General features: G+C 63.7%; 103 protein-coding genes and 1 other RNA gene (2 of these 104 cut by a window edge). 49 read left to right on the top strand and 55 right to left on the bottom strand.

Annotated elements, in window-relative coordinates:
* Positions 1-384: the beginning of a methionine ABC transporter ATP-binding protein gene (locus H9K76_RS09085; protein ID WP_187599720.1), read on the bottom strand. Its footprint begins 666 nt before the window's first position; only the first 384 of its 1,050 coding nucleotides appear in the window; its start codon is at positions 382-384; its stop codon lies beyond the left edge, outside the window.
* Positions 385-717: 333 nt separating this feature from the next.
* On the opposite strand from H9K76_RS09085, the gene H9K76_RS09080 reads away from it, so the two are divergent.
* Positions 718-1,992, top strand: coding sequence for an MFS transporter (locus H9K76_RS09080; protein WP_484482093.1), 1,275 nt, complete (start codon positions 718-720; stop codon positions 1,990-1,992).
* Between the two features lie 26 nt (positions 1,993-2,018).
* On the opposite strand, the gene H9K76_RS09075 is transcribed toward H9K76_RS09080, so the two are convergent.
* The 3 genes from H9K76_RS09075 to H9K76_RS09065 all read right to left on the bottom strand — a co-directional run bounded on the left by H9K76_RS09075 (position 2,019) and on the right by H9K76_RS09065 (position 3,479).
* Entirely contained in the window at positions 2,019-2,231 is a 213-nt protein-coding gene (locus H9K76_RS09075) for a hypothetical protein (protein ID WP_187599718.1), read from the bottom strand.
* A gap of 64 nt (positions 2,232-2,295) precedes the next feature.
* Positions 2,296-2,601 (bottom strand): hypothetical protein, encoded by a 306-nt coding sequence (locus tag H9K76_RS09070; protein ID WP_246475416.1) that lies wholly within the window; start codon positions 2,599-2,601, stop codon positions 2,296-2,298.
* A gap of 539 nt (positions 2,602-3,140) precedes the next feature.
* Positions 3,141-3,479: an FHA domain-containing protein gene (locus H9K76_RS09065; RefSeq protein WP_187599716.1), complete on the bottom strand. Its 339-nt coding sequence runs from the start codon at positions 3,477-3,479 to the stop codon at positions 3,141-3,143.
* Between the two features lie 230 nt (positions 3,480-3,709).
* Here H9K76_RS09065 and H9K76_RS09060 point away from each other — a divergent pair, with 230 nt between their 5' ends.
* The 8 genes from H9K76_RS09060 (at position 3,710) to H9K76_RS09025 (ending at position 10,692) form a co-directional block, all read left to right on the top strand.
* On the top strand, positions 3,710-4,042 hold the full coding sequence (locus tag H9K76_RS09060) for a hypothetical protein (protein ID WP_187599714.1): 333 nt from the start codon (positions 3,710-3,712) through the stop codon (positions 4,040-4,042).
* 129 nt (positions 4,043-4,171) lie between these two features.
* Complete coding sequence (locus H9K76_RS09055; protein ID WP_246475414.1) at positions 4,172-4,663, top strand: low molecular weight protein-tyrosine-phosphatase; 492 nt, start codon at positions 4,172-4,174, stop codon at positions 4,661-4,663.
* 27 nt (positions 4,664-4,690) lie between these two features.
* Positions 4,691-5,389, top strand: coding sequence for a response regulator (locus tag H9K76_RS09050; protein ID WP_187599712.1), 699 nt, complete (start codon positions 4,691-4,693; stop codon positions 5,387-5,389).
* A 35-nt stretch (positions 5,390-5,424) separates the two neighbouring features.
* Positions 5,425-6,945 carry a sensor histidine kinase gene (locus tag H9K76_RS09045; RefSeq protein ID WP_187599710.1) on the top strand — a complete coding sequence of 507 codons (1,521 nt, stop codon included), beginning with the start codon at positions 5,425-5,427 and terminating at the stop codon, positions 6,943-6,945.
* Between the two features lie 705 nt (positions 6,946-7,650).
* Entirely contained in the window at positions 7,651-7,917 is a 267-nt protein-coding gene (gene infA / locus H9K76_RS09040; RefSeq protein WP_187599709.1) for a translation initiation factor IF-1, read from the top strand.
* 72 nt (positions 7,918-7,989) lie between these two features.
* Positions 7,990-8,301, top strand: a complete 312-nt coding sequence (locus tag H9K76_RS09035) for an RNA recognition motif domain-containing protein (protein ID WP_187599707.1) — start codon at positions 7,990-7,992, stop codon at positions 8,299-8,301.
* 357 nt (positions 8,302-8,658) lie between these two features.
* A complete protein-coding gene (locus tag H9K76_RS09030) occupies positions 8,659-9,150 on the top strand; it encodes a tripartite tricarboxylate transporter TctB family protein (protein WP_187599705.1) in 492 nt (163 codons plus the stop codon).
* A 3-nt stretch (positions 9,151-9,153) separates the two neighbouring features.
* Positions 9,154-10,692, top strand: coding sequence for a tripartite tricarboxylate transporter permease (locus H9K76_RS09025; RefSeq protein ID WP_187599703.1), 1,539 nt, complete (start codon positions 9,154-9,156; stop codon positions 10,690-10,692).
* Between the two features lie 343 nt (positions 10,693-11,035).
* On the opposite strand, the gene H9K76_RS09020 is transcribed toward H9K76_RS09025, so the two are convergent.
* The 4 genes from H9K76_RS09020 to H9K76_RS09005 form a co-directional block, all read right to left on the bottom strand.
* On the bottom strand, positions 11,036-11,929 hold the full coding sequence (locus H9K76_RS09020; protein WP_187599701.1) for a LysR family transcriptional regulator: 894 nt from the start codon (positions 11,927-11,929) through the stop codon (positions 11,036-11,038).
* Positions 11,930-12,030: 101 nt separating this feature from the next.
* A complete protein-coding gene (locus tag H9K76_RS09015) occupies positions 12,031-13,122 on the bottom strand; it encodes an ABC transporter ATP-binding protein (protein ID WP_187599699.1) in 1,092 nt (363 codons plus the stop codon).
* Positions 13,123-13,151: 29 nt separating this feature from the next.
* Positions 13,152-14,879, bottom strand: coding sequence for an ABC transporter permease (locus H9K76_RS09010; RefSeq protein ID WP_187599697.1), 1,728 nt, complete (start codon positions 14,877-14,879; stop codon positions 13,152-13,154).
* A gap of 82 nt (positions 14,880-14,961) precedes the next feature.
* Positions 14,962-16,293, bottom strand: coding sequence for an ABC transporter substrate-binding protein (locus H9K76_RS09005; RefSeq protein WP_187599695.1), 1,332 nt, complete (start codon positions 16,291-16,293; stop codon positions 14,962-14,964).
* A 245-nt stretch (positions 16,294-16,538) separates the two neighbouring features.
* On the opposite strand from H9K76_RS09005, the gene nadA reads away from it, so the two are divergent.
* The 3 genes from nadA (at position 16,539) to H9K76_RS08990 (ending at position 20,203) form a co-directional block, all read left to right on the top strand.
* Entirely contained in the window at positions 16,539-17,669 is a 1,131-nt protein-coding gene (gene nadA, locus H9K76_RS09000; protein WP_187600542.1) for a quinolinate synthase NadA, read from the top strand.
* 17 nt (positions 17,670-17,686) lie between these two features.
* The gene (gene nadB, locus H9K76_RS08995; RefSeq protein WP_187599693.1) at positions 17,687-19,234 is read left to right on the top strand and encodes an L-aspartate oxidase; all 1,548 of its coding nucleotides are present in this window, start codon (positions 17,687-17,689) and stop codon (positions 19,232-19,234) included.
* Between the two features lie 156 nt (positions 19,235-19,390).
* Positions 19,391-20,203: an IclR family transcriptional regulator gene (locus tag H9K76_RS08990; RefSeq protein ID WP_187599691.1), complete on the top strand. Its 813-nt coding sequence runs from the start codon at positions 19,391-19,393 to the stop codon at positions 20,201-20,203.
* 99 nt (positions 20,204-20,302) lie between these two features.
* Here H9K76_RS08990 and H9K76_RS08985 read toward each other — a convergent pair whose 3' ends face one another.
* The 5 genes from H9K76_RS08985 to H9K76_RS08965 form a co-directional block, all read right to left on the bottom strand.
* Positions 20,303-21,445 (bottom strand): serine hydrolase, encoded by a 1,143-nt coding sequence (locus H9K76_RS08985; protein WP_187599689.1) that lies wholly within the window; start codon positions 21,443-21,445, stop codon positions 20,303-20,305.
* 113 nt (positions 21,446-21,558) lie between these two features.
* The gene (locus H9K76_RS08980; protein ID WP_187599687.1) at positions 21,559-23,097 is read right to left on the bottom strand and encodes a 2-isopropylmalate synthase; all 1,539 of its coding nucleotides are present in this window, start codon (positions 23,095-23,097) and stop codon (positions 21,559-21,561) included.
* Positions 23,098-23,456: 359 nt separating this feature from the next.
* Positions 23,457-24,473 carry a ketol-acid reductoisomerase gene (gene ilvC / locus H9K76_RS08975; protein ID WP_187599686.1) on the bottom strand — a complete coding sequence of 339 codons (1,017 nt, stop codon included), beginning with the start codon at positions 24,471-24,473 and terminating at the stop codon, positions 23,457-23,459.
* A 154-nt stretch (positions 24,474-24,627) separates the two neighbouring features.
* The gene (gene ilvN / locus H9K76_RS08970) at positions 24,628-25,119 is read right to left on the bottom strand and encodes an acetolactate synthase small subunit (RefSeq protein ID WP_166066264.1); all 492 of its coding nucleotides are present in this window, start codon (positions 25,117-25,119) and stop codon (positions 24,628-24,630) included.
* Between the two features lie 154 nt (positions 25,120-25,273).
* Positions 25,274-27,058 (bottom strand): acetolactate synthase 3 catalytic subunit, encoded by a 1,785-nt coding sequence (locus tag H9K76_RS08965; RefSeq protein WP_187599684.1) that lies wholly within the window; start codon positions 27,056-27,058, stop codon positions 25,274-25,276.
* Between the two features lie 389 nt (positions 27,059-27,447).
* Between H9K76_RS08965 and H9K76_RS08960 the strand changes: the two genes are divergently transcribed.
* The 6 genes from H9K76_RS08960 to H9K76_RS08935 all read left to right on the top strand — a co-directional run bounded on the left by H9K76_RS08960 (position 27,448) and on the right by H9K76_RS08935 (position 31,147).
* On the top strand, positions 27,448-28,020 hold the full coding sequence (locus H9K76_RS08960) for an RNA polymerase sigma factor (protein WP_187599682.1): 573 nt from the start codon (positions 27,448-27,450) through the stop codon (positions 28,018-28,020).
* On the top strand, positions 28,017-28,478 hold the full coding sequence (locus H9K76_RS08955) for a DUF3619 family protein (protein ID WP_187599681.1): 462 nt from the start codon (positions 28,017-28,019) through the stop codon (positions 28,476-28,478). The genes H9K76_RS08960 and H9K76_RS08955 overlap by 4 nt, the downstream gene beginning before the upstream one ends.
* Before the next feature lie 98 nt (positions 28,479-28,576).
* Positions 28,577-29,374: a DUF3106 domain-containing protein gene (locus H9K76_RS08950; protein ID WP_246475410.1), complete on the top strand. Its 798-nt coding sequence runs from the start codon at positions 28,577-28,579 to the stop codon at positions 29,372-29,374.
* Between the two features lie 90 nt (positions 29,375-29,464).
* The gene (locus H9K76_RS08945; protein ID WP_246475409.1) at positions 29,465-29,983 is read left to right on the top strand and encodes an RDD family protein; all 519 of its coding nucleotides are present in this window, start codon (positions 29,465-29,467) and stop codon (positions 29,981-29,983) included.
* A gap of 154 nt (positions 29,984-30,137) precedes the next feature.
* Positions 30,138-30,539: a diacylglycerol kinase gene (locus H9K76_RS08940; protein ID WP_187599675.1), complete on the top strand. Its 402-nt coding sequence runs from the start codon at positions 30,138-30,140 to the stop codon at positions 30,537-30,539.
* Positions 30,539-31,147 (top strand): LOG family protein, encoded by a 609-nt coding sequence (locus H9K76_RS08935; protein ID WP_187599673.1) that lies wholly within the window; start codon positions 30,539-30,541, stop codon positions 31,145-31,147. The genes H9K76_RS08940 and H9K76_RS08935 overlap by 1 nt, the downstream gene beginning before the upstream one ends.
* 75 nt (positions 31,148-31,222) lie before the next feature.
* On the opposite strand, the gene H9K76_RS08930 is transcribed toward H9K76_RS08935, so the two are convergent.
* Positions 31,223-31,561 carry a P-II family nitrogen regulator gene (locus H9K76_RS08930; protein ID WP_187599671.1) on the bottom strand — a complete coding sequence of 113 codons (339 nt, stop codon included), beginning with the start codon at positions 31,559-31,561 and terminating at the stop codon, positions 31,223-31,225.
* A gap of 81 nt (positions 31,562-31,642) precedes the next feature.
* The gene (locus H9K76_RS08925; protein WP_187599669.1) at positions 31,643-33,295 is read right to left on the bottom strand and encodes an NAD+ synthase; all 1,653 of its coding nucleotides are present in this window, start codon (positions 33,293-33,295) and stop codon (positions 31,643-31,645) included.
* Positions 33,296-33,657: 362 nt separating this feature from the next.
* Between H9K76_RS08925 and H9K76_RS08920 the strand changes: the two genes are divergently transcribed.
* On the top strand, positions 33,658-34,869 hold the full coding sequence (locus tag H9K76_RS08920) for a GNAT family N-acetyltransferase (protein ID WP_187600541.1): 1,212 nt from the start codon (positions 33,658-33,660) through the stop codon (positions 34,867-34,869).
* Here H9K76_RS08920 and H9K76_RS08915 read toward each other — a convergent pair.
* The 3 genes from H9K76_RS08915 to H9K76_RS08905 all read right to left on the bottom strand — a co-directional run bounded on the left by H9K76_RS08915 (position 34,866) and on the right by H9K76_RS08905 (position 36,788).
* Positions 34,866-35,399 (bottom strand): chemotaxis protein CheW, encoded by a 534-nt coding sequence (locus tag H9K76_RS08915; RefSeq protein ID WP_187599667.1) that lies wholly within the window; start codon positions 35,397-35,399, stop codon positions 34,866-34,868. The two genes, H9K76_RS08920 and H9K76_RS08915, sit on opposite strands and share 4 nt — an antisense overlap.
* 176 nt (positions 35,400-35,575) lie before the next feature.
* On the bottom strand, positions 35,576-36,115 hold the full coding sequence (gene ppa, locus H9K76_RS08910; protein ID WP_187599666.1) for an inorganic diphosphatase: 540 nt from the start codon (positions 36,113-36,115) through the stop codon (positions 35,576-35,578).
* A gap of 145 nt (positions 36,116-36,260) precedes the next feature.
* Positions 36,261-36,788 carry an Mpo1 family 2-hydroxy fatty acid dioxygenase gene (locus H9K76_RS08905; RefSeq protein ID WP_187599664.1) on the bottom strand — a complete coding sequence of 176 codons (528 nt, stop codon included), beginning with the start codon at positions 36,786-36,788 and terminating at the stop codon, positions 36,261-36,263.
* A gap of 189 nt (positions 36,789-36,977) precedes the next feature.
* Here H9K76_RS08905 and H9K76_RS08900 point away from each other — a divergent pair, with 189 nt between their 5' ends.
* From H9K76_RS08900 to H9K76_RS08875, 6 genes are all read left to right on the top strand, one after another.
* On the top strand, positions 36,978-37,547 hold the full coding sequence (locus H9K76_RS08900; protein ID WP_187599662.1) for a DUF2889 domain-containing protein: 570 nt from the start codon (positions 36,978-36,980) through the stop codon (positions 37,545-37,547).
* A gap of 64 nt (positions 37,548-37,611) precedes the next feature.
* The gene (gene moaA / locus H9K76_RS08895; RefSeq protein ID WP_187599660.1) at positions 37,612-38,754 is read left to right on the top strand and encodes a GTP 3',8-cyclase MoaA; all 1,143 of its coding nucleotides are present in this window, start codon (positions 37,612-37,614) and stop codon (positions 38,752-38,754) included.
* A gap of 105 nt (positions 38,755-38,859) precedes the next feature.
* On the top strand, positions 38,860-39,483 hold the full coding sequence (gene mobA / locus H9K76_RS08890; protein ID WP_246475407.1) for a molybdenum cofactor guanylyltransferase MobA: 624 nt from the start codon (positions 38,860-38,862) through the stop codon (positions 39,481-39,483).
* 13 nt (positions 39,484-39,496) lie between these two features.
* Complete coding sequence (locus tag H9K76_RS08885; protein ID WP_187599658.1) at positions 39,497-40,060, top strand: GNAT family N-acetyltransferase; 564 nt, start codon at positions 39,497-39,499, stop codon at positions 40,058-40,060.
* The gene (gene moeA / locus H9K76_RS08880) at positions 40,057-41,343 is read left to right on the top strand and encodes a molybdopterin molybdotransferase MoeA (RefSeq protein ID WP_187599656.1); all 1,287 of its coding nucleotides are present in this window, start codon (positions 40,057-40,059) and stop codon (positions 41,341-41,343) included. The genes H9K76_RS08885 and moeA overlap by 4 nt, the downstream gene beginning before the upstream one ends.
* A 137-nt stretch (positions 41,344-41,480) precedes the next feature.
* A complete protein-coding gene (locus tag H9K76_RS08875; RefSeq protein WP_187599655.1) occupies positions 41,481-41,813 on the top strand; it encodes a thioredoxin family protein in 333 nt (110 codons plus the stop codon).
* Positions 41,814-41,871: 58 nt separating this feature from the next.
* Here the strand turns inward: H9K76_RS08875 and rnhA are convergent, their stop codons facing one another.
* Together rnhA and H9K76_RS08865 are read right to left on the bottom strand one after the other, a co-directional pair.
* On the bottom strand, positions 41,872-42,324 hold the full coding sequence (gene rnhA, locus H9K76_RS08870; RefSeq protein ID WP_187599654.1) for a ribonuclease HI: 453 nt from the start codon (positions 42,322-42,324) through the stop codon (positions 41,872-41,874).
* 6 nt (positions 42,325-42,330) lie between these two features.
* Positions 42,331-43,173, bottom strand: a complete 843-nt coding sequence (locus tag H9K76_RS08865) for a class I SAM-dependent methyltransferase (RefSeq protein ID WP_187599652.1) — start codon at positions 43,171-43,173, stop codon at positions 42,331-42,333.
* Between H9K76_RS08865 and gloB the strand changes: the two genes are divergently transcribed.
* The 3 genes from gloB (at position 43,172) to H9K76_RS08850 (ending at position 47,245) form a co-directional block, all read left to right on the top strand.
* A complete protein-coding gene (gene gloB / locus H9K76_RS08860) occupies positions 43,172-43,957 on the top strand; it encodes a hydroxyacylglutathione hydrolase (RefSeq protein WP_187599650.1) in 786 nt (261 codons plus the stop codon). The genes H9K76_RS08865 and gloB overlap by 2 nt on opposite strands.
* Positions 43,954-45,519 (top strand): transglycosylase SLT domain-containing protein, encoded by a 1,566-nt coding sequence (locus H9K76_RS08855; RefSeq protein WP_187599648.1) that lies wholly within the window; start codon positions 43,954-43,956, stop codon positions 45,517-45,519. The genes gloB and H9K76_RS08855 overlap by 4 nt, the downstream gene beginning before the upstream one ends.
* Before the next feature lie 460 nt (positions 45,520-45,979).
* Entirely contained in the window at positions 45,980-47,245 is a 1,266-nt protein-coding gene (locus H9K76_RS08850; RefSeq protein WP_187599646.1) for a hypothetical protein, read from the top strand.
* A 4-nt stretch (positions 47,246-47,249) separates the two neighbouring features.
* Here H9K76_RS08850 and H9K76_RS08845 read toward each other — a convergent pair whose 3' ends face one another.
* From H9K76_RS08845 to dnaX, 5 genes are all read right to left on the bottom strand, one after another.
* On the bottom strand, positions 47,250-48,314 hold the full coding sequence (locus H9K76_RS08845) for an ABC transporter substrate-binding protein (RefSeq protein WP_187599644.1): 1,065 nt from the start codon (positions 48,312-48,314) through the stop codon (positions 47,250-47,252).
* Positions 48,315-48,439: 125 nt separating this feature from the next.
* Positions 48,440-48,838 carry an MAPEG family protein gene (locus tag H9K76_RS08840; protein WP_187599643.1) on the bottom strand — a complete coding sequence of 133 codons (399 nt, stop codon included), beginning with the start codon at positions 48,836-48,838 and terminating at the stop codon, positions 48,440-48,442.
* A gap of 153 nt (positions 48,839-48,991) precedes the next feature.
* A complete protein-coding gene (gene recR / locus H9K76_RS08835; protein ID WP_187599641.1) occupies positions 48,992-49,582 on the bottom strand; it encodes a recombination mediator RecR in 591 nt (196 codons plus the stop codon).
* 104 nt (positions 49,583-49,686) lie between these two features.
* Entirely contained in the window at positions 49,687-50,019 is a 333-nt protein-coding gene (locus tag H9K76_RS08830; RefSeq protein ID WP_187599639.1) for a YbaB/EbfC family nucleoid-associated protein, read from the bottom strand.
* Between the two features lie 211 nt (positions 50,020-50,230).
* Positions 50,231-52,234, bottom strand: a complete 2,004-nt coding sequence (gene dnaX / locus H9K76_RS08825; protein WP_187599637.1) for a DNA polymerase III subunit gamma/tau — start codon at positions 52,232-52,234, stop codon at positions 50,231-50,233.
* Positions 52,235-52,319: 85 nt separating this feature from the next.
* On the opposite strand from dnaX, the gene ffs reads away from it, so the two are divergent.
* The 4 genes from ffs (at position 52,320) to H9K76_RS08800 (ending at position 56,207) form a co-directional block, all read left to right on the top strand.
* An RNA gene (ffs, locus tag H9K76_RS08820) (signal recognition particle sRNA small type) lies at positions 52,320-52,416 on the top strand.
* A 783-nt stretch (positions 52,417-53,199) separates the two neighbouring features.
* Positions 53,200-54,315: a phosphotriesterase family protein gene (locus tag H9K76_RS08815; protein ID WP_187599635.1), complete on the top strand. Its 1,116-nt coding sequence runs from the start codon at positions 53,200-53,202 to the stop codon at positions 54,313-54,315.
* 182 nt (positions 54,316-54,497) lie between these two features.
* Positions 54,498-55,454, top strand: coding sequence for a GNAT family N-acetyltransferase (locus H9K76_RS23615; RefSeq protein WP_343066329.1), 957 nt, complete (start codon positions 54,498-54,500; stop codon positions 55,452-55,454).
* A gap of 219 nt (positions 55,455-55,673) precedes the next feature.
* Entirely contained in the window at positions 55,674-56,207 is a 534-nt protein-coding gene (locus H9K76_RS08800; protein ID WP_187599633.1) for a PepSY domain-containing protein, read from the top strand.
* A 44-nt stretch (positions 56,208-56,251) separates the two neighbouring features.
* Here the strand turns inward: H9K76_RS08800 and H9K76_RS08795 are convergent, their stop codons facing one another.
* Both H9K76_RS08795 and H9K76_RS08790 read right to left on the bottom strand, forming a co-directional pair.
* A complete protein-coding gene (locus H9K76_RS08795) occupies positions 56,252-56,977 on the bottom strand; it encodes a FadR/GntR family transcriptional regulator (RefSeq protein ID WP_187599631.1) in 726 nt (241 codons plus the stop codon).
* Positions 56,978-57,115: 138 nt separating this feature from the next.
* Positions 57,116-58,450, bottom strand: coding sequence for an MFS transporter (locus tag H9K76_RS08790; RefSeq protein WP_187599629.1), 1,335 nt, complete (start codon positions 58,448-58,450; stop codon positions 57,116-57,118).
* Positions 58,451-58,660: 210 nt separating this feature from the next.
* Between H9K76_RS08790 and H9K76_RS08785 the strand changes: the two genes are divergently transcribed.
* Positions 58,661-59,236: an ureidoglycolate lyase gene (locus H9K76_RS08785; protein ID WP_187600538.1), complete on the top strand. Its 576-nt coding sequence runs from the start codon at positions 58,661-58,663 to the stop codon at positions 59,234-59,236.
* Positions 59,237-59,241: 5 nt separating this feature from the next.
* On the opposite strand, the gene H9K76_RS08780 is transcribed toward H9K76_RS08785, so the two are convergent.
* The 3 genes from H9K76_RS08780 to H9K76_RS08770 form a co-directional block, all read right to left on the bottom strand.
* Positions 59,242-60,615, bottom strand: coding sequence for a TIGR03862 family flavoprotein (locus H9K76_RS08780; RefSeq protein WP_187599627.1), 1,374 nt, complete (start codon positions 60,613-60,615; stop codon positions 59,242-59,244).
* Positions 60,616-60,747: 132 nt separating this feature from the next.
* Entirely contained in the window at positions 60,748-64,257 is a 3,510-nt protein-coding gene (locus H9K76_RS08775; RefSeq protein WP_187599626.1) for a UvrD-helicase domain-containing protein, read from the bottom strand.
* A gap of 195 nt (positions 64,258-64,452) precedes the next feature.
* Positions 64,453-67,071, bottom strand: coding sequence for a PD-(D/E)XK nuclease family protein (locus tag H9K76_RS08770; RefSeq protein ID WP_187599624.1), 2,619 nt, complete (start codon positions 67,069-67,071; stop codon positions 64,453-64,455).
* 108 nt (positions 67,072-67,179) lie between these two features.
* On the opposite strand from H9K76_RS08770, the gene trxA reads away from it, so the two are divergent.
* The 5 genes from trxA to H9K76_RS08745 all read left to right on the top strand — a co-directional run bounded on the left by trxA (position 67,180) and on the right by H9K76_RS08745 (position 73,107).
* The gene (gene trxA, locus H9K76_RS08765) at positions 67,180-67,509 is read left to right on the top strand and encodes a thioredoxin TrxA (protein WP_187599622.1); all 330 of its coding nucleotides are present in this window, start codon (positions 67,180-67,182) and stop codon (positions 67,507-67,509) included.
* Between the two features lie 440 nt (positions 67,510-67,949).
* Positions 67,950-69,212: a transcription termination factor Rho gene (gene rho, locus H9K76_RS08760; protein ID WP_187599620.1), complete on the top strand. Its 1,263-nt coding sequence runs from the start codon at positions 67,950-67,952 to the stop codon at positions 69,210-69,212.
* A 201-nt stretch (positions 69,213-69,413) separates the two neighbouring features.
* Complete coding sequence (locus H9K76_RS08755) at positions 69,414-69,671, top strand: type B 50S ribosomal protein L31 (protein ID WP_187599618.1); 258 nt, start codon at positions 69,414-69,416, stop codon at positions 69,669-69,671.
* Positions 69,672-70,051: 380 nt separating this feature from the next.
* Positions 70,052-71,743 (top strand): hypothetical protein, encoded by a 1,692-nt coding sequence (locus H9K76_RS08750; protein ID WP_187599616.1) that lies wholly within the window; start codon positions 70,052-70,054, stop codon positions 71,741-71,743.
* Positions 71,743-73,107 (top strand): MATE family efflux transporter, encoded by a 1,365-nt coding sequence (locus H9K76_RS08745; RefSeq protein WP_187599614.1) that lies wholly within the window; start codon positions 71,743-71,745, stop codon positions 73,105-73,107. The genes H9K76_RS08750 and H9K76_RS08745 overlap by 1 nt, the downstream gene beginning before the upstream one ends.
* Here the strand turns inward: H9K76_RS08745 and phoR are convergent.
* The 7 genes from phoR to pstS all read right to left on the bottom strand — a co-directional run bounded on the left by phoR (position 73,040) and on the right by pstS (position 80,020).
* The gene (gene phoR, locus H9K76_RS08740; protein WP_187599612.1) at positions 73,040-74,479 is read right to left on the bottom strand and encodes a phosphate regulon sensor histidine kinase PhoR; all 1,440 of its coding nucleotides are present in this window, start codon (positions 74,477-74,479) and stop codon (positions 73,040-73,042) included. The two genes, H9K76_RS08745 and phoR, sit on opposite strands and share 68 nt — an antisense overlap.
* A 180-nt stretch (positions 74,480-74,659) precedes the next feature.
* Positions 74,660-75,367 (bottom strand): phosphate regulon transcriptional regulator PhoB, encoded by a 708-nt coding sequence (gene phoB / locus H9K76_RS08735; protein WP_187599610.1) that lies wholly within the window; start codon positions 75,365-75,367, stop codon positions 74,660-74,662.
* A gap of 17 nt (positions 75,368-75,384) precedes the next feature.
* Positions 75,385-76,086: a phosphate signaling complex protein PhoU gene (gene phoU / locus H9K76_RS08730; protein ID WP_187599608.1), complete on the bottom strand. Its 702-nt coding sequence runs from the start codon at positions 76,084-76,086 to the stop codon at positions 75,385-75,387.
* A 22-nt stretch (positions 76,087-76,108) separates the two neighbouring features.
* Positions 76,109-76,894, bottom strand: coding sequence for a phosphate ABC transporter ATP-binding protein PstB (pstB, locus tag H9K76_RS08725; protein ID WP_187599607.1), 786 nt, complete (start codon positions 76,892-76,894; stop codon positions 76,109-76,111).
* Positions 76,895-76,933: 39 nt separating this feature from the next.
* Positions 76,934-77,818 carry a phosphate ABC transporter permease PstA gene (gene pstA, locus H9K76_RS08720; protein ID WP_187599605.1) on the bottom strand — a complete coding sequence of 295 codons (885 nt, stop codon included), beginning with the start codon at positions 77,816-77,818 and terminating at the stop codon, positions 76,934-76,936.
* Positions 77,815-78,750 (bottom strand): phosphate ABC transporter permease PstC, encoded by a 936-nt coding sequence (gene pstC, locus H9K76_RS08715; RefSeq protein ID WP_246475504.1) that lies wholly within the window; start codon positions 78,748-78,750, stop codon positions 77,815-77,817. The genes pstA and pstC overlap by 4 nt, the downstream gene beginning before the upstream one ends.
* 229 nt (positions 78,751-78,979) lie before the next feature.
* Positions 78,980-80,020, bottom strand: coding sequence for a phosphate ABC transporter substrate-binding protein PstS (gene pstS, locus H9K76_RS08710; protein ID WP_187599603.1), 1,041 nt, complete (start codon positions 80,018-80,020; stop codon positions 78,980-78,982).
* Positions 80,021-80,207: 187 nt separating this feature from the next.
* Between pstS and H9K76_RS08705 the strand changes: the two genes are divergently transcribed.
* The 3 genes from H9K76_RS08705 to H9K76_RS08695 all read left to right on the top strand — a co-directional run bounded on the left by H9K76_RS08705 (position 80,208) and on the right by H9K76_RS08695 (position 83,520).
* Positions 80,208-81,356 (top strand): ABC transporter substrate-binding protein, encoded by a 1,149-nt coding sequence (locus tag H9K76_RS08705; protein WP_187599602.1) that lies wholly within the window; start codon positions 80,208-80,210, stop codon positions 81,354-81,356.
* Between the two features lie 103 nt (positions 81,357-81,459).
* On the top strand, positions 81,460-82,941 hold the full coding sequence (locus H9K76_RS08700) for a Ppx/GppA phosphatase family protein (RefSeq protein WP_187599600.1): 1,482 nt from the start codon (positions 81,460-81,462) through the stop codon (positions 82,939-82,941).
* Between the two features lie 54 nt (positions 82,942-82,995).
* Entirely contained in the window at positions 82,996-83,520 is a 525-nt protein-coding gene (locus tag H9K76_RS08695) for a hypothetical protein (RefSeq protein WP_246475405.1), read from the top strand.
* Between the two features lie 12 nt (positions 83,521-83,532).
* Here H9K76_RS08695 and sixA read toward each other — a convergent pair whose 3' ends face one another.
* The 7 genes from sixA to H9K76_RS08660 form a co-directional block, all read right to left on the bottom strand.
* A complete protein-coding gene (gene sixA, locus H9K76_RS08690) occupies positions 83,533-83,994 on the bottom strand; it encodes a phosphohistidine phosphatase SixA (protein ID WP_187599599.1) in 462 nt (153 codons plus the stop codon).
* Positions 83,995-84,055: 61 nt separating this feature from the next.
* Complete coding sequence (gene ppk1 / locus H9K76_RS08685; RefSeq protein WP_246475502.1) at positions 84,056-86,113, bottom strand: polyphosphate kinase 1; 2,058 nt, start codon at positions 86,111-86,113, stop codon at positions 84,056-84,058.
* Positions 86,114-86,366: 253 nt separating this feature from the next.
* Entirely contained in the window at positions 86,367-87,203 is an 837-nt protein-coding gene (locus tag H9K76_RS08680) for a GNAT family N-acetyltransferase (protein ID WP_187599596.1), read from the bottom strand.
* Positions 87,204-87,371: 168 nt separating this feature from the next.
* Positions 87,372-88,706, bottom strand: coding sequence for a phosphoglucosamine mutase (gene glmM, locus H9K76_RS08675; RefSeq protein WP_187599594.1), 1,335 nt, complete (start codon positions 88,704-88,706; stop codon positions 87,372-87,374).
* Positions 88,707-88,787: 81 nt separating this feature from the next.
* Positions 88,788-89,624 (bottom strand): dihydropteroate synthase, encoded by an 837-nt coding sequence (folP, locus tag H9K76_RS08670; RefSeq protein ID WP_187599592.1) that lies wholly within the window; start codon positions 89,622-89,624, stop codon positions 88,788-88,790.
* A 141-nt stretch (positions 89,625-89,765) separates the two neighbouring features.
* Entirely contained in the window at positions 89,766-91,688 is a 1,923-nt protein-coding gene (gene ftsH, locus H9K76_RS08665; RefSeq protein ID WP_187599590.1) for an ATP-dependent zinc metalloprotease FtsH, read from the bottom strand.
* 185 nt (positions 91,689-91,873) lie between these two features.
* The gene (locus tag H9K76_RS08660) at positions 91,874-92,527 is read right to left on the bottom strand and encodes an RlmE family RNA methyltransferase (RefSeq protein WP_187599588.1); all 654 of its coding nucleotides are present in this window, start codon (positions 92,525-92,527) and stop codon (positions 91,874-91,876) included.
* 144 nt (positions 92,528-92,671) lie between these two features.
* Here H9K76_RS08660 and H9K76_RS08655 point away from each other — a divergent pair, with 144 nt between their 5' ends.
* Together H9K76_RS08655 and H9K76_RS08650 are read left to right on the top strand one after the other, a co-directional pair.
* A complete protein-coding gene (locus H9K76_RS08655; RefSeq protein WP_187599586.1) occupies positions 92,672-93,145 on the top strand; it encodes a YhbY family RNA-binding protein in 474 nt (157 codons plus the stop codon).
* Between the two features lie 141 nt (positions 93,146-93,286).
* Positions 93,287-94,012 carry a glycosyltransferase gene (locus H9K76_RS08650; RefSeq protein ID WP_187600535.1) on the top strand — a complete coding sequence of 242 codons (726 nt, stop codon included), beginning with the start codon at positions 93,287-93,289 and terminating at the stop codon, positions 94,010-94,012.
* Between the two features lie 187 nt (positions 94,013-94,199).
* Here the strand turns inward: H9K76_RS08650 and H9K76_RS08645 are convergent, their stop codons facing one another.
* The 4 genes from H9K76_RS08645 to carA form a co-directional block, all read right to left on the bottom strand.
* Entirely contained in the window at positions 94,200-94,613 is a 414-nt protein-coding gene (locus H9K76_RS08645; protein WP_187599584.1) for a DUF4149 domain-containing protein, read from the bottom strand.
* A gap of 27 nt (positions 94,614-94,640) precedes the next feature.
* Positions 94,641-95,117, bottom strand: coding sequence for a transcription elongation factor GreA (greA, locus tag H9K76_RS08640; RefSeq protein ID WP_187599582.1), 477 nt, complete (start codon positions 95,115-95,117; stop codon positions 94,641-94,643).
* A 207-nt stretch (positions 95,118-95,324) separates the two neighbouring features.
* The gene (carB, locus tag H9K76_RS08635; RefSeq protein ID WP_187599580.1) at positions 95,325-98,570 is read right to left on the bottom strand and encodes a carbamoyl-phosphate synthase large subunit; all 3,246 of its coding nucleotides are present in this window, start codon (positions 98,568-98,570) and stop codon (positions 95,325-95,327) included.
* Positions 98,570-99,745, bottom strand: coding sequence for a glutamine-hydrolyzing carbamoyl-phosphate synthase small subunit (carA, locus tag H9K76_RS08630; protein WP_187599578.1), 1,176 nt, complete (start codon positions 99,743-99,745; stop codon positions 98,570-98,572). Before carA ends, carB begins: the two co-directional genes overlap by 1 nt.
* A gap of 301 nt (positions 99,746-100,046) precedes the next feature.
* Here carA and tam point away from each other — a divergent pair, with 301 nt between their 5' ends.
* Positions 100,047-100,808 (top strand): trans-aconitate 2-methyltransferase, encoded by a 762-nt coding sequence (gene tam / locus H9K76_RS08625; protein ID WP_187599576.1) that lies wholly within the window; start codon positions 100,047-100,049, stop codon positions 100,806-100,808.
* 44 nt (positions 100,809-100,852) lie between these two features.
* Here tam and H9K76_RS08620 read toward each other — a convergent pair whose 3' ends face one another.
* Complete coding sequence (locus tag H9K76_RS08620) at positions 100,853-102,211, bottom strand: heavy metal sensor histidine kinase (RefSeq protein ID WP_187599574.1); 1,359 nt, start codon at positions 102,209-102,211, stop codon at positions 100,853-100,855.
* Positions 102,208-102,897: a heavy metal response regulator transcription factor gene (locus H9K76_RS08615; protein WP_187599572.1), complete on the bottom strand. Its 690-nt coding sequence runs from the start codon at positions 102,895-102,897 to the stop codon at positions 102,208-102,210. Before H9K76_RS08615 ends, H9K76_RS08620 begins: the two co-directional genes overlap by 4 nt.
* A 221-nt stretch (positions 102,898-103,118) precedes the next feature.
* On the opposite strand from H9K76_RS08615, the gene H9K76_RS08610 reads away from it, so the two are divergent.
* Genes H9K76_RS08610 through H9K76_RS08600 form a run of 3 tightly spaced genes read left to right on the top strand, consistent with a single transcriptional unit; the run spans position 103,119 to position 108,984 of the window.
* Positions 103,119-104,447 carry a TolC family protein gene (locus H9K76_RS08610; protein ID WP_187599570.1) on the top strand — a complete coding sequence of 443 codons (1,329 nt, stop codon included), beginning with the start codon at positions 103,119-103,121 and terminating at the stop codon, positions 104,445-104,447.
* A gap of 25 nt (positions 104,448-104,472) precedes the next feature.
* Complete coding sequence (locus tag H9K76_RS08605) at positions 104,473-105,822, top strand: efflux RND transporter periplasmic adaptor subunit (protein ID WP_187599568.1); 1,350 nt, start codon at positions 104,473-104,475, stop codon at positions 105,820-105,822.
* A 12-nt stretch (positions 105,823-105,834) separates the two neighbouring features.
* Positions 105,835-108,984 (top strand): efflux RND transporter permease subunit, encoded by a 3,150-nt coding sequence (locus H9K76_RS08600; RefSeq protein WP_187599567.1) that lies wholly within the window; start codon positions 105,835-105,837, stop codon positions 108,982-108,984.
* Between the two features lie 49 nt (positions 108,985-109,033).
* Here the strand turns inward: H9K76_RS08600 and H9K76_RS08595 are convergent, their stop codons facing one another.
* The 4 genes from H9K76_RS08595 to H9K76_RS08580 are packed head-to-tail and all read right to left on the bottom strand — an operon-like array spanning position 109,034 to position 113,266.
* Positions 109,034-110,641: a GMC family oxidoreductase gene (locus H9K76_RS08595; RefSeq protein WP_187599565.1), complete on the bottom strand. Its 1,608-nt coding sequence runs from the start codon at positions 110,639-110,641 to the stop codon at positions 109,034-109,036.
* Positions 110,638-111,624, bottom strand: a complete 987-nt coding sequence (locus H9K76_RS08590; protein ID WP_246475404.1) for an ABC transporter substrate-binding protein — start codon at positions 111,622-111,624, stop codon at positions 110,638-110,640. The genes H9K76_RS08595 and H9K76_RS08590 overlap by 4 nt, the downstream gene beginning before the upstream one ends.
* 44 nt (positions 111,625-111,668) lie before the next feature.
* The gene (locus tag H9K76_RS08585) at positions 111,669-112,499 is read right to left on the bottom strand and encodes an ABC transporter ATP-binding protein (protein ID WP_187599561.1); all 831 of its coding nucleotides are present in this window, start codon (positions 112,497-112,499) and stop codon (positions 111,669-111,671) included.
* Positions 112,496-113,266: an ABC transporter permease gene (locus H9K76_RS08580; protein ID WP_187599559.1), complete on the bottom strand. Its 771-nt coding sequence runs from the start codon at positions 113,264-113,266 to the stop codon at positions 112,496-112,498. The genes H9K76_RS08585 and H9K76_RS08580 overlap by 4 nt, the downstream gene beginning before the upstream one ends.
* 122 nt (positions 113,267-113,388) lie before the next feature.
* Between H9K76_RS08580 and H9K76_RS08575 the strand changes: the two genes are divergently transcribed.
* Positions 113,389-114,114 carry a GntR family transcriptional regulator gene (locus H9K76_RS08575; protein ID WP_187599558.1) on the top strand — a complete coding sequence of 242 codons (726 nt, stop codon included), beginning with the start codon at positions 113,389-113,391 and terminating at the stop codon, positions 114,112-114,114.
* Entirely contained in the window at positions 114,111-115,268 is a 1,158-nt protein-coding gene (locus tag H9K76_RS08570; protein ID WP_187599556.1) for a mandelate racemase/muconate lactonizing enzyme family protein, read from the top strand. Before H9K76_RS08575 ends, H9K76_RS08570 begins: the two co-directional genes overlap by 4 nt.
* A 42-nt stretch (positions 115,269-115,310) precedes the next feature.
* On the opposite strand, the gene H9K76_RS08565 is transcribed toward H9K76_RS08570, so the two are convergent.
* A protein-coding gene (locus H9K76_RS08565) for a hypothetical protein (protein WP_187599555.1) crosses the window boundary here: on the bottom strand, positions 115,311-115,343 show its end. The gene runs 249 nt beyond the window's last position; 33 of the gene's 282 nt are visible here — the last part of the coding sequence; the start codon falls outside the window, past its right edge; it ends in the stop codon at positions 115,311-115,313.

Raw genomic sequence — 115,343 nt, 5'->3', positions numbered from 1 at the left:
GACCAGCTCCAGCAGCGGGTCGATGCGCTTCTTGATCGCGTCCTTGGTCATTCCCGCCAGCTCCAGCGGCAGCGCGGCATTGTCGAACACCGTGCGCGACGACAGCAGGTTGAAGTGCTGGAACACCATGCCGATCTCGCGACGGGCCTGTCGCAGCTCGGCATCGCCCAACTTGGTGAGATCACGGCCTGCCACGATCACCTCGCCCGCTGTCGGGCGATTGAGCAGATTGATAACGCGCACCAGCGAGCTCTTGCCTGCGCCCGAGCGGCCGATGATGCCGAAAACTTCGCCTGCGCCGATTTTCAGGTCAATGCCGCGCAAGGCTTCAACAGGGCCCTTGGGGCCTTGGTAGATCTGGGTAATACCCCGTAGGTCGATCATGAAATGCAAAAAACACGCAGCTACAAGCTTGGTGGACCAATCCACCAACCCGGCAGCTGCGCGCTTTCAGGAAAAAATTGATGTCTTGAAATGTAATCGTTCGTCATGAACGTCACAACGAACAAAACGTTAAGTAATAAGACCCGTTGGTTATAAGACGCCAACAATCCAGCCGGTGGAACATGCGCCAGGACAATGCGTGGACAGCAAAGTTTGCCATCCGTCGCTATCATCGGGTTTCCCCTCATTTTAAAGCGATCACAAAGGCCGCCTCGCCCGCGCCAGTATGCAGGCCACCGCATGCCTGTCGGGTCGATCGCCTCGCAACCTTCCGTGCAACAGCAACACACGCAACGCCGCTGGCCCCCTGTACCGTGGATCGGATACTCGATGTGCGTGGGCGTCATGGGCACCGCATTGGCCAGTCCGCTCTACCCCATCTACCAAAGCACCTGGAACCTGCGCCCGAGCGACATCACGCAGATCTTCGTGCTGTACATGTGCGGCGTGATCGCCAGTCTGCTGTTCCTGGGCCGGCTCACGCAGCGCCATGGCTTTCTGCCGATCCTGCGCGCCGGGCTCGTCGTGATGACCTCGGGCGTGGCTCTCTCCGCGATAGCCTGGAACGTACCAGTGTTCATGGTGGCGCGCCTGCTGATCGGCCTGGCATCCGGGATGATCACCACGTCGGCCTCGGTCGGCATGGTGCAGTCCAGCCCGGGCAGCGATCCGCGCCGCATTGCCGCGCTCACCACGATGGCCATGACGCTGGGTTTCGGCCTCGGCCCGCTGCTCGGCGGGGTGATGGCGCAATGGGTGCCGCATCCCCTCTTCACCGCCTACATTCCCACCACGCTGATGGGCGTGCTCGCGATCGTCGCGCTGTTCCGTCTGCCCTGCGAGCCCGTGGCCAGGCCACTCGACGAGCACGATCCCCGTGCCACGAAGGACAACACGCGGCCGCTTGCAGGCCTCCTGCCCAGGCTGACCTTTCCGCCCGCGCGCGGCCGCCGGCAATTCTGGCTGGCCAGCATGGGGGCCTTCTGCGCCTTCGGCATGTTCAGCCTGTATTCCTCACTGGCCCCCAGCTTCATGAAGGAACTGGTTCCGTGGAGCGGACCCGCGGTCAGCGGCCTGTCGATCGCGATGATCCTTTTCCTCTCTTCCGCGTTCCAGTTCATGGTGCGCAACCAGAAGACCAAGGTCGTCGTGCTGGTCGCGGGGGTGGCCTTGGCACTGTGCAACCTGCTGCTGATGCTCACCGTCGTCTCGGGGCAAGCCTGGCTGTTCATCATGGCCGTCGCCGTCACTGCAGTCGGCCACGGCCTGGCCAACGTGGGCGGCATGGGGGTGGTGGCCAAGCTCACGCAGCCTGCCGAGCGCGCCGGTCTGCTCAGTTCCTATCTCATGATCGGATACATGGGAACCATCCTGCCGATCATGGGTGTGGGCTGGCTGGCCGACCACGTGGGACTCAATCGCGCACTCATCGCCTTCTGCTCGGTCATGGCGCTCATGAACATCGTGATCTGCGTGCTTGTCTGGAAGACGCGCGAGCTTCTGCCCGTCACGCACGCGCAGGAGCCAGCAGCGGTGGAAGCGGCTTGAGCCTGGCAGCAGCCCCAAAGTCCATACTACGCGCTGGCCGAGGCGCGAAACAGGACGGCCCCGATATCGCCCAGCATGGCAATATCGTCTTTCGTCAACCAGCGGTGCTCCCGCGTGATCCATTGACCAAGGAGCTCCACTGCCTGCTCGAACTCCCTGGCACTGAGGGGTTCTTCGAATTGCCTTGCGCGTTGCGCGAATAGCTCGATGGCCGGTTGAATGTTGATTTCCTCTGACATGTGCCTAGTTTCCCGCATTGTCACAAGTTGTGACAGTCAACAACTGTCACGACGCATGCTGGCTTCACAGCGCTCTTGAGGGACGCTCTGTCAGGGATTGCGTGTAATCACCGATGTAACCGAAATCGGGCGCCGCCATGACCTCGAAGCGCCAGGATGTATCGAATGCGATCAGCCGAGGATCCGCGAACCAATGGGCTGCGCCATTGGCATCCACGGCCCACCAATGGGCATGGGTTGGCGCCTTGCTCCAGTCGACGCATTGATGCCCTTTGGTATTTCCCCCGGAACAGCGCTGCGCCCAGGAGAATGCAATCGCGGGAGGCGGCGCGATGAAAGTGACACCATCGAAATGCGAACGCTCGACCATACAACCTCCCGCCAATACCGATTCAGGGCAGTCAATGCGTAAAAGGTACTCTCTTGTTGTAATGATTGTTTATATTGATGCAGTTTTTTACGTATTAAATAAATATAAATACCCATTTCTTCCCCGCATCGTCCAAGTACCCGCCTTGAGCTTCTGTGAGGCCCCAAGAACCTACCGTTAAGGTCTTGAGCTGGCGTCTCCCCTCGGCAGCCACCTTCAATGCCCCCGCGTGAGCCCGACTGAGACCAGGCCGTCAGGCAACTCCTTCTCCATTGGCCCGCCACAAGACCGCCGCGCGGGAAAACGCGCAGATCCTGGCATGTACCGCGCTGAGCCTTGGCAGGAGATTTGCCATCGATGCCGGTGCCGCGGGCCTGTTTCCATACCCAGCATATCCGCCAGCTTTCGACATAAGACCCGGCAGAAATGCAAAAGCCGTCCTCCGGGGACGGCTTCGCCAGTGTTCAATGTATTCCGTGTCCGGGCAAATCTGTATCGCGAAGGGATTACCCCTTCATCCGCCCGCGACTACACCGTTATCAAAGAAAGCCGCGTGGATTTCGCGAGCCCACTCGCACATGGATATTGTGCGTGCCGATCTTGATCACATCACCACTGAAGAGCGTCTTGCGGAACACCCGTTCGCCATTGACGCGAACACCATTGGTGCTGTCACAGTCCTCCACCACGAGGACATTCGCGCGGGCGCGCAGAACCCCATGGCGGCCGCTGATCGTTCGATCATCGAGCACCACCTGGTTGTCGGGAGCACGACCGAACGTGACGAGACCTTCATCAATCCACGTCTCGCGAACAACTCCTCCGTCCAGGGGCTCGATCACCAATTCAAAAGGCTGCATCGCCTGCTTTCCGTCCATTCATTACAAGATGTTAGATTATTAAGCAAATAACTATTCAAAAACTTGAACAATAGTCATCATGAGCCGCTGTCGGACGAGCAAACAGCATTTTTTCGTGGAGGGCATCCAAGGACCTCTTCGCAAGCAGCCTCATGGGACCGGAACACGACCGCGCCCAAGCCGCTCAGCTCGTGACGACGACGTGAACTGGGGGTGGATGGCGAGGGCTCTGGGCGACAATGCGGGACATGGAAACGTCACTTGTCCAGGCGGCCAAGCTGCTTGTTGTCAACATCACCGGCCTCTCCAAGGACGCTCTTCACATCCATTTGGGCCTTGCGGCTTTTCTTGCGATGTCCTGGCTATGTCGCCGCAATCCATCGAGGCTGGCGCCCCTGGCTGCCGTCGTGGCAATCGCATGCCTGGGCGAACTGCTGGACATGAGGGACGACCTGGCCACTTTCGGGTATTGGCGCTGGCAAGCCAGTCTGCATGACGTGCTGAATACCTGCGCGTGGCCCGCCTTGCTGACCCTGTGGGCCATCGCCAGACGCAAAGGGCACGTTCCCGGCGCGACCTGACAGCCGTCGGCAACCGCCAAGCCATGCGACGCCAAGCCCATCCAAGTCACGGTATCCTAGTCACTCATACACAGAGGCAGTCAGGTGACAAATAAGGGACAAATTAGGGTACACGGTCTGGCAACCCGCATGGATAGGCCCTTTCGCGTGCTCATGGTTTGCATGGGCAACATCTGCCGGAGTCCGACGGCGCATGGCGTGCTCGACAGGCTCGTGAGCGATGCACGGCTGTCCGATCTCGTGGAGGTCGACTCCGCAGGCACGCACAGCTATCACGTCGGCGAGACGCCGGACCGGCGCTCGCAGGCGCATGCCATTCGCCGAGGCTACGATCTTTCCACTCAGCGCGCGCGCAAGCTCACGTCAGGTGACTTTGTTCATTTCGACCTGGTGCTGGTCATGGATGGCAACAATGAACTGGCAGCGCGAGCCATCTGCCCGCCCGCGCTGCAGTACAAGCTGCACAGGTTGACCGACTTCTGCAGCCGATTCCCTGATACCGAAGTGCCCGACCCCTACTACGGCGGCGAGCGCGGGTTCGAACATGTGCTGGATCTGGCGGAGGATGCCTGCGCAGGCGTGCTGCAAGCGGTGCAGAATGCTCAGCCTGCCCCTCGGTGAATCTCGGAAACCCCAGACGAGCACGTCATGCGCATCCTGCTGATCGAAGACGAAATGGAGATGGCCTCCTGGCTGATGCGCGCACTCAGGCAATCCCATATCGCCGTGGAGCATGCGCCCGATGCCAGGCTGGCCAAGGCGCTGATAGCAGGAGGAGCCTTCGATGTCGTGGTGCTCGACCTGCAGTTGCCCGACCAGCATGGCTTCGAGCTGCTGCGCGAGATCCGCGAGCAGGGACATCATCTGCCGGTGCTCATCCTCACGGCGCAGGGCTCCCTTCAGGATCGCGTCGAAGGCCTGCATCGCGGCGCTGACGACTATCTCACCAAGCCCTTCGAGATGCCAGAGCTCGAGGCCCGGCTGGTGGCGCTGCACCGGCGCAGCCAGGGCCGATCACAGGCCCACATTCAATGCGCCTCGCTGCGCTTTGACGGCAACCACCAGACCTTCTGGCTGAACCATTCCGTGCTCAGCCTCACGCCGCGCGAACATTCGGCGCTGGAAGTGCTGATCTCCCGCGTGGGCGCCCCCGTGGGCAAGTCCAAGCTGGCGGCCAAGGTGTTCCCCCAGGACAGCATGGCCGGCCCGGACGCCATCGAGCAGGTGTTGCACCGTGTACGTCGCAAGCTGCAGGGCAGCGATGTGCATATCGTCACCGTGCGCGGGTTGGGCTACATGCTGGAGCCGCTCCCCGCCTCACCGTCCCGCGAGGCCGCTACGACTTGAACAGCACCCATCCACCGGCAAGAAGGAGCATCAGCATGGCAAGGCGCTTTGTGCCGGGTCTGCGCGCGCGGTTGCTGCTGATCCTGCTGCCGGTGCTCGTGGCCCTGTTTGCCTTCGACAGCTGGAGCGATACCGAAACGCTGAGACAGGAGCTCGAGAAGGCCTACGACCAGACCTTGCTCGAGCCTGCCCAGGCCCTGTCCGACAGCCTCGCATGGAACGCTGCGCGCGGCACCGTGGAGTTGACCGACACCTTCCACATCACGTCGATGTTCGAGGCCTTGTCGGCCCGATCCAAGCACCTGCGCGTGGTCGTCGCGTCGAACGATGGCAAGCAACGCCAGTTGCTGCTCGGCCCTGACCCGTTCCCCGAACCGCCACCCTCGCCCACACACCCGCAGACCCCGTTCGCCGATGCGGGAGATGGCGCACGCGTCTTCTACAACGCCCCGTTCCACGACCAGCCCCTGCGCATCGCGGCAGTGCTTCGCACCGTATATGACGACGAGGGCAGGCCCTGGACAGCGCTCATCCAGACGGCACGCAGCACATTGGCCATCGAGAATGCCCGGCATGAGCTTCTCAAGCAGACCCTCTTCAAGGATGCGCGCACGCTGCTCATCCTCGTGCTCATCATCTGGCTGGGGATCGGCTGGGGCCTGCGCCCCTTGCAGGCACTGCGCGAAGCCACGCGTGCGCGCAAGGCCCGGGACCTGTCGCCCCTGCAGACCGGATCGGTGCCCGGAGAGGTCCGCCCCCTCGTCGATGCGATGAACCTTCATCTCGCGCAACAGCGCGATGCGCTCGAAGCCCAGCGTCAGTTTCTGGCCGATGCGTCGCACCAGTTGCGCACGCCGCTGGCCATCATGCATGCGCAGACGGGGTATGCGCTGCGCGAGTCCGACCCCGAAACCGTTCGCAACACGCTGCAGGGCATTCTGCGGCAACTGCAGCGCAGCCGCCGCGTCAGCGAACAGCTGCTGGCGCTCGCGCAAGCGGCACAGGCAACGCAGGCGACTCGGCAGGAGCCGGGTTCGTCCTGCCCCCTCCCGGAACAGTGCGACGTGAATGCCATTGCGCGCGATGTCGTCATCGAATACCTGCCACAGGCACTCGAGAAGCACATCGACCTCGGGTGGATCGATGCCCGTGGCGACGATGCCGAAGACGACGACCGCCCCGGCGCACCGCCCGTCGCACCCGTGCAGGCTTCGGCGCTGGGCCTGCACGAAGTGCTGGCAAACCTGGTGCACAACGCCATCGCATACACCCCGCGTGGGGGAAAGGTGAACGTATCGGTGCGCGTGGACGAGCGCCAGGCCATCATGCTCGTCCAGGACAACGGCCCGGGCATCGCGGCCGAAGACCGCGAGCGAGCCTTCGAGCGCTTTCAACGCCTGCCTTCATCACAACAGGAAGACGCCGCGATGGGCTCCGGCCTGGGGCTTGCGATCGCGAAGTCCTATCTGCAGAACATGCACGGAACCATCGAGCTGCTGGACGGCGAGGATGGCGTCGGCCTCACCGTTCGTGTCCGGCTGCCTCTTGCCCCGTAAGGGATGGGCCCCAACGCGCGCCGGCGGCGTTCGCAATCCGACCTCCAAGCGGTTCTGGATGCATGCCCTCGGCCTTGCTGGAGATATCGAGCAGGCGCAGATTTGCGCCCTCTGCCCAAACAGGTCGAACGCTCGGCACGGGTTGCACTCGCCGGATAGGACCACGCCGTCCGCGAGCATTCGCACAATGGGCGGGGAATTGGATAAACGCATATACTGCTCCGATGCGCTAGGCACACACTCGCCTTTCTTAGCGCCCGTATGGCTTGGCTAGGCCCCTTGGCTGGCAAGCTCTTCTCTCTCTCAAAGGGACTTATTCGGTCTACTTTGTGTCTCGCGGTGAGCCCTCCAGAGTCTTTTTTACGGACTCGCACCAGCCTCTTTCGACACGTCACGTCCTGACGTCTGAGAAAGACCTGGAAATTTTTCTGTACGCCCTTTATGACGCGTACTGGCATATGCCCCCAACCCTCTGTGAACGAGTGGGTAGCTACATAGTTACGCCGCTCGTCAAAGCAACGTGCGGAGGCCGATTCTCGGCCTCTGTCTCCATCCGACGCGGTATATATGACCGCATTTTCAGATTCGTAGCAAGCTTTCCTACACAAGCGCTCGCCTCACAGCATGCCTTGAACGAAGGAAAAGATATGGTGCTTTCGAATCGACTGAACTAATGCCGGTTTATCACCGGGTGTAAGGAGACTCTTGTCCAAAGAAGAATTGATTGAAATGCAAGGTCGGGTGGACGAAGTTCTGCCTGATGCGCGCTATCGCGTCACACTGGAAAACGGCCATCAACTTGTGGCCTATACCGGCGGCAAGATGCGCAAGTTCCGCATTCGAATACTGGCTGGTGACCGGGTTACGCTGGAGATGTCTCCCTATGATCTGAGCAAGGGCCGCGTGACCTTCCGTCACATCGAAACCCGTTCGGGTTCATCCGCCAACGCACCTTTTCGCAAACGCCGTTGAGCGCCCCTTATCCCCTTTTTCACAATGCATCGGATCAACGATGCCAATCTGACCTCCTCCAAGGAAATCAAAATGAATAACCGTCTGTATGTTGGCAATCTTGCCTATTCGACCACCAATGAGTCGCTCACCCATGCCTTCGGCGAGTTCGGCGCAGTATCCAGCGCCAAGCTGGTGGTAGACCGGGAAACCAACCGTTCCAAGGGCTTTGCCTTTGTCGAAATGGAAACAGAGGCAGACGCTCAAGCCGCCATCAACGGCCTTGATGGAAAGTCCATGGACGGTCGTGCCATCAAAGTGAACATTGCCCGCCCACCTGAGCGTCGCGAAGGAGGCTTTGGCGCTCCGCGCTCTGGCGGCTATCGCAACAACGACCGGTACTGATTGCGCTCCGTCTGGAAACCGCCTTCGGGCGGTTTTTTTGACCCCAAGCGCCATCACGACCCGCCGAGACACAGCTATCCCGTCCTCCAACTCTGGGTTCATTGAGTGGCGTGAGCAACCAACTCTAAGCAAATATACGTATTTTGAGCACCTGCAAGCCCGTTGGAAGCTGATTGGCAGGTTCGTTTTCTAGACTTTTCACACGACGCCGGATATGCCTGCCTCTACAGAACCTGCCTGGCTGCAGGCCCCTGCAGAGACTGCGCGCGGCGCCGGTGCGACAACGAACCCAACAGTCTAGGAGACGCAGATGCTCTTCGTGCCCATGATGCACACAGCCTCGGAAAGGAGCTCGACATGAGCGATCCGAGCAACAAGAAAAAAACCTGGAACAAGGACTATTACGGCGGTGCCCTGCTCGTCATCGTCGGAGCCAGCGCCGCCTATGCGGCCAACAGCTACAACCTCGGAACGCTCGCGCACATGGGGCCGGGCTACTTCCCGTTCGCCATCGGCGTGCTGATCGCGATCTGCGGCGTCCTGCTGGCCGCAACGGCCAAGAAGAAGCCCAGCGGCGGCGAGGCCGCACTCGTGGGCCACCAGCACGACATTCCCGACTTCCGCGGCGCGTCCTGCATCATCCTGGGGACCATCCTGTTCTATTTCGCGGGCGAGTATTTCGGCCTGCTGCCGGCCACGTTCTGCATCGTGTTCGTGAGCGCACTGGGCGATCGCAGCAACTCGGTATTCCAGGCGCTCATCCTCACCGCGGGCATGATGATCGTCGCGGTAGTCATCTTCTGGTGGGCGCTGCAGGTGCAGATGCCGCTGTTCAAATGGGGGATCTGAGCCATGGAACAGTCATTGCAAGACCTCTGGTACGGCTTCGGCGTGGCCTTCCAGGGCCACAACCTGATGTGGTCCTTCTTCGGCGTGCTGGTGGGCAACCTTATCGGCGTGCTGCCCGGCATGGGTGCCCTGTCAGCCATCTCGATCCTGCTGCCCCTGACCTACACGATGCATCCGGTGCCCGCCATCCTGATGCTGGCGGGCATCTTCTATGGCTCGCAGTATGGTGGTGCCATCGGCGCGATCCTGCTGAACCTGCCGTCGCATCCGCCGCATGCCGTGACCTGCCTGGACGGTTTCCCGATGACCAAGAAGGGCAAGGGCGGAACGGCGTTGGGCATCACCATGATCTGCTCTTTCTTCGCGGCATCGGTGGGCATCATCGTGATGATCTTCGCATCGCCGCTGCTCACCACCATCGCGTTCAAGTTCGGGCCCGCCGAGCTGTTCTCCATCATGCTGCTCGGCCTGCTCGCGGGCTCCACCATGTCGCGCGGCTCGCCGCTCAAGGGCGTGGCGATGACGCTGTTCGGCCTGCTGTGCGGCGTGGTCGGCACCGACGTGAACACGGGCGCGTTCCGTTTCGCGTTCGGAATCCCCGAGCTCTCCGACGGGCTTGAAATGGTGGCGGTTGCGATGGGCCTGTTCGGCATTGCCGACTTCCTGCTCAACGTGAACCGCATGAAGGCGATCACCAGCAACACCCGGATGCGCATCCGGGACATGCGTCCGTCGCTTGCCGAACTCAAGGAAGCCTTCTGGCCCATGGTGCGCGGTACGGCCGTCGGCACGCTGTTCGGTGCCATGCCCGGCACCGGCCCGACGATCACCACCTTCATCGCCTATGCGGTGGAGCAGAAGGTGGCCAAGGACCCCAGCAAGTTCGGCACCGGCATGATCGCGGGCGTGGCAGCTCCCGAGGCCTCGGCACACTCCAAGACGCAGGTCGACTTCATTCCCACCATGAGCCTGGGCATCCCGGGCGACGCCGTGATGGCGCTGCTGCTGGGCGCACTGCTGATCCAGGGCATCCAGCCGGGACCGCAGTTGATCTCCGAGCATCCGGACATCTTCTGGGGCCTGATCGCCAGCTTCTGGATCGGCAACGTCATCCTGATGATCCTGAACGTGCCACTGATCGGCGTGTGGGTGAAGATGCTGCAGGTGCCTTACCGCTATCTGTTCCCGTCGGCCATGTTCTTCATCGCCGTGGGCGTGTTCACGACACAGAACAGCCTCTTCCAGATCTGGGAAGTGCTGGTCTTCGGCATCGTCGGCGCGCTGCTCATGGTGCTGGACTTCTCAGTCGCTCCCATCATGCTGGGCTTCGTGCTCGGCCCGATGATGGAAGAAAACTTCCGCCGCGCGCTGCTGCTGTCGCGGGGCGACATGGCGATCTTCGTGCAGCGCCCGATCAGCGCCACCTTCGTCGGCATCAGCGCCGTGCTGCTGCTGGCCGTCACCTGGGGCGCATGGCGCAAGAAGTCGCGCATAGCCAAGGTGCAGGAGATGGTGGCCGAAGAGACCGCTGTTGCCGCATGAGATAAAACCATACAACTAAGGAAGAAGGAAAGACTTGGGCCGCTCTCGTGAGCGGCCCTTTTTTTGGTTCATCATGATTGCCTGTGGGCTGGGGCTTCCCGAACGACCGACTGTGCAGCGCGCGCACTGCATGAACCGTTCACCCCAATGCTGAGATGGCCCCTCAGACGCGACGCAAAGGCGCTGACAGTACTCTGGTACGGCAAGGCTTTGCAACAAAGTATGAGGGGCAATATCAGCACCTCCAAACGAAAACTCTCACCGCAGGCACCACCGCTCTGTTCGTCACGCGACGTCATTCGTCCCGGTATTTCGCGAAGAGCCTAGTTTCTTCCTGTCCGATCTACTTCCTTGTCTCCGACAAGCCCCACACACGGCGGAGCTGCGAGAGGGTGGCCACCAGGGCGGGATCATGCTCGGTGGAGCGTGCATAGATGAATCCAAGCTGCGCGGGCACGCGCACATGCGGCCAGATCACAAGCTCGTTCTTCTCCGCCATCTCGAGCGCCTTATCCTCCCGCAGCAACGTCAGCCCCAGGCCCGCACGCACCAGGCTTTCGCCCGCAGCCATGGTGTCGGTCTCGATGATCTGGTTGGGTGCGAGCCCCTGGCGCGCGAACAGTGCCGTCAGCAGAAGCTGCGTGTGATGCTGCGCGGGCGTGGCAATCCAGGGCATCTGTGCCAGATCGCGCCAACCAGCCTTGAGAATCTCGGCACGCAGGCCTGCCGGTGCAACGATGCGGTACTGCCGCGTCTGCAGCACCAGCGCCTCGAGCTCGCGCGGCATGTTGGAGGCGATATAGAACGCGCCCTGCATCGAGCCGGACATGACCTGCTCGCACAGATCCTGCGCCAGTCCGTAGCGTGTCTTGATCTCCAATAGAGGCAGCGCAGCGACCAGCGCCCTCAGCAGCGAGCCGAGGCGCAGCGAATCGGGATCGCTCGCCGTTCCGATCAGCAGTTGCCCGGTGATCTCGCCCTGCAGCTCCTTCGCTCGCCCCTGGAGCCAGCCCGCGGCATCGAGCACCTTCTGCGCATCCTCCAGCAGCGACTCCCCCGCGCGCGTGAGACTGATGCGCCCGGGCCGGCGATCGAACAGCGCCACGCCCAGCTCTTCCTCCAGGGCCTTGATTTGTGCGGTGATCGCCGGCTGGGTCACATGCAGCGCCTCGGCCGTGCGCGTCACGCTTCCCAGCGTTGCCGCCGTCACGTAGGCACGCAGCTGATACATCTCCATGGCGTCGAGACTAACCCACGCGGGCGGCATGCCCGGCTACTGGAATTCCCGTAGAGACGGGCCGCCGCGGCAAGCCCACGCCTGTGGTCATGTGCCTGCGCTCATGCATCGAGATAACGCAGCTGGCTGGGCTCGATGCCCAGGCGTACGGCCGTGCCCATGGGCAGCATGCCGATGCCCGCATAGTGGGCCTGGTCCGCCACCACGGCGACCTCGCCCACGCGTACTCGATAGCGCGAGAACTCGCCCAGGAACTCGGCGCTCTCCACCTTTCCATCGAGCCAGACCCGCGACGCGTCCCCCCATTCGTCGCGCACGCTGATCTGCACCTGATGCGGCCGGAACGAAATGGCGGCGCGCCCCACCTCGGGAGCCTCCGCAGGGCGCGGCAGCAGGAGGTTGCCTATGCCGGGAACAAGGAACGACAGCGATTCGCCCGTCACCTGCGTCACCTCGCCTTCCAGCACGTTGGCCGTACCGACAAAGCCCGCGACAAAGCGGTTGACCGGGTAGTCATAGAGGCCCGCCGCAGAGCCGACCTGCTGCAGCACGCCCTTGTCGAGCACCGCCATGCGATCGGCGGTCGTCATCGCCTCCTCTTGGTCGTGGGTGACGAAGACGGTGGTGAGCCCGAGCTTGTGCTGCAGGTTCTTGAGCTCCTCGCGCATCTGCACGCGCAGGTTCTTGTCGAGGTTGGACAGCGGCTCGTCGAGCAGCAACAACTTGGGCTCGATGACGACCGTGCGAGCAAGGGCCACGCGCTGCTGCTGGCCGCCCGAGAGTTGCCCCGGCCTGCGTTCGGCAAACTGCGACAGGCCCACCAGCTCCAGCACCTCACCCACCTTGCGCCGGATCGCATCGCGCGTTTCACGGCGCTCCACCAGGCCGAAGGCCACGTTGTCAAACACCGTCATATGCGGCCAGAGCGCATAGTTCTGGAACACCATGCCGATGTTGCGCGCATGCGGCGGCACGTTCGTGATGTCGCTGCCGCCCACCAGCAGCTCGCCTCGCTGATGCCGGTTGAAGCCGGCAATCAGGCGCAGCAGCGTGGACTTGCCCGAGCCCGATGGCCCGAGCAGTGCAAAGAACTCGCCGGGTTCGATCTTCAGGTTCACATCGCGCAGCACCTCGTTGTTGCCATACGAGAGGCTGATGTGGCGGCATTCCAGTGATACGGGATGGAGTTGCATGATGTTGGCAATCCTTCTTCTTTCCAGGTTCAGACCGACTGCACCGTGGCGCGCGAGCGCTCCACGAAGCGATGCGAGAAATAGGTGCCCAGGCCGACGACGACCACGGCGAGCACGCCGAGCGCCGCCCCCGGGCCACGCCCCGCCACGCTCTGCATGTAGAGGTAGATGCCATAGCTCATCGGCGCCTGGCTCTCGCGCGAGACCAGCATGATGGTGGCCGACAGTTCGACCGCCGCCGTGATGAAGCTGGTGACGAAGCCGGCCATGATGCCGCCTGCCATCAGCGGCACCATCACGCGCCGGATCACGCTCATGCGGCCGGCGCCAAGGCTCTGCGCCGCCTCCTCCAGCGAGATGTGCACCTGCTGCAGCGCCGCCATGCACGAGCGCAGCGCGTAGGGCAGCCGCCGCACCGCATAGGCCAGCATGATGAGCACCCACGAGGCAATCACGGGTGTATCGGTGAATGGCAGGGTCACGTCGCGGAACATGCGCAGATAGCCGATCGCGAGCACCAGTCCGGGGATCGCGAGCGCGACCGAGGCCATGTAGTCGAGCCACTGGCGCGCTGGCAGCCTGGTGCGCAGGATCAGGTACGCAATCGCAGTGCCGATCACCACGTCGATGGTGGCCGACAACAGGCAATACAGCAGGGTGTTGCCGATCATGTTGCCCGAATCCGTGAACACCGTGGCGTAATGCTCCAGCGTGTAGCTGTCGGGCAGCACCGAGAAGCTCCAGACCTTGGCGAACGACATCAGCAGGATGCCCAGGTGCGGTGCCAGGACAACAAGCAGCACCAGGGTGATCCAGCCATAGGCGAGCAAGGCTTCCCAGGCGGAAAGGCGGCGCTTTTGCAACGCGCTGCCGCCCTTCTGCAGCGTGGCGTAGTCCTTGCCCTTCATGAGCCGCGCCGACATCCACAGGGCCACGATGGAGAACACGATCATGATCACGCTGATCACATAGCCCAGGGGATCATCGAGCCCCACGGACGTGATGCGCAGGTAGGCCTGCGGCGCCAGCATGTTGGTCACGCCCATCACGAGCGGAGTGCCCAGGTCGTCGAACACCTTCACGAACACCAGCGCCGCGCCAGCCAGGTAGCCGGGCATGGCCAGAGGGAAGATCACGCGGCGGAACAGCCGGAAGCCGCGTGCGCCAAGATTCAACGCTGACTCCTCCATCGCGCCGTCGATGTTGCGCATGGCCGCGACGAGGTTCAGCAGAATGAACGGAAAGTAGTGGATGCTCTCCACGAAGATCACGCCGGTCAGCCCCTCCATGACCGGCACCGTGAAGCCGAACCAGTCATCAAGCAGCAGGTTCACCGAGCCGCTGCGGCCGAAGATCAACTGCAGCGCCACGGCACCCACGAACGGCGGCATGATGAGCGGCAGCACGCCCAGCGTCTGGATCAGCAGTGCGCCGCGGAACTCGAAGCGCACCGTCAGGTAGGCCAGCGGAACCGCGATCACGCTCGCGAAGAACACGCTCGCAAGCGCCACCAGCACGCTGTTGATGAACGACTCCATGAACACCGTCTGCCCAAAGAAGTTGGCAAAGTGCCCGAAGGTCAGACTGCCGGTCTCGGTGACGAACGCGGTGTAGATCACCAAGCACACCGGCACGATCAGAAAGGCCAGCAGGAAGACGCCGATCAGGGCGAAGGCAATCCACGGTCCGATGCCCGACAGCGCGGTAGACGGGCGCGCCGGCACGACGGCGCCGCGCGCCGCAAGGTCTGCACTCATGTTGTTGCTCCCGTGATGCGCGGACGCCGCCGCGCATCACTTCAGGGGGTCATGTGGAGAATGATCTGGACGGCAAGGCGGCCTACTTGGCCATGCCCCGGGCCTGCTGGGCCAGCTGCTGTGCCTTGGCGTAGTTGGACTTGGCCTTGTCGGCCCACATCTGCTCCATGCCGGTCAGCTCCTTGGACACCGCCACGTCGCGCCGGCTCTTCTTGAAGAGCTCGAGGAACTGCGGGTCCTTGGCGTTGCCCTCGCCCACCAGCGGCGAGTAGGCCAGCGAACGCGCCTGTGCAAGCAGATCCTTGCCCTGTGCATTCGGCTTGGCCTTGAGTGCCTTGTCGGCCTCCTGGATCGCCTTGGTGGCGGCCTGCAGCTCCTTCAGGCGAAAGGTCACCATCTGGTCGAACAGGTTGATTACCACCTGGTAGCGGGACTCGGCCAGATTGGTGTCGAAGTGCACTTTCGCACGCTTGGCAACCTCCTGCGGGACCGGGTAGCCCGCGGGAGCCTTGAGGGTGTCATAGGGAAGGATCGGCAGGCGGCTGATCTTGGGATCGAACAGCAGTTGCTGGCCGGCCGACGACATGGTGAAGGCCATGAACTTCTTCGCCTCGTCGGCATTTTTCGCACCCGAGATCAAGGCGATGTTGGCAGGCACCACAGCCGTCACGCTGGGATAGACGAAGTCCACCGGGAAGCCCGAATACTTGCCCGCAAGGCCAAAGAAGTCGATGACGATCCCCAGTCCGTACTGGCCGTTGTTCACACCGTCCGGCACGGCAAAGCTGCGGTCGGTGACGGCAGCGGCATTGCCCATCATCTCCAGCAGCTGCGTCCATCCCTTGTCCCAGCCTTCGCCCTGCAGGATGGTCTCGACGGTGAGCTGGGTGGTTCCCGAGCGCGATGGCGACGAGATCGCCACATGCCCGAAGTACTCGGGCTTGGTCAGGTCGCTCCATTCCCTGGGCGCCTCGAGCTTGTGCGCCTTGAGGTAGCGCGTGTTCCACATGATGCCGTAGCCTGCCAGCGCCTGGCCGTAGTACATGCCTTCGGGATCGTTGAGCGGGAAATTGCCGATCTTGGTCGGCGCGTTCTTGTTGACCGTGTCGGGTGCGGGCGTGAGCAGCTTGGCACGCGCCAGCACCTCGAAGGCATCGGGGGCGCTTGCCCACATCACGTCGGGACGTTGCCCCTCGGGCAACTCGCGCACATACGCAACGGCAGCCGTGGTGTTCTTGTTCAGGATCTCAATCTTGATCCCCGGATTCGCCGCCTCGAAGGCCTTCTGGTATGCGCTGGTCAGCTCCTTCGGAAAAGAGGTGAGCACCGTCACCGTCGCGGCGCCTGCAGCGCCCGCTGCGCCCCAAGCCAATCCCGCGGCCATCGCTGCCGCCACCCACGTTCTTTTCTGCATGCTGTGTCTCCTCGGTGAATGAACTGGTCGATGCTGACACTCTAGAAAGGAATCGCGGCATCCGCCAATCACATGTTTTGATGCGGCCCATCAGGCCGGACGGCGGTCGGGTTTACCCCCAAGAAGTGACGCCGCGAATTTCGACCACATGGTGAAAAAGGACAGCAGCCCGGTCACTTTCAATATTGCTCAATATGAGCATAATTTGCACACCACCGCAAACACCGGAAGTGAAAGACAACACGATGCAGTTCTATCGAACCGTTCAGTACGACCACCCGAAGGGTGGCATGACCTGCAGCCTGAAGGATGCCTGGGCACGCGTTCCCGATGCAATGGACCTGCGGGAGCGCGAACTCAGCAAGGAGCGGATCCGCCAGTTGCTGCACCAGCGCAATGCCGTCATCGTTGCCCACTACTACGTGGACGGCGCGTTGCAGGATCTCGCGCGCGAGACCGGCGGTTGCGTTGGCGATTCGCTCGAGATGGCCCGCTTCGGGGCCACCCATGCCGCGTCCACCCTGGTGGTCGCGGGTGTGCGCTTCATGGGAGAAACCGCGAAAATCCTCAGCCCCGGCAAGCGGGTACTCATGCCCGACCTGGACGCCACCTGCTCGCTCGACCTCGGTTGTCCCGCAGAAGAATTCAGCCGCTTCTGCGATGCCCATCCCGACCGCACCGTGGTGGTCTACGCCAACACCAGCGCAGCCGTGAAGGCGCGCGCTGACTGGGTGGTGACATCGTCGGTGGGTCAGCAGATCGTGGCCTGGCTGCATGCCCGGGGCGAGAAGATCCTGTGGGCACCCGACCGCCACCTGGGCGAGCACATCCGGCAGCAGACCGGCGCCGACATGCTGCTCTGGCAAGGCTCGTGCGTGGTGCACGATGAATTCAAGGCGGACGAACTGGCAGCGCTTGCCGTGCAGCATCCGCAGGCCGCCATCCTCGTTCATCCGGAGTCGCCCGCAAGCGTCACTGCGCAGGCGCATGTGGTCGGATCGACCACGCAGCTCATCGCCGCAGCAGGCGAACTCGATACCGACACCTTCATCGTCGCCACCGATCTCGGCATCCTGCATGCCATGCGAGCTAGCCACCCGCACAAGCGATTCCTCGCGGCGCCGACGGCCGGCCAGGGCGCCACCTGCAAGAGCTGCGCCATGTGCCCCTGGATGGCGATGAACACGCTGGCGGGCGTGGAGCAGGCGCTGCGGAGAGAGCACGCAGGCATCGAAATCGACACCGACACGGCATCCGCCGCGCGCAGGCCCATCGAGCGCATGCTGGCGTTCGCGGCGCAGGGCCGGCAGCGCGTACGCACCAGCGGAGAGTTCGCGGACGACGCGGCGCTGTTCGCGCATTTCGGCCCCGCATGATGCACGGCGAAGACACCATGCATTCCGACGTACTCATCATCGGCAGCGGCCTGGCAGGCCTTGCCGCTGCACTGTCCCTGCCCGAGGAATTGGCCATCACCGTGCTTTGCAAGGACACCGCCGAGACCTGTGCAAGCGCCTGGGCACAGGGCGGAATCGCGGCCGTCATGGATGAAGCCGGTGACAGTATCGAGGCCCATGTGCAGGACACGCTGGTCGCGGGCGCAGGCCTGTGCCATGAGCCCGCGGTGCGCGCCCTGCTTGCGCAAGGCCCTGCCGCCATTGCGTGGCTGCAGGAGGCAGGTGTGCGCTTCGACCAGTTGGATGACGCAAGCGCGCTGCACCTCACGCGGGAAGGCGGTCACTCGCAGCGCCGCATCGTGCATGTGGCGGACCGCACGGGTCAGGCCGTTCACGCTGCCCTGCTCGCACGCTGCCGCGCAAGGCCCAACATCCAGCTGCGCGCCGGGCACACCGCATTCGACCTGCTCACGAACACCAATGAATTCGGCAAGACGTTCTGCGCCGGAGCCTGGGTACTGCAGCCGGAAGGACCACCACGCGCCTTCACAGCCCGGCACACCGTGCTGGCCACAGGCGGCCTGGGGCAAGTGTTCTCGCACACGACCAATCCGCCACAGGCCACCGGCGACGGCGTCGCCATGGCCTGGCGCGCGGGCTGCCGCATCACCGACATGGAATTCATACAGTTCCACCCCACGGCCCTGCATATCGACGGGCGCGCGGCCGGGCTCATCACCGAGGCGCTGCGCGGTGAGGGAGCGCGGCTCCTGCTGCCCGGCGGCGAACGCTTCATGCCCCGGCATGATGAGCGCGCCGAGCTGGCGCCGCGCGACATCGTGGCCCGCGCCATCTGGAGTGAAATGCAGGAACGCGCCCTGTCCCATGTGCTGCTGGACATCTCGCACCAGCCGCGCGCATGGCTGGCGGCGCATTTCCCCCAGGTGACCCAGCTATGCGCCCGGCACGGCATCGACATTGCAGTCGACCCGATTCCAGTGGCACCCTGTGCGCACTATGCCTGCGGCGGGGTGCGCGCCGACGTGGATGGCACCACCGACGTGACGGGGCTGCATGCGATCGGAGAAGTGGCGTGCACCGGCCTGCACGGCGCCAACCGGCTGGCCAGCAATTCGCTGCTGGAATGCGTGGTGATGGCCCGTGCCATGGCGCTGAAGATTGCCTCGATGATCGCGCATGAGGCACCACAGCCGATGCACGCAGATATGCGCCTGTCGCGTCCCCCTCCAGCACTGGGGCCCTCCACGGCCGCCACCACCGAGGCCCACACGGTATGCCAAGCAGCACGGCACCGCGAACTGCAGGCCCTCATGAGTTCCGCCGCCGGCATGGTGCGAAGCGCCGATGCATTGGACCACGCGACCCGGCGCCTGCAGGCCATGCGCAGCGAACTGTCCGCCTCAGACCATGCACTGGCGAACCGTATCGACGTATGCATGCTCATCATCGATGCAGCCCGGCGCAGGCCGCTGAGCCGCGGCACCCATACGCGCATCGACGAGCAAGCAGCCATCGTCGCTTGATGGGTGGCCTGCGGGTTGTGCGGGCACCGCAGGCCGTCATCGCAAGCGGGCATTCCCATGCATCGGCGAATGGGTTTTCCGCTCTTCGGGGCGCCAAGCGCACACGAGCGGATTTCACAAGATAAAATGCACGCATCGCGAGACACACGGCCATCCATGAAAAAAAACTACCCAGATACCCCTGCCAAACCCAGCGTCCAGGTGCTGGAGCGCATGTTTGTTCTCATTGACGTGCTGGCTTCACGCGAGGAAGCCATTTCCCTGAAGGAAATCAGCGAAAAAACCGGGCTGCATCCCTCCACCACCCATCGCATCCTCAACGACCTGACCATCGGGCGCTTCGTCGATCGCCCCGAATCCGGCAGCTATCGTCTCGGCATGCGACTGCTGGAGCTGGGCAACATGGTGAAGGCGAGGCTGTCGGTGCGCGATGCCGCCATGGCCCCGATGCGCCAGTTGCACAAGCTGATCCAGCAACCCGTGAACCTGAGCGTGCGCCAGGGCGACGAGATCGTCTACGTGGAGCGCGCCTACAGCGAGCGCTCCGGCATGCAGGTGGTGCGCGCGATTGGCGGGCATGCACCGCTGCACCTCACCTCCACCGGCAAGCTGTTCCTCGCCGCCGATGATCCCCAGCGCGTACGGGCCTACGCCACCCGCACGGGCCTGCCCGGCCACACGCGCAACAGCATCACCCAGCTGCCGATTCTCGAGCGCGAGCTCGGCAAGGCCCGCCAATATGGCATCGCCCGCGACAACGAAGAGCTGGAGCTTGGCGTGCGCTGCATGGCGGCAGGCGTGTTCGACGACCAGGGCCAGTTGGTGGCAGGGCTGTCGATTTCCGCGCCGGCCGATCGCCTTGACGACAACTGGCTGCCCAAGCTGCAGACCACGGCCAGCGAAATTTCCCAGGCCCTGGGCTTCATCGAAGGCCAGCGCACGGCCTTCAACGGGCCGATCAACAACTGAACCTTCATCCCTGGCAGGCGACCCGCCGCCTTGGCTGGCGAAAACCCAATGAAAAAACCGCGCCATGCGCGGTTTTTTCATTGGGGTACCTGCCTACGATCAGCTGTTGTTGGCGTCCGCGTGCGCCATCACATGGCTGCCCGGATGCGAGGAGCGTTGCTCCACCCAGTTGCGCACACGCTCGGCATCGGCCAGGCGACTGAACTTGCCAGCGGAATCGAGGAACACCATGATCAGCTTGCGGCCGGACACCTGGGCCTGCATCACGAGGCAGCGGCCTGCCTCGTTGATGAATCCGGTTTTCTGCAGGCCGATGTCCCACGAAGGGCTCTTCACCAGTCGGTTGGTGTTGTTGAACTGCAGCGTACGTCGGCCCACCTCGACCTCGTAGCTGGGCGACGTGGTCAATTCGCGCAACAGCGGATCGTTATGCGCCACGCTCACGAGTTGTGCGAGATCGCGGGCACTGGCCTGGTTGGAGCTCGACAGGCCGGTGGGCTCCACATAGTGGGTGGACATCATGCCGATCTGGCGTGCCTTGGCATTCATCTTGGCAACAAACACTTCCATGCCGCCGGGATAGGTGCGGCCCAGCGCATGCGCAGCACGGTTCTCGCTCGACATCAGCGCCAGATGCAGCAGCTCACCGCGCGTCAGTGTCGTACCCACTGACAGGCGCGAGCGGCTGAACTTCTCGGTATCGACGTCGTCCTGGGTGATGGTGATCGACTCATCCATGTTCAGATGCGCCTCAGAGACCAAGAGGCCCGTCATCAGCTTGGTGAGCGAGGCGATCGGCAGCACGGCGCCCTCGTTCTTGCTGAGCAGGACCTCCTTCGTGTCCTGGTCGATCACCAGCGCCACGCTCGATTGCAGCGCAAGCGGATCCTGCACATCGTGCAGCCCGGCGATCTGGCCGAAGGATTGCGGCGGCGGGGTGTAGGCCACCGTGCGAACCGGTGCCTTGGCGCTGCGGGCCGAAAGCCTGGAGGACTTGCCGAGGGATGCCGTCACGCGGGCCGACTTGCCGCCCTTCGCCTTGGCCACCGCAGCGCTCTTGCGCGAAGGCTTTTCAGCCTTGGCGGCCGATTTCTTCGTGCTGGATGAAACTGCCTGTTTCTTGGCAACAACCGCCTTCTTTTTCTCCGCGGCGTGCGCCGCCGGCGCAGCCAAAGAGACGCTCAATGCGGTAAAAGCCAATACCTGAAAAAAACGGGCTGCGATGCGGTGACGAGCTTGCATCAAGATGCTCCAAGCGGCAAAAAACAGTTTCAGTGTACACAATCAAAAAAAGTCGCACAAGATCAAGACCTTACGCGACTCTTCAAGAAAGTGAGTTAATTATAAAACTGGGCTCATCCCTGAGCGGCCACTCGCTCCGATTTACTTTGTAACTTATTAAGCGCACTCAGATAGGCCTTGGCCGATGCGACCACGATATCGGGGTCCGCACCCACACCGTTCACCACCCTGCCGCTGCTCTGCAGGCGCACCGTCACTTCACCCTGGCTCTCTGTGGAGCCGCTGATCGCGTTCACGGAATAGAGCACCATTTCGGCGCCACTCTTCACATGCGATTCGATGGCCTTGAGCGAGGCATCGACCGGACCATTGCCATCCGCTTCGCCCTGCACCTCCTTGCCTTCAACGGTAAAGACCACTTTCGCATGAGGGCGTTCACCGGTCTCGCTGTGTTGCGAAAGCGACACGAAGCCGTACGAGTCCTTGTGCGACGAAGCATGCTCATCGCTCACCAGCGCGAGGATGTCCTCGTCGAAGATGTCGCTCTTGCGATCGGCCAGTTCCTTGAAGCGCGTGAACGCGGCGTTGATCTCGCCCTCGCTCTCCATCTCCACTCCCAGTTCCTGCAGGCGCTGCTTGAAAGCGTTGCGGCCGGAGAGCTTGCCCAGCACGATCTTGTTGGCGGCCCAGCCCACGTCCTCCGCACGCATGATTTCGTAGGTGTCGCGCGCCTTGAGCACGCCATCCTGATGGATGCCCGATGCGTGGGCAAAGGCGTTGGCCCCGACCACCGCCTTGTTTGGCTGCACCACGAAGCCGGTGGTCTGGCTGACCATGCGGCTGGCGGCCACGATGTGCTGCGTGTCGATGTTCACATCGAGGCCGAAGTAGTCCTTGCGGGTCTTGATGGCCATCACGACTTCTTCGAGCGAGCAATTGCCGGCACGCTCTCCCAGACCGTTGATCGTGCACTCCACCTGGCGCGCTCCGCCAATCTTCACGCCGGCCAGGGAGTTCGCCACGGCCATGCCCAGGTCGTTGTGGCAATGCACCGACCAGATCGCCTTGTCGGAGTTGGGAATGCGCTCGCGCAGGTTCTTGATGAACTCGCCATAGAGTTCCGGGATGGCGTAGCCCACGGTGTCAGGCACGTTGATGGTGGTGGCGCCTTCCTTGATCACGGCCTCGAACACACGGCACAGGAAGTCGGGATCGCTGCGATAGCCGTCCTCGGCGCTGAATTCGATGTCGCCGCACAGGTTGCGCGCAAAACGGATGGAGCTCACCGCCTGATCGAACACCTGGTCGGGCGTCATGCGCAGCTTCTTTTCCATGTGCAGCGGGCTGGTCGCCAGGAACACGTGGATACGCGCACTGTTGGCATCCGCAAGGGCCTCCGCCGAACGCGCGATGTCGCGGTCATTGGCACGCGAGAGCGAACAGATGGTCGAATCCTTGACGGCACCGGCGATCGAGCGGATGCACTCGAAGTCACCGTTGGAGCTGGCCGCAAAGCCGGCCTCGATCACATCGACCTTCAGGCGCTCCAGCAGACGTGCGATGCGCAGCTTTTCGTCCTTGGTCATCGACGCGCCGGGCGACTGCTCGCCGTCACGCAACGTGGTGTCGAAAATAATCAGTTTGTCAGTCATCGTGGTCTCCAGGGCGCTGCATCCCGTGCAGCTCGATCAGTTGAAAAGAACCGTATTCCAAGCGCAAAAACAAATGGCCCGCTGCGCTTGCATACGGGCCATCGGATGAACAATTCGCTCGCGCGCCAACATCACAGCCCGGAGGGCAGTAGAGCTAGAGCGAGAGCCAGTGTTTTCATGGAGCCACAATGTAGCACAACGGGCCGGAATACTGACTTGCTCGGGGATCGCCATATGCGACGAGAGCCGTCGTCCCTGCACCTTGCCGCCGCCCCAACGAGAGCGTGGGACAGTACCGGAGTCCCGGAAAGAAAAAAGCGCCCGCGAGGGGCGCTTTCAGCAATCGGATCCGAGGGGGATCAGTTGCGAGTCTGGTCAACCAGCTTGTTCTTGGCGATCCAGGGCATCATCGCGCGCAGCTTGCCGCCGACGATTTCGATGCTGTGATCGGCCGTGTTGCGACGGCGGGCAGTCATCGATGGATAGTTCAGGCGACCTTCCTGAATGAACATCTTGGCGTAGTCGCCGTTCTGGATGCGCTTGAGCGCATTGCGCATGGCCTTGCGCGATTCTTCGTTGATCACCTCGGGACCCGTCACGTACTCACCGAACTCGGCATTGTTCGAGATCGAGTAGTTCATGTTGGCGATGCCGCCTTCGTAGATCAGGTCAACGATCAGCTTGAGCTCGTGCAGGCATTCGAAGTACGCCATTTCAGGAGCGTAGCCGGCCTCGACCAGGGTTTCGTAACCCATCTTGATCAGCTCGACAGCGCCACCGCACAGGACGGCCTGCTCGCCGAACAGGTCGGTCTCGGTCTCTTCCTTGAAGTTGGTCTCGATGATGCCGGCCTTGCCGCCACCATTGGCCATGGCGTACGACAGGGCCAGGTCACGGGCCTTGCCGGACTTGTCCTGATGCACAGCCACCAGGTGGGGCACGCCGCCACCCTGGGTGTAGGTGTTGCGCACGGTGTGGCCAGGAGCCTTGGGAGCCACCATCCACACGTCCAGGTCGGCACGCGGCACGACCTGGTTGTAGTGCACGTTGAAGCCGTGTGCGAAGGCCAGCGATGCGCCCTGCTTGATGTTCGGCTCGACGTTGTTCTTGTACACCTCGGCGATCTGCTCGTCGGGCAACAGGATCATGACGACGTCGGCAGCCTTGACTGCGTCGTTGACTTCCAGAACGTTCAGGCCGGCCTTGCCGACCTTGTCCCAGGAGGCGCCGCCCTTGCGCAGGCCGACCACGACCTTCACGCCGCTGTCGTTCAGGTTCTGTGCGTGAGCATGGCCTTGGCTGCCGTAGCCAATGATGGCAACGGTCTTGCCCTTGATGAGGCTCAGATCACAGTCTTTGTCGTAGAAAACTTTCATTTCGGCTCCGGGGGGTTGGGTCTAGGGGTTGAAAAAGTAAAACTCAGGAAATGAATAAGAAGGCGGTGGTGAACGACGAACAGGCGCTTGGAAAATGGCTCGCCAACGAGAAACAGGAAAGAAGCGAGAAGAATCGAAGCGTCCGTCCTCGGCGTCACACGCGCAGAATGCGCTCTCCGCGTCCGATGCCGCTGGCACCGGTACGCACCGTCTCCAGAATCGCCGTGCGGTCGATCGCCTGCAGGAACGCGTCGTTCTTGCTTTGATCGCCTGTCAGTTCGACCGTGTAGCTCTTGTCCGTCACGTCGATGATGCGGCCACGGAAGATATCGGCCATGCGCTTCATCTCCTCACGCTCCTTGCCGACCGCGCGCACCTTCACCATCATGAGCTCGCGCTCGGTGTAGGAGCCCTCGGTGAGGTCGACCACCTTCACGACTTCGATCAGGCGGTTCAGATGCTTGGTGATCTGCTCGATCACGTCTTCCGAGCCGGTCGTCTGGATGGTCATGCGCGACAGCGATGCATCCTCTGTGGGAGCCACGGTCAGCGATTCGATGTTGTAGCCGCGTGCGGAAAAAAGGCCGACCACGCGAGACAGGGCTCCGGGTTCGTTTTCCAGCAGAACGGCAATGATGTGCTTCATGATGTGCGAGTCCTCTTTTCGCTGCCCTCCCCTGATGTCGGTAAACACCCGGCTCGGCAGACAATAGATTCGTCAAAAGGGCGTCATTCTGACTGAATGACGAGGAAGTTCCGATCCGGGAGAACCCCCGGATCGCGGAAAAGATGCTGAAGAATTACAGGTCTTCGGAGCCCAGCAGCATCTCGGTGATGCCCTTGCCGGCCTGCACCATCGGGAACACGTTCTCGGTGGGGTCGGTACGGAAGTCCATGAACACCGTGCGGTCCTTGAGCTTGCGGGCCTCGCGCAGCGCCGGCTCCACGTCCTGGGGACGCTCGATCAGCATGCCGACGTGGCCATAGGCCTCGGCCAGCTTCACGAAGTTGGGCAGCGAATCCATGTAGCTGTGGCTGTAGCGGCCCGAGTACTCGATCTCCTGCCACTGGCGCACCATGCCGAGATAGCGGTTGTTCAGCGCACAGATCTTGATTGGCGTGTCGTACTGCAGGCAGGTGGCCAGCTCCTGGATGTTCATCTGCACCGAGCCCTCGCCGGTGATGCAGAACACCTCGGATTTCGGCTTGGCCAGCTTGATGCCCATGGCGTAGGGAATGCCCACCCCCATGGTGCCGAGACCGCCGGAGTTGATCCAGCGGCGCGGCTCATCGAAGCGGTAGTACTGGGCGGCCCACATCTGGTGCTGGCCCACGTCGGACGTGATGTAGGTATCGGCGTCCTTGGTCATGTTCCAGAGCGTCTCCACCACATACTGCGGCTTGATCACACTGGTGTTGTCACGGTCATAGGCAAGGCAATCGCGGCCGCGCCATGTCTCGATCTGCTTCCACCACTGGGCCAGCGCGCCGGCGTCGGCACGGGTCGTGGTTTCGTTGATCATGTTGATCAATTCGGTCAGCACATCCTTCACGTCGCCCACGATGGGCACGTCCACCTTCACGCGCTTGGAGATGCTCGAAGGATCGATGTCGATGTGAATGATCTTGCGATCGTTCTGTGCGAAATGCTTGGGATTGCCGATCACGCGGTCGTCAAAGCGCGCACCCACGGCCAGCAGCACGTCGCAGTTCTGCATGGCGTTGTTGGCCTCGATGGTGCCGTGCATGCCCAGCATGCCGAGGAACTTCGGATCGGACGCGGGGTATGCACCCAGGCCCATCAGTGTGTTCGTGACCGGGTAGCCCAGCATATCCACCAGCGTGCGCAGTTCATTGGACGCATTGCCCAGCAGGACACCGCCACCGGTGTAGATGTAGGGACGCTTGGCGGTCAGCAACAGTTGCAGCGCCTTGCGGATCTGGCCGCCATGGCCCTTCTTGACCGGGTTGTACGAACGCATTTCCACGGTCTGCGGATAGCCGGTGTAGGGGGTCTTCTTGAAGGACACGTCCTTCGGGATGTCGACCACCACCGGGCCGGGGCGACCGGTGCGGGCGATGTGGAAGGCCTTCTTCATCGTCGTGGCGATGTCGCGAGCGTCCTTCACCAGGAAGTTGTGCTTGACGATGGGGCGCGTGATGCCAACGGTGTCGCATTCCTGGAACGCATCAAGGCCGATCGCGGGCGTGGGCACCTGGCCGGAGATGATCACCATCGGGATCGAATCCATGTAGGCGGTCGCAATGCCGGTCACGGCATTCGTCAGGCCCGGGCCGGATGTCACCAGCGCAACGCCGACGTCGCCGGTCGCACGCGCATAGCCGTCAGCGGCGTGAACGGCGGCCTGTTCGTGGCGCACCAGCACGTGCTGCATGGTGTCCTGCTTGTACAGGGCGTCGTAGATGTAGAGAACCGCACCGCCAGGATAGCCCCAGATGTACTGGACGCCTTCGGCCTGCAGGGATTTGATGAGGATTTCGGCGCCCATGAGGTCCTGGGAGCCGGTAGCTGCGCCACTGGTCGCGGCGGCTGCCGAGGAAAGTTCGGCTTTGGAGATTTCCATGATCGATCAACCTTTGTGAATTTCTCTAACGAAAAACCTTGGGTGCCCCTCGGTCGAGCTCTTGTGAAGCCGCCTTGGAACTTGAGGCCTCGGCCATGAGCGAGATGGTGTTCGCCGAACCGAGACCCGTTTGCGTTATTTGCTGCAGTGCACATTATTGCACCTTGTGGAGCCTTCGCGTCGGGTCATATTCAAAAAAACCACTGCCGAAGGCTGTCCGGGACCTTTTCGCGGCCTTTTGGCGACCCTTTCGCGGGTTTGCCGGCAGGGCAGCGCCATGCATGAAATGATTGCAAACACGCTCTGATGTCATAATCCCGGGATCAGCAACCATGGGCCGACGTGTTTGTCGCGAGGCTCAGCCAGTCCCCCTAGCGGGACAGTTTCATTTGGCCTCCGAACAAGAACTGTCAGACTTTCTCAAGAGCGTGGATAAGCGTGCCTTCAAACGCACGGTCTATCACGTGCGCGACGAGGAAGCCGCCCTGGATATCGTCCAGGACAGCATGATCAAGCTGGCTGAGCACTACGGGGACAAGCCTATCAACGAGCTTCCGATGCTCTTCCAGCGCATTCTCTCGAATTGCACGCTGGACTGGTTCCGCCGACAAAAAACTCGTAACGCTTTGTTTACGAGCATGAGCGATTTTGAAAGCTCGAACGATGAATCCGGGGATTTCGACCTGCTCGAAATCCATTCTTCAGAGGGAAACGACCGGGAAGAGACGCAAAGCGCCGAAGATCTCGTGCGCCGCAAGCAGGTTCTCAAGGAGATCGAAAACGAGATCCAGGAACTGCCGACACGTCAACGGGAAGCCTTTCTCATGCGTTACTGGGAGGAAATGGACGTTGCAGAAACGGCGGCAGCAATGGGCTGCTCCGAAGGAAGCGTCAAAACCCATTGCTTCAGAGCAATACAGACACTCAGCAAGGCACTGAAGGCTAAAGGAATCGAGCTATGAACAGCCATACCTCAGAAAACTCGACCAATACAGCCGCAGATCGTTTTGCTCGTCGGGTGGTCGCCCGGCTTGACCAGGGCACCGGCGAGCTTCCGTACGACATCACGGAACGACTGCGCGCAAGTCGCATGCAGGCACTTGCCAAGCGCAAGCGTCCCGTCGTCGCGGTATCCCGTCCGGTCGTGGCCGAGCCCGTCATCCTGCACAGCGGCCACACGGCCTCACTGGGCGGCGGCTGGGGCAGCGAAGGCGGCAACTGGTGGCGCGCCCTGGTGTCCGCCGTGCCCGTGGCAGCCCTTCTCGTGGGCCTGTTCGTGGTCGGGGTGAATCAGAATGAGGCTGGCGCCAACGAAATGGCCGAGGTCGATGCAGCCCTTCTCACCGACGACCTGCCTCCAGAGGCCTATACTGACCCTGGTTTTCTGCAATTCCTGAAAACCTCCCAGCACAAACCTTAAAGAACACTGTCGGCTGACCACCGATTTGCATGCAGAGATTGGCGCCAGAAGAATCCACCCGTACCGCTACACACACAGCCCCCTTCATTGGGGGTCTGTTGGTTCTGGCCTGTCTGGCTGTCGGAGCATGGAAGAGCACGGCCTACCTCGAAATCGCCCCCACCATTCCCGTTCCCGTGGAGGCCCTGCCCGGTAGCCGCACCAACGTGCGTCCAGGCATGACTGCCCCGAAGACGCCTGTCGGTGTCAATCTGGGTGGCCCCGCATGGGGTGAACTCAGCAGCACGCAGCGGGATGCACTCTCCCCGCTCGCAGGGCGCTGGCCCCAGTTGAGCGAGGGACAGAAGCGGCATTGGATCAATCTCGCATCCAATTTCGAGTCCATGAGCGAAGAAGAGCAGGGCAAGATGCTCAGCCGCATGACCGAATGGGCCAATCTGAGCGCGCAGCAGCGCAGCCAGGCCCGCTTGAACTATGCAGCCACCAGCACCCTGTCGCCTGACGACAAGCGAGCACAGTGGGAAGCCTACCAGGCGCTCAGCGAGGAAGAAAAGAAGCGCCTTGCGTCCAAGGCTGCACACAAGCCGTTTGGTGCGGCCGTGGCCCTCAAGCCGGTTTCTCCCAAGAAGCTGGTCCGGATTCCCGCAGCCACGACGGTTGCCCCCACCCAGCCGAACCCGCCCAAGATCCCGCCCTTGACGGACTACCATGTGCCGCATGCTTACCCGCCAGCTCCGGCCCCTGCACCGGCAACCCCGCCCGTGATCGAGACCGCACCGGTTCAGGGTGCATCGGCCGTGGCGGCCCCTCTGCCGCCACTCAATCCCGCGTCGGCAGCAGAGTCGGAGGAGAGTGTGGATCTGCGCGACATCACCTCGGTCAACTCCCCGCAATAGCGCGACGAGCGAAACTCCCGCATCCATCTGCCCGCCACCCACCGCATGAACGCCCAGCCCCCTTCCGGCCCATCCGCAAACGCCCAGCCAATGGCAGCTCCGCCGGCCGTACAGGAGGGCAAGACCCCGCCCCTGAAGCGACGCATGGCATGCTGGCTCTACGAGGGGATTCTGATGTTCGGCGTGGTGTTCATTGCGGGCTACCTCTACAGCTCCCTCACGCAGACGCGCAACGCACTGGACAATCGCCATGGGCTGCAGGCGTTTCTCTTCGTGATTTTCGGCATCTACTTCGTTTGGTTCTGGGCCAAGGGGCAGACACTTGCGATGAAGACCTGGAACATCCGCGTGGTGGACATCCACGGGCGCCCGATCTCCCAGACTCGCGCCCTGCTCCGCTACGTGCTGTCGTGGATGTGGTTCCTGCCACCGTTGGCGGTGAGCTGGGGCTTCCACCTCGGCGCTGGCGAGGCCATCGTCATTCTGGGCGGCTGGATCGCCGTGTGGGCGATCCTGAGCCGCTTTCACCCCGATGGGCAGTTCTGGCACGACGCCCTGGCGCGCACGCGCCTGATTCACTCGCAGCCACTGACCCGCAACCGCAAGTAGGCGGCCTTCCCGACGCCGCTTGGCGGATCCGGACGGCAGCACAATGACTCGCGGACTGCGTTAGGATCAAGAGGTGGCGTGCATGTCGCCCTCGTTTTTCATTCACCAGACCGTGCGGCCCTGCCCACGCGGTGTACACGCCTTCGCAGCCTTCATGGACCGACCCGATACCCCACCACCCCTACCGCACCCTCACAAGGCGCGCACGGGCCTCAACCGCCTCGTGCATGCGTTCGGATACTCGATGCAGGGGCTTGTGGCGGGCTGGCACGAGAAGGCCTTCCGTCTCGAGGCCTGCCTGGCGGTCGTGCTGCTGCCCCTGTCGTTCTGGGTGGGCACCAATTGGCTTGAAACAGGCCTGCTGGCCGCGGTGGTCGTGCTGGTGCTGATCACCGAGCTCCTCAACTCCGGCATCGAGGCGGCCATCGACCGCATAGGCCCCGAGCTGCACGAGTTTTCCAAGCGCGCAAAGGACATGGGCAGCGCTGCCGTGCTGCTGTCCCTGATGCTGTGCGGCGCCGTCTGGGCTGCGGCCCTGTACCAAAGGTTCATCTGATGTCATCCCCCTCTGCTTCTCAACCCGCTTTTTCTATCTGCGTCTACCTGGGCTCACGCCCCGGTGAGAATCCTGCATTCACGCAGGCGGCCAAGGACGTCGGCCAATGGATTGGCGAACACGGAGGACAACTGGTCTATGGTGGCGGGCGCAGCGGCCTGATGGGCACCGTGGCCGAATCCACCCGCAAGGCTGGCGGCCGTGTCGTCGGAGTGATCCCGAAGGCATTGGTCGACAAGGAACTGGCCAATCAGTCCTGCGACGAGCTGCATATCGTGAACAACATGCATGAACGCAAGGCCATGATGGCCGAGCGCAGCGATGCGTTCATCGCCCTGCCCGGCGGCATCGGAACCTTCGAGGAACTGTTCGAGATCTGGACCTGGCGCCAGCTCGGCTACCACGACAAGCCGGTGGGCCTGCTCAATGTCGACGGCTATTACGACGGCCTGCTCGGCTTTCTGGGCACGAGCGTGAGCTCCGGCCTCATGAGCGAATGGCAGATGGATCTGATCTCGGCCGGCAGCGACATGGATGCGCTGATGCGCAAGCTGGTTCAGGAGGCCGGGAACAACATGTCGCAGATTCCGCTCAGGGATGTGATTTGATGCCCTGACCGGCCTGGGCTGCCTCGTCTCTGCAAAGGGGCTGCGCCGCCGCCGGCCCGGGACCGCTTTGTTGCCTCAGACCGCTGCGTCGTCCAGATCACCAGTACGGATGCGGATCACGCGCTCGACCTCCGTCACAAAGATCTTTCCGTCGCCGATCTTGCCGGTGCGCGCCGCGTTGACGATCGAGTCCACGCAGCGATCCACATCCTCCGCGCGCACCACCACTTCGATCTTCACCTTGGGCAGGAAGTCCACGACATACTCGGCACCGCGGTACAGCTCCGTATGCCCCTTCTGGCGACCAAACCCCTTGACCTCGGTGACAGTCAAACCGGTCACGCCGCACTCAGCCAACGCCTCACGGACTTCTTCGAGCTTGAACGGCTTGATGACGGCGGTGATCATTTTCATGACGGGAACTCCTGATGTTTGTGAAAGCTGACGGGGCATGTTGCAAGGGCTCGTCGTCCTGGACGAAGGGCCCGGCAACGGTCACGCCCGGAATTTGTTGGTGATGGGATAGCGCCAGTCCTTGCCGAAGCTGCGCCGCGTCACGCGCACGCCGACGGGCGCCTGGCGGCGCTTGTACTCGTTGATCTTAATGAGTCGGGTCACACGATCGACATCGGCCGGCGGAAAACCCGCAGAGATGATGGAGTCAATCGGTTCATCGCGCTCCATATAGCGCTCAACGATCGCGTCCAGCACCTCGTAGGGTGGCAGGCTGTCCTGGTCCTTCTGATCGGGGCGCAGCTCGGCACTGGGCGGGCGCGTGATGATGCGCTCGGGAATGGGATTGGCGCCGCGGCCGTAGGGATCGTTTTCATTGCGCCAGCGCGCAAGGGCAAACACACGCGTCTTGAGCACGTCCTTGATGACAGCGAAGCCGCCCGCCATATCACCGTATAGCGTGCAGTAGCCCGTGGCCATTTCGCTCTTGTTGCCCGTGGTGAGCACCACCGAGCCGAATTTGTTGGACAGCGCCATCAGCAGCGTGCCGCGGATACGGGCCTGCAGATTCTCCTCGGTCGTGTCCTCTGGCAGGCCGGCGAAATCATGCGCCAACGCGGCCTTGAAGGCCTCGAACTGCGGTGCAATGGAAATTTCCTCGTACTGCACGCTCAGGCGCTCGGCCATGTCGCGCGCATCGATCCAGCTGATGTCGGCCGTATAGGGGGACGGCATCATCACCGTGCAACAGCGATCCGCCCCCAGTGCATCGACCGCAATGGCCAGCACCAGCGCCGAATCGATGCCTCCCGACAGACCGAGCAACACGCCGGGAAAGCCGTTCTTGCCCACATAGTCCCGGACACCAGTGACGAGCGCCTCCCACATCTGCGATTCCCAACCCATCTCGGGCGAGAGCATGCCGGACAATGTGATCGCATCCTGTTCCACGGTGGCATCGACCTGCGCAAGCAGTTCCTCGAACGACGGCGCGCGCATGGCCACACTGCCATCGGCGTTCAGCGCGAACGATGCCCCTTCGAACACCACTTCGTCCTGTCCGCCGACCAGATGGGCATAGACCAGCGGCAAGCCTGTTTCGCGCACGCGCTCACGCATTTCGGATTCGCGCTCGGCACTCTTGCCGACATGGAAAGGGGATGCGTTGATGCACACCAGCATCTGTGCACCGGCCTTTGCCGCCGATGCCGCCGGCTCGGCGAACCAGGCATCCTCGCAGATCAACAGGCCGATGCGGATCCCGTCCACCTCGAACACGCAATCGCCACGACCCGGCACGAAATAGCGCTGCTCATCGAATACCTCATAGTTGGGCAGGCGCTGCTTTGCGTAAGTCTGCTCCACCCGGCCGTCGCGGACGATGCTGGCCGCGTTGTGGCAGCGCCCTCCGGGGTCATCGCTGATCCCCCGGGGATGCCCCACCACCAGGACCAGGCCCGGCCACTGCGCGCTCGCCTCGGCAATCTGCGCCAGCGCGGCATCACAGGCCTGCAGGAATGCGGGTCGCAAAAACAGGTCTTCAGCTGCATAGGCGGCAAGCGCCAGTTCTGGCGTCAGCAGGACGCGGGCACCTTCGGCATGGGCGGTACGCGCGGACTCGATGATCTTCCGGGCGTTGCCCTGGATGTCGCCCACGACAAAGTTCTGCTGGGCAATGCGGATGGCAAATGACATGGCGGGAGGGAATGTGACTGCGGTCATTATGTCATCGCACTTTCACCTGCGCGGCCATGGAAGCCAAAGGCCTTGCCGTCCAGTTTTCCCCACAAATGCTGGACAGTGCTGTGGATAGTGAAGGGAAAGCCTTGTATCACTGGTGCAAGTCATTGAATAAAAATGACTTTTCCAATGTGCACGATTTTTAAGCACTGCATCGCATGCCGCCATCTCCCTCAGTGGCGTGCAGATACGCAATTTCGGTCATCATCCAGTGATCTCACCGCATTGCCGCCACCGCGAACTCCGTGCCAGCCTCTCACCATCCCCCATCGACAGAAGACGACGCCTCCGCCACGCCACTCCGCCATGTGCTGGAGATGTTCGGCAGCGCCGCCGAGGTGGACGCCGCACAGTGGAACGCACTGCTCGGCATGCAGGCCCACCCCACGCCCTTCCTCGCGCACGCCTATCTCGCGGCCATGGAGCAAAGCGGCAGCGCCACGCCAGATACCGGGTGGACACCGGTCTACTTCACGCTGCGAAGCGAAGAATCGGCAACCGGGCATCCCGCGCCCTGGGATGCCGCCTGCGTGCTGTACCTGAAGCCGCATTCTTACGGCGAATACGTGTTCGACTGGGCCTGGGCCGATGCCTATGAGCGCCACGGACTGCCGTACTACCCGAAGGCCGTCGTGGCCGTGCCCTTCACACCCGTTCCCGGCTCCCGGCTGCTCGCGCGCGACGCGCACCAACGGGAGATGCTGCTGCGTGCCGTGGTCGGCTGGGCCAGGGATGCGGGCCTGTCCTCGCTTCACATGCTGTTCGCCGATGAAGCCGACCTGCAGGCTGCGAGCAGCGCCGGGCTGATGCTGCGCCACACGGTGCAGTTCCACTGGCAGAACCAGCACCCGCAGACCGGCCTGCCCTTTGGGGATTTCGACGCATTCCTCGCGTCGCTCCATCAGGAAAAGCGCAAGAAGATCCGCCAGGAACGCCGCCGCGTCCTGGATGCCGGCGTGCATTTCCGCATTCTCGAGGGCACGCAGATATCCGCTGCCGATTGGGATTTCTTCTATGCCTGCTACGAGCGCACCTACCTCGAACACGGCAACGCTCCCTATCTCACCCGCACGTTCTTCGAGCACATGCGCCTGGATATGTCGGAGCATTGGGTGCTGTTCGTCGCCGAGCGCGAGGGCCGGCCCATTGCAAGCAGCCTGATCGCCTTGCAGCCTGCCGTGGACAATCACCCCACCGTAGCCTACGGACGATACTGGGGCGCGCTCGAACGCGTGGACTGTCTGCATTTCGAGGCCTGCTACTACCAGCCGCTGATGTGGTGCATCGAAAAGGGCATTGCTCGCTTCGAGGGCGGAGCCCAGGGACAGCACAAGATGGCGCGGGCCCTCTTGCCGGTTCAGACCACCAGCGCGCACTGGCTGGCCCACCCGGGCTTTGCGGACGCCGTGGAGCGCTTTCTGGAGCGCGAGGGCCAGGGTGTCGCCCACTACCTGGACGAGTTGCGAGAACGCAGCCCCTTCAGGCATGCGGCGCCTGCGGCTGAAGACCTGGCGCGAGTTCAGGGCTAAGGCACGGACTCCGGCTGGCCCGCCTGCTGCAGAAGGCCCATCTCGGCCGGGCTGAGCAGCGACTCGATATCGACCACGATGAGCATTCCGCCGTCGACATTCGCAATGCCCCGGACAAAGGCCGTGTCCACCGCACCCTGAAAACGCGGCGCGGGCTTGATCGCGTCATCCTGCAGCGCCACGACATCCGCCACGGCATCCACGATCGCGCCCAGCAGCATGTCCTGCACCTTCAGCACGATGACCACAGTGAACGCGTTGTAGCTCGCCTCGGCGCAATGCAGCTTCAGCCGCAGGTCGACGACCGGCACGATGACTCCGCGCAGGTGCAGCACCCCCTTGACGAACTCCGGAGCATGCGCCAGGCGGGTGGGCTCCTCGTAGGAGCGAATCTCCTGTACGCACAGGATGTCGATGCCATAGACCTCCGCGCCCAGACGGAACGTCAGGTACTTGAGCACCGGGACGCTGGGGGCCTGCTGCGCGGCACGACGCGAAGAGGAGGAGCGCAGGGAGGAGATGGGCAGCATGGGCAGAGGTCCTGAAGGGCAAGGCGAAGCAGCCGATCCAACCATATTACCCGCAGTGGGCGCATCAGGGGCAACCGCACTCATATCAACTCTGCAATGAGAAAAGCCCGCCCAGTGAAAAACCGGGCGGGCTTCAACAGGCAATGCTGGAGGGACAGACAAGCCCTCCCAAGGCATCAGGCCTTCTTGGACTTCTCGTAGTTGGCAACGCCGTCGGTGAGTTCCTTGTGGGCTTCATCCATGCCGCCCCAACCCAGCACCTTCACCCACTTGCCTTCTTCCAGATCCTTGTAGTGTGCAAAGAAATGCTCGATGGCCTTCAGCTTGATCTCGGGCAGGTCACCCAGCGTCTTGATGCCGGCGTACTGCTTGAGGATCTTGGCAGTGGGAACGGCCAGCACCTTGCCGTCAACGCCGGCTTCGTCTTCCATCTTCAGGATACCGAGCGCGCGGCAGGGCACCACCACGCCCGGGGGCAGCTTGTAGGGAGTCACGACCAGCACGTCCACCGGGTCGCCGTCGCCGGACAGCGTCTGCGGCACGTAGCCGTAGTTGGCCGGATAGAACATGGCGGCCGTCATGAAGCGATCCACGAAAATCGCGCCGGTTTCCTTGTCCACTTCATACTTGATCGGGTCGGATTCCATGGGAATCTCGATCACGACATTGAAGGACTCTGGAAGATTCTTTCCGGCAGGAACGTTGTTCAGGGACATGGTCTGAATGTGATGATGAATGGATGGGAGGATCGGAATTTCACACGCAAGCGGGCCGCGGGTGCCACGGCATGCTGGAAACCCCTGATTTTAAAGCCAAGCCCCTTGCATCCAGCTTTCGGACGCCAAATGACCGCGTGACAGGTTACGGGAGAGTGCCTGCAACCCGCCTGCGGGCAGGGCCTGCGCGCCTCTCGATGGCTTCGCGGACCTCGTTGCGCAGCCCCATCAGGAAACCCAGTTCCGCCAGCACGAAGAGCGGCCCGATCACGAGCCCGATGATGTCGTCCACGAACGCCGGCTTGCGGCCCTCGTAGAAATGGCCGACGAACTGGATGACCCATCCCACCAGAAACAACCCCGCCCCGCAGGCCAGCCACAGTGCTGTCGACTGCTGCGCCACCCACTGGCCCGCGGCAAGCATCAATGCAAGCACCAGCGCCATGGCGAAGCCGTACCGCGTATCGAGCAGCACATAGTAGATACAGGCCGCGAGCGCTGCGATCACCGCGGGCGACATCGGCAGGATACCGGCCACCACAACCGCAGGGCGCGACAGCAGGATGACCACCGCGAACATGATCATCGGAACGCCAATGAAATGCGTCTGGATATTGCGCGGGTCCCTGTGGTACTCCGCATAGGTGGCCAATTGCGTTTCGAGGCTCTTCATGTCGTGTCTCCGAATGCATGGCAACCACCCGCTGCCCGACCGGCATGCCCTGGTTTACACCGAGGCGACAGCAGAGTTCTGCCCGACCCTTCACAATGACGCAAGCTTTGCGCCAATGCAAGCCCTCCACAAAGAATCTTGATGGTCTGGCATGCCCCGGTAGCCTTGACCACCTCCCCCTGTTCCGCCATGCCACTGTCTCCACCCGTTCCACGCACTGCCCAGCACCTTCGCCGCGTCACCTATCGAAGTTTCGAGCGCGCCGACGGCCTGTGGGACATCGAGGGAGAATTGCATGACAGCAAGGAATACGATGCCCGGCATGTACGCGATGCCAGCCGCATGCGCCTTGCCGGCGAGCCCATCCATCATATGTTCCTGCGTGTCACCATCGACCGCGACCTGGTCGTGCACGCCATCGAAGCCACCATGGACGACCATCCGCTGGGCGGCTGCCCTGAGGCCCTGTCATCCCTGCAACGCATGGTCGGATGCGGTATGACGCGCGGCTGGCGCAAGGCCATCCAGACACACCTGGGCGGCGTGGAGGGTTGCACGCACATCCGGGAACTGCTGTTCAACCTCGCGACCGCGGCATTCCAGAGCCTGCCCTCCGTGTTCAGCGACAATCTGAACGGCGATCCGCCGCGCCACCTGGGCCAGTGCAAGGGCTGGGATTTTCATGGCGAGGGTGTGAGGACGTTCTATCCGCAGTTCTATCGGCACGGAGAAACGGCGCCTCATATTGGCGGAAAATAGCGCAATATCAAGCTATCACGCCGCCTGTAACAACAGAAAACCGAGCGAAGAACGAACAGCCCCCATGACTGAACGCGTCATCCCCCTGGTAGACCAGCGCCGAGGCGCCCTGCCTGCCATCGTCCCGCAAGGCTCCGCGCAGCACCGCGGCGGCCCTGTGCCGGATACGCGCGGGCGCGAGTTGCGGGATCTGCGCATCAGCGTGACCGACCGCTGCAATTTCCGCTGCTCTTACTGCATGCCCAAGGAAGTCTTCAACAAGGACTATCCGTACCTGCCCCACAGCGCCCTCCTGAGTTTCGAGGAAATCACCCGCCTGGCACGCCAGTTTCTGGGGCTGGGCGTGCGCAAGATCCGCCTGACGGGTGGCGAACCGCTGCTGCGCAAGAACATCGAGAACCTGATCGCCCAGCTGGCGGCGCTGCGCACACTCGAAGGCAAGGTCCCCGATCTCACGCTCACCACCAACGGCTCGCTGCTGGCGCGCAAGGCACAGGCCCTGCGTGCGGCGGGCCTGTCGCGCGTCACCGTGAGTCTCGACAGCCTCGACGACCGGATTTTCCGGGGCATGAACGACATGGACTTCCCCGTCGCCGACGTGCTGGAAGGCATCGAGGTCGCGCGCAGCGCAGGCTTTGAGCACATCAAGGTCAACATGGTCGTCAAGCGCGGCACCAACGACCACGAGATTCTGCCCATGGCCCGCCATTTCCGCGGATCGGGCATCACGCTGCGCTTCATCGAATACATGGACGTGGGTTCCACCAACGGCTGGCGCATGGACGAGGTATTGCCATCCGACGAAATCATCCGCCGGCTGAAGGCCGAGTTTCCGCTGGTCCAGCTTGATGCCACTGCCCCTGGCGAGACCGCCAAGCGCTGGGGGTATGCCGATGCAAGTGGCGGACACGGCCCGGCACTGGGCGAAGTGGGCGTGATCAGCAGCGTCACCCATGCCTTCTGCGGCGACTGCAACCGCGCTCGCCTTTCCACGGAAGGCCAGCTCTACCTGTGCCTGTTCGCCGAACGCGGCCATGACCTGCGCAGCCTGCTGCGAGGCGATGCAAGCGACGCCGATATTGCCGCGGCCATCGCGAACATCTGGGGCCACCGGGCCGACCGCTACTCCGAGCTGCGCAGCGAATTGCCCGCGGACACATCGGGCCAGCACAAGCGCCGCGTGGAGATGAGCTACATCGGCGGCTAAACTCCCCACTGTCCAGTTCGACTGCGCCGCAGTCCGGGGAGAGCCTCCATTTCCACAACCGCATCGGCCGAACGGCCCATCGACCCACAGCAGATCACCGGGCTGGTGCTTGCGGGCGGCAGAGCCTCGCGCTTTGGCGGCGAGGACAAGGGCCTGCAGACATTTCTCGGCAGACCGCTTGCGCAGATCGCCCTCGAGCGGCTCACCCCGCAGGTCGGTCGCTGCGCACTCAGCGCCAACCGCCATCTTGCGGACTACGAGGCATTCGGTGCTCCTGTGTGGCGCGATTCGCTGCCTGATTTTCCCGGCCCGCTCGCCGGGATGCTCAGCGGCCTGGAGCGCATCGAGACCGAATGGCTGCTGACGGTTCCATGCGACTCCCCGCGCTTCCCGCCCGACCTGGCCCGACGCCTCTGCGATGCCGCGGCCCGCGACCGCAGCACATGCGCCTTTGCTTGCGCGCCCGATCAGGTCACGGGAGACCCGCGCATGCACCCCGTGTTCTGCCTCCTGCACCGTGATCTGCGCGCGAGTCTAGGCGCCAGCCTTTCGGCCGGCGAGCACCGCGTCATGCGCTGGCTGCAGAGCCAACCGCACAGCATCGTGGCATTCGACCTTCCCGCCGATGATCCACAGGCCTTCGCCAACACCAACACACCCGACGATCTGCGAAGACTCGAGGCCCTTTCCCGGCACGCCGCACCGCCGGAGCACCCACTCGATGCCTGAACCCGCAAGGAACATGAATTCACGGCCTCCGGCTGCCATCCGCATCGCCGTACTTCGGACCGAAGACGCACCAGCCTACAAGCGGCTGCGCGATGCGTCGCTGCTGCGCGCACCCGAGGCCTTCTCGACGGACTACGCCACGGCCGTCACCCGGCCACCCATCATCTATGCGGCGCGATTCTCGCAACCCGGCAAGGGGCCGTTCACCCTGGGTGCATTCACCGACGACGACCGGCTCGTCGGCAGCCTGGGTTTCGAACGTGCCGAGGCCCTGTTCAAGCGGCACATCGGGCATATCAATGCCGTCATGGTTGATGTTCATTTCGAACGGCAGGGAATCGCGCGACAATTGCTCGAAGCCTGCATCGCCCATGCCGAGCAGCTCGCCGGGCTGGACATGCTGCAGCTTGGCGTCACTGCAAGCAATGAACGTGCGGTGCGCCTGTACCAACGTGCCGGATTCCGGATCTTTGGACGCGAACCAAGTGCCGTCAAGATCCACGGCGTCGGCCATGATCACCTGTTGATGGTCCGCCCTCTGCCTGGTTGCCCCGCATTGAACCTTCCTGCCTCATGACTGCATTGAACACCATCGCCGACAGCATCGCGGGCTACGATCAGAACGACATGCCCGTCGATGTTGTGCGTGACTTCCTCGCTCGCATGATCGAGCCGATTCACGGCACGGAAACCGTCGATCTGTGGGATGCCCTGGACCGCATAGTGGCAAGCGATGTGATCTCCCCGATCAACGTGCCACCCCACGACAACTCGGCCATGGACGGCTTTGCCTTCCATGGAGACAGCCTGCGCGCGGGCGAACCGCTGCGGCTTGCGTGCATCGCCACGGCACTTGCCGGCCATGCCTGGTCGGGCGACGTCGCGGCGGACCAATGTGTGCGCATCATGACCGGAGCGGTCATGCCCGCGGGTCTCGATACCGTAGTGCCGCTCGAACTCACCCGCACCACGGATGATGGCCTGGTCGAGATCCCTGCGGGCGCACTGCGCGCGGGCGCCAACCGCCGCCGCAAGGGGGAAGACCTGGAGCAAGGCAGCGTGGCGCTGGCGCGGGGCGAGCTCATCACGCCCGCAGCTCTGGGGCTGCTCGCCAGCCTGGGGCTGGCCCGGGTCGACGTGAAACGCCGCCTGCGGGTCGCCTACTTCTCGACGGGTGACGAAATCCTGAAACCCGGGGAGGCACCACGCGAAGGGGCCGTGTACGACAGCAATCGCTTCTCGCTGTTCGGCTTGCTCACCCGCCTTGGCATCCAGGTGGTGGACCTGGGGTCCGTCAAGGATGAACCCGAACAACTCGAAGCCCTGCTGCGCCGGGCCACCGAGGATGCCGATGCCATCATCACGAGCGGAGGTGTCAGCGGGGGCGATGCCGACCACACCAAGGCACTGATGCATCGATTGGGTGACGTGGCTTTCTGGCGCATAGCCATGCGGCCGGGCCGGCCGATGGCCGTGGGCTCGCTCTCTCGCCCCAGGGGCGACGGGCGATGCGTGCTCTTCGGCCTGCCCGGCAATCCCGTCGCCGCAATGGTCACGTTCCTCGCATTCGTACGCCCCGCACTGCGGCAGATGATGGGGTGCGTGCGAACCGAGCCACCGCTCCTGCAGGCAACGAGCACGGAAACACTGCGCAAGCGGCCGGGCCGCACGGAGTTCCAGCGCGGCATCGTCTCGCGCGCCGCAGACGGGACCCTGCAGGTATGCACCACGGGCAACCAGGGCTCCGGCGTGCTCAGCTCCATGGCCCATGCCAACGGGCTGATCGTGCTGCCCCATGCCTCGGGCACCATTCAGGCCGGCGATTCCGTCGAAGTGATGATGTTCGATGGCGTGATGTGACGTGGAATGAACGCCCGGCTCCGCGCGGAAGTCGGATGACATGACCACAATCGGCCATGACACAGCGGCAGAATGACTGCATCGGGCCATACAACCATATGCATCATCCTGCAATCGGTATAACGGGAGACAAACCTATGCCATACACCAGCCGCCATGCCAGCGTCCCGCCCACACGCGAGACCGTCGACCAGCTTACGGGGGCCACCGTGCTCGAATTCGGCACGCCATGGTGCGGGCATTGTCAACGCGCCCAACCGTTGATCGAGCAAGCGCTGGAAGATCGCCCCGAGGTAACGCACATCAAGGTGGAGGATGGCCCTGGCCAGCGCCTTGGGCGCAGTTTCAGTGTCAAGCACTGGCCCACGCTGGTGTTCCTGCGTGATGGCAAGGAGATCGCCAGGCTCGTGCGCCCCGATTCGGCCCAGAGCATTCACCAAGCCATAGAGCAACTGGCGCCATCGTCCTGAACCAGGGCGGCAACCGGATCAGCGCATCGGAGTTGCTCTTCAGCGCGTGTTGACGATCTCAGAGGCGTCCCAGCGCGCGCTCCACGCCCTTGTTGGCCAGCGCATCGGCGCGCTCATTGCCCGGATCGCCGGCATGGCCCTTCACCCAGCGCCAGTCGATCTTGTGGCCCGCGTTCGTCGCCAGCTCATCAAGCCTCTGCCAGAGTTCGACATTCTTGACCGGGTCGCCGCCCGCAGTGCGCCAGTTCTTCTTCTTCCATCCGTGGATCCACTCGGTGATGCCCTTGCGCACGTACTGGCTGTCCAGGTACAGGGTGATCTCGCAAGGACGCTTGAGAGCCGACAGCGCCTCGATCACGGCCAGCAGCTCCATGCGATTGTTGGTGGTTGCTAGCTCACCTCCGAACAGCTCCTTCTCCGATTTGCCCGAGCTCAATACCGCGCCCCACCCGCCCGGCCCAGGATTGCCCTTGCACGCCCCGTCCGTATAGATCACTACATGTGTCGTCACAAAAACCTACTTCCGATCAAAATGTTGCCGCGTATGGGCCACCGGTACCTGTGAGGGCGCCGGTGCCTTGTGCGCGGCGCCGCTGCGCCAGGATGGCCCCAGCAGCCGCATGCCCTGCACGCGCTTGGTCGCAACTATCACATAAGCTGCACCCAGAATCGGCCACCAGCGGGGGCCCACGGCATCAAGCCACTCATATTTTTCAAGCCACCCCCCGGTGCGCACGGCAGGACGGTAACAACCGAAACTAATTGATTCAAGTTGAAAGCCAAGCAACTGCAACCAGTCACGCAGACGGGCGGGAGAAATGAACCGGTTGGCCTCGGGCAGGTAGAACCGCCCACCTACCCCCAGCCGGCGATTCAGCCGGCTTCGAGCCTGGTTCATTCCCCACAGGCTGAACGGGTTGAAACCGCTGATCAACACGCGCCCCTCGGGCACCAGCACGCGCTCGACCTCGCGCAATGCGGCGTGAGGATCGGGGCTGTCCTCGAGGGCATGGGGCATCAGCACCAGGTCAAGACTGGCCGCGCCGAAGGGCAGCATCACGGGCTCTGCAAGCAGCGCTGCAGGTTGGTCCTGTACGGCCCCCTCCTCCGGCGCCCGCTCTTGATGCTCTACATTGCGGCCTCGCTCTAGTATCATGGCCTGCGCCTGCCCCAGAGCCAACCAGCGATGCGGCATGCGATTGGCTCGCAAACCCGCCAGCCTGGGCGTTCCCAACTGCAGCGCGTGATACCCGAACAGGTCGGCGACGAGTTCGTCATGGCGCTCCTGCTCCCACTCCAGCACGTACCGTCCAGGGGGAGTGTCGAACCAATGGTGCAAACCTATAATTTCGCCGTTCATGAACCTGCTGCCACTGCCCGCTTTCTCCGACAACTACATCTGGATGATGCACGATGATGCGCGCAACGCCATCGTGGTGGATCCAGGGGATGCCGACGCCGTGTTTGACGTGCTGCGCGACAAGGGATTGTCGCTGAAGGCCATTCTAGTCACCCACCACCATGGCGATCATGTCGGAGGGGTGCAGGATCTGCATGCCGGCACGGGAGCCCTTGTCTACGGGCCTGCGCACGAGCCCATGCCCGAGCCGATCACCCGCCTCGCGCAGGGGGATGTGGTCAGGATCTCCGAGCCCCGACTTGAATTCCAGGTCATCGATGTGCCCGGACATACCTCCGGGCACATTGCATTTTTCTGCCCCGACCTGAACGGCAAGCCCGTGCTGTTCTGCGGCGATACGCTGTTCTCCGGGGGCTGCGGCCGACTGTTCGAAGGAACTCCCGCGCAGATGCAGCGGTCACTGGATACGCTCGCCGCGCTGCCCGGTGATACCCGCGTGTGCTGCGCACACGAGTACACACTTTCGAACCTGAAATTCGCGCGTGCCGTGGAACCCGGCAACGCCGAGCTGGTCCAGTACCAGAAGGATTGCGTGGCCCTGCGCGATGCAGACCAGCCCACGCTGCCCTCCACCATCGCGCGTGAGCGCGCGGTCAACCCTTTCCTGCGCACGCGCGAACCTTTGGTGGCCGAGGCCGCCAGGAGTTTCGACGCGGGCGTGAATCCCAGCGATGCAGTGTCCGTTCTCGCGGCCCTGCGAGAATGGAAAAACAATTTCCGATGAGACTTCTGAAAATTCTTGGGCTCGCCAGCCTCGTCTGGCTCACAGGCTGCGCCACCAACGAAGCCACCAAGCAAGCCGACAGCGGCACGCCTGTTTCCACCAACAGTGCTCCCAAAAAGCAGATATCTCCCAGCTACCCCACCGGTCCTCTCAGCCCCATCGCCCAGTACGAACTGGGCAGCGGCAACTATGACGTGACGGGTATCAAGGCGCCGTCTGATCTGTGGGACCGCATCCGGCGCGGCTTTGCCATGCCCGACCTGGACACCGACCTCGTACGCGACCGTGAGCAGTGGTACGCCACGCGTCCCGACTACATGCTGCGCATGACCGAGCGCTCCAGCAAGTACCTGTTCCATATCGTCGAGGAACTCGAGCGCCGGGGGATGCCGACCGAGCTGGCGCTGCTGCCCTACATCGAGAGCGCCTTCAACCCGCAGGCCGTGTCCACCGCCAAGGCGGCCGGCATGTGGCAGTTCATGCCCGCCACCGGCTCCTATTTCGATCTCAAGCAGAACGCATTCCGCGATGATCGCCGTGACGTGCTCGCCTCCACCAGGGCGGCACTCGACTATCTCCAGAAGCTCTACGGCATGTTTGGCGACTGGCACCTGGCGCTCGCCGCCTACAACTGGGGCGAAGGCAGCGTGGCGCGCGCCATTGCGCGCAATGAAAAGCTCGGGCTGGGCACCAGCTATACCGAGCTGAACATGCCGGCCGAAACGCGCCTGTATGTGCCCAAGCTGCAGGCCGTGAAGAACATCGTGGCCAATCCGGACAAGTTCAACTCCGAACTGCCGCTGATCGAGAACCACCCCTACTTCCAGGCCGTGGACATCACGCACGACATCGACGTGGCGCTGGTGGCCAGCCTCGCCAACATCCGCGAGGAAGACTTCCGGGCACTCAACCCTTCGCTGCACAAGCCGGTGATCCTGGCCGCCGGCATGCCGCGCATCCTGCTGCCCTGGGACAACGCACAGGTCTTCCGCAAGAACCTGAGTGCCTACAACGACGGCCAGTACGCCAGCTGGACCGTCTGGAGCGTTCCCAACACCATGACCGTCGCCAATGCGGCGCAGCGCCTGGGCATCAGCGAAGCCGACCTGCGCAAGCTCAACGGCATTCCACCCCGCATGATGATCAAGGCCGGCTCCGCCCTGATGGTGCCGCGCGCCTCCACCACCCATCAGGATGTCTCAAGCCAGCTGGCCGACAACGGTCAGATTGCCTTCACACCCGAGATCGTGACCCGCCGCACTACCGTGCAAGCACAGAAGCGCGGAGAAACCGTGGCTGCCATTGCCCAGCGCTACAAGGTAAGCGCATCGGACGTCGCCGACTGGAATGATGTGAAGACCAGCAGCCGCTTCAAGGGAGGCGAGCGCGTCGTCATGTATTTGCCCGTGCGCCTGACATCCACTTCATTCGCCAACCACAGCACAAGACAGCCCAAGGTGGCAGCGGCCCAAGGCAAGGCCCAGCCCAAGGGACGCGCGGCGCCTGCAAAGGCGGCGGGACGCGCTCCCGCAAAGGCCGCACCGGCCAAACGCAAGCGTTGAAATGTGAGTCGCCGGCTCTAAAGCGGCCACTCACCCCAAACGCCAAGGGCCGGCATTTGCCGGCCCTTGGCGTTTGGGGCCACCGGAACAATGCACCGAAGCCATTGCAGCCTCCGAGCAGTGAGCCCGTCATCCCATGAAAGCAACAGAGGTCCATCGCCGCGTCTCACTGGAAATTGTTTGCAATTAGCAAATAGTTATTGGAATATATACATCGATAAAATCAATCATAGTGAAATTTCAATAGCTTTCCAAAGCGCCTGGAGTTTCCAGTGATCGAGATTTTCAGACCATCAAGGCGGAGATGTTTCCAGTGCATTCATTGAATAGTGTTCAGCAGGCTCGCCCATGGGCCATCCGGATCCACCGTACCACGGCGTTGGTGGCACTTGCCTATGCCTGCGCGGTCCCTCATGTAATGGCGCAAGCCAATCCACCTACGGTTTTCAGCACACCCGGCGTGCACACCTACACCGTGCCCGCCGGATCAGGCTCCCTCTCGGTGGAAGTGCAAGGTGCCTCGGGCGGCGCTGGTGGTTGGGATGACGCCATCGGTGGAGCGGGTGCAGGCGGCACCATCATCAAGGCGACCATCACCGTTGCCGGCGGCGAAACACTGAGCATCCTTGTTGGCGAAGGTGGAAAGGGTTCCGTAATGGACACGACGCCTATCAGTGCCTCCGGCCTGGCAGGTGCAGGGGGTGCGGGAGGAAAATTCGGAACACTGGGAGGGAGCCCCACGGGTGCCGGTGGCGGGGGTATATCCGCGATCACTTTCACCAATGGTGCTGCCCTGGTGGCCGCTGGCGGCGGTGGCGGTGGCAGCAACTCCCGGATAGCCGGGCCGAGCGGAAGCTGGAGCATTCCCGGCACCGCTGCAACCAATGGCGCCCTTGTGCAGGAGCAAGCGGCTCTTTGCGGAACGCCCGCCAACGGAGGCAATGGCGTGGATGCGGAAGCGGCCAATGGAGGGGCACCCGTTGACGGCGCGGGAGGCAGCGGCGGGGGCGGCGGATTTTCCGGCCACGCCGGCGCGGGCGGGAATGCGGGCCGCGACGGCCGAGGCGGAGTGAATGGGGAGCCCGGTGGCAGCGGAGATTCATGCACATGGAACAGTGGGGAGATCATGATCTCGCTCGGCGCAAGCGCCGTGGGGCCAGCCACCGCCCCCAAGAGCAAAGGCCCCCAGGATGCGGGGGTGAACGGCTCCGTCTCCATTTCCGCGATACCCGCGCCACCGAACACAGTCCCTGCCGCCACGCCGGCCCTGAGCGGTTCGGCCAAGGTGGGACAGGCATTGGCCGGCTCATACACGTACACCGATACGGAAAGCGACCCGGAGGATGCCACCGCGAGCGGATCAAAGTTCGTGCTGGTGCGCAGCACGACGCCCGGGCTGACGGCCTCATCGCAGGGCACCCTGGTGCAATCGGGGGCGACCCGTGGCGCGGCCACGCCGTTCTCCTACACGCTCGCGGCGGAAGACGAGAATCGCTATCTCTCGTACTGCGTCACGCCGATGGCTGGCAAAGGAACCAATCCGGGCGTGGAGGCGTGTTCTGCGGCCGTCGGCCCCGTGGCGGCAAAGCCCGTGGAACCGCCGTCCACAGCCAATGCCACGCCTGTTCCCGTGATGGACAATGTGGGACTGCTGCTGGTATCGGCGACTTTGGGCGGCTTGGGCGCGCTGCTTGCCCGCCGCCGAAAATCCCAGGCAAGCAACTGAGCAGCTACAGCTGGAACTTCTGCTTGGCCCTGCGCACCCACTCGTTGCTGTAGCTGAGCGACAGGTTCACCTTGGGTGCCACCTGGCTCGTGCGCAGGCGGGCCAGCGCGCCAAGCGCCGTTGCCGGGCCATCGCCTGGCATCACGCCATCCGGGGACAGCGTTTCGCGCACCTTTTCGAATGCAGAGAGATAGGCGCCGCGATCATCAAGCCAGTACTGCATGGGAATGATCCGCGCCAGATCGGAAGGGCCGGCTGTCTGCATCCACTTGAGGGCGTGCACCATGGCGTTGGCCAGGGCCTGTGTTTCGCTCCCGCGCCGCTCGGTGAAGCTGCGCGGGGCATACAGGCATGCCCCGGGCATGGGGCCGCCAAAGAAATCCTGCGATCCCTTGAGCGTTCGCGTATCGGCCATGATGCGCACCTCGTTGTTCTGCTCAAGCAACGTGATCAGCGGATCGACATGGCTGAGCGCATGCACCCTGCCCTGCCTCATGGCATTGAGGGCATTCACACCACCACCCAGGCCGACGAACTCCACCGCATCAGGTGACAGGCCTTCCTGGATCAGCCACAGCTTCGCGAAGAACTGCGAGGAAGAGCCAGGCGAGGAGACGCCGATACGTATGTCGCGATAGCTTGAAAGCGCCTTGCGCGGCCAGAACCGCAGCGATGTGGCAACCGCCATCTGGGGCGTGCGCCCCATCAGGGCCAGGCTCCTGCACTCGAACCCCAGCGCCTGCTGTTCGAGCAACTGCTCGAACGCCCCGCAGGCCACATCGGCGTCGCCGTTGCGCAATGCGTCCATGGCGAGAGCCCCGCCGGCGAAGTCAAGAAGTTCGACGTTCAGCCCCTCTTCGCGGAAGTAGCCCAGCCGCTCGGCCGCCGTCAATGGGAGATAGTAGAGGCTGCCCATGCCCCCCGCAGCAATCCGGAGCGTCTTGGTCGAGGGGCGCTGCACCCGCGTCTGCGCCTGCGCTTCCGTCAGCCACCGCGCAGCGCTCGCCCCCAGGAGGAGCGAGCCTGCCTGCAGGCCCAACAGTCGACGGGAAGGAACAAAGCGGGACATGGATATTAATTTGCTGCACTGCAACAATAGTGCCTGAAGCCGCACCGTGGCGTCATCAGGGGCATTCCTAGCGGAGAACTACGTAGACCTGCCGGCCCACGAAAAATTCATTCTCCCGTCATGATTCAGCGGTAGCCAAGAAAGAAGATTCCCAGATTGACCGCGAAGCCCGCGGCCCAGATCAGGCTGCGCGCCATGGGCAGGTCGCCGACGTACATGGCGACATAGAGAATGCGCAGCAGCACGAAGGCCATCGCCAGCATGTCCAGGGGCGTCTGGGCCGCGCCCAGTTGATGGGCAATGATCACCGCGCCAATGAAGAACGGCAGCACCTCGTAGCTGTTGGCCTGAGCGGCATTGGCGCGTGCACGCCAACCCGTCTGGGCGGCAAGCCAGCGACGGGGATCATGGTTGTCCGATGCCATGCGGAAGCTGCCCTTCTTGGCCAGCATTGCGCAGACGATGGGCATCAGGACCGCCAGAAGAACGCACCAATAGGCGACGGTGAAACGTGCGGCATGCATGGAATGTCTCTTTGAATGGAGATAGCGCCGACGATGGGCCATCCAACAGACGGAGGCTATAGGCGACAGCTATTAAAAAAAGAGCATTCTATTCCACATCCTCGGGCGATTTAGGAAGACGGGGTGGACAAAGTGTCGCAGTCCGTGCCGCGCTCAACGCCGGTCGGCCAAGGCGTGTGCAATGGTTCCGAGATCGACGAATTCCAGTTCGCTGCCCACGGGCACGCCACGCGCAAGCCGCGTGACCTGGATGCCACGCGGCTTGAGCGCCTCGCCGATCGCATAGGCGGTGGCCTCGCCTTCGGCCGTGAAGCTGGTTGCCAGGATCACCTCCTGCACCACGCCGTCGGTGGCGCGCTCGATCAGCTTCTTGACGCCAATGTCCCTGGGGCCGATGCCATCGAGCGGCGAGAGCCGCCCCATCAGCACGAAGTACAGGCCCTTGAAGGCGCCCGTGCGCTCCATGGCCGACTGATCGGCGGGTGTCTCGACCACGCACAGGCGCGACATGTCGCGCCCGGGATCACTGCAAACATCGCAGACGGCAGCCTCGGTGAACGTATGGCAGCGCTCGCAATGCCGGATCGACACGGATGCCTGACGCAGTGCCTGCGACAGCAGCTGCGCGCCTTCGACATCGTGCTGCAGCAGATGAAACGCCATGCGCTGCGCGGACTTCACGCCCACACCGGGCAGCCGCCGAAGCGCCTGGATCAGGGCGTCCAGGGAACTGGTGTCAGACATGGGCAGTGCGATTCATGCGGAAAATCAAATCATTGAAGGCCAGCCAAGGGGGCGCCGATATCGCGAGCCCCCAAGTCCATGGCAGGGCTTGCGGCCCAGGGCGATCAGAACGGGAACTTCATGCCACCTGGAAGGCCCGGCATGCCTGCGGTGATCTTGCCCATCTTTTCCTGGGAGGTCTCTTCTGCCTTGCGCACTGCAGCGTTGAAGGCTGCAGCCACCAGATCCTCCAGCATGTCCTTGTCGTCCGCCAGCAGGCTGGGATCGATCGTCACGCGCTTCACATCGTGCTTGCAGGTCATCACGACCTTGACCAGGCCAGCACCGGACTCGCCTTCCACCTCGATGTTTGCCAGCTCGTCCTGTGCCTTCTTCAGGTTGTCCTGCATGGCCTGGGCCTGCTTCATCAAACCGGCCAGCTGTCCCTTGTTGAACATGGTGAATTCCTTTGCTTCTTATGAATGAAATGGACCCAAAAAATGGGGTACTTTGAATGGAAGGGGCGCAATCTCCGTGATTGCCGGCACACATGGATAACCTGCCGAATGCCCCGGGAACGGTTGATTGTGCGATGAAAGCGGTAGCCTGCAGAAATCGAACGGGATTCGCAGCGAAAATTCCGAAGCCCATTCCCGCAACAAGCCGCCATCATGCCGGCCGGATGCTTCCGGGCACGATCTTCGCACCGAAATCACGGATCAACTGCTGTACGCGCGGGTCGCTCTGCACGATATCCTCGGCGAGTCGCTGGCGCTGCGCGGCCGCATAGGCATTGCGGCGCGCCGGGCTGTCCAGCACCTTGCCCACCTCCACCGAAATCTGCCGCGTGTGCCCCGCCGCCTCCAGTGCGGCCCTCAGGCGTTCGCGCGCCGTCGGCTGGTTGAGCGACTCGCGCTCCACACGCAACAGCCAATGGTCCTGGTCGCGAGCAATCAGCTGCGACTGCAACGCCAGCTCGCGCACGAGCGCGGTGATGGCCTCGGCAGCCACGAGCTCCTGCACCGTCTGGAACCAGACCTCGCCTTCTGCCGTGGGGACAAGGCGCAGCGAAGCTCCCTGACCATTCACATGCTGCGGCTGCGTGCGATAGCCGGGTTCGGATGCCGTGCGGACAGGGATCTCGTAGGTCTGCGCCTCCTCGAGCGCCTCAGGCTCATCCCTGTACGCAGGAGCCGGGGCCTGGGCGCGGCCCACCTCCTCGGGGCTGCGCACCGGCAGGCGCACAGCCGGGGCATGCGCACCAGCCGGCACCGCCTGCCATTCCGGTTCGACGGGCTCGGGAGATGGCTGGTACTGCGCCTGGGACATCAAGGGCGCCCGGGATGCGGGAGGCCCCTCCTGGCCGCGCGGCTCCGGATCAGGCATTGCGCCCATCTCTTTGCGCAACTCTTCCGGCGGCTGCGGCTTGTGAGCGACTGCAGGCGGGTCAGCCTGCTTCAGAGTTTTTTTTTCAGCCTCGGCTGCCGACGCAGCCACTGGAGAACCTGCAGGCGCATCGGTGCCGGGCGGGAGCGCTGCGGCCACCGCAGCCCCTGACTCACCCGCCGGCTTCTTGAACGCAAGCAAGCGCAGCAGCACCATGGTGAGGGCGGCATACTCATCGGGCGCCAGCCCCAGTTCGGCGCGGCCATGCAGGCACATGCTGTAGAGCAGCTGTGTCTCGTCCGCAGGCATCACACCCGCCAGGCGCGCCATTTCCTGCGCCTCGCCATCGTGCGGGTCGACGCCGGACGCCATGTTGGGCACCGCCTGGAACACGGCCATGCGCTGCAGCACCGTACTCATTTCTTCCAGCGTGGATGCCGCGGACAGGCCATTCATGCGCAACTCGTCCACGGCCTCGACCACGGAGCGGCCATCGCCGCGCGCAAGCGCGTCGATCATGCGGAAGACATAGCTGCGATCCACGCTGCCCAGCATCTGGCGCACACCGGCCTCCTGCAGTTCACCGCTGCCGAAGGCGATCGCCTGGTCGGTCAGGCTGAGTGCATCGCGCATCGAGCCACGCGCCGCCCGCGAAAGCAGGCGCAGCGCACCGGGATCCGCCTGCACATGCTCCTCGCCCAGGACACGCGTCAGGTGCTCCTGCACCGTCTCGGGAGCCATGGGACGCAGGTTGAACTGCAGGCAGCGGCTCAGCACGGTGACGGGCACCTTCTGCGGATCGGTCGTCGCCAGGACGAACTTGAGGTATTCGGGCGGCTCCTCCAGCGTCTTGAGCATGGCATTGAACGCGGTGTTCGTGAGCATGTGCACCTCGTCGATCATGAAGACCTTGAAGCGCCCCTGCACCGGCTTGTAGACCGCCTGCTCCAGCAGCCCCTGGACCTCGTCCACCCCGCGGTTGGACGCGGCATCGAGTTCCGTGTAGTCTGGAAAGCGGCCGCTGTCGATGTCCATGCAGGCCGGGCACACGCCGCAGGGCGTGGCGGTGATGCCGCCCTGCCCGTCCGGCCCCTGGCAGTTCAGCGACTTGGCGAGAATCCGCGACACCGTGGTCTTGCCCACCCCACGCGTACCGGTGAACAGGTAGGCGTGGTGCAGGCGCTGCTGGGTCAGCGCATTGGTCAGAGCCTTGACGACATGCTCCTGCCCCACCATCTCGGAGAAGGTCTTGGGACGGTATTTACGGGCAAGCACTAGATAGGACATATCGGCTGATTCTACGGCCCCTCAACGCCAACAAATCTTGTGGTTTTGCTGCAGCGCCACATCATGTGGGTTTACAATGCTGCTTGACGGGCCTCCTCGCATGGGGAAGCGGCCAACCGGGTCAGGTGGGGAACCAAGCAGCCCTAACTGTGAAACCAGTGCCGAGGGTAAGGCTCGTCACCTTCTTCCAGCAATCTCCTTGAGATCAAGAGGTTCGCTTCTTCAAAGAGGGTCTTTTCAGACGTTCGCAATGCTTGGCGCCAGTCCCGCCCAAGTACTCACAAATGACTTGCTTCAGGGGTACCGTTGGCCATACGCATGGCTGGTTTTGCACCCCTACAATCGATCCTTTCTCTTAAAAGTCAATTTCTATTAGAAAATCAAAATGCCTGGAGAGGGGCAATCTCATGCCTGTCCATCCGACAGTCAATCATGCATTGGCTTTCAAGAGATCGTAAGGCCCATGTAATTCGTCCACAGGAAACTGCAAATTAATGCCGTTTTCTCAAAAGAATTCCTTGCATCTCAGGCCTTCGAAGCGCGATTTTTTTGAAAACCCTCGCCCTGCACCCTCAGGCATTAGGCATCTGATCCGCTCCTGCCCTACATCGTTGTTGAGTCAGTCATAAATAGTCCATCGTCGCCTGGCATGGAATTTGACCGTGAAAATTCACCGAGCGGTGTTTTTACAACCGAGGAGGATTGCAAGATGATTGTTGCCATTGAAGCGTTGTTCAACCGCGCCAAACCGGCAAAAAAATGTTCAGAACGTTGACCAAACCCTGCAGCGAGCGGTTTGGGACACCCATGCACAGGTATTCGCCAATAGACCCAATTCCGTCATTGTCGAAATGACACACGCTTTTGTTGAATGACATTGATATCCTTTTCAGCACTCAAAAGGAGGATTGCCAACGTATTTCTCACTCGATGATATTCATTAAATCAATTATTTCGGAGACTCTATGAATTTCAGTACGTTGTTTCTGCCACTGATTGCCAGCGTGGCTTTGGTTGCTTGCGGAGGTTCTGATGGGAATAGTGGAATACCCGACATCAGCGGAAAGGCGCTGACCGTCAACGGCCCGATAGATCCCGACAAACTGGGAGCCACGTTGACACACGAGCATATTTTTATTAATTTTTCTCCACCCGATCACATTGACCCAGAGCCTACCAACGTCAATGTGTTAACCCCTGCAAGAAATCCGGGCGGCTTGACCTACTACCCTGACGCGCTGGCCGAAGTGTCCCGCTACAAGGCTTTTGGCGGCAAGACAATTGTTGATTTGTCGAACTTCGGCCTGGGCCGAGACCCCAATGCATTGAAGAGGATTTCCGATGACTCCGGCCTCAATGTCATTATGGGTGCCGGGGTTTACATGCGACCGTACCACCCAAGGGACATGGGCAGCGTCACAGTCGATGGGTTAATGAAAATCATTGTTGACGATATTACCGTCGGTGCTCAAGGGACCAAAATACGCTCAGGAGTTATTGGAGAGATTGGCCTTGGAGAATTTGGCAATCCCGATCAACTCATCCCCAATGAAATCAAGAGCGTAACAGCGTCTGCTCGGGCCGCACGGCTAACCGGGGCTCCGATGAACTTCCATACGTTCGTGACACCACGGGCAGCGCATGAAGTGTTGGACATGGTGGAAAAGGAAGGAGTTGACCTGAACCATGTAGTGATGTCACACACGGGTAACTTCCCCATTGCCGAGCTGGTTAAATTGATTGATCGTGGTGTTTATGTCGAGAATGACTTTTTCGGTGTGGCACCGGGTGAATTCGGAGCAGGGGGACCGCTTGACGTGGTTGCAGGACGTGTCGCAGACTGGGTCGTCGCACTGGCCGCCAAGGGGGACAAATACGCCAAACGTATTCTGATCTCGCATGACGTGTGCATTCAAGGACAAATGACTTTTAACGGAGGCGGCGGTTACGCCTTTATTCTGGAAAAAGTTGTGCCCCTTCTGAAGGGTCGGGTCAGCCAGGAAGTTATTGATGACATACTCGTCAATAATCCTCAGCGCGCCATGACGTTTGTCCGTCCGCAAGAATTGGTCAAGGCATAGCAAGCCCGCACTTGATCCGGTGCCGTCGTATTCCAGGTGGTCATGTACCCGCCTGGGATGCGGCGCACCTCTTCTTCAGGCCCTGCCCTGCATGTGCACCCTGCAGCCCTTATTCCCCCCGCAGAGCATCTGCCCCCTTCAACCCTCCCAGCTTTCAAGCAAGCCCCTTCACCTTTCGCCGCATGAAATACACCTATCGCCCAGCCACTCCCGACGACGCTGCTGCCTGCATCACCTTGCGCGGACAAACGCGGGAAAATGCATTTTCACGGGACGAACTGCAGGCCCTCGGAATCACCGAGGCCTCCTGGAGCGAGGGCATACGCATGGGCAGCCTGCCCGGTGTCGTGGCCTGCCAGGAAGGCACCATGGCAGGCTATTGTTTTGCGGACCGCGACAGTGGAGAAATCCTTGTCCTGGCGCTTCTGCCCGCCCATGAGGGCCAAGGCGTCGGAAGGGCCCTGCTGGCACAGGTCGTCGAGGGACTTCGGCAACGCGGGATCGGTCGGATTCATCTGGCTTGCTCCGCCGACCCGAAGGTGCGCTCCCACGGCTTTTACCGCCGCCTGGGACTGCGGGCAACCGGCGAGATCGACTCCTGGGGAGACGAGATCCTGGAACTTCCCGCCCAGCAGGAACTGCGGCTTGCGGACGCCCTGCCTGTGCCGACGAACGGCCTGCAGATCCGCCGAGCCACTGCCAAGGACGCCGAAGACATTCGGCGCATTCTCTGGGACACCTACGAAACCACCTGGAAGCCCGAGCTCACGGCGACGGCCATCGCACGTTTTGAAAGCTCCGGCAACACGGCCCGCTATGTCGATACCCGCCTCCGGGCCATGCGCGTCGCGGAATCTTACGGGACCATCGTGGGCTTTGTGGATTGGGAGCGTGACTTCATCGATGCGCTGCATGTCAGCCCCCTGCATCAGCACCAAGGCGTGGGCAGCCATTTGCTGGCGTTCGCGGAGACATGGATCGCAGCGGCCGGACACACCGGGGTGCAACTGGAGACGGACACCTTCAATCGCCAGGCACGCGGCTTCTACCAACGCCACGGATACCAGGAGACAGGCTACTGCCCCGACGAGGAATGGCACAGTGGCTTCACAACGGTGAAGATGGCCAAGACATTCTGAGAACATGTTCCTGATCTCCGGACCGGAGCAAGGTGCGGGAGAGCATCAACCGCCGTCTGCCGCTCATATCCGCAGTCCATAATTCACAAATCGATTGCAAGCGCATTCACGGATCTGCCTGGCCTGCGCGTCGACGGGCATCTGGCTGACGCAGACCATGCCCGTTGCTCACGGAAACTGAGACCGTCTTTCGTTTTGGAAATGAACAGGAACCTCATCATGAACATGAACCGCCTTGCAACCATCGCACTCGCTGTCTCGCTGACATGGACTGGCGCATCCGCCTTTGCCAGATCCGCAGCCGAGTGGCAGACCATCACCAGCCAGTCACAGGTGTCGCTCGGCCAGGCCGTGGAGAAAGCCGCACAGGCAGGTGGCGGCACGGTGATAGACATCGAACTCGACGACGGGGATGCCGCGCAGCCCCGCTACGAGGCCGATGTGGTGAACGCCGCCGGTGAACGCTCGGAAATCTGGGTCAACGCGGTGACCGGCGCTGCAGCGCTGCACAAATCCAAGGGCAAGGCCGGGAACGACGACGTGGCACGCATGAGGCAAGCCAGGATCACCCTGGCGCAGGCCATCGACACCGCGCTCAAGTCATCTCCGGGAACACCCGTGGCAGCGGAACTGGACAACCACTGGGGCACAGCCTCCTATGACGTCCAGGTGCTGCAGCAAGACGGATCGATCATGAAGATCAAGATTGACGCAGCGACCGGCGCAGTGCTGCGCAGCAAGCAGGATCGCTGAACAACGACCCCAGAGCCTTTCGCTCTCTGGCTTGCGGGGGCCTCTCAGCGCCCCGTCGGGAAATGCACCCCGGCACGCTGAGCCGCCTGGATGATGTGGGTTGTCATGGCTTGCTGCGCCGCGTCCGCACGGCCTGACTCCAGCCCGTCGATGATGGCTGCGTGCTCCTCGCAGGTGGCATGCCGGGCTCCACGCTTGTAGTAGGGAAGGCGTTGGCTTTCCTGCATGACGTCGCCGCTGTTGCGCAGGATCTCCGCCATCGCCTTGTTACCCGAGATCATTGCGATCTGCAGATGGAACTCGAAATCCAGCTGGCTCGCGTGGGCGAAGTCCCCGTTCTCGATGTGCTGGGTCATCGCCTGCCAATTGGTGCGCAGAAGCCGCAGGTCCTCGGGCTCGATGACCAGTGAAGCGAGGCGGGCGGCAAATCCTTCCAGCACGTAGCGCAACTGATAGACATCCGTCAGCGCATGCGAATCAGCAAAACGCCAGACTTCCGCACCCTGCACCTCGGGTGCCTGCGTGACGTAGACCCCCTTGCCGGGGCGGGACATCACGAGCCCCAGCCCCTGCAGTGTGGACAACGCCTCACGCAGCGAGGTACGGCTCACGCCCAGTCGGTCGGACAACTCGCGCTGCGACGGCAGCAGCGAACCCACCGGGTAGACACCCGACTCGATCCACTCGCGAATCACCCTGGCGGTGTTGCCGGCCACGGCCTGCGCACTGCCGGTGGAAGCGGGATGATGATTGCCGGTGACGGATTCCATGAGCAAAAAAGAAGCAGGTCGACGAGGGTCAGGAAGAGTACGGCGCGAACCGTGCAGGGATCGCCGTGATCGACATCACAATGAGCGCCGATCCCACCATCTTAGCCACGCCCGGGCCGACTCCACTCCAATCCCCCACTATTTGTTGACCAGCTTCGCCGGAACCGTATAGGTGAGGAAGGCACCGAACAGCAGCACGCCGGCCAGCACGAACATGGCAATGTTGGTGCTTTGGGTAGCATCCTTGATCAGGCCGATCATGTAGGGGCTGAGGAACCCGGCAAGGTTGGCAAACGAATTGATCATCGCAATGCCCGCCGCTGCGCCCGCGCTCGACAGGATGGCCGTCGGCAGGCTCCAGAACAGCGGCGAAGTTGCCAGGCTTCCACCTGCGGCCAAGGCGAGGGCCGCCAGCGACAGATAGACATTGCCACTGAACACCGCCGACAGGCTGAGACCCGCCGCACCCACGCAGAATGGAATGATCAGATGCCAGCGGCGCTCACGCATGCGATCCGAACTGCGGCTGACCAGCAGCATGGAGATCACGGCCACGGAAAACGGCACGGCGGTCAGCAGGCCGATTCGGAAGGCGCCCTGCACACCGGACTGCTGCACCAGCGTCGGCAGCCAGAAGGTCAGGCCGTACTGCCCCATCACCGTGCAAAAGCAGATCATGGCCATCTTCACGATGCGCAGGTCACCGACCAGTTGGCGCAGTGTCATGTGGCTCTGCTCCTTGGTCGCGTTCTCACGGGCGATGTTGCGCTCGAGGATCTGCTTCTCCGATTCGGTCAGCCACTTGGCCGAACGGATGTTGTTGTCAAGATAGGCAATCACTGCCAGGCCAAGCAGCAGCGAAGGAATCGCCTCGATCAGGAACAGCCATTGCCAGCCGCGCAGCCCCGCAACGCCCTGCATCAGGTCCATGATGCCTCCCGAGAGCGGGCCGCCCAGGATGCCCGACACCGGAATCGCGCACATGAACAGCGCCACCATGCGCGCACGGCGATACGACGGGAACCAGTAGGTCAGATAGAGGATCATGCCGGGATAGAAACCCGCCTCCGCGGCCCCCAGCAGGAATCGCAGCACATAGAACTGGGTAGGGGTCTTCACGAACATCATCGCCGCGGAGATCAGGCTCCACAGAATCATGATGCGCGCGATGGTGGCCTTGGCGCCGATGCGATGCATCAGCATGTTGCTCGGCACCTCGAAGAAGAAATAGCCGATGAAGAACAGTCCCGCCCCGAGGCCATACATGGCTTCGCTGAACTGCAGGTCCGCCAGCATGTGGAGCTTGGCAAATCCGACGTTCACGCGGTCGAGATACGCCGCGACATAGCACGCCATGATGAAGGGAAGCAATCGCCATGCGACCTTTCTATAGAGCGCCCCCTCGGTGGCCGACTCGTCGGCGAGCGCGCCCATGGCTCGCGAGCCGGCGGCAGATGCGGAAATGGATGACATCCTGAACTCCTTGCAGTGGCTGGTTTCAACTGGTATGACCAGTAATACTTATTGCTGCGTAAGGTAATTCATCAACAACGCCATAGCCACCGTAGTTTCCCTAGAAGATCAAAAAAACCTGGGCTTGACAAGTTGTCGGCAAAAAATCAAACTGGTATGAACAGTCAGATTTACCGTACCACCATGCCACCACCTATCGACACAACCCCGATGACGCTCGACGGCGCAGCCCACCGGCTCGAACTGCTTGCGCAGCCGCTCACGCCCGAAGCCTTTGCCGAATTTGGCGACGTGATCGACAGCACGGGCCACACCCCCATTCAGATCAATGATGGAATGACGGAGCGCTACCACGCGCTGGCGCGCGTCGATGTCGGCAATGCCGAAGGCGAAGCGTTGATCAATCTTTTCCACGCGCTGCCGTACACGCTGCCCATGCGCCTTCTCAGCATGGAGCGGCACCCGCTGGGAAGCCAGGCATTCATTCCACTGGACAACCGCGCATTCCTCGTCGTGGTGGCGCCCAGGGGCGAGGCCATCGACCCCAAGGATGTGCGTGCGTTCATTGCCAGCGGCACCCAGGGCGTGAACTATCACGCAGGCGTCTGGCACCACTCATTGATTGCCCCTCGCGAAGCCGCCCGGTTTCTGGTGGTCGACCGGGGAGGCCCCGGACACAACTGCGACGTGCTGCCCTTCAGCGAAGGACTGACGGTGGTTCTCGACGTCGCAGCGAGCGAAGCAAAGACTCAGCCCCTCAAGGCCGCAGTCACGACCGCTGCTTGACGGCTTCAGGCCAGCAGACGCTGGCGTGCGCCCTTTCCTGCCAGATGTCCCGTGGCAAAACAGGCGGTCAGCAGGTAACCGCCCGTCGGCGCCTCCCAGTCCAGCATCTCGCCGGCGCAGAACACGCCCGGCATCGCGCGCAGCATGCAGTGCTCGTCGAGCGCATCCAGCCTCACCCCGCCCGCCGTGCTGATGGCCTCGTCCATCGGCCGCGCGGCAACCACGGTGATCGGCGCGGCCTTGATGGCGCGGGCCAGAACCACAGGATCGTTCATCTCATCCTTGCCCAGTTGCTCATACAGCAAGGCGGCCTTGATGCCATCCAGGTGCAGGCGGCTCTTGAGGTGATTGCTCAGGCTGCGTGAGCCACGCGGATGGCGCAGTTCCTGGAGTACCCGCTCGTGCGAGAGCGCGGGCAACAGGTCGATGGTGAATGTGGCGGTGCCGTTCGCCTCGATCTCGTCGCGCAGCAGGGCAGAGACCGCGTAGATCAGGCTGCCCTCGACACCGGTCTCGGTGGCAACGAACTCACCTCGTCGCTGAAAATGCCGCCCCCGGCTGTCCGTGAACTCGATGGCAACGGACTTGAAGGGCTGGCCCGCGAAGCGCTCCTTGAAATGAGGGCTCCAGCCTACGCCCTGTTCCCCTTCCGCCTGCCCGATCAGTCCGCGCAGGAACTCGCGACGGGTTTCGCCCAGCGGGGCGTGCGCACGCAGGGTATCGAACCCGCAGTTCGCGGCGCGCAGCGGTGCCACGGGCACGCCGGCGTCGACAAGCATCGGGACCCAGGCGCCATCGGACCCCAGGCGCGCCCAGCTGCCGCCGCCAAGTGCCAGAACCACGGCGCGAGCCTCTACCTCCACCGCACCTTCGGGCGTGCTGAACAGCATGGCATGGGCGCCTTGCGCATCGGAGGCAGAGGCCACGAGTTCCGCCTCGCGCCACCCCTCCCAGCGATGGCGCATGTGGAACGCCACACCCTGTTGGCGCAAGCGCTGCAGCCATGCGCGCAACAGTGGAGCGGCCTTCATGTCCTTCGGGAAGACACGCCCCGACGTGCCGACAAAGGTTTCGATACCCAGGGCCTGCGCCCACTCCTGCAGGTCCTGCGCGCCGAATCGGCCCAGCCATGTCTCCACGGTGCCGCCGGCATCGCCGTAGCGCTGCACGAAGTGATCGAACGCCTCGGAATGCGTCAGGTTCAGCCCGCCCTTCCCCGCCAGCAGGAACTTGCGTCCCACGGACGGCTTGCCGTCGAAGACCCTCACAACAAGGCCCTGCTCGGCAGCGGCCTCGGCGGCCATCAGGCCTGCCGGGCCTCCGCCGATGATGGCGACGTCGCATGACAAGGGAGAAAGGGAACTGGAAATTTCTGGCATGGGAAAAGACTGGAAAAACTCGGCGGCATCCGCACGGTATGGGCCCGTATGCGCCCATGCATCTCAGTGCTGCATATCGCGTCGTGTCTCGGGCCGGCCTCTGCACCTCTGCGCCGCCCCGTCAGGAACGGCTCAGAACAACGACCCTTGCTGCGGCGGCTCTTCAGCCGGCGCGCGGGCCGCCGGCTTGGCTGCGCGCTTTTTGACAAGGGGCGTATTGTCCACCTTATCGGCGGCCTCCCGCGCGGACGGGGTGATCTGGCCGGCGGAATCGATCTCCAGCATGCGGCCATCCCCGGTGAGAAACGCGGCATGGACCTCCCCCTCGGCTCCAAGCTCCAGGGTCACGGCCTCGAGATACCGGCGCAGTTGCTCGATCAGGGCAGGCTGGTTCTGGGGCTCGGCCGCCGTCTTGTAGTCAAGCACCCACCACTGCCCCTCCGAGTCCTGCGTGGAGCGGGTGCGCACCAACCGGTCGATGCGCAGGCTCTGCCCGCGATAGACCAGCGGGGCCTCGTTGATGGCCCGGTCGATCACCGTCCGATCCCAGGCCCACGCCCCCTGCCCGCGCAGAATGCGCTGCGCGATGGTGGCCGCGGCCCGCGCCGACTCGGGCTGCAACTCGAATTCCCTCGCCAGGCGCGCGATGCGGGCCTCGCTCCAGCCTGTCTCGCATAGTTGCGCGAGCGACGGCCCCACGACGCCGGCGTGCTCAAGCAATTGGTGCATGGCCTCGCCCTGGCGCGATGCGGGAGTGGACGGCGTGGCCTCTGGCAGCACGAAGGCATTGCGGCCGATGGCCTGCACGGCCGCGGGAGCGGTTTCCGCCACAGCCGCACCCGCATAGACGGGCAGTTCCAGGATGCGCGCGTGCACCTGGGCCGCCTCGGCACCGTGGGTCATCTCGCCCTCCAGGGCCGGCGCGTCGATCACACAATCCTCGAGCCGTGTCCACCATGTGGCCGACTGCGAAGCCTTGCCCGGTTGCGTGGCGGACACCACCAGGCATTCCTTCGCGCGCGTCATCGCCACGTACAGCGTATTGAGCTCCTCCCGCTTGCGCTCGCGCTTTTCCGATTCGAGCAGATCGAGCGCACTCGGTGGTGGATTCGACTCGCTCGCCAGGAACACGAAATGCTTCGGGTATTCCTGCTCACCCGGCCAATCGACCAGTGCCCCCATTGTTTCCGCTTTCTGCGCCCCTGCGCAGGTGTCGAGCAGCAGCACCGCATGCGCCTCGAGGCCCTTGGCGCCATGAATGGTGAGCAGCCGCACGGCCTGCTGGTCGGCACGACCCGGCGCACGCATGCCCGGCCTCTTCATGGCCCGCACGAAGGCATAGGGAGTGAGGTAGCGCCCTCCATCGAGCTGCAGCGCAGCCGCCAGCAACGCGCGCAGGTTGGCCAGCACTGCATCACGCTGGGTCACCACGGCCGCCGCGGCGTACCTTGCATAGACATCCGCGTGCTTGTAGATGGCGTTCAGCGCATCATGCGGCGGAAGGGCATCAACCCAGCCCTTGTACAGCTTCATTCGCTCGCCCGCGCGCTGCAGGGAATCGGAGAGCGCCTCGCCCGCATCGGTGACCACGTCGAACCAGGTGCGCCCGTCCCACTCGGGCTGCCTGCGCAGCAGCGCAATCTCGGCGAGCGCGGCGTCGCCCAGGTCGAACAGGGGCGACTTGAGCGCACGAGCCATCGACAGGTCGTGCGCCGTGGACACCAGTGCGTCGAGCAGGGCCACGACGTCCTGCACCTCGGGCGCCTCGCACAGCTCGGTCTTCTCGGGCTGCACGCAGGGGATGTGCAACTCGCGCAGCGCCTCCTCCATCTCTGCAAGGCGCGCCCGCTTGCGGGCCAGCACCATGATCTCGCGCGCGGGCGTACCCTGCGCGATCTGCGCAGCCACCCACTGCGCGGCCTGCACACACTCGCGCATGCGCAACGTCTCCTCGGCCTCGTGGCGCTGGGTGGTCAGGGTGTCGCGCCATGCGGCGGCGGGTTCCGTGTCCGCATCTCCCACGTCGCCACCTGCTTCCGGCGCATCGCTCGCGTCATCTCTTGCCGATATCAACGGCAGGCGCCACAGCTGGCCTGCACTGCCCGATTCGGTGGTGTGGTCACGAAAGCCGGAGTACTCGCCGTCGGCCTGGGCGCCCTGCATGACGCGGTTCACCGCATCGATTACCCCGGTAGCATTGCGCCGGGTGTGGTCGCAGGCCAGCACGTCGCCCCCGAGGCCTTCACGCACAAAGTGCTGTGCAGCGATGAAGACCTGGGGCTCCGCGCGGCGAAAGCGGTAGATGCTCTGCTTGGGATCGCCCACGATGAACACGCTCGGCGCCCCCGAACCGCCTCCCGATCCCGCATAGCCCGAGAGCCAGGCATGCAGGGCCTGCCATTGCAACGGGTTCGTATCCTGGAACTCATCGACCAGCAGGTGACGCACCCGGGCATCGAGCCGCTCCTGCACCCAGCCGCTGAGCACGGGATCGGACAGCAGGATCAGTGCCGTGCGCTCCACGTCATTCATGTCGATCCAGCCGCGTTCGCGCTTGAGCGCACCAAACTGTGCGATGAGCACGCGGGCAAGCCGTGCAATGCGCTGCTGATGCAGCCAGGCCTCATGCTGGCGCTGCGCGGCGCACAGCACGAGCAGCTCCGCTTCCGCCTCCTGCGCCACCGGAAACTTGCGCAGATGGGTGGTCAGCCGATCTTCCTTGGCCACGAAGAAGGCGGAGCGCAGCATCGCAAGGCGCGTGGCCGGATCGGGGTGAAGAAAGGCATCGACAACCGCCTCGGCCGCCTTGAGCGGCGTCTTCGCCGTCTCGCTGCCCAGCACCTTGGAGCGCGCATGCCAGCGGTCCATCGCGGCATCGCCGGCCAGCGCATCGGCCGGTTCGTCGAAGCCCGCCAATGCCGGATACGCCTCGGCAAACGAGGGCACGGAGGCATCGATCACTCCGGCATCGTCCGCCAGCGTGAATTCGACCCGCTTGTCCAGCGCGGCCTCCAGTGCCCGGTGCGTCTGCCAGCGGCCATGCAGGGCGACGGACGCCTCGTAGTCGGCCCGCAGGCCGGCATCACCGGCAAGCGCGGCAAGAAACGGCCGCCATACTTCACGCACGGCCTCGGCGTCGTCTTCCAGCAGCTCGAAGTGTGCGGGCATGCCCAGCGATTGCAGCACCTGCAGCGGCGCCGTTCCCAGCAGTGCCGCGAACCAGCTGTGGAACGTGCGGATCTGCACCGGCCGGCCACTGTCGAGCAGCCTGCGGTAGAGCCCGCGCAAGGCACCCGACTGCTCCTTCACGCGCAGCGCGTCCACGCCGCGCGCAAGCAGCTCCTTCTCCAGCTCATGCTCCGGCTTGCCGGAAAAGTCCTCGAGCCATTCCTGAAGACGCTGGCGCATTTCCCCGGCCGCCTTCTTGGTGAATGTGATGGCCAGGACCTCATGGGGCTCGGCTCCCTCCAGCAGCGCGCGCAGGATGCGCGAGACCAGCATCCAGGTCTTGCCCGCTCCGGCGCAGGCCTCTACCGCGACGCTGCGCCGCGGGTCGCAGGCGATCGCATAGAACGCTTCGCGGGTAACGCCCTGGCCGTTGTGTTCGTATGCCGCGCCTGGGGCTGTGGGTGATGTGGACATCTCGTCAGTCGGGGTTGTGGTTTTGGGGGCCGCTGCTTATTGCCGGCAATGAGCGCGCCTTAAAAAACTGGCACGCCCTATTCATGGGCAGCCGAGCAAGGGCCGCCCCGCAGCGAGGGCTGCATCCCCCTTCCCGGCCTGCGCAGCAGTTCGAGAGAAGGGGGAAGGCGCCAAGCGACTCAGGGGGATGCACCTCTACCTCCAGAAATCCTTGCGGCACAGGCCGCGCGCAGCGCAGTATCCGCATACAGCGCCCTCGCCCAGTGCCTGCATCGGCGCACCCTCTGCAATGCGCTGCACGTCGTGCCGGATGCCTTCCAGAAGCTCGTCCCGCAACTGCACCACATCCTCCTGCTCGAAGGAACGGGTCTCCCCGCGCTCACCGACATTCACATAGGCCGCACGCAGCACGTCGTCCTGAAGCAGGGCCGCATAGAACGCGAGCTGCAGATCCTCGGAGCCCGCGTGAATGCGCCTGCGCGTACTCTGCTCGTTCTCGGTCTTGTAGTCGATCACCATGCGCACGGCAGGGCCCGGGGCATCGGTACGCGAGATGTCGATCCGATCCAGTTTGCCGACCAGCGTCAGGTCGCCAAGCGGTTGCTGCGCCTCATGCTCCGCCATGCTGAAACGTGCCCCTTCACCCTCGTGCTTCGCGAGCCAGTGCAGGTAGCCGTTGCGCAGCGCGGGCCACCCCGCGAAAAACGGAAGGAAGTCCCCTTCATCCAGGTGTTGCTCGCGCGTGGCCCTGGCCGCGCTCTCGTCCATCAATGCGATGCGCCGAGCAAGGTCGTCCGTCGGATTTTCTGCCAGCGCAATATGGAAGAACTGCAGCGTCGCATGCAGCCAGGTGCCGAAGTCGCGCTTGTCCACTTCGGCGTCAAGCTCCTCGGATTCCTGCAGCCGCAACTGGCGCAGTGCGTAGAAGCGATAGGGACAATGCCGCAGGTCGGAATAGGCCGACGAAGAGAGTTTCAACACCGGGAACTGCGTGGCCTCGGGCATGGGCCGCTCCGTGGGATTCAGGGCCACATCACGGGGCACGCGGACATCGTGGCCCCCCTGCGCCCCGCCCATGTCGAGTGCCAGGGCAAGCACCAGGGGGCTGGCCAGCAACGGCTCGCCGCCCTCATCGCTGGTGCGCCAGAGAATATCGACGCGGGGCACACGCACCGCCTGGCGCCATGCGCCGCGCTGCGCCTGCTCGAACTCCTCGCGCGTCGGCAGGCCCAGCGCTTCGCGCTGTGCACGGGTCCACGGCCCGGGAGGCTCGGGCGCGGCCAGCATGCGCTTTTCATCGCAGCCGGGCAAGACCAGCGCGGCGAAGGGTCTGGCCAGCAACTGCGGCATGGGCAGCACGATGACAGGGGCGTCGGGCGACGAATCGGGTCGGAACCGGCCGGCTTCCAGCACTTCGTTGGCCCATTTGCTGAACTGCGCCAGATTCATGCTGCGCTGCGATCCGCCCAGAGACTCAAGATCTGCCTCGAGTCCCTCGGGCAGGCGCAATTCCGCAAGCACCTTGGCACCCGCCGCATCCTCGCTCATGGAATCCCAGATGCCCGTGTGCCGCAACTGCTCACGCAGCACCGCCAGCCATCCGGCCAGCGGCCGCGCGCCTTTGAGCTCGGCCCTCCAGGCCTCGGCCTGCTCGATCAACGCATGCAATTCCGGCTGCGATCGGGGCTCGTACCTGCGCGCGCGGCTCCATTGGCGCACCCCCAGGCTCCGCAGCCAGCGCTCAAGCTGCGGCAGCAACGGCACCGCTTGCGACGGCAGATGCTTGAGCCAGTCAATGACATCGTCGGACGACGCTTGCCAGGCAGCCGCGCGGAGGATTGCCATGATCTGCGCGGCCGCCCGCGTGGTGGACATGGTCCAGCCGCTTTCATCCTTCACCTGCACCCCCGCGCCCTCGAGGAGCGCTGCCACGCGCCGCGTGAGCGCGCGGTCGGTCGCTGCCAGTGCAACGGGCAGGCGCCCTTCAGCCAGGTGCTGCATGACGCATGCCGCAGCCCGCTGCGCTTCATCCTCGGCATCGAGCGCTTGATGCATGGCGATGTGCGATGCTGCCCCCCACTCCTCGGCCGAGGCGGTATCCGACGGCAGGTTTGATTCACCCTCCCCGAACGCGTCGTCGTCCGACAAAAAAGCCTCGGGCAGCGATATCGACAATCCAGCGGTCTGCCAATGTGCGAGCAGCGCCGCGCCCAGCGGATCGATGTGAAAACCCTGCAGCACCACCAGCATCGGTACGGCATCGCGCACACCTTCACCGAACAGCACGTCGGTCTCGGGCTCGGAGGCCAGGACCCATTCAAGCGCCACGCGTGCCGCGGCGGCCTCAAGTTGCAGCGCCTCCCCGGCAAGCGGCGCGGCGATCTGCTCGCGAGCACGCTGTGCCCAGGCGTCGCGCTCCACAGGCTGAATCGCCGCGACCAGTGGGGCCAATTGCTGCGCCATCTCAAGCATCAGGCTGAGCATGGCATCGGCGTGCGCCTCGAGCCCCGCAGCTTCGAGCAACGAACGCCCGGTCAGCGCATCACACCCTACATCCAGGCGAAGGCCATTGCCACCCGTCGGCTCTCCGCCCAGCGCGGTTGCCCAGTTACGGGTGGTCTCGAAGCGGGGCATGAATCCGTCGGGATAAAGGGCCGCCCACTGCGCGCGCGCCTGCGCCATCAGGTGCGCATAGGGAACCAGCACCACGACGCTGGCCGGATGGATGCCCCGTTCGCCGGCGGCACGCGCCACAGCCTCCAGCACCCGCCTCCAGCCGACAGTCACCAAATTGCTTCTAGCTATTACTGTCATAGCATTGTTTTCTGCGGCCATACCGTGATGCGGGGAATCAGTTTCTGTCACAATTATTCCACTGTAAACGTACCGGCCATATTCAATAGCTGTAATCAAGGAAAGCCCATGGCAAACGATCTCATCAAACACATTTCGGACAGCAGCTTCGAAGCCGACGTCCTCAAGGACGGCGGTGCGGTGCTGGTGGACTACTGGGCCGAGTGGTGCGGTCCCTGCAAGATGATTGCACCCATTCTGGATGAAGTGGCTACCACCTACCAGGGCAAGCTCACCATCGCCAAGATGAATGTGGACGAGAACCGTGAAATTCCCGCCAAGTTCGGCATTCGCGGCATTCCCACGCTCATGCTGTTCAAGAATGGCGAACTGGCAGCCACAAAGGTCGGCGCGCTCAGCAAGGCCCAGCTGACGGCCTTCATCGACCAAGAGATTTAAGAGCATCCCCCTGAGGCGCTTTGCGCCTTCCCCCTTCTCTCGAACTGCTGCGCAGTTCGGGAAGGGGGACGCCGCCAGCGCCGCGGGGCGGCCCTTGCGCGGCGGCTCTCGCATGCGCCCTGCCCGTTTCATACGGCGTGCTCATTGCTTCCGCGTTCAGAGCAGCGAAGGTGCCCCTTGCAAAGAGCCCTCATTTCAAGGCTCGGGAACGCGTTTCCACTCGAGTCCGCACATCTCAAGGATGAAAGCGTTCGCAACGCGGTGACGCGCTTGTCCAAAATCCTGTCATAATCTCTGCTGATCGATTCGCCACGTTGCAAAAGCTGGCGACTGAAATCCCGATCACCAGCTCGCCAAGCGCCTATCCGGCCCGCACGGCAGACAGCTAAAGCTCCCCCAGGCATTTCGTATTCTTCATCACTCCGTTCAGGAGTCACCCCATGCACTTAAACGAACTCAAGGCACTGCATGTGTCTGAAGTCCTCAAGCAGGCTGAAGAGCTTGAGATCGAAAACGTCGGCCGCATGCGCAAGCAGGAGCTGATGTTCGCCATCATCAAGAAGCGCGCAAAGGCAGGCGAACAGGTGTTTGCCGATGGCGTCCTGGAAATCCTGCCCGACGGTTTCGGCTTCCTGCGCAGCCCGGACACCAGCTACACGGCCAGCACGGACGACATCTACATCTCCCCGAGCCAGGTGCGCCGCTTCAACCTGCACACCGGCGACATGATCGAGGGCGAGGTCCGCACGCCCAAGGACGGCGAACGCTACTTCGCGCTCACCAAGCTCGACAGCGTGAATGGCGGCCCTCCGGAGCAGAACAAGCACAAGGTGCTGTTCGAAAACCTGACGCCGCTGTTCCCCAAGGAACAGATGCGCCTCGAGCGCGACATCAAGGCCGAAGAGAACATCACCGGCCGCATCATCGACATCATCGCCCCCATCGGCCGCGGCCAGCGCGCGCTGATCGTCGCGCCTCCGAAGAGCGGCAAGACGGTGATGATGCAGCACATTGCGCATGCCATCACCGCCAACAATCCCGACGTCCACCTCATGGTCCTGCTCGTTGACGAGCGCCCCGAGGAAGTGACCGAAATGCAGCGTACGGTGAAGGGCGAGATCATCGCCTCCACCTTCGACGAGCCTGCCGCACGCCATGTGCACGTCGCCGAGATGGTGATCGAGCGCGCCAAGCGCCTGGTCGAGCTGAAGAAGGACGTGGTGATCCTGCTGGACTCGATCACCCGCCTGGCCCGCGCCTACAACAACGTCGTCCCCTCCTCCGGCAAGGTGCTCTCGGGCGGTGTGGACGCCAACGCACTGCAGCGCCCCAAGCGCTTCTTCGGCGCGGCGCGCAAAGTGGAGGAAGGTGGTTCGCTGACCATCATCGCCACCGCCCTGGTCGACACCGGCAGCCGCATGGACGAAGTGATCTTCGAAGAGTTCAAGGGCACCGGCAACTGTGAAATCCACCTGAACCGCCGCCTCTACGAGAAGCGCGTGTTCCCGGCCATCGAGATGAACAAGAGCGGCACGCGTCGCGAGGAACTGCTGCTGGCTCCCGAGATCCTGCAGAAGACCCGCATCCTGCGCCAGTTCATGTACAACATGGACGAGATCGAGTCCATGGAACTCATGATCAAGAACATGAAGGCCACGAAGACCAACGTGGAATTCTTCGACATGATGCGCCGCGGCGGCTGATACGCCGCTTCGGCCGGCACGGCCCGACCCGTGCGAACGGGAAAAAATGCCTCGCACGCCCTCGCCTGCGAGGCATTTTCGTTACAGGGGCGCGCTCAATTGCGGCACGCGGCCGTTTCATGCAATAATAGAGAGCTTTTTCGTGCGGAAAGTACGCCAGACTGGCTGGCACGGCTCCCGCAGCTGACCTGAAGGAAGATCATGAAAGAAGGCATCCACCCCGACTACCGCGAAGTTCTGTTCGTGGACCTGTCCAACGGCTTCAAGTTCGTTACGCGTTCCTGCGTAAACACCAAGGAAACCGAAACGTTCGAAGGCAAGGAATACCCGCTGTTCAAGCTGGATACCTCCAGCGAATCGCACCCGTTCTACACCGGCACACAGAAGTCCGTGGACAACATGGGCGGCCGCGTGGAGCGTTTCCGCAACCGTTTCGGTAAGACCTCCATGTCGAAGTAAGTTGCGTCCGCCGCATGCCGCATGGATTGTGCGGCGTTCGGCAGGCCACGCGCAAAAAGGCAGTCCGGGCATCCGTACTGCCTTTTTTATTTCGGGTTTCCCGCTATGCTTGTGCACTTGGCGGTCTAGGGAACCTCTGCAAAACTCCCTGCCATCGTCTGAACGCGGCCTCGGGCGATCCGCAGCGTTGTCTTTTTCGTCAATAGCTACTGCTATTGCCTTCAAAAGACGCCTTGCGGCTCATCCCGATCCGCGTCCAGCCGATTGGCGAGGGTTTTGCAGAGGCTCCCCAGGTCGTTCATTAGTCCATCGATGACCGGTGAACCTGCGCAGCACCCGCCCTCTCCCGTCCCCCTCCCATCACAACTGTCCGCGTCAGTGTGAACTATCCCACTCCCGCCATCGTCGCCCAAAGTGCCGTTCGTCCGCTTCCGCGCTGGGCGCTGCTGATGCTGTGCGCCGCCTACGTGATCTTCGGCTTTGTCGGCCGCGACCCGTGGCGCAACTCCGACATCACGGCCTTCGGCTACATGCATGAGCTGGCGCTGGGCAATACCTCCTGGCTGTCACCGACCCTTGCCGGGCTGGCGCCCGACATCGACGGATTGCTGCCCTACTGGCTGGGCGCCTGGGCCATCCGTATCGCACCGGACTGGATCCCGATGGAGTTCGCCGCCCGCCTGCCGTTTGTCGCGATGCTGGCGCTGACGCTGGCCGCCACCTGGTACAGCGTCTACTACCTTGCCCGGCAGCCCGGCGCGCAGCCGGTCGCCTTCGCCTTCGGAGGCGAGGCCTATCCACTCGACTATGCCCGTGCCGTCGGTGACGCTGGGCTGCTGGCGCTGATCGCCAGCCTCGGGCTGGCACAGTTGTCGCACGAGACGACAGGTTATCTCACCCAGCTGTGCTGTACGGCCCTGGTGTTCTTCTCCGCCTCCAGCATTCCCCATCGCCGCAATGTCTCCGCGCTCTATGGCCTCGCCGGCCTGCTCGGCCTGTCGCTCAGCGGGGCCCCCACGGTGTCGGTGCTGCTGGGGCTGGGCAGCGCCGTGATCGCGGGCAACTCGGGGCTTGCATCGCATTCCAAGCGCATCGAAAGCGCGGTGATCCTGGCCATGGCCACGCTGCTGGCAGCCGCTGTCGCATGGGCTCTCGGCCTGTGGCGCTTCAACGCGGTGGCTCCCGGCGGCTTCAAGGAATTCCAGAGCTACTTCCGACTGATCCTGTGGTTCTGCTGGCCCGCGTGGCCGCTGGCCCTGTGGACGGTCTGGCGCTGGCGCCACCAGATCTTCACCCGCGAATGGAACCGCCATCTGCTGCTGCCCCTGTGGTTCGTGCTGGTGGCCCTGTGCGCAATGACCACCTCGCGCCCCTCCGACCGCGCCCTGCTGCTGGGCCTGCCCGCGCTGGCCGCGCTCGCCGCCTTCGCGCTGCCTACGCTGCGCCGCAGCATCGGTGCATTGATCGACTGGTTCACGCTGATCTTCTTCAGCATCTCGGCCATCACCATCTGGGTGGTCTGGATTTCCGTGCAGACGGGCTTCCCTCCCAAGCCCGCCGCCAACGTGGCTCGCCTGGCGCCCGACTATGTCCCCACGTTCTCGCTCCTCGCCTTCATCCTGGGCCTGGGCGCCACCATTGCCTGGTGCGCATTGGTGTGGTGGCGCGCCTCGCGCAACCGCGACGCAATCTGGAAGAGCCTGATCCTGCCCGCCAGCGGTGCGACGCTCGGCTGGATCCTGCTCATGACGATCTGGCTGCCCATGCTCAACTACGGACGCAGCATGGCGCCGCAAATCCGCCCCGTGGTGGCACTCATCACCGACAAGAGCGGCTGCGTGGGCGGATACGGCCTGAGCCGCGCCCAACTGGCCGCCCTCACCTACTACGGGCAGATCCAGGTGGCGAACGCGCGCAATGCGGACCACTGCGAATGGATCGTCGCCGATGCGGCCACCATTCCCACGATCAGCGAAGTGTGGCCCAAGGACCAGTGGGAGCAGGTAGGCTCCGTCGCACGCCCCACCGACAAGAACGATCAGCTCGTCGTATTGCGCAGGCGCGCTCCCTGATGAACGAGCGGGGCATCATCCTGCGCCACGCCGTCACGGTGCTGGCGGGGCAGCTGGCCATCATGGCCTTCGGCGTAACCGATACGGTCGTGGCCGGTCGCTACTCAGAAGGTGCGCTGGCCGCACTGTCGATTGGCTCGGCGGTGTTCATCAGCGTCTACGTGGCACTGATGGGCGTGCTGCAGGCACTGCTACCCATCTGGGCCGAGCAGCGCGGCGCATCGCATTCGGCAGCGCTCGGTGCGAGCGTGCGCCAGTCGCTCTACCTGTGCGCCGCGGCCTGCGTGATCGGCATGTCAATCCTGCTTTCGCCCGACGCCATCCTGCGCTGGACGGACGTGCCCGAGGAACTGCGCGGTGAGGTGCGCCGCTACCTGCACATCCTGGCGTTCGCACTGCCGCCCGCGCTGCTGTTCCGCATCTACAGCACGCTCAACCAGTCCCTGGGCCATCCGCAACTGGTGACATGGCTGCAGGTGGCCTCGCTCGCGCTCAAGATCCCGCTGTCGATCTGGTTCACCTTCGGGGGAGCGGGCCTGCCCGCGCAAGGCGCGGCCGGCTGCGCCTGGGCCACGCTGACGGTGAACTACGCTCTGTTCCTGTGCGGCCTGTACATGGTGCGCACGCAGCCCATGTACGCCTCCTACGCGCTGTGGCGGCGCATGGAGCGGCCCGACTGGGCACGTCTCGGACGCTTCTTGCGGCTGGGCATTCCGGCGGGCCTGTCCATCCTCGTCGAGGTCACCTCGTTCACGCTGATGGCCCTGTTCATCGCCCGCCAGGGCACGCTGGCCGCGGCGGCACACCAGATCCTCGCGAACATGGCGGCGGTGCTGTACATGGTGCCGCTGTCCCTGGCCATCGCCACGAGCGCCCGGGCAAGCTACTGGCGCGGCGCCGGCAACGAGGCGAATGCACGTGCGGCCGTGATCACCGGCTGGAGGCTCGCGACTTTGGCGGGCGTGGTGCTGACACTCACCCTGCTTCTCGCCCGCGACCAGGTGGCCGCCTTCTACTCGACCAACGCCCAGGTGGTTGCCCTCGCCAGTGCCCTGCTCACCTGGGTGGCCGCTTATCACATGGCGGATGCGATCCAGACCCTGTGCATCTTCGTGCTGCGCAGCTACCGCATCACCTTCGCGCCCTTCCTGGTCTATGGCCTGATGCTGTGGGGCGGCGGCCTGGCAGGCGGCTACCTTGTTGCCTACCGTGGCCTGTTCGGCCTGGGGCCCTACGCCTCCCCGGCCCCGTTCTGGGCCTGCAGCGCGGCCGCCCTGGCCGTGACGGCTGCGATCTTCAGCGCATTGTTGTGGCGTGCTCTGCAGCGCTTTCGGAGTGAGCAGGTGCAGGAGAAGCAGGGGTAGCGACCGGCGCCACGGCAGTTGCTGCAGCAGCCGCCTTCGACGCGCACGGTTTCACACGCGATGCGGGAAAGACCACGGCGAAGGTCGAGCCCTTGCCCACCACGCTCGTGATGTGCAGCGTCGCGCCATGGCGCTGCACCGCATGCTTGACGATCGCAAGCCCCAGCCCCGTGCCACCCGTCTCGCGCGAGCGGCTGCGGTCCACGCGATAGAAACGCTCGGTCAGGCGCGGCAGGTGCTCGGGGGCGATGCCGGGGCCGGTATCCGACACCGAGAAGCGTGCCGTGCCATTGTCCAGCGTCTCCCAGTTCACCCGGATCGAGCCCCCCGCAGGCGTGTAACGCACCGCGTTGTTGACCAGGTTGGAGAGCGCGCTCTGCAGTTCTGCATTCACGCCCGCCAGCATGCCGCCGGCCTTCATCGCCGCAGGCGCCGGGAAGACGATCTCGTGTTCCTTCTTCTGGTTCATCGACAGCGTCGCCGACAGTCCGCGCGCCTCCTCCTCGCTGCGACGCAGCAGCGCTTCCACGGGAATCCATTCGTTCATGCCGGGCAGCGGGCTGCCTTCCAGCCGTGAGAGTGTGAGCAGATCCTGCACCACGCTCTGCATGCGCGCGGCCTGCTGGGACATCATGCCCAGATAGCGCAGCCGCTCGTCCTCGGTGAGCGGCAGCGTCTGCAGTGTCTCGACAAAGCCCATCAGCACCGTGAGCGGCGTGCGGATCTCGTGCGAGACATTCGCGACGAAGTCACGGCGCATCGCCTCGGCCTGCTCGAGCGCCGTGATGTCCTGCGACAGCAGCAGCTTGCGCCCATCGCCATAGGGGTGCAGCTGCACCGAGATGCGCACCGGCCGCGCGGGCGTGCTCGCACGGCCCTGCAGCACGAGCGGGCGCGAGAAATCATGCCTGCCGTAATAGGCGCTGAAATCCGGGTCGCGCACCAGGTTGCCGATGGACTGCATCAGGTCGCGCTCCACATCGAAACCGAAATGACTCTCCGCCATCTGGTTGCACCACTCGATATGCCCCTGGTCGTCCAGCAGCACCACGCCGTTGGGCGATGCCTGCAGCGCGGCAAGGATGTCGTGCAGCCGGTCGTCGCTTGCCTTCACCTGAAGCTGTCCATGGCGTACCAGCCGCCTTGCGCGATCGGCCGCCTCGCCCCACATGCCGCGCAGCGCGGGTGCCGTGCGCGGATCACCATCGCGCAGCCACCTCAGCACGCGGCCGCCACGCCAGATATCCCATATGAACCAGCACCAGGTGGCGATGCAGGCGCCGCTGACGCCGCCCCACAGCCCTGCGTACAGCCATCCCAGCAAGCCGCCGGTGGACTGAAAACCGATGAAGAAGATAAAACGCCAGAGCATGGTGCGCGTGAGTGGCGGCAATCACGGGAACTGCCGCAAAGGGAGAAGAGATGCCGTTATACGCCGAAGCCGGTTTCCCGTGGAAATCCGGCCGCCGGTGTCACGGGCCGCAACGGAAAACAGGCCCTGCGGCCTGTTTCCTGAAAAGTACCCCAATGGCCGCAGCCAGGTCGGCTGCGATCAGGCCTGCATCAATGCAGGAGGCTGCGCCGTCAGGCGGTATCCTGCGCCGCGCACGGTCTCGATCATCACCGAAGCCGAGCCCAGTGCCTCGCGCAGGCGCTTCACATGCACGTCCACCGTGCGCTCCTCGATGAACACATGGTCGCCCCAGACCTTGTCCAGCAGCTGCGCGCGGCTGTGCACGCGCTCCGAGTGCTTCATCAGGAAGTGCAGCAGCTTGAACTCCGTTGGCCCCACCTTGAGCCCCTGGCCCTGGTGCGTGACGCGGTAGGTCGCGGCGTCCAGCGTCAGCTCGCCGATGGTCACGCTGTCGCTCACCTGTTCAGGTGCGCGGCGGCGCAGCACGGCACGGATGCGTGCGAGCAGTTCCTGCGTGGAGAAAGGCTTGGTGATGTAGTCGTCCGCGCCGGCATCGAGGCCCGCCACCTTGTCGGGCTCGTCGCCACGCGCCGTCAGCATCAGGATGGGGATCGGCTTGGTACGCGGATCGGCGCGCCACTTGCGGGCCAGTTGCAGGCCGCTCTGGCCCGGCAGCATCCAGTCCAGCAGGATCACATCGGGCAGCACGGCATCGAGCTCGCGCTGTGCGGAGTCGCCATCTTCGGCCCAGATGGGCTGGAAGCCGTTGTGCCGCAGGTTCACCGCCACCAGTTCGGCGATGGCGGATTCATCTTCGACGATCAGTACACGAGGTAGTTTCTTCATTCGATGCACCGCCTTTCTCAGGCCACTGTCGACTCGATCTCGTCGAGCGCAGTGTGACGCACGTCCTTGCCCTTCACAAGGTAGATGATCAGTTCGGCCACGTTCTTGGAGTGGTCTCCGATGCGCTCGATGGCCTTGGCCAGGAACAGCAGGTCGAGGCTCGCGGAGATGGTGCGTGGGTCTTCCATCATGTAGGTGATGAGCTTGCGCACGAAGCCGTCGAATTCCTTGTCGATCAGATCGTCTTCCTTCAGGATGTCGAGCGCTGCCTTGGTATCCAGGCGAGCGAACGCATCCAGCGCCTTGCGCAGCAGGCCGGACGCGAGGTCGGCCGCCACGCGCAGGTCGCTCGATGGCAGCGAGCGGGCCGCGCCGCTCTCGATGATGGACTTGACCATGCGCGCCATGCGGGTGGCTTCGTCGCCCATGCGCTCCAGGTTGGCGATGGCCTTGCTGAACGCGATCAGCAGGCGCAGGTCGCGCGCCGTCGGCTGGCGGCGGGCGATGATGGAAGAGAGTTCGTGATCGATCTCCACCTCCATCGAGTTCACGCGCTTTTCCAGCTCTTCCACCTGGTCGGCCGCCTCGACGCTGAAATGCGACAGCGCATAGATGGCCTGGCGGATCTGCGACTCCACGATACCGCCGAGTTCCATCACACGCGAGGAGACGCTGTTCAGTTCGCTGTCGAACTGCGAAGAAAGGTGCTTATCTACCATGTTGTTATCCCCTTGGAGTCCATTAGCCGAAACGGCCGGTGATGTAGTCTTCAGTTTCCTTGCGCTGCGGCTTGAAGAACATTTGTTCCGTGTCGCCGAATTCCACCAGGTCGCCCAGGTACATGTAGGCCGTGTAGTCGCTGCAGCGTGCGGCCTGCTGCATGTTGTGGGTCACGATGACCACGGTGTAGTCGTTCTTCAGTTCGGCGATCAGCTCTTCCACCTTGGCGGTGGAGATCGGGTCCAGCGCCGAGCAGGGTTCGTCCAGCAGCAGCACTTCGGGCTTGATCGCGATGCCGCGCGCAATGCACAGGCGCTGCTGCTGGCCGCCCGAAAGGCCCGAGCCGCTCTGGTGCAGCTTGTCCTTCACTTCGGTCCACAGCGCCGCCTTGCGCAGCGCCCACTCCACGCGCTCGTCCATGTCGGTTGCGTTCAGGCTTTCGAACAGCTTCACGCCGAAGGCAATGTTGTCGTAGATGGACATAGGGAACGGTGTGGGCTTCTGGAACACCATGCCCACCTTGGCACGGATCAGGGCCACGTCCTGCTTGGACGTGAGCAGATTCTCACCGTCCAGCATGATCTCGCCTTCCGCGCGCTGCTCGGGATACAGCTCGAACATGCGGTTGAAGGTACGCAGCAGGGTCGACTTGCCGCAGCCCGAGGGGCCGATGAACGCAGTCACCTTGTTCTCGGGGATGTCGAGATTGATGCCCTTGAGCGCGTGGAACTTGCCATAGTAGAAGTTCAGGTTGCGCACCGTGATCTTGGACGGCGAAGGCGACAGGCTGTTCTTGATGGGAGCCATGATGCGATATTCCTATGCTCTTGAATTCTTGAATTCGATTTACTTTTGGCGCGTGACGACACGGGCCAGGATGTTCAGGCCCAGCACCGCGAGCGTGATCAGGAACACGCCGGCCCATGCCAGGTGCTGCCAGTTTTCGTACGGGCTCATCGCGAACTTGAAGATGGTGACCGGCAGGCTCGCCATCGGCTTGCCCAGGTCGCCATTCCAGAACTGGTTGTTCAGCGCGGTGAACAGCAGCGGAGCGGTTTCACCGGCAATACGGGCAACGGCCAGCAGCACACCGGTGATCACACCGGCACGGGCGGCGCGCAGCGTCACCATGGTGATGACCTTCCACTTGGGCGTGCCCAGTGCATAGGCCGCTTCACGCAGGCTCGCGGGCACCAGGGTCAGCATGTTCTCGGTCGTGCGGATCACCACCGGAATCACGATCAGCGCCAGCGCCAGGATGCCGGCATAGGCCGAGAAGCTCTTGAAGCGGGCCACCACGATGGCGTAGACGAACAGGCCGATCACGATCGACGGAGCGGACAGCAGGATGTCGTTCACGAAACGGGTGACCGAGGACAGCCAGCCGCGCGGATCGTATTCGGCCAGATAGACGCCGGCCATGATGCCGATGGGCGTGCCGACGAACGTGGCCAGCGACACCATCACCACCGATCCGAAGATCGCGTTGGCAATGCCGCCGTCCTCGTTCGGTGGCGGGGTCATCTCGGTAAACAGCGTCATGCTGAGGCCACCCACCCCCAGGCGCAGCGTTTCCCACAGGATCCAGATCAGCCAGAACACGCCGAAGGCCATGGCGGCGAGCGACAGCGTCAGCGCGATCTGGTTGAGACGCTTGCGGCGGTTGTAGCGTGCGGCGCGCACCTTGGAGAGTTCCTGTGCGGCGATGAGTTGTGCAGAAGTCGTATTCACGAACGTGCTCCTTCGGCTTTCTTCAGACGGTTGAGCAGCAGCTTGGAGAGCGAGAGCACCACGAAGGTGATGAAGAACAGCACCAGGCCCAGGTAGATCAGCGAAGCCTGGTGCAGGCCCTCGCCGGCTTCGGCGAATTCGTTGGCCAGCGCCGAGGTGATGCTGTTGGCGGCCTCGAAGACCGACAGGGAATTCAGCTGGTTCATGTTACCGATCACGAAGGTCACCGCCATAGTCTCACCCAGGGCGCGGCCCAGGCCCAGCATCACGCCGCCGAGCACACCGGCCTTGGTGTAGGGCAGAACCACCTTCCAGACCACTTCCCAGGTTGTGGAGCCGAGGCCGTAGGCCGATTCCTTGAGCAGTGCGGGAGTGACCTCGAACACGTCGCGCATCACCGAAGCGATGAACGGGATGATCATGATCGCCAGGATGATGCCGGCGGACAGGATACCGATGCCCACGGGAGGGCCGGAGACCAGCGCGCCCAGGAACGGCACGCCGTTGAGCAGCTTCTGCAGCGGCTGCTGCACATAGGTGGCCAGGATGGGGCCGAACACCATCAGGCCCCACATGCCGTAGACGATGGAAGGAACGGCCGCCAGCAATTCGATGGCCGTGCCGAGGGGGCGCTTGAGCCAGGCGGGCGAGAGCTCGGTCAGGAACAGCGCAATGCCGAAGCTGACGGGCACGGCGATGATCAGCGCGATGGCCGACGTGGCCAGCGTGCCGTAGATCATCACCAGGCCGCCGTATTCGTTCTGCACCGGATCCCAGACGCTGCTGGTGAGAAAGCCGATGCCGTACTTGCTGATGGACGGCCAGGCGCCGATCACCAGCGAAATCAGGATGCCGACCAGCAGCAGCAGGGTGAGCAGCGCGGCGCCGCGCGCGCACCAGCCGAACAGACGGTCAACGAAAGCGCCGGCCATCGGGGCGGACCGGGGCGGGGGGGTGTTCTTGGTCACTCTCTCCACATCCTTCAAGGAAGAATTGGACGATGATACGGGCAGTGTTGTGGACACGTCTGGCGCCTTGATTGGAAATTAAGATTCGAAGGTCCGGGCGGGCCTTGCCTGCCCTGCAGACAACCCCACCGAAACCGGCGTCCTGGGACGCTGGTCATCGGCGGGGAGGATCATTCGACCGGGTCGCTGCAAATCACTTCAAAGAAATAGCCTTGCCGGAACCGTCCTTGATTTCAGCCCAGGACTTGTAGATGACTTCCTTCACGCTGTCGGGCATCGGCACGTAGTCCAGGTCGCCGGCAGTCTTGTCGCCATTCTTGTAGGCCCACTCGAAGAACTTCAGCGAGGTAGCGGCCTGGACCGGCTTGTCCTGGGTCTTGTGCATCAGGATGAAGGTGGCGGAAGTGATCGGCCATGCATCCTTGCCAGGCTGCTCGGTCAGGATCTGGTAGAAGCTCTTGCTCCAGTCGGCACCTGCGGCGGCGGCCTTGAAGTTGCCATCGTCGGGCGACACGAAGTTGCCGTCCTTGTTCTGCAACTGCGTGTAGGTCATCTTGTTCTGCTTCACATAGGCGTACTCGACGTAGCCGATGGAGTTGGGCAGACGGCCCACGAAAGCTGCAACGCCTTCGTTGCCCTTGCCGCCCGCGCCGGTGGGCCAGTTCACGGCCGTGCCTTCACCGATCTTTTCCTTCCACTCGGGGTTCACCTTCGAGAGATAGTTGGTGAAGCCGAACGTGGTGCCGGAACCGTCGGCGCGGCGCACCGGAGCGATGGCAGCGTCAGGCAGCTCCACGCCGGGGTTCAGTGCCTTGATGGTAGCGTCGTTCCAGTTGGTGATCTTGCCCAGGTAGATGTCGCCCAGCACCTTGCCCGAGAGCTTCAGTTGGCCGGGAGCGATGCCCTTGATGTTCACCACGGGCACGATGCCGCCGATCACGGTGGGGAACTGCACCAGGCCCTTCTTCTGCAGCTCGTCGTCCTTCAGGGGTGCGTCGGAAGCACCGAAGTCGACGGTCTTGGCTTCGATCTGGCGCAGGCCGGCACCCGAGCCCACCGACTGGTAGTTGATCTTGACGCCTGTTGCCTTGTTGTAGTCGGCCGCCCACTTGGAATACAGCGGAGCCGGGAAGCTGGCACCGGCGCCGGTGGCTTCGCTTTGAGCCATGGCCGTCGACACCGCGCCCATCGCCACCAGACCAGACACCAGAACCCGAATTGCAGACATTGTCATGAGAGAAACCTCAAGGTTGAACAAAACATGTGATGGAACGAAATGTAGGGTCGCTATATGACAGTGACGTGACACATTGGATTTGTCATAAATATTTTTCAGAGGGAGAACGCCATGTAACTGTCACAAATCTGTCGCTGAGCACTCGTAACATAAATTTTCCAAAAGTTGTTTTTTGTTATCCCCCATGCAACGCCACCCTGATCACCCCCCTGCCCTCAGCCGTCGGCAATGGCTCCGCCGTACCGGGCTGGTCACCGCGGCAGGCGCGCTGTTTCCCGCCCTGCAGGCCCATGCCGCAGGAGATTCCTCCACCGCCATGGCAGTCGCCCAGATCGTGGACATGTCCGCACTGCAACAGGACATCAGCCGTGACTTCCTGATCGGCTCGCGCACCGCCTGGCAGGAATACAACGCTCGGGAGAGCGTGCGCGGCCGCGGCATCCAGCATGTGGTGATCGAGACCGACGGCAGCGCCGGCTCGGTCAAGGCGGCACTGCAGGGTGCGCTGGCCAACCCTGCCTGCCTCGCACTGAGCGGCTGCGTTGGCGATGCGACGGCCGCGTCGGTGGCTGCATTGCAACGGTCGACGGCACCCGGCGCCCAGGCACTGCCCATCGTCGCGCCCTGGCTGCAGCGCCAATGGAGCGACAGCGACAACACGGTCTTCCATGCCTTCCCCGACTACCAGGCGCAGATCGCCCACGCCATGAAATCGCTGGCGGTCATGGGTGTGAAACAGGCTGGCGTGGTGTACGCGACACCCGCGCTGCAGAAAGAGCTCAGCGCCTCGATCGCCCAGGCCGGTGCTGCCGAGGGCCTGAAGTTGCAGCAACTGCCCATCAACAAGCGGCCGGCCTCGCCTCCCCCGCTCATCCTGTTCATCGGAGGCACACCCGAACTGCATGCCTTCGCCCACCAGATGGGCGTGCCGACGGGCTCGCACTGCTACCTGATCGCACTGGCCGATGTGAACCTGCAGGTGCTCACCCAACTGGGCGGGCTGCCGCGCAACGTATCGGTCGTCGTGACCCAGCCCGTGCCCATGGTGACGGCGGGCCTGCCAGTGGTGCGCAGCTACCGCGCGGCACTTGCAAAGCTGTATGACGAACCCCCATCGCAACACGGCCTCGCGGGCTACATCGCGGCGCGCTATACCGCCGAAGTGCTCTCCACATTGGCCTCCGCGCCTGGCCGCCCGGCGGCAATGGCGGCCTTCCGCAAGCGCGCGCCGCTGCAGATCGGTGGATACCAGATTGCCTACCAGGGCGAAAAACTCAGCAGTTCCAATGTCACGCAGACCATGCTCACCTCGGATGGCCGCATCGTCGGTTGAGCAGCACGCGTGGGAAACAGACCACGTCTTCCACCAAGGAACAGGGGCTGGTGCTATGCTGCGCCGCGAGAAAAAATTGCGCGACGACGTACCCAGCACCCTTATGCAAGATGGAACATTGCTAGCCGCTGTCGACCTGGGGTCGAACAGCTTCCGACTGGAAATCGGCCGATATGAGCACGGCCATATCGAGAAAATCGAATACTTCAAGGAGACCGTACGCCAAGGTGCGGGGCTGGACGAGGACAAGAATCTCACGGAGCAGGCGATGCAGCGCGGCTGGGATTGCCTTGCGCGCTTTGCGGAGCGGCTGTCCGGATTCCCGCGCGCGAACGTGCGCGCCGTCGCCACCCAGACGCTGCGCGAAGCACGCAACCGCGAGGCCTTCATCGAGCGCGGCGGGCAGATCCTGGGCTATCCGATCGACATCGTCTCCGGCCCGGAGGAGGCACGCCTGATCTACCAGGGCGTGGCGCGCCTGCTGCCGCAGTCGGACGAGCGTCGGCTGGTGGTGGACATTGGCGGCCGCTCCACCGAGATCATCCTCGGGCGCCAGTTCACACCGACCGCCGTGGCGTCGTTCCGCGTGGGCAGCGTGGCGTGGTCCACGCGCTACTTCGCCGAAGGCCAGTTCACCGAGCGTGCTTTCGAGGCCGCCGAGATCGCTGCCAAGGCGGTGCTCGACGAAGCGCTCGACACCTACCAGCGCAACACCTGGGACGTGGCCTACGGCTCGTCAGGCACCGTGGGTGCCGTCGGCGACGTGCTTGCCGCGGCCGGCGCATCGCCCGCGGGCAAGATCACGCGCGAGGGACTTGCGTGGCTGCATGCACAGTTGCTGAGCGCGCGCAGCGCCGACCGCGTGCGCCTGGCCGGCCTCAAGGAAGACCGCAGGGCCGTGATCGGTGGTGGCATCAGCGTGCTCAGGGCCATCTTCCAGTTGCTGGACATCGACGAGATGCAGGTGGCACAGGGAGCGCTGCGCCAGGGAGCCCTGTACGACCTGCTCGATCGGGAACAGCCACAGACCGATCTGCGCTCATCCACCGTGCGCGGACTCATGCAGCGCTTCGGAGTCGACGAAAAGCACGCCGAGCGCGTGGCGCAGATCGCCACGCAGCTGTTCATCGGCGCCGCGCCCCAGGGCAGCGAACGCGCCGCACGCAAGCTCGACTGGGCAGCACGCCTGCACGAGATCGGCCAGCGCATCTCGCACAGCGGCTACCAGCGTCATGGTGCGTACATCCTCGATCACACGGACGCTGCAGGCTTTGCCCTGCCCGAGCTGCATCACCTGAGCCAGCTCGTGCTCGGCCACCGCGGCAAGGTGCACAAGGCGGGCCTGGATCTGTCGGACCCGCAATTCGTGCTGCAGCTCATGTGCCTGCGCACCGCCATCGCTTTGTGCCATGCACGCCGCGAGCCCGACATGCAGGGCTTCTCCCTGCACTTCAGCGGCCAGCAATGCGTTGTCCGCTCGCGTGAAAGCTGGTCGGCCAGCTACCCGCAGTCAGCGCACCTGTTGCACGACGAAAGCATCTGCTGGCAGAAGACGCCATGGGAATTTGTCACGGAACTGCGGTGACATTTCATCCGGAAACCGTATAAACTGTTTATATAGTTTTCGGATGCATTCTCCATGACACCTACCCGTACCCAGACTCCCGTGGCAGCGCCCACACCCGTCGCTGCCGCCGCCAAGAAGGCTGTGCAGCAGGCAACGAATGTGCCCGCACCAGCCGCGCCGGCAAGCAAGGCCGATGCCAAGCCCGACACCAAACCCGACACCAAGGTGTCCAAGCCCGCCAAGGAAGACAAGGCCGCGGCCAAGGCTGCAGGCAAGTCTGCCAAGCCGGCTGCTGCCGAGAAGGCCAAGCCTGTGAAGGCCGCCGCGAAGGAAGGCAAGGCGTCCAAGGACTTGAAGGAAGCCAAGGAGGCAAAGGCCAAGAAGCCCAAGCTCGTGCGCGACAGCTTCACGATTCCCAAGGACGAGTACGCCGTCATCGACGACCTCAAGCTGCGCGGAGCACAGCTCGGCCACCAGGCCAAGAAGAGCGAATTGCTGCGTGCGGGCCTCAAGCTGCTCGCTTCGCTGAACGATCAGCAGCTGCTGGCCGCACTGCGCGCCGTACCGGCCATCAAGACGGGTCGCCCCAGCAAGTAACCGGGCTGCTGTTCACAGAAAATCAGGCGATTGCACCGACAGCAGGATCGTTTCCTCGATCTCCTGCCGGCTGCGGTGCCTGAGCCACCAGACCGATCCCTTGCGGATGGAGCACTGGCTGGCCGTCATTCCCAGCAACCTGGCAGCGATCTCGCCCAGCATGGGCTGGTGACCGACCACCAGCACCGCACCGCGCGAGCGCGGCCATTGCGCGAGTTCCAGCACGTCTTCCACCGAACCGCCAGGCAGCAGCTCGGCACGCAGTTTGTACTTGCGCCCGAGCGCCCGTGCCGTCTGCTCGGTGCGCACTGCCGGGCTGACCAGCACGCGCAATCCCTCTGGCAACTGGCGATCAAGCCATGCCGACATGCGCGTGGCCTGCTTCTCGCCCCGGCCGGTGAGCGGGCGCTGCAAATCCTCGTCACCGTCGGCTGCGTCCTCGGCCTCTGCGTGTCTCCAGAGAATCAGATCCATCGGGCGTCCCTCTTCTTCCTCGTTGTGCGGTGCGTGTCCTCGTGGCGGTGGCGCTCGCGGATCACTTGCGTGACGGCGCGTAGCGGGCCATCAGTGCATTCTGCGCTCCGAGCCCGTCCGTCACATGCTCCGCACGGCGATAGTGGCCGTCGGACTGCAGCGTCCAGGCATCGCGATCGTCGTGCAGGTAGGCCACGAGGCATTCGTCGATGATGCGCTGGCGCAGCTTCCTGTCCTTCACCGGCCAGGCGAGTTCCACACGGCGCAGCATGTTCCGGTTCATCCAGTCGGCGCTCGACAGATAGAGCTCCTGCGACTCGCCCATGCCGAAATAGAAGACGCGCGTGTGCTCCAGGAACCTGCCGATCACGGAGCGCACGCGGATGCGCTCCGACACGCCCGGGACCTGTGCCGGCAGCATGCAGGCACCGCGCACGATCAGGTCGATGTGGGCTCCGTGCTGGCCCGCCTGCAGCAGTGCCTGGATCAGCGCCTCGTCCGTCAGTGAATTCATCTTGGCGACAATGCGCGCATACTCGCCGCGCGCCGCGGCCTGCCCCACCTGCTCCACCATCTCGACGAAGCGTTGCTGCATGTCGAACGGCGCCAGCAGCATCTGGTCGAGATGCGGCACGCGGTTCTGGTTGGCCAGGTGATCGAACACCGTGTCCATGTCGGCCGTGATGCGCTCATCCGCGGTCAGCATGCTCAGGTCGGTGTAGAGCTTGGCCGTTCGGGGGTTGTAGTTGCCCGTGGCCAGGTGCCCGTAGCGCCGCAGCTGCCTCCCCTCCCGGCGCGTGACCAGCAGCATCTTCGCGTGCGTCTTGAGCCCGACCACGCCGTAGACGACCTGCGCGCCAACGGACTCCAGCGCCTCGGCCCAGTTGATATTGGCCTCTTCGTCGAATCGCGCCTTCAACTCGACCACCGCGGTGACCTCCTTGCCCCGGCGCACGGCCTCGCGCAACAGATCAAGCATGGCAGCATCAGAGCCCGTGCGGTAGATGGTCTGCTTGATCACCAGCACCTTGGGGTCGTGGACGGCCTCGCGCAGAAACGCGAGCACGCCGTCGAAGCTCTCGAACGGCTGGTGAATCAGGACGTCGCGCTTCTTCAACTCGGCAAGGATCGAGCCGCTGCGCGGCAACTGCTCGGGCCAGGCTGGTTGCCAGGCCGGGAACAGCAGGCGGCGATCAGCCACCAGTTCCACCATCTGCGACAGCCGCACCAGGTTGACGGGCCCCTGCACGCGGTACAGCGCAGGTCCGGGCAGGTTGAATTGCGAAAGCAGGAAGTCCGACAGATGGCGCGAGCAACTGGCCGATACTTCGAGCCGCACAGCCTGCCCAAAATGCCGGTGCTGCAGCCCCTGGCGCAATGCCATGCGCAGATTGCGCACGTCCTCTTCGTCCACCGCCAGGTCCGAATGGCGCGTGACACGGAACTGGGAGAATTCGGTGACCTCGCGCCCCGGGAACAGGTCGGCCAGATGGGAACGGATGATGCTCGACAGCGTGACCAGCTGCACGCCATCGCGCGCGACCTCGGCAGGCAGGCGGATGATGCGCGGCAGAATGCGCGGCACCTTCACGATGGCGATCTCATTCTGCCGACCAAAGGCGTCGCCGCCCTTCAGGCGCACGATGAAATTGAGCGACTTGTTGGCCACCTGTGGGAACGGATGGGAGGGATCGAGCCCCACGGGAATCAGCAGCGGGCGCACATCGCGCTGGAAATACTCGCGCACCCAGCGCTTCTGCGCGCCGTTGCGCTCGCCATGCGACACCACGCGGATGCCCTGCGCCTCGAAGGCCGGCATGAGCGAGTCGTTGTAGAGCGCATACTGGCGCGCCACCAGGGCATGGGCCTTTTCAGACAAAGCTTCGAACGAGCCGATGCTGTACTCGCCCTTGGTTTCGCCCTGCTGCGCCGCCGTCAGGTGGGCCGCCGCGCGCACCTCGAAGAACTCATCGAGGTTGGACGAAACGATGCACAGGTAGCGCAGGCGCTCGAGCAGCGGCACGTCGGTGCGCACGGCCCAGTCGAACACCCGCTCGTTGAATGCCAGAATGCTGTGGTCGCGATCCAGCAAGGTGACACGCCGGCCATCGAGACCCATGGGCGAGCGGGAAGCGGAGGAGCCGGAGACGATGCCCTCTGTGACTGTCATGGGAGATGGCTGCGAAGCGGAAAACGGCATACGGAGGAGACGGTGCGGATACGACGACAATCAGTATCAAATGAGTGTGTGACAAACGCATGACAGCGTCATTACTTTGTCATATCTCCAGGCGCAGCGCCATCCGTGGAATGAATGGAAATCGAACAAGGTTATCCATGCGGGGGCCGGTCATCCCCCGGATGGCCGCGCATCAGCGCTGCAGGAAATGCTTGCGGTACTTGGGTGGCAGATCCTCGAGGCGCATCAGCATCGGCAGGTCGGCCGTGTTGAAGTCCGGGTCCCAGGCCGGTGCGCCCAGGATGCGGGTGCCCAGCCGCAGATAGCCCTTGATCAGCGCAGGCGGCTCGACGTTCAGGCTGCTGTCCAGGGTTTCCAGCGGCAGCGGCAGGCGCGGACGCACGTGGTATTCGATCGGCGCCATGTGGGTCTCGCTGATGCGGCGGTAGATGCTGGCAGCCACATCGCCCGTCACCACGCCGTTGTGCAGCATCGGGATACTGGCGCAGCCGATCATGGTGTCGAGCGCATTGCGCACCATGAAGTCGGCAAGCGCACCCCAGAGAGCCAGTACCACGCCGCCATGGCGATGGTCGGGATGCACGCAGCTGCGGCCCAATTCCACCATGCGGCTACGCAGGCTGCGCAGGCGGGTCAGGTCGAACTCGGTGTCGCTGTAGGTGCTGCCCACGCGGCGTGCCTGCACCGGCGTCAGCACACGGTAGGTTCCCACGACCTGACGGGTTGCCGAATCACGCACCAGCAGGTGCTCGCAATAGTCGTCGAACAGGTCGATATCATGCCCGGCCAGCGGCGTATTGAGCTGCGCGCCCATCTCCGAGACGAACACGTCGAAGCGCAGCTTCTGCGCCTCCCTCACTTCATCGAGGTTGCGCGCCCACGAAACCTCAATCCCGCCACGCGTTTCTGCAGCCTGCCCCACGCGGTTCGCATCAGATGGGCGGTGAAGTGACCCCCTGGGCAAGGAACCGTCGCTCAGTGGCATCGTCGGGCTTGGCAGGTCGCTCATAGGTGCAGTCCTCATTTCTTGGAGGACATGCCAGACGGCTACCCGGACAGGAGCGCCCCGCCTCCGCAGGAAATTGTCAGAGGCTGCAGTGACGGGTGCGTGTCAAGGGAATGACGATTTGGTGACGGAGGGGGTATCGCCTGCGCCACGCCAGGCGTGTTTGCGTGCCTAGCCGGCGCGCGCCATGTCTGCCAGCAACTGTGCGTAGTGATTGGCGTGATCGGCATTCTCCGCCTCCACCATCACGCGCAGCAGCGGCTCGGTGCCGCTTGCACGGATCAGGATGCGGCCGTTGTCGCCCAGGGTCTGCTCGGCATCCCGCGTGGCATCGGCAAGGCGCGTATTGGTCTTCCAGTCCTGCCCGGGCTGCAGCCGAACATTGAGCAGCACCTGCGGGTACAGCTTCACATCGGAAAGCATTTGCGACAGCGACTTGCCCGCGCGCACGCAGGCCTGCAGAACCTGCAGCGCGCTGACGAGGCCGTCGCCCGTGGTGTGCTTGTCAAGCGCCAGCAGATGCCCTGACCCTTCGCCGCCCAGCTGCCAGCCATGCCTGGCCAGTTCTTCGAGCACATAGCGATCACCCACCTTGGCGCGCACGAATTCGACGCCCCTGCGGCGCAATGCGAGCTCGACCGCCATGTTGGTCATCTGCGTGCCGACCACGCCGGGCACGGGCTGCTCGCGCGCGAGGCGATCCAGCGTCATCAGGTACAGCAGCTCGTCGCCGTTGTAGAGGCGGCCGTGTTCGTCGACCATCTGCAGGCGATCGGCGTCGCCATCGAGCGCCACGCCGTAATGCGCATGATTGGCCCGGACCGCACGCACCAGCGCATCGGGATGCGTCGCACCCACGTCGCGGTTGATGTTGAAGCCATCGGGAGAGCAGCCGATGGAGATCACTTCGGCGCCGAGCTCGTGAAACACTTTGGGAGCGATGTGGTAGGCCGCACCATGGGCTGCATCCACCACGATGCGCAGGCCGCGCAGCGTCAGGTCGTGTGCAAAGGTACTCTTGCAGAACTCGATGTAGCGGCCTGCCACGTCCTCGAGGCGCCGTGCCTTGCCCAGCGAATGGGAATCGGCCCAGACCGGCGGCTCGTCGAGCGCGGTCTCGACCTGCTCCTCCCAACTGTCGGGAAGCTTGGTGCCGCGAGCGGAGAAGAACTTGATGCCATTATCGGCAAACGCATTGTGGCTGGCGCTGATCACCACGCCGAGGCTGGCACGCTGCGCCCGCGTGAGATATGCAACGCCAGGCGTGGGCAGCGGGCCGAGCAGCACCACATCCACTCCGGCTGAGTTGAAACCCGACTCCAGCGCACTTTCCAGCATGTACCCCGACACGCGAGTGTCCTTGCCGATCAGCACCGTGGGGCGCTCTTCCGTGCGGCGCAGCACCCGGCCCACGGCATGTGCAAGCTTGAGAACAAAATCCGGCGTGATGGGGGCAACGCCCACCGTTCCACGGATTCCATCGGTGCCAAAGTAGCGACGAGCCATTTTCCTGATCCCTGTTTCTGTCTTTGTGTTGTTGGTTTGTTGTGGGTTGTCAAACCGTCCATGGGCCCCGTATCGGGACCATCATGACTCCTGCCCGCGCATGGCATCCAGCACCTTGAGAGCCGCCACGGTGTCGCGCACGTCGTGCACACGCACGACGGCCGCGCCCTTTTCCACGGAAAGGAGCGCTGCCGCCACGCTGACACCCAGGCGCTGGTCCACCGGCAGACCGGTCACGGCACCCAATGAGGATTTCCGCGACCAGCCAGCGAGCCAAGGGTACCCGGAGAGGCGCAACAATTTGTCTTGATTTGCAAGTAGTGCAAAATTTTGCTCCACCGTTTTACCAAAACCTATCCCGGCATCCAAAACGATACGATTCTGCTCGATCCCCATTTCCAACAGGCGGCCGGCCTCTTCCCGCAAGAAGGCCCAGACCTCTTCCACCACCTCGCCTGTCATGGTTTGTTGCTGCATTGTCTGGGGATCGCGATGCATGTGCATCAGGCAAACACCGCAGTTCGGATGCCCGGCCACCGCTTCGCGTGCGCCGGGCTGGCGCAGCGCCCAGATGTCGTTGATGACGTCCGCCCCGGCGTCCAGCGCGGCACGCATCACCTCGGGCTTGTAGGTATCCACGGAAAGCGGCACCCCGAGGGCATGGGCAGCCCTGACCACGGGAATCACCCGGGCCAGTTCCACATCCAGCGGCACGGCAGGGCTGCCGGGACGGGTCGATTCGCCGCCGATGTCGAGAATGTCCGCCCCCTGCTCCAGCAATGCCTCGCAATGCGCTAGTGCAGCCGACGTGCTTTCGTAGCTGCCTCCATCGGAAAACGAATCGGGCGTCACGTTGACGATGCCCATCACCTGGGGGCGGCTCAGGTCTATGAGAAAGCGGCTGGTCTGCCATGCCATGTGGGGATTCCTGTGCGGGTTGCGGCCAGTGACGGCGGGTGAGGTGGATTGGGAACGATGGTGAAGGACGGCCCTATCGCCAGAATGAACAAACGGGGCCGATAGGCCCCGTTGGTCGATTTGGCTGGCGCGAGCCCAGCGTCAGGCTGCAGTGGGCGATGGATCGGAATTGACCGCCGGAGTGCCGCCGCCCGAGTTGTTGTCGCCACCAGAGGGGGGCACACGCGGCGTCCAGTCCTTGGGAGGACGTGGCGGCTTGCCGGCCATGATGTCGTCAAGCTGCTCTGCATCGATGGTTTCCCATTCCAGCATCGCCTTGGCCATTGCGTGCATCTTGTCCGAATTCTCTTCGATCAGCTTGCGCGCCAGGTTGTACTGCTCGTCGATGATGCGGCGAACTTCCACGTCCACCTTCTGCATCGTCTCTTCGCTGATGTTCGTGGTCTTGGTCACCGAGCGGCCCAGGAACACTTCGCCTTCGTTCTCGGCGTAGACCATCGGGCCCAGCGCCTCGGACATGCCGTAGCGCATCACCATGTCGCGAGCGATCTGCGTGGCGCGCTCGAAGTCGTTGCTCGCGCCCGTGGTCATCTGGTTCATGAACACTTCTTCGGCAATGCGGCCACCAAACAGCATCGCGATCTGGTTGAGCATGAATTCCTTGTCATAGGAATAGCGGTCCTGTTCGGGCAGGCTCATGGTCACGCCCAGCGCACGGCCGCGCGGGATGATGGTGACCTTGTGCACCGGATCGCACTTGGGCAGCAGCTTGCCGATCAGCGCATGGCCCGCCTCGTGGTAGGCCGTATTGCGGCGCTCGTTCTCGGGCATGACCATGGTCTTGCGCTCGGGGCCCATGATGATCTTGTCCTTGGCCTTCTCGAAGTCCTGCATTTCCACGGTGCGTGCATTGCGGCGCGCAGCCATCAGGGCAGCTTCGTTGCACAGGTTGGCCAGGTCGGCACCCGACATGCCGGGCGTGCCACGCGCGATGATGGCGGCGTTCACGTCCTGGCCCACCGGGATCTTGCGCATGTGCACATTCAGGATCTGCTCGCGGCCACGGATGTCGGGCAGCGTCACGTAGACCTGGCGGTCGAAACGGCCGGGACGCAGCAATGCGGCATCCAGGATGTCGGGACGGTTGGTGGCAGCCACGACGATCACGCCGAGATTGGTCTCGAAACCGTCCATCTCCACCAGCATCTGGTTGAGGGTCTGTTCACGCTCGTCATTGCCACCGCCCAGGCCCGCACCACGCTGGCGGCCCACGGCATCGATTTCATCGATGAAGATGATGCAGGGAGCGTTCTTCTTGGCGTTCTCGAACATGTCGCGCACGCGGGCCGCGCCCACGCCGACGAACATTTCCACGAAATCGGAACCCGAGATCGAGAAGAAAGGCACCTTGGCCTCGCCGGCGATCGACTTGGCCAGCAGCGTCTTGCCGGTACCCGGAGGGCCGACCAGCAGCAGGCCGCGCGGAATGCGGCCACCGAGCTTCTGGAATTTGTTGGGGTCCTTCAGGAAGTCCACGACTTCCTTGACTTCTTCCTTGGCCTCGTCGCAACCGGCCACGTCCGCGAACGTGACGGTGTTGTTGTTCTCGTCGAGCATGCGGGCCTTGGATTTGCCGAAGCTGAACGCCCCACCCTTGCCGCCGCCCTGCATCTGCCGCATGAAGTAGACCCACACGCCGATCAGGAGCAGCATCGGACCCCAGCTCACGAGCAGGGTCATCAGCAGCGAGCCTTCCTCACGCGGCTTCACGTCGAACTTGACGTTGTTGTTGATGAGGTCGCCCACGAGGCCGCGGTCGAGGAATGTGGCGGTCGTGCGGATCTTGCGATCATCGCTGGTGACGGCAACGATCTCGGTGCCGCCCGGGCTTTCCTGGATGGTCGCTGTCTTGATGCGGCCATCCCGGACCTGCGAGAGGAAGTCCGAATAGCCGACCGTGCCCGCGCCGGCACCGGCACGGGTATCAAACTGTTTGAACACCGTAAACAGCACCATGGCGATCACGAGCCATACGGCGACTTTTGAAAACCACTGATTGTTCAAGCGGAGCTCCAGATTCTAAAAATAATGAACGTCCCCTCCGCCTGAGGCGTCCGGGGCTTCGTTCTTGCGCACTTGGGGACTATTTTAGGCATTTCAACGGGATTGCCTATCCGATTTACCCCAGCACGCACAATGGACAACAGTCAAAAAGGCCGCCCGCGCATTTTTGCGGCGGGATGGGCAATTCACTTCAGACCGATGCCGACCAGGAATGTCTCGGATGACTTGTCGCGCGAAGCCTTGGGCTTGATCGGCTTGACCACCTTGAAGGTGTCCTTGAACAGCTGCACCAATTGTGAGTAACCGCTACCGTGAAACAGCTTGACCACGAGGGCTCCCTCGGGCCGGAGGTGGTGGACTGAGAAATCCACCGCCAGCTCGATCAGGTGGGCAATCCGCACCGCATCCACCGAATCCACGCCGGAGAGGTTCGGCGCCATGTCCGAGACCACCACATCCACCGGGCGGCCACCGACGGCCTCCTGCAGTTGCTTGAGCACATCCTCCTCGCGAAAGTCGCCATGGATGAAGTGCACGCCCTCGACGGGCTCCATCGGCAGCAGGTCGAGCGCGATGATCGTGCCATTGAGCTGGCCGACCGCCGCGCCGGTCGGTGACAGGCGACGGCGCACATACTGGCTCCAGGCCCCCGGCGTGCTACCCAGGTCGACCACCACGTGCCCAGGGCGGATCAGGTGCAGCTGCTCGTCGATTTCCTTGAGCTTGTAGGCCGCGCGGGCACGGAACCCTTCCTTCTGGGCCAGTTTGACGTAGGGGTCGTTCACGTGGTCGTTGAGCCACGCCTTGTTGACCTTCTTGCTTTTGGTTTGTACTTTCATAGCTTTTCCGACACAGGGTCGGCATAGGCTGCATCGTGCCCAAGACCCGATTTCGAGCCAAATAACCGACAATTGAGCCTGTCGGCACGTGCAGAATCCTTCCTTCGGAAGGCAAACCACGCACTCATTGAGATAATACGGGTTATGCCTCAAATTCAACTCACTCCGACCGAGCGTCGTGAACACCGCGCCAATGCGCACCACCTGGACCCCGTGGTCATGATCGGTGGCGATGGCCTGACACCCGGCGTGCAAAAGGAGATTGACGCGGCGCTGAATGCGCACGGACTCATCAAGGTCCGCGTGCACGGCGATGACCGCGCAGCACGCGAAGAAATGTACCAGCAACTGGCTGACACTTTGAACGCCGCGCCTATTCAGCACATCGGCAAACTGCTGGTGCTGTGGCGCCCACAGGCCGAGAAGGCCAAGCAGGCTGGTGAAGACCGTATGCCCGGCCCTCGCGACGTCAAGGTCCTCAAGTACAGCTCGCGCGGCGGCCAGAAGCCTGAAGTCAAGCAGATCCGCGTGCTTGGCAACCAGCGCCTGACCGCAGGCGGACAGGTCAAGCGCGCCAAGCCCAAGCAGAAGTCGGTAAAGAAGGGCCGTCTCGATTGATCCGCGAGGATGGATCGATTCACGCCCCTGTCCAATAGCTGATCCACTGCCGTCATGTCGATGAACCACACGCACAACGTGCCACCTGTGCCGTCCACGCCTGCCGCCAAGACTCCGTCGAAGCAACGTCATATCCTGTGCATGAAATGGGGCACCAAGTACGGCCCCGAGTATGTCAACCGGCTCTATGACATGGTCCGCCGCCACCTGAGCGGCGAATTCAACTTCGTCTGCCTCACCGACAACACCGATGGCATCCGCCCCGAAGTGGAATGCCACCCGATTCCGGACATCAACTTCAATCTGGCACCCGGCGAACCCGACCGCGCCTGGAAGAAGCTCACCACGTTCGAGGCAGACCTGTACGGGCTGCGCGGCACGGCCCTGTTCCTGGATCTGGACGTCGTCATCGTCGGCAGCCTGGACGAGTTCTTCACCCAGCCCGGCCAGTTCCTGATCATCAAGGACTACCCCCGCTTCTGGCGGGCCAACGACAAACGCATCGTCGGCAACTCCTCGGTCTACCGGTTCGAGCTGGGCGCCCATGCCGACGTGCTGGCGTATTTCCGCCAGCACTCTCAGGAAATGCGGGCCCAATACCGCAACGAGCAGGAATACCTGTCGCACTTCCTGCACAAGCAGGGCAAGCTCGCCTACTGGCCAGCCTCCTGGTGCCCGAGCTTCAAGTACTACTGCGTGCCACCGTTTCCCACCAACTTCTGGAAGGAACCGTTGCCGCCCAAGGACGCGCGCATCGTGATCTTCCACGGGGAGTGCAATCCGCCCGATGCGTTGGCGGGGCGCAGCAACCGGCGGTTCAGGCACATCGAGCCGGCGCTGTGGGTGGCCAAGGCCTGGGGCAACTGACCCCGCGCCCCCTCTCCACCGCCGCCCATAGGAACAAAGGCGCTGCACCCGACGGTTCAGCGCCTTTTTTTGTTCACAGCGGGTGAAGAAAAATCAGCAGGGCCGCTATGCCAATCTGGTGCCTTGCCAGCTCAGATCCCTGGCCGTCCACCAGCGCATGCCCCTTCAGCCGCCTCCGTATCGCGAGCTAGGATTCGCGTCCGCCCAGTCGCCAGAGCAACATCGCCGCACACAGCCATTGAACGGCGTACATCACCGTGCCCACGCTGTGCCAGAGTTTCAGGTCTTGTCTGGCAACTATGCGCGGAGAAACGCCATACTGCACGAGCAAGGCCAGCAGCATGCCGCCAATGACCAGCACCAGACCGGACTGCGCCCAGGCCTCGGGTTGCTGCGCATGGCGGCGCTTACTCAGGAGCAACAGCGCCAGGCAGCAGGCAACGGAGACCCAGGTCTGCGCAGCGAACAGCTTGGCGGCCATGCTGCCGGCCACCGTCGGGTTCGGCAGGTTGGCGAACAGCATGGGAACCGCGAGGAAGCCGATGGCGGACAGGCTGCCCCACCACAGCGCAGCGGCAAAGACAGGCAGGCGTTGATACATCGGCAAACTCCCCGGGTTCAAAAAGAATCAGAGGTAGCGCACGGCCACCACTTCGTAGCGGCGAACGCCACCGGGCGCCTGCACTTCAGCCATGTCGCCCTCTTCCTTGCCGATCAACGCGCGCGCGATGGGGCTGGAGACATTGATCAGGCCTTGCTTGAGGTCGGCCTCGTCCTCGCCGACGATCTGGTAGGTCACCGCGTCGCCCGTGTTCTCGTCCTCGAGATCGACCGTGGCGCCGAACACCACCTTGCCACCGGCATCCACCGCCGCCGGATCGATGATCTGCGCCGCGGAGAGCTTGCCTTCGATTTCCAGGATGCGGCCCTCGATGAAGCCCTGGCGGTCCTTGGCTGCCTCGTACTCGGCGTTTTCGCTCAGATCGCCCTGCGCGCGCGCTTCGGCGATCGCCTGGACGATGGCGGGACGCTCGACGGACTTGAGCTGCTTGAGCTCCGCCTTGAGCTTTTCCGCGCCGCGCGTGGTGATGGGGATAGTGGCCATGGTTCCGAGACTCCGTTGATCTGTTTGTCTATTTGTGCAACGCGCCGAGAACAGGGGTCCCTTCATGAAAAGGGCCGTTTCCCAGCGCCAAAAGCAAACCGCCGCGCGTTGCCGTGCGGCGGTCGTTCATTACGGAAGCATTATGCCGGTTTTGCGCCGGCTGTCAGCCCCTCAAAAACCCGCCGTCCCATTGGGACAGCGGTTGCATCAGCGCGCAAGTTGTGCGTGCAATTCCTGAACCGAGTAGACGTCCAGGTTGTTCAGGTGCTTCATGCCTTCCGCGGCGGCTTCCGCGCCGAAGATGGTGGTGAAGGTGGTCACGCGGGCGAGCAGCGCGCTGGTGCGGATCGCACGGGAATCGGCGATCGCGTTGCGGCGCTCTTCCACGGTGTTGATGACCATCGCGATCTCGTTGTTCTTGATCATGTCCACGATATGCGGACGACCCTCGGTGACCTTGTTCACCGTCTGCACCTCGACACCGGCCTCGGCGATCGCAGCGGCCGTGCCGCGTGTCGCGCACAGCGTGAAGCCCATGGCTGCGAGCTCCTTGGCAATGGCAACGGCGCGCGGCTTGTCGGCATTCTTCACCGTCAGGAAGACCTTGCCTTCGGTCGGCAGCTTGGTGCCTGCACCCAGCTGGCTCTTCACGAAGGCTTCGCCGAACGTCTTGCCCACGCCCATGACTTCGCCGGTGGACTTCATCTCGGGGCCGAGGATCGTGTCCACACCAGGGAACTTCACGAACGGGAACACAGCTTCCTTCACACTGAAGTACGGCGGCGTGACCTCCTTGGTGATGCCTTGCTGCGCGAGGGTGTCGCCCACCATGCAGCGCGCGGCCACCTTGGCGAGCTGGATGCCCGTGGCCTTCGAGACAAAGGGAACCGTGCGCGAGGCGCGCGGGTTCACTTCGAGCACGTAGATCACGTCCTTGCCATCCTTTTCCTGGATCGCGAACTGCACGTTCATCAGGCCGACCACGTTCAGGCCATGGGCCATTTCCGCGGTCTGGCGCTTGATCTCGGCAACGGTCTCCGCGCTCAGGTAGTACGGCGGCAGCGAGCACGCCGAGTCGCCGGAGTGCACGCCCGCCTGCTCGATGTGCTCCATCACGCCGCCGATGAAGACCGTGCCGCTCTTGTCGCGCACGCAGTCCACGTCGCACTCGATGGCATTGGAGAGGAAGTGGTCCAGCAGCACGGGCGAATCGTTGCTCACCTTCACCGCTTCGCGCATGTAGCGCTCGAGATCACGCTGCTCGTGCACGATTTCCATCGCACGGCCGCCCAGCACGTAGGAGGGACGCACCACCAGCGGATAGCCGATGGCCGACGCATGCTCGAGGGCTTCTGCTTCGGTGCGTGCCGTGGCGTTCGGCGGCTGCAGCAGGCCAAGCTTGTTGAGCAGCTTCTGGAAGCGCTCGCGGTCTTCGGCGGCATCGATGGAATCGGGCGAGGTACCGACGATGGGCACGCCTTCCTTTTCCAGGCCGAGCGCCAGCTTCAGCGGCGTCTGGCCGCCGTACTGCACGATCACGCCGGCCGGCTTCTCCACGGCCACGATCTCCAGCACGTCCTCGAGCGTCAGCGGCTCGAAGTACAGGCGGTCGGACGTGTCGTAGTCGGTCGACACCGTTTCGGGGTTGCAGTTGACCATGATGGTTTCATAGCCATCCTCGCGCATGGCCATGGCGGCATGCACGCAGCAGTAGTCGAACTCGATGCCCTGGCCGATGCGGTTCGGACCGCCACCCAGCACCATGATCTTCTTCTTGTCGGACGGAGCGGCTTCGCACTCTTCGTCGTAGGTCGAGTACATGTACGCGGTGTTCGACGCGAACTCGGCCGCGCAGGTGTCCACGCGCTTGTAGACCGGGCGCACCTTGAGTGCATGGCGCGCGTCGCGCACCGCCTTGTCGGTGGTGTGCAGCAGCTTGGCAAGGCGGCGGTCGGAGAAGCCCTTCTGCTTGAGGGTGCGCATGGTGCCGGCATCGATCGCGGCCAGCGCCTTGTCGCCCTTTTCCTCGTAGAGCTTGTCCAGGTCGAGTTCGATCTTCACGATCTCCTCGATCTGCACCAGGAACCACTTGTCGATCTTGGTGATGTTGTGCACTTCGTCGAGCGTCCAGCCCGCTGCGAATGCGTCACCCACATACCAGATGCGGTCGGGACCGGGCTCGCCCAGTTCCTTTTCCAGGATCTCGCGGTCCTGGGTCTTCTCGTTCATGCCGTCCACGCCCACTTCCAGGCCGCGCAGCGCCTTCTGGAAGGATTCCTGGAAGGTGCGGCCCATGGCCATCACCTCGCCCACGGACTTCATCTGCGTGGTCAGGCGGTTGTCGGCCGCAGGGAACTTCTCGAACGCGAAACGCGGGATCTTGGTGACCACGTAGTCGATCGAGGGCTCGAACGAGGCCGGGGTCTTGCCGCCGGTGATTTCGTTGCGCAGCTCATCCAGCGTGAAGCCCACGGCCAGCTTGGCGGCGATCTTGGCGATCGGGAAGCCCGTGGCCTTGGAGGCCAGCGCCGACGAACGCGACACGCGCGGGTTCATCTCGATGACGATCATGCGGCCGTCCTTCGGGTTCACCGAGAACTGCACGTTGGAGCCGCCCGTGTCCACGCCGATCTCGCGCAGCACCGCGAGCGAGGCGTTGCGCATGATCTGGTATTCCTTGTCGGTCAGCGTCTGCGCGGGAGCCACGGTGATCGAGTCGCCGGTGTGCACGCCCATGGGGTCGAGGTTCTCGATCGAGCACACGATGATGCAGTTGTCCGCCTTGTCGCGCACCACTTCCATCTCGTACTCTTTCCAGCCGAGCAGCGACTCTTCGATCAGCAGCTCGTTGGTGGGCGAGGCTTCGATACCGCGCTTGCAGATGGTCTCGAACTCTTCCGAGTTGTAGGCAATGCCGCCGCCCGTGCCGCCCAGCGTGAAGCTGGGGCGGATCACCGTCGGGAAGCCCACGGTCTTCTGCACGGCCCATGCTTCTTCCATGGTGTGTGCGATGCCCGAGCGGGCGGAACCCAGACCGATGCGGGTCATGGCTTCCTTGAACTTCTGGCGGTCTTCTGCCTTGTCGATGGCCTCGGGCGTTGCGCCGATCAGCTCCACCTTGTACTTGTGCAGCACGCCATTGCGCCACAGGTCGAGCGCGCAGTTCAGCGCCGTCTGGCCGCCCATGGTCGGCAGGATCGCATCGGGACGCTCCTTGGCGATGATCTTCTCGACCGTCTGCCAGGTGATCGGCTCGATGTAGGTGACGTCGGCCGTGGCCGGGTCGGTCATGATCGTGGCGGGGTTGCTGTTGATCAGGATGACCTTGTAACCCTCTTCACGCAGTGCCTTGCAGGCCTGAACGCCGGAGTAGTCGAACTCGCAGGCCTGGCCGATGATGATCGGGCCGGCGCCAATGATCAGGATGCTCTTGATGTCTGTGCGCTTTGGCATTATTTGTTCTCCTTGGCCTTGGCCATCAATGCCGTGAAGCGGTCAAACAGGTATCCGATGTCTTGCGGGCCGGGCGATGCCTCGGGGTGACCCTGGAAGCAGAACGCGGGCTTGTCCTTGTGCTCTAGGCCCTGCAGCGTGCCGTCGAACAGGCTGATGTGCGTGGCGCGCAGCGTGTCCGGCAGCGAGTCGATTTCCACGGCAAAGCCGTGGTTCTGGCTGGTGATGCTCACGCGGCCGTTGTCCAGGTCCTTCACGGGGTGGTTCGCGCCGTGGTGGCTGTTGTCCATCTTGAAGGTCTTGGCGCCGGCGGCCAGCGCCATGATCTGGTGGCCCAGGCAGATGCCGAAGGTCGGCATGCCCGAAGCCACGATTTCCTTCACGGCGACAATCGCGTAGTCGCAGGGCTCCGGGTCGCCGGGGCCATTGGAGAGGAACACGCCATCGGGATTCATCGCCAGCACGTCCTTGGCGGGCGTCTGGGCAGGCACCACTGTCAGCGAGCAGCCGCGCTCGGCCAGCATGCGCAGGATGTTCAGCTTCACGCCGTAGTCATAGGCCACCACGTTGAAGCGCGGGGCGGTCTGCTTGCCATAGCCCTCGCCCAGCACCCACTCGGTCTGGTCCCACGTGTAGTTCTTGGTGGTGGAGACGACCTTCGCGAGGTCCAGGCCCTTCATGCTGGGCGCGGCCTTGGCGGCGGCAACGGCTTCGGCGATGCGCGCGTCCGTCACTTCCTCGCCGGCTGCGAGGCCCACGATGGCACCGTTCTGTGCACCCTTGTCACGCAGCAGGCGCGTGAGCTTGCGGGTGTCGACATTGGCGATCGCCACGGTCTTTTCGCGGATGAGGTATTGGCTGAGCGTTTCCTGCGAGCGGAAATTGCTGGCGAGCAATGGCAGGTTCTTGATGATCAGGCCGGCTGCATGGATCTTGCTGGCTTCGACGTCTTCGGAATTCACGCCGTAGTTACCGATGTGCGGATACGTCAGGGTGACGATCTGCTGGCAGTAGCTGGGGTCGGTGAGAATTTCCTGGTAACCGGTGAGCGAGGTGTTGAACACCACTTCGCCGACCGTGGTGCCGCTGGCACCAATCGAATTGCCGATAAAGACCGTGCCGTCTGCGAGCGCCAGGATGGCGGATGGGAAGGTTCCCTTGAGAGACAAAAGCACTGGGTTCTCCGAATGGTTACGGGTCGCCCGGGAGCCCGCGGAGAGTGCACTTCACGAGGTGTGACACGTCCTGCGGACTGCTGCGTTGAATGAGTTGCTTTGGTGCTGCCGGGCGACTGATTTCTGGAAAGCCGCTAATTATAACGCGTGAGGATTAACCCTGACGCACCCCTTCATTCTTGGAGCCGTCCCGAACGACCCTGACCGCCAAACAGGCAATTTTCCTGCGCGATTGCAGGCCCGCACGCATGCCCCTAAAGTCTGCGAACGAGTCGCATCCCATCTACTCCCCGGAGATCCCATGACCTGGTCCGCATCCCAGTATTCCCGCTTCGAAGCCGAGCGCACCCGCCCCGTGCGCGACCTGGTGGCCGCCATTCCGAATGCCGGGATCCAGACCGGCATCGACCTGGGCTGCGGGCCCGGAAACTCCACCGAAGTGCTGCAACAGCGTTACCCGGACGCACAGGTCACGGGCCTGGACAATGACGAGGACATGCTCGCCGCGGCACGCAAGCGCTCGCCCGGCACCACGTTCCAATGGGCCGACATCGGCACCTGGAGCGCACCCTCGCCCGTCGACGTGATCCTGGCCAATGCCAGCCTGCAGTGGCTTCCCGATCACGCCACGCTCTACCCCCGGCTGCTGGCCCAGCTTGCGCCGGGCGGCAGCCTCGCCATCCAGACACCCGACAATCTGCAGGAGCCCGCCCACGTCCTGGCGCGTGAAGTGGCCGCAAGCGCCCAGTTCAGCAGCCGCATCGGCACCATCCGCCACCCCCCGCGTCACGACATCCAGTGGTACTACGCCCTGCTCAAGCCGCTGTCTGGCCACGTCGACACCTGGCGCACCACCTACATGCATCCGCTTGCCGGACACCAGGCCGTGGTGGAATGGTTCAAGGGATCGGCGCTGCGCCCCTACCTGTCGCAGCTTGATGATGCCGGCAAGGAGGAGTATCTGCAGCGCTATCTGCAGGAGATCGGCAAAGCCTACCCGGTCATGGATGACGGCACGGTGCTCCTGCCGTTTCCACGCCTCTTCATCGTGGCCACGCGGTAAGGACACTGACGAAGGCACGCCACAGCGGCAGCGGCCTTCACGGATCAGTGCAACGCCGACGGAAACTCCATGCCGATCGTGGTCCGGCCCTGGCGCGACTCCGCGTGCACCGAGCCGCCGTGCATGCGCGCGATGGCCTGGACGATCGCCAGCCCCAGCCCATGGTTCTGATGGGCCTGCTGCCTCGACTCGTCCGCGCGGTAGAAGCGGTCGAACAGCTTCTTGAGATGCCTTTGCTCGATCTCCTCGCCGGTGTTGGTCACCGAGATCACCGCTCCCGCCTCCCTTGAGGAGCCGTCCCATGACGGCTCGATGGCAATGATGATCGTGGATCCGCGCTCCGCATAGCGCGTGGCGTTGCTCAGCAGGTTGGACAGCGCGCGGCGGATCAGCGACACGTCGACGGCGGCGCGGACATCACCCACGATGTCCAGGTGCAGGTCGGCATCGAGTATCACCGCCTCGTAGAACTCCGCCACATCGTGCGCGATCTCGCGCAGGCTGGTCACCTCGGCACGCTCGGCAATCTGCCCCTTGTCGGCACGCGAGAGAAAGAGCATGTCGTTCACGATCCCCGCCATGCGCCGCAGGTCTTCGAGATTGGACTCCAGGACCTCCTGCATCTCTGCCACCGGACGCGGCTTGCGCAGCGCCACCTCCGAACTGCTGATGAGCGTGGCCAGCGGCGTGTTGAGCTCGTGCGCCACATCGGCGTTGAACGATTCCATCTGCCGGTAGGCCCCGGCCAGCCGGTCGAGCAGCGCATTGAACTGCCGCACCAGGGGCAGCAGTTCCTGCGGCAGGCCGCGCTCATCGAGCCGCTCGTGCAGGTCGCGCGCCGACAGGCCGGCCGTCTGCGTGACAAGCGACTGGATCGGCGACAGGCCCCGGCGCACGAGCCAGCGCCCCACCAGTGACAGGATGACCGACCCGGCCACCATCGAGAACATGAGCGTCAGCGCCAGGACACGCAGCAACGCGTCGTCCGCGCGCCTGTCCATGGTCAGGGTCGCCATGGCCGGCTGCAGGGCGCCGGTGTCGGCCATGACCTGCACCTCGAATGTCCTGGTGAGGGTCTGGCGCGGGTCGATGTCGGGCGGCCTGCGATCGAACAGCACATGCCCTTCGGTGTCCGTGATGCGGATGAAGAAATCGTTGTGGCCGGCGAGAAAGTCGTCCATGGTGTGCCCGATGGACTTGTTGCGGTGCTCGACACTGGCGTCCGAGAGCACATGCACCAGGGCATCGCGCTTCTGGTTCATCGTTTCCTGCTGGCGCGCCGCCAGCGTCGAGGAGAACACCGCAAACACCACCACGCTGACGCTCCCCAAGCCCAGCATGGACAGCAGCGCCAGCCAGCTCGACAGGCGCCTTGCGAGATGGGGGACCTGCGGTGCGGTCATGAAGTGCTTCGATCCTCCAGCACGTAGCCCATGCCCCGGATGGTATGGATGAGCGGGCTCTCGAAGGGCTGGTCGACCTTCATGCGCAGGCGACGCACGGCCACCTCGACGACGTTGGTCTCGCTGTCGAAATTCATGTCCCACACCTGGGAGGCCAGTTCGGTGCGCGAGAGCACCTCGCCGTGCCGGCGCAGCAGCAGCGCAAGCAGGTTGAACTCCTTGGCCGTCAGTTCAAGCCGGGTTCCAGCACGGATCGCCTTGCGCCGAATCAGGTCGACCTCGAGGTCGGCGATCTTCAGCACCGTGGGCTCGGGTGACGACTGCGCGGTGCCCCGGCGGCGCATCAGCACCTGGATGCGCGCCACCAGCTCGGAGAAGGCGAAGGGCTTGAGGAGATAGTCGTCCGCCCCGCCCTGGAGGCCGCGCACGCGGTCCTCCACCGCCGTGCGGGCGGTCAGCATCAGCACAGGGGTGCTTCGGGACTGCCGCAATGCGGCGAGCACGGCAAAGCCGTCGATGCCCGGAAGCATGCCATCCAGGATCAGCAGGTCGTAGTCCAGCTGGGTGGCCAGGTGCAGGCCGTCAATGCCGTCGTGCGCGACATCCACGGTATAGCCCTCCTCCGCAAGCCCCTTGCGCAGGTACTCCGCCAGCCGGATTTCGTCCTCGATAAGCAGCAGTCTCATGGCTCCGATTCTGCGTGATTGAGCGGCTTTCGCCAGATTACAAATTTGTAATCCGGCAGACCGGAAAGTGACTGGCGCCCCTTCATAGAGTCGAGCGCTGATCGGCCCTCCGGCACGCCCATCCATCCACCCATTCGAACATCGCTCACCTCCAGTCGGCCACCCGCCTTTCGGGCGACGCGCCGCGACATCCCATCCGATTATCTGAAAAAGACGAACACATGGCTTTCAGTCGAACCCATCGACCTTCCCTGCTGGCCGCTGCCTTGTTCGCTGCTGCGTGCGCAGTGGCAAGTGCGCAGCCTGCCCATCCGCCATCCCCGGACAGCGGCAACCCCGGCAACGCCCAGAGCGGCATCTTGGCCACCGTCGCCACGCCAGCAAGTCTGCCGATGAGCCTTCCAATCAGCCTCCCTGTTGCCTGGCAGAAAGCGGTTGCCGCCAATCCAGGCCTGCAGGCCGCCCGCTTCGGGGCCGCCGCGGCGGAAGGCGCGGTCATGCAGGCCAAGGCGCGGCCCAACCCGGAGCTGGCCTACAGCCAGGAGGACACGCGCCGCTCAACACGCTCCTCGACTTTGCAGGTCAACCAGCTCATCGAGCTCGGTGGCAAACGCGAGGCACGGATGCGTCTGGCGCAGAGCGAAGCGTCCGGGGCCCGGCTGGAAGCCTCGCATGCACTGGTCACCTTGCGATTCGAGGTACACAACCGCTTCTCCGAACTGCAGATGGCCGAGGAGCGGCTGCGCTATGCGGAGCAGATTCATGAGCTGGCCACCCGCACGCTCGACAGCGCCGAAAAGCGCGTCGCCGCTGGCAAGGTGCCCCCGCTCGAAGCCAGCCGCGCCAGCGTGGCCAGGGCGAATGCGGCACTGGAGCAGTCCCAGGCACTCTCGGCAGTGGTCACGGCGCGCCAGCAACTGGCCAGCCTGTGGAATGGCAGCGCAGCGGAGGTCGGAGCGACCGTGAGCGACGAGGACGAGGCGGCCGCCCCGCCCGACATGGAAACCATGGAGCGGCAGCTCGAACAATCGCCTGCCTTGCTGCAGGCGGGCAACGCCCTGGACCAGGCGCGCGCCAGTTCCGAGCTCGAACGCGCCAAGCGCATCCAGGACCCCACCGTCAGCCTGGGCGTGAAGCGCGCTGAAGAAGTGGGGCGCAACCAGGTGGTGCTCGGCGTGAGCATTCCCCTGCCGCTGTTCGACTCCAACGCCGGCAACCAGCTGCAGGCGCTGCGCAGGGCCGACCAGGCCGAGCAGTTGCTGCAGGAGCGTCGCCTGCAACTGCGCGCCCAGCTCTTCACCGCTCGCCAGACCCTGGTGAACAGCCGCCAGCAGGCCACGTTGCTCGGCAGCGATGTGCTGCCCCTCGCCCAGTCGGCCTATGACATTGCCCTGCGCGGCTTTTCACTGGGCAAGTTCAATTTTCTCGACGTGCTCGATGCACAGCGTTCGCTGTTCGATGCGCGGCGCCAATGGATCGAACAGCGCATGGCCGCGCGCCGGGCGCAGGCCGAGATCGAACAGCTTCTGGGCACCTCCGCCCTTCCATGAAATCGCATTGATCGGACTCTAGAACATGTCGGACAAAGAAAAATTTGACGCCTCGCTCACGACGCCGAGGCACTGGATTGCAGTGGCCGTCATCATCGCCTGCGGCATGGTCGGCGGTGCGTTGATCCTGCGCCCCCCAGGTGGCGCGCCCGCAGCCGCCCCTGCTTCAGCCCCTGATGAGCGCGACCATGACCATGAGGGCGAGAAGAAAAACCCGAGCGGGCAGCCAGCCAAGGGCAAGGAAGAACAGGGGAAGGACGGCGACGGACATGCCCATGGCGAGGACGAGGACCACGGGAAAGCCACCGCCGGCACACCAGACGAGCATGGCGACAACCACGGCGACGAGGAAGGCGTGGTCAAGCTGAGCGAATCACAGCGCAAGGCTGCCGGGCTGTCCCTCGCCAAGGCCGAGGCCACCTCCATCCGCGAGGAACTGCTGCTGCCCGGCGAGATCCGCTTTGACGAAGACCGCACCGCCCACGTCGTGCCGCGCGTGAGCGGCGTCGTGCAGAGCGTCCATGCCCAGCTCGGCCAGCGTGTGCAGAAGGACCAGCTGCTTGCCGTCATATCGAGCGCCGGCATTTCCGACCTGCGCAGCGAGCACCAGGCGGCCCAGCGCCGCCTTGCCCTTGCACGAACCACCTATGCGCGCGAAAAGCAGCTCTGGGAAGAGCGCATCTCCGCCGAGCAGGACTACCTGCAGGCGCGGCAGGCGTTGCAGGAGGCCGAGATCGCCGCGGCGAATGCGGCGCAGAAGCTCTCGGCGATCGGTGCCGCCTCCGGCAGCTCCAACCGCTACGAGCTGCGCGCGCCGCTGGCCGGCGTGGTGGTGGAGAAGCACCTGACCACGGGCGAGGCCGTCACCGAAAGCACCGCCTCCTTCACCATCTCCGACACCAGCTTCGTCTGGGCCGAAATGAGCGTATCGGCAGCCCAACTGCCCCTGGTGCGCGAGGGCGTGAAGGCCGTCGTGCGCTCGACGGCCTTTGACTCCACTGCCGACGGCAAGGTGGCCTATGTCAGCGCGCTGATCGGCGAGCAGACGCGCACGGCCACGGCGCGGGTCGCCGTGGCCAATCCGCAGAATGTCTGGCGGCCGGGGCTGTTCGTGAACGTAGGCGTGCAGGCGCGCCAGCGCGACGTACCCGTGGCCGTGGAGGTCTCCGCGGTGCAGCGGCTTGATGACAAGGGCAGCGTGGTCTTCGTCCCCGACCACGACGGGTTCCGTGCGGTGCCAGTGAAGACCGGGCTCTCGGACGGCAAGCAGGTGGAGATCACATCCGGCCTGGAAGCGGGCAGCGAATACGTCAAGGACGGCGCGTTCATGCTCAAGGCCGAGCTGGGCAAGGCGTCCGCGGAACACACGCACTGAGCGGGAGCCTACATGTTCGAACGCATCATACGATTCGCCATCGAGCAGCGCTGGCTGGTGCTGCTCGCCGTGTTCGCCATGGCGGCCCTCGGCGTCTTCAGCTACCAGAAGCTGGCCATCGACGCCGTCCCCGACATCACCAACGTGCAGGTGCAGATCAACACCCAGGCCCCTGGCTATTCGCCACTGGAGACCGAGCAGCGCATCACCTATCCGATCGAGACGGTGATGGCCGGCCTGCCGAACCTGGAGCAGACGCGCTCGCTGTCGCGCTATGGTCTCTCGCAGGTCACGGTCATCTTCAAGGACGGCACCGACATCTACTTCGCGCGCCAGCTCGTCAACGAGCGCATCCAGGAAGCGAAGGAAAAGCTGCCCACGGGCATCTCGCCCGGCATGGGGCCCATCTCGACCGGCCTGGGCGAGATCTATCTGTGGACGGTGGAGGCCGAGGAAGGCGCGCGCAAGGAGGACGGCATGCCCTACACCCCCATGGACCTGCGCGAGATCCAGGACTGGGTCATCAAGCCGCAGTTGCGCAATGTGCCCGGCGTCACCGAGATCAACTCGATCGGCGGCTTCGCCAAGGAGTTCCTGATTGCGCCGCGGCCCGAGCGGCTGGCCGCGCACGGCATTTCGATGGACCGCATCGTCACCGCGCTCGAGAACAACAACACCAACGTCGGCGCCGGCTACATCGAACGCCAGGGAGAGCAGTATCTGATCCGCGCGCCCGGGCAGGTGCGCGGCATCGAGGACCTGAAGAACGTGATCGTCGGCTCCGCTCAGGGCCAGCCCATCCGCATCCGCGACCTGGCCGACGTCGAGCTGGGCCGCGAACTGCGCACCGGCGCGGCCACGGACAATGGAACGGAAGTGGTGCTCGGCACCGTCTTCATGCTGATCGGTGAGAACAGCCGCGTGGTCTCGCGCGCGGTGGATGCGCGCATGCAGTCCATCCAGAAAAGCCTCCCGGCCGGCGTGAAGGTGGTGACCGTATATGACAGAACCAACCTGGTGGAGAAGGCCATCGCGACCGTGCGCAAGAACCTGCTGGAAGGTGCGGCGCTGGTGGTGGTGATCCTGTTCCTGTTCCTCGGCAACATCCGCGCCGCGCTGATCACCGCGCTCATCATCCCGCTGTCGATGCTGTTCACGTTCACCGGCATGGTGCACTACCGCATCAGCGCCAACCTGATGAGCCTGGGGGCGCTCGACTTCGGCATCATCATCGACGGCGCGGTGGTGATCGTGGAGAACTGCGTGCGGCGGCTCGCACACGCGCAGGAGCACAAGGGCCGGCTGCTCACGCGCAGCGAGCGCTTTCACGAAGTGTTCGCTGCCGCCCGCGAGGCGCGCAGGCCGTTGCTGTTCGGCCAGCTCATCATCATGGTGGTGTACCTGCCGATCTTCGCGCTCACCGGCGTCGAGGGCAAGATGTTCCACCCGATGGCCTTCACCGTGGTGCTGGCGCTGGTGGGCGCGATGATCCTCTCGATCACCTTCATTCCCGCCGCCATCGCGCTGTTCATCGGCAAGCGTGTGGCCGAGAAGGAAAACCGCCTGATGGGCTGGGCACGCAGGGCCTACGAGCCGCTGCTGCACGCAGTGATGCGTGCACCGCAGGTGGTGGTGGCCGGAGCCGTGGTGACCGTGGTGCTGAGCCTGCTGCTCGCATCGCGCATGGGCAGCGAGTTCGCGCCCAACCTCAACGAAGGCGACTTCGCGATCCAGGCGCTGCGCGTGCCCGGCACCAGCCTCACGCAGTCGGTGGAGATGCAGATGCAGCTGGAACGCGCGCTGAAGGAAAAGCACCCCGAGATCGAACGTGTCTTCGCGCGCACCGGAACGGCCGAGATTGCAGCGGATCCCATGCCGCCCAACATCTCCGACGGCTACATCATGCTCAAGCCGCGCGGGCAATGGCCCGATCCCGGACGTTCGCGCGACGACCTGCTGGCCGCCGTGCAACAGACCGTGAACGACATTCCCGGCAGCAACTACGAGTTTTCGCAGCCCATCCAGCTTCGCTTCAACGAACTGATCTCGGGTGTGCGCAGCGATGTGGCGGTCAAGGTGTTCGGCGACGACATGCAGGTGCTCGAACGCACGGCACAGGCCATCGCGGCAGCGCTCCAGAAGGTTGCCGGCGCATCCGAGGTGAAAGTGGAGCAGACCACGGGCCTGCCGATGTTGACGGTAGAGGTCGATCGCGACAAGGCCGCGCGCCTGGGCCTGAACCTGGGCGACGTGCAACAGACGATTGCAACGGCACTCGGCGGCCGCGAGGCCGGTACGGTGTTCGAGGGTGACCGGCGCTTCGATATCCAGGTGCGGCTGCCGGAGTCGGTGCGCAACGACCTCGAGGCCCTGAAGCGTCTGCCGATCGCCTTGCCCGCATCCGGCGAGAACGGCTCGCGCCAGGGATTCATCTCCCTGTCATCCGTCGCCAGTTTCGACCTCTCCCCCGGCCCCAACCAGGTGAGCCGCGAGGACGGCAAGCGCCGCATTGTGGTCAGTGCGAACGTCCGGGGCCGCGACATCGGGTCGTTCGTGGAGGAGGCGCAGCGCTCGCTGGATGGCGTGCAGTTGCCTGCGGGCTACTGGACTCGCTGGGGCGGCACGTTCGAGAACATGGAGTCCGCACGCCAGCGCCTGCAGATCGTGGTGCCCGTTGCGCTGCTGCTGGTGTTCACGCTGCTGTTCGCCATGTTCGGCAATGTGCGCGACGGCCTCGTCGTGTTCACCGGAATTCCGTTCGCACTGACCGGCGGCATCATGGCCCTGTGGCTGCGCGACATTCCGCTGTCGATCTCGGCGGCCATCGGATTCATCGCGCTTTCGGGCGTGGCGGTGCTCAACGGACTGGTCATGATCTCGTCGATCCGCCAGTTGCGCGAGGACGGCATGACCGTGCCGGACGCGGTGATGACCGGTGCGGTTTCGCGCCTGCGCCCGGTGCTGATGACCGCGCTCGTCGCGTCGCTGGGATTCGTGCCGATGGCCATCGCCACGGGCACGGGAGCCGAAGTCCAGCGCCCGCTCGCTACCGTGGTCATCGGCGGCATCCTGTCATCGACCATCCTGACCCTGCTGGTGCTGCCGCTGCTCTACCGCATGGTGCATCGGAACGATCCGTCGGAAGAGGCGGCCACGCCGTGATGCCATGAGGGTCCGGCCAGGTCAGCGGCCGGACTCCATTGCACGCCTGTCACGCCCCCATCACTAGGGCGGCGCCCTTCTCCGCGATCATGATGGTGGCCGCATTGGTATTGGTCGACACCATGCTCGGCATGACGGACGCATCGATCACGCGCAGCGCCTCCACGCCGCGCACGCGCAGCCGTGAATCGACCACCGCGCAGTCATCCTCCCCCATGCGGCAGGTGCCCACCGGGTGGAACACGGTGCCGCCCTTGCGCCGGGCGAACTCCTCCAGATCGCGGTCGCTCTGTACCGTGTTGCCGGGCATGTACTCCTGGTCCGTGACCAGATCGCGGAACGCGGGCTGCCGGTAGATCTCGCGCAGCATCTTGAGACCGGCCACCAGCACCTTGGCGTCATAGGGATGCGTGAGATAGTTGGCAAGGATCTCCGGCGGCCGCAGCGGATCTCCCGACGCGATCTGCACGATGCCCCGCGACATGGGCCTGCACTGCGTTGCAGAAGCGGAGAATCCCGAGAACGAGTGCAATGCATCGCCGGGCTTGTCCACCGACAGGGGCATGACATTGAAGAGCACGTCCGGCCGTCCATCCCGCGCATGTTCGCTGCAGACCATGCCGCCCACCTGGCCCGCGCCCACCGTCAAGGGCCCGCGCTGCGAGAACAGCCACTGCGCCCCCATCTTCGCCAGTCCCAGCGGACTGCGCACCTGGTCGTTGAGCGACATGCGGTGCCTGAGCCGCACGATGACACGCGCCTGGTAGTGGTCCTGCAGGTTCGCCCCCACCTCCGGAGCATCGACCACGGTCTCGATGCCGTGGGTGCGCAGCAGGTCCGCGGGGCCGATGCCCGACAGCTGCAGCAGCTGTGGCGATTGCAGCGCCCCGGCGGACAGGATCACCTCGGCTTCGGCACGCGCTGACTGCGCCTGTCCGTTCGCATCGACGAACTGCACACCGACGGCGCGACGGTTCTCCATCATCACGCGGGTGACCTGCACACCCGTCATCACGGTCAGGTTCGCCCGTTTGCGCACCGGCGCCAGGAACGCATTGTTGGCATCGCAACGCCAATGCCCTCGGAGGGTGAGCTGGTAGGCCCCGAGGCCCTCCGTGCGCGCACCATTGAAATCGGGGTTGTGCCCATGCCCTGCCTGAAGCCCGGCCTCGATCCACGCCGCGCAGTAGGGATGGTCGTTGCGCAGGTCCGAGACGCACAGCTCGCCATCCGCCCCATGGTATTCGCTTGTGCCTCCGGCATAGCGCTCGGACTTGCGGAACCAGGGAAGCACTTCGGAATAGCTCCAGCCCTGTGCACCCTGCGCTGCCCAGTCATTGAAATCCGCATGCTGCCCGCGAATGTAGAGCAGGCCGTTGATCGCGCTCGATCCGCCCAGCACCCTTCCGCGCGGCCACACGATGCTGCGCCCCGCGGTGCTCTCCTGGGGCTTGAGCCTGAACTGCCACGAGAAGCGCGGGTCGTAGATGGTGCGAAAGTAGCCGATCGGCATGCGCAGCCAGAACGCCCCGCCCTCGCCTCCCGCCTCCATCAGCAGCACGCGGCAGGCGGGGTCGGCGCTCAGGCGGTTGGCCAGCAGGCAACCTGCCGAGCCTGCGCCCACGATCACGTAGTCCCAGCCGCCGGCATCCCTCATGACTTCACGGCCTCGAGGAAGATCCTGGGGTCGAAGTACTGCTCGGCCTTCTGGGCTCCCTGGATGTTGGCGCTCGCCACGAAGAAGTCGGTCACCTGCTGAAGCCACCGCGTGGCGGTGCCGTCCTGGTAGCGTGTGCGCCATTCCGCATTGGTGAAGTACTTCGATGCCTTGAACTGTTCCTTGAAGTCGGCGAGCGGAATGTCCTTGTACTGCGCCTTCTGCAGCGCCTCGGCGGCCTCGTCGGGCTTGCCGGAGATGAACGCGTTCACCTCGCCCCAGGCGGTTGCCAGACTGGAGAGCACCGCACGATTCTTGTCGTAGTAATCGTTTCTCGCGGCCCAGCCGCCCATGATCGCGGCCTGAGGAAAGAAGGCGGACGCATCGACCAGCCTGCGGGCATTGGGCATGCGCTGGCGGATCACGGCATCGAACGGCACCCACAGGGCCACCGCTGGCACGGCCCCCGACACGAAGGACGTCACGGCCTCGGTCATGCGCTGGTTCACGATCTGCACATCCTTGGCCGGGTCGAGCTGTGCGGAGCGCAGCGCCCGGTCGAGGAACACATGCGCGGTGGTGCCGGTCGTCGTGGAGATCTGCTTGCCCTTGAGGTCAGCCAGCGTCTTGATGTCATCGCGCACCCACAACTGGGCCGTGGCGTACTCGATGTTGTTCATCAGGAACACCCTGCCCTGCCCGCGCGCGGGAAAATTGCTGATCACCGCGCCCGTTGCCAACACGTCAAGACTGCCGCCGATCATGGCCTGGAACAGCTCCAGTCCCGTGGCGAACTGCACCAGCTCCAGGTCGAGGCCCTGCTTTGCGAACGCGCCCATCTGCTGGCCCAGCCAGATATGCCCATCGACCGCCGGCGTATGGAGATATCCCACCTTCACCTTGGTCTTCGCCTGGGCAAAGGCCGGAGCCATCTGCACCGCGTACGCCGCTGCGGTTGCCTGAATCAGTTGTCTGCGTTGCATGGCCATGACGATCCTCCTCTGGTTGATGATCAAACCGGCTCTATCTATTCAGAGAGCCGCACTGCCTGCCGTGCCTGGGCGGCATATTCCTGCATGACGAGATCACGGATGTGGGTGCGCATCTCGGCGAAGCGCGGATCCTCGTGCACATTCTCCGCGCGCGGATAGCCGAACGGTACATCGATCACCGTGCGGATGCGCGCGGGACGCGCCGTCACGACGACGATACGCGACGAAAGATAGAGGGCCTCCTCCACCGAGTGCGTGATCAGCATGACCGTCTTGCCCTCGGTCTGCAGCACTTCCAGCAGCAGGTCCTGCATGGCTGAGCGGGTCTGCGCGTCCAGCGCGCCGAAGGGCTCGTCCATCAGCAGGAACTCGGGCTTCACCGCGTAGGCGCGCGCAATGGCAAGGCGCTGGCGCATGCCCCCCGAAAGATGCTTCGGGAAGTGATGGGCAAAGTCGCCCAGCCCCATCAGCGTCATGTAGCGCTGCACGATGGCCTCGCGCTCGCGTACGGGCACCTTGCTGGCCGAGAGCTTGAGCCCGAACTCGATGTTCTGGCGCACCGTCAGCCAGGGGAACACGCCATATTCCTGGAAGATCACGCCGCGATCAGGGCCGGGCCCATTCACCGGCCTGCCGTCGAGCAGCACCTGTCCGGACGTGGGCGGCACAAAGCCACCCAGCAGGTTCATGAGCGTGGTCTTGCCGCACCCCGATGGCCCGATGATCGAGACGAATTCGCCCTGGCGGATCTCAAAGCTCACATCGTCGAGCACCTTCATCGGGCCGCGCTCGGTATCGAACTGGACCGACACCCTGTCGAAGGCGATGCGCACGGGCGCGCTGTCTGCAGCGTGGTTCATGCTCATGCCATCCTGTCCTGCCAGGCCACCAGCCGCCTGGAAACCATGCGCAGCACCGTATCCATCACCAGCGCGATCGCGCCGATGCAGATGATGCCCACGTAGATCACGTCCAACTGGAAGAACGAGGACGCATTCTGGATCAGCGCGCCAAGGCCCTGCTGCGCCGCGATGAGCTCGGATGCCACCAGCGTGGCCCATGCCACGCCAAGGGCCACGCGGATCGCGGTGAGGATGTGCGGGATGGTGAGTGGAACGATCACCTTGCGGAAGATCTCCATGTCCTTCGCACCGAGCGTGCGCGCCACCTTGATGTAGATGGGACTGATCTGCGCGATGCCCTCGTACATCACGATCACGCCCGCGAAGAACGAGGCATAGAAAAGGATGATGGTCTTGGCGAGCTCCCCGATGCCGAAGTAGACGATCACGAGCGGAATCAGTGCGATCGGCGGCAGGGCCCGGAAGAAATTGATGACGGGCTCGATGAAGGTGCGCACGCCCTCGTACCAGCCCAGGCAGAAGCCCACAGGAACCGCCAGCGCCACGCCCAGCGTCACCCCGAGCAGCACGCGCTGGGTGGACATCCAGATATCCATCGGCAACCGCGTCCGGGCCAGCTCCCAGAACTTTTCCGCCACCGCGTGGGGGGCCGGCACGAGCGCGGGATTGACCAGGCCGCTCAGGCGAATGGCATACCACAGCAGCAGGATGACGAGCCACGGCGCCAGCACCAGCGCTGCGCGGCCCCACCAGGACGATGGAGTTTTCATGCGGACCTGTCTCTTTGAAATCTTCTGGAAACCATGGTTCTAGCCCCTCGGTTGCATCCGATGTCAACTAATCGTACTATAGACCATACGTTTGTACAACCATATACAAATAACCCAAAGCGATGTCCAGCCTGTTCCTTGAAAGCCCCGTACCCCGTTACCTTCAGCTGGCGGACCTGCTGCGCCAGCGCATCGCGCGCGGGCAATGGGCGCAGGGGCAGAAGCTGCCGTCGCTCGAGGAGCTGGTCAAGGAGTTCGGCGTGGCGCGCGTCACCGTGCGACAGGCCATCGACCTGCTCGCACGCGAAGGGCTGGTGTCGCCCCAGCAGGGCCGCGGCACCTTCGTGACGGGCCAGCCGAAGAAGGAGCGCTTCATCAGCGTGGTGACCCGGCTCGACGAACTGGCGCGCGTGTATGCAGACACGCAGCCCCGCATCGTCAACATCGCGGAATCAAGCGCCGCCCCGCCGCTCACCGAGCGCGAGGGCCACGCGGCTCCTAGCTACACCTTCATGCGCCGCGTGCACAGCCATGACGACCAGCCTTATTGCGTCATCAACATCCATCTCGACGAGCGCATCTTCAAGCTGGCGCCCGAGGAGTTCCGCAACAAGACCGTCATTCCGCTGCTCAAGTCGATGCCCAAGGTGAAGATCGCGAGTGCCCGCCAGGTGATGACGATCGGCTCCGCGGACGTGGAGGTCGCGCGCCTGCTGGAGTTGCCGATGAACGCGCCCGTCGCGGAAGTCCGCCGCGTCTTCCTCGATGCCAAGGGCACCGTCATCTACCTGGCCGACATCACCTATCGCGGCGACGCCATCCGCGTCGAAATGGATCTGCAGCCATGACACACCCGCACGCCTCCCCCATCCGCATCACACGGATCGAAGCATTCGTGTTTCGCGCGCCGATCGCCAATCCCGTGCGCACCTCGTTCGGCGTGATGACCGACCGGCCGGCGGTACTGGTGCGGGCCGAGGACAGCGATGGCGCCTTCGGCTGGGGAGAGGTCTGGTGCAACTTCCCTTCGTGCGGAGCGGAGCACCGAGCGCGCCTGATCGACACGGTGCTGGCACCCCTGCTGGTGCAGCAATGGTTCGAGGCGCCCGAGGCCGCCTTCCGGCATCTGAGCGAGGAGACCGCCGTTCTTGCCATCCAGTCCGCCGAACCCGGGCCGATCGCACAGGCCATCGCCGGCGTGGACCTGGCCTTGTGGGACCTGTGCGCGCGGCGAGCGAAGACGCCTCTCTGGCAGTTCATCCGGGGACAGGCACCCGACACGCAGCCGGCGCGCATCTCCGTCTATGCCAGCGGCATCAACCCCGATCATCCCGAAAGGACGGCCGAGCGTGCGTGGGAGGCGGGCTACCGCGCCTTCAAGCTGAAGATCGGGTTCGGGCGCGACCGCGACCTGGCCAACCTGACCGCCATGCGCAGCCGTCTGGGCGCCGGCATTCCCCTGATGGCCGATGCCAACCAGGGCTGGTCGCTGGAGGAAGCGCTGCGCATGCTTCCCGATCTGGAACCCTTCGACCTGTGCTGGCTGGAAGAGCCCCTGCGCGCCGACAGGCCCTGGGATGAATGGGCGCAGCTCCGTATGCGCTCGGGCATTCCGCTGGCAGCCGGCGAGAACCTGGCGAGCCCGGTGGAATTCACGCAGGCCATCGCCACCCGGCAACTCTCGGTGCTGCAGCCCGACGCTGCCAAATGGGGTGGCATATCGGGCTGCTGGCCGGTCATCCAGGCGACCCGCGCGGCGCACCTTCTGTATTGCCCCCACTACCTCGGCGGCGGCATCGGGCTGCTGCATTCCGCGCACCTGCTCGCGGCAGCCGGCGGCAGGGGCATGCTGGAGATCGACTCGAACCCGAATCCACTCAGAAGCCTGCTCGCGGGGCCTCTCGAACAGATCAGCGACGGCAAGGCCACGCTTGGAAGCGCACCAGGGATCGGCTTCGAACCCGAACTGGCCAGCCTCGCCAGCATGCGGCAGGTGCATTGAGGCCGTACATCACGGCCACGGAGCCATCCGGTATCAACGGGCTTATGCACCCTGCCGGATGAGCTCGGGTCCTTC

This window comes from Diaphorobacter ruginosibacter (assembly GCF_014395975.1).
GTDB classification, from domain to species: Bacteria; Pseudomonadota; Gammaproteobacteria; order Burkholderiales; family Burkholderiaceae_C; genus Diaphorobacter_A; species Diaphorobacter_A ruginosibacter.
This window is presented reverse-complemented; position numbering and strand designations above follow the sequence as displayed.

Coding starts and splice junctions, on each gene's coding strand:
- pstB (WP_187599607.1), bottom strand. CDS start 76,894: ATGGCTCCCATCAAGAACAGCCTGTCGCCTTCGCCGTCCAAGATCACG.
- recR (WP_187599641.1), bottom strand. CDS start 49,582: ATGTCTGACACCAGTTCCCTGGACGCCCTGATCCAGGCGCTTCGGCGG.
- H9K76_RS09050 (WP_187599712.1), top strand. CDS start 4,691: ATGCGCATCCTGCTGATCGAAGACGAAATGGAGATGGCCTCCTGGCTG.
- H9K76_RS08755 (WP_187599618.1), top strand. CDS start 69,414: ATGAAAGAAGGCATCCACCCCGACTACCGCGAAGTTCTGTTCGTGGAC.
- H9K76_RS08985 (WP_187599689.1), bottom strand. CDS start 21,445: ATGCAAGCTCGTCACCGCATCGCAGCCCGTTTTTTTCAGGTATTGGCT.
- H9K76_RS08965 (WP_187599684.1), bottom strand. CDS start 27,058: ATGGAAATCTCCAAAGCCGAACTTTCCTCGGCAGCCGCCGCGACCAGT.
- H9K76_RS09005 (WP_187599695.1), bottom strand. CDS start 16,293: ATGCAGAAAAGAACGTGGGTGGCGGCAGCGATGGCCGCGGGATTGGCT.
- H9K76_RS09065 (WP_187599716.1), bottom strand. CDS start 3,479: ATGGACGGAAAGCAGGCGATGCAGCCTTTTGAATTGGTGATCGAGCCC.
- gloB (WP_187599650.1), top strand. CDS start 43,172: ATGAACCTGCTGCCACTGCCCGCTTTCTCCGACAACTACATCTGGATG.
- phoR (WP_187599612.1), bottom strand. CDS start 74,479: ATGCTCTGGCGTTTTATCTTCTTCATCGGTTTTCAGTCCACCGGCGGC.
- H9K76_RS08705 (WP_187599602.1), top strand. CDS start 80,208: ATGCAACGCCACCCTGATCACCCCCCTGCCCTCAGCCGTCGGCAATGG.
- H9K76_RS08855 (WP_187599648.1), top strand. CDS start 43,954: ATGAGACTTCTGAAAATTCTTGGGCTCGCCAGCCTCGTCTGGCTCACA.
- dnaX (WP_187599637.1), bottom strand. CDS start 52,234: ATGTCCTATCTAGTGCTTGCCCGTAAATACCGTCCCAAGACCTTCTCC.
- H9K76_RS08900 (WP_187599662.1), top strand. CDS start 36,978: ATGCCACTGTCTCCACCCGTTCCACGCACTGCCCAGCACCTTCGCCGC.
- H9K76_RS08645 (WP_187599584.1), bottom strand. CDS start 94,613: ATGTATCAACGCCTGCCTGTCTTTGCCGCTGCGCTGTGGTGGGGCAGC.
- H9K76_RS08600 (WP_187599567.1), top strand. CDS start 105,835: ATGTTCGAACGCATCATACGATTCGCCATCGAGCAGCGCTGGCTGGTG.
- H9K76_RS08590 (WP_246475404.1), bottom strand. CDS start 111,624: ATGCAACGCAGACAACTGATTCAGGCAACCGCAGCGGCGTACGCGGTG.
- H9K76_RS08605 (WP_187599568.1), top strand. CDS start 104,473: ATGTCGGACAAAGAAAAATTTGACGCCTCGCTCACGACGCCGAGGCAC.
- H9K76_RS08790 (WP_187599629.1), bottom strand. CDS start 58,450: ATGTCATCCATTTCCGCATCTGCCGCCGGCTCGCGAGCCATGGGCGCG.
- H9K76_RS09035 (WP_187599707.1), top strand. CDS start 7,990: ATGAATAACCGTCTGTATGTTGGCAATCTTGCCTATTCGACCACCAAT.
- H9K76_RS09015 (WP_187599699.1), bottom strand. CDS start 13,122: ATGCAACTCCATCCCGTATCACTGGAATGCCGCCACATCAGCCTCTCG.
- H9K76_RS09025 (WP_187599703.1), top strand. CDS start 9,154: ATGGAACAGTCATTGCAAGACCTCTGGTACGGCTTCGGCGTGGCCTTC.
- nadA (WP_187600542.1), top strand. CDS start 16,539: ATGCAGTTCTATCGAACCGTTCAGTACGACCACCCGAAGGGTGGCATG.
- H9K76_RS08695 (WP_246475405.1), top strand. CDS start 82,996: ATGACACCTACCCGTACCCAGACTCCCGTGGCAGCGCCCACACCCGTC.
- H9K76_RS08830 (WP_187599639.1), bottom strand. CDS start 50,019: ATGTTCAACAAGGGACAGCTGGCCGGTTTGATGAAGCAGGCCCAGGCC.
- H9K76_RS08575 (WP_187599558.1), top strand. CDS start 113,389: ATGTCCAGCCTGTTCCTTGAAAGCCCCGTACCCCGTTACCTTCAGCTG.
- H9K76_RS08940 (WP_187599675.1), top strand. CDS start 30,138: ATGGACCGACCCGATACCCCACCACCCCTACCGCACCCTCACAAGGCG.
- H9K76_RS08955 (WP_187599681.1), top strand. CDS start 28,017: ATGAACAGCCATACCTCAGAAAACTCGACCAATACAGCCGCAGATCGT.
- H9K76_RS08745 (WP_187599614.1), top strand. CDS start 71,743: ATGAACGAGCGGGGCATCATCCTGCGCCACGCCGTCACGGTGCTGGCG.
- H9K76_RS08800 (WP_187599633.1), top strand. CDS start 55,674: ATGAACATGAACCGCCTTGCAACCATCGCACTCGCTGTCTCGCTGACA.
- H9K76_RS08925 (WP_187599669.1), bottom strand. CDS start 33,295: ATGTCATTTGCCATCCGCATTGCCCAGCAGAACTTTGTCGTGGGCGAC.
- moeA (WP_187599656.1), top strand. CDS start 40,057: ATGACTGCATTGAACACCATCGCCGACAGCATCGCGGGCTACGATCAG.
- H9K76_RS08570 (WP_187599556.1), top strand. CDS start 114,111: ATGACACACCCGCACGCCTCCCCCATCCGCATCACACGGATCGAAGCA.
- tam (WP_187599576.1), top strand. CDS start 100,047: ATGACCTGGTCCGCATCCCAGTATTCCCGCTTCGAAGCCGAGCGCACC.
- H9K76_RS08795 (WP_187599631.1), bottom strand. CDS start 56,977: ATGGAATCCGTCACCGGCAATCATCATCCCGCTTCCACCGGCAGTGCG.
- ppk1 (WP_246475502.1), bottom strand. CDS start 86,113: ATGGGTCTCGATGGCCGGCGTGTCACCTTGCTGGATCGCGACCACAGC.
- H9K76_RS08980 (WP_187599687.1), bottom strand. CDS start 23,097: ATGACTGACAAACTGATTATTTTCGACACCACGTTGCGTGACGGCGAG.
- trxA (WP_187599622.1), top strand. CDS start 67,180: ATGGCAAACGATCTCATCAAACACATTTCGGACAGCAGCTTCGAAGCC.
- pstC (WP_246475504.1), bottom strand. CDS start 78,750: ATGGCCGGCGCTTTCGTTGACCGTCTGTTCGGCTGGTGCGCGCGCGGC.
- H9K76_RS08915 (WP_187599667.1), bottom strand. CDS start 35,399: ATGCTGCCCATCTCCTCCCTGCGCTCCTCCTCTTCGCGTCGTGCCGCG.
- H9K76_RS08930 (WP_187599671.1), bottom strand. CDS start 31,561: ATGAAAATGATCACCGCCGTCATCAAGCCGTTCAAGCTCGAAGAAGTC.
- H9K76_RS08680 (WP_187599596.1), bottom strand. CDS start 87,203: ATGAGCGACCTGCCAAGCCCGACGATGCCACTGAGCGACGGTTCCTTG.
- H9K76_RS08785 (WP_187600538.1), top strand. CDS start 58,661: ATGACGCTCGACGGCGCAGCCCACCGGCTCGAACTGCTTGCGCAGCCG.
- H9K76_RS08620 (WP_187599574.1), bottom strand. CDS start 102,211: ATGACCGCACCGCAGGTCCCCCATCTCGCAAGGCGCCTGTCGAGCTGG.
- H9K76_RS08945 (WP_246475409.1), top strand. CDS start 29,465: ATGGCAGCTCCGCCGGCCGTACAGGAGGGCAAGACCCCGCCCCTGAAG.
- phoU (WP_187599608.1), bottom strand. CDS start 76,086: ATGGTAGATAAGCACCTTTCTTCGCAGTTCGACAGCGAACTGAACAGC.
- H9K76_RS08840 (WP_187599643.1), bottom strand. CDS start 48,838: ATGCATGCCGCACGTTTCACCGTCGCCTATTGGTGCGTTCTTCTGGCG.
- H9K76_RS08775 (WP_187599626.1), bottom strand. CDS start 64,257: ATGTCCACATCACCCACAGCCCCAGGCGCGGCATACGAACACAACGGC.
- H9K76_RS09075 (WP_187599718.1), bottom strand. CDS start 2,231: ATGTCAGAGGAAATCAACATTCAACCGGCCATCGAGCTATTCGCGCAA.
- H9K76_RS08905 (WP_187599664.1), bottom strand. CDS start 36,788: ATGAAGAGCCTCGAAACGCAATTGGCCACCTATGCGGAGTACCACAGG.
- ilvN (WP_166066264.1), bottom strand. CDS start 25,119: ATGAAGCACATCATTGCCGTTCTGCTGGAAAACGAACCCGGAGCCCTG.
- pstS (WP_187599603.1), bottom strand. CDS start 80,020: ATGACAATGTCTGCAATTCGGGTTCTGGTGTCTGGTCTGGTGGCGATG.
- H9K76_RS08875 (WP_187599655.1), top strand. CDS start 41,481: ATGCCATACACCAGCCGCCATGCCAGCGTCCCGCCCACACGCGAGACC.
- carB (WP_187599580.1), bottom strand. CDS start 98,570: ATGCCAAAGCGCACAGACATCAAGAGCATCCTGATCATTGGCGCCGGC.
- nadB (WP_187599693.1), top strand. CDS start 17,687: ATGCATTCCGACGTACTCATCATCGGCAGCGGCCTGGCAGGCCTTGCC.
- greA (WP_187599582.1), bottom strand. CDS start 95,117: ATGGCCACTATCCCCATCACCACGCGCGGCGCGGAAAAGCTCAAGGCG.
- H9K76_RS09070 (WP_246475416.1), bottom strand. CDS start 2,601: ATGGTCGAGCGTTCGCATTTCGATGGTGTCACTTTCATCGCGCCGCCT.
- H9K76_RS08595 (WP_187599565.1), bottom strand. CDS start 110,641: ATGAGGGATGCCGGCGGCTGGGACTACGTGATCGTGGGCGCAGGCTCG.
- H9K76_RS08935 (WP_187599673.1), top strand. CDS start 30,539: ATGTCATCCCCCTCTGCTTCTCAACCCGCTTTTTCTATCTGCGTCTAC.
- rho (WP_187599620.1), top strand. CDS start 67,950: ATGCACTTAAACGAACTCAAGGCACTGCATGTGTCTGAAGTCCTCAAG.
- moaA (WP_187599660.1), top strand. CDS start 37,612: ATGACTGAACGCGTCATCCCCCTGGTAGACCAGCGCCGAGGCGCCCTG.
- H9K76_RS09030 (WP_187599705.1), top strand. CDS start 8,659: ATGAGCGATCCGAGCAACAAGAAAAAAACCTGGAACAAGGACTATTAC.
- H9K76_RS09055 (WP_246475414.1), top strand. CDS start 4,172: ATGGATAGGCCCTTTCGCGTGCTCATGGTTTGCATGGGCAACATCTGC.
- H9K76_RS08920 (WP_187600541.1), top strand. CDS start 33,658: ATGTTCGGCAGCGCCGCCGAGGTGGACGCCGCACAGTGGAACGCACTG.
- phoB (WP_187599610.1), bottom strand. CDS start 75,367: ATGAAGAAACTACCTCGTGTACTGATCGTCGAAGATGAATCCGCCATC.
- H9K76_RS23615 (WP_343066329.1), top strand. CDS start 54,498: ATGAAATACACCTATCGCCCAGCCACTCCCGACGACGCTGCTGCCTGC.
- H9K76_RS08615 (WP_187599572.1), bottom strand. CDS start 102,897: ATGAGACTGCTGCTTATCGAGGACGAAATCCGGCTGGCGGAGTACCTG.
- H9K76_RS08585 (WP_187599561.1), bottom strand. CDS start 112,499: ATGAGCATGAACCACGCTGCAGACAGCGCGCCCGTGCGCATCGCCTTC.
- ppa (WP_187599666.1), bottom strand. CDS start 36,115: ATGTCCCTGAACAACGTTCCTGCCGGAAAGAATCTTCCAGAGTCCTTC.
- H9K76_RS08650 (WP_187600535.1), top strand. CDS start 93,287: ATGAAATGGGGCACCAAGTACGGCCCCGAGTATGTCAACCGGCTCTAT.
- folP (WP_187599592.1), bottom strand. CDS start 89,624: ATGGCATGGCAGACCAGCCGCTTTCTCATAGACCTGAGCCGCCCCCAG.
- sixA (WP_187599599.1), bottom strand. CDS start 83,994: ATGGATCTGATTCTCTGGAGACACGCAGAGGCCGAGGACGCAGCCGAC.
- H9K76_RS08990 (WP_187599691.1), top strand. CDS start 19,391: ATGAAAAAAAACTACCCAGATACCCCTGCCAAACCCAGCGTCCAGGTG.
- H9K76_RS09045 (WP_187599710.1), top strand. CDS start 5,425: ATGGCAAGGCGCTTTGTGCCGGGTCTGCGCGCGCGGTTGCTGCTGATC.
- H9K76_RS08610 (WP_187599570.1), top strand. CDS start 103,119: ATGGCTTTCAGTCGAACCCATCGACCTTCCCTGCTGGCCGCTGCCTTG.
- glmM (WP_187599594.1), bottom strand. CDS start 88,706: ATGGCTCGTCGCTACTTTGGCACCGATGGAATCCGTGGAACGGTGGGC.
- H9K76_RS08700 (WP_187599600.1), top strand. CDS start 81,460: ATGCAAGATGGAACATTGCTAGCCGCTGTCGACCTGGGGTCGAACAGC.
- ilvC (WP_187599686.1), bottom strand. CDS start 24,473: ATGAAAGTTTTCTACGACAAAGACTGTGATCTGAGCCTCATCAAGGGC.
- H9K76_RS09020 (WP_187599701.1), bottom strand. CDS start 11,929: ATGGAGATGTATCAGCTGCGTGCCTACGTGACGGCGGCAACGCTGGGA.
- H9K76_RS08580 (WP_187599559.1), bottom strand. CDS start 113,266: ATGAAAACTCCATCGTCCTGGTGGGGCCGCGCAGCGCTGGTGCTGGCG.
- H9K76_RS08770 (WP_187599624.1), bottom strand. CDS start 67,071: ATGACAGTAATAGCTAGAAGCAATTTGGTGACTGTCGGCTGGAGGCGG.
- H9K76_RS09060 (WP_187599714.1), top strand. CDS start 3,710: ATGGAAACGTCACTTGTCCAGGCGGCCAAGCTGCTTGTTGTCAACATC.
- H9K76_RS08655 (WP_187599586.1), top strand. CDS start 92,672: ATGCCTCAAATTCAACTCACTCCGACCGAGCGTCGTGAACACCGCGCC.
- H9K76_RS08845 (WP_187599644.1), bottom strand. CDS start 48,314: ATGTCCCGCTTTGTTCCTTCCCGTCGACTGTTGGGCCTGCAGGCAGGC.
- H9K76_RS08865 (WP_187599652.1), bottom strand. CDS start 43,173: ATGAACGGCGAAATTATAGGTTTGCACCATTGGTTCGACACTCCCCCT.
- H9K76_RS08815 (WP_187599635.1), top strand. CDS start 53,200: ATGAATTTCAGTACGTTGTTTCTGCCACTGATTGCCAGCGTGGCTTTG.
- H9K76_RS08780 (WP_187599627.1), bottom strand. CDS start 60,615: ATGCCAGAAATTTCCAGTTCCCTTTCTCCCTTGTCATGCGACGTCGCC.
- H9K76_RS08660 (WP_187599588.1), bottom strand. CDS start 92,527: ATGAAAGTACAAACCAAAAGCAAGAAGGTCAACAAGGCGTGGCTCAAC.
- H9K76_RS09010 (WP_187599697.1), bottom strand. CDS start 14,879: ATGAGTGCAGACCTTGCGGCGCGCGGCGCCGTCGTGCCGGCGCGCCCG.
- H9K76_RS08885 (WP_187599658.1), top strand. CDS start 39,497: ATGAATTCACGGCCTCCGGCTGCCATCCGCATCGCCGTACTTCGGACC.